The 91,308-nt window shown below is 68.0% G+C and carries 75 protein-coding genes; 24 read left to right on the top strand and 51 right to left on the bottom strand.

What is annotated here, in order from left to right:
- Window positions 1–29: 29 nt before the first annotated feature.
- Window positions 30–434, bottom strand: coding sequence for a DUF3597 domain-containing protein (locus tag AC07YH_RS05080; protein ID WP_494745921.1), 405 nt, complete (start codon window positions 432–434; stop codon window positions 30–32).
- A gap of 26 nt (window positions 435–460) precedes the next feature.
- Window positions 461–1,066, bottom strand: a complete 606-nt coding sequence (locus AC07YH_RS05075) for a DUF4142 domain-containing protein (protein ID WP_494745920.1) — start codon at window positions 1,064–1,066, stop codon at window positions 461–463.
- Between the two features lie 208 nt (window positions 1,067–1,274).
- Between AC07YH_RS05075 and AC07YH_RS05070 the strand changes: the two genes are divergently transcribed.
- Window positions 1,275–2,225 (top strand): NAD(P)/FAD-dependent oxidoreductase, encoded by a 951-nt coding sequence (locus AC07YH_RS05070; RefSeq protein WP_494745919.1) that lies wholly within the window; start codon window positions 1,275–1,277, stop codon window positions 2,223–2,225.
- 31 nt (window positions 2,226–2,256) lie between these two features.
- Here AC07YH_RS05070 and AC07YH_RS05065 read toward each other — a convergent pair whose 3' ends face one another.
- Together AC07YH_RS05065 and AC07YH_RS05060 are read right to left on the bottom strand one after the other, a co-directional pair.
- Complete coding sequence (locus tag AC07YH_RS05065; RefSeq protein ID WP_494745918.1) at window positions 2,257–3,492, bottom strand: DUF2252 family protein; 1,236 nt, start codon at window positions 3,490–3,492, stop codon at window positions 2,257–2,259.
- Window positions 3,492–4,295 carry a DUF1206 domain-containing protein gene (locus AC07YH_RS05060; RefSeq protein ID WP_494745917.1) on the bottom strand — a complete coding sequence of 268 codons (804 nt, stop codon included), beginning with the start codon at window positions 4,293–4,295 and terminating at the stop codon, window positions 3,492–3,494. Before AC07YH_RS05060 ends, AC07YH_RS05065 begins: the two co-directional genes overlap by 1 nt.
- 285 nt (window positions 4,296–4,580) lie before the next feature.
- Here AC07YH_RS05060 and AC07YH_RS05055 point away from each other — a divergent pair, with 285 nt between their 5' ends.
- Window positions 4,581–7,907, top strand: a complete 3,327-nt coding sequence (locus AC07YH_RS05055) for a TRCF domain-containing protein (protein WP_494745916.1) — start codon at window positions 4,581–4,583, stop codon at window positions 7,905–7,907.
- Between the two features lie 324 nt (window positions 7,908–8,231).
- On the opposite strand, the gene AC07YH_RS05050 is transcribed toward AC07YH_RS05055, so the two are convergent.
- The 12 genes from AC07YH_RS05050 to AC07YH_RS04995 all read right to left on the bottom strand — a co-directional run bounded on the left by AC07YH_RS05050 (window position 8,232) and on the right by AC07YH_RS04995 (window position 17,901).
- Complete coding sequence (locus tag AC07YH_RS05050; protein ID WP_494745915.1) at window positions 8,232–8,456, bottom strand: DUF2274 domain-containing protein; 225 nt, start codon at window positions 8,454–8,456, stop codon at window positions 8,232–8,234.
- Window positions 8,453–9,658, bottom strand: a complete 1,206-nt coding sequence (locus AC07YH_RS05045; protein WP_494745914.1) for a TraB/TrbI/VirB10 family type IV secretion system protein — start codon at window positions 9,656–9,658, stop codon at window positions 8,453–8,455. The genes AC07YH_RS05050 and AC07YH_RS05045 overlap by 4 nt, the downstream gene beginning before the upstream one ends.
- Window positions 9,655–10,437, bottom strand: coding sequence for a P-type conjugative transfer protein TrbG (gene trbG / locus AC07YH_RS05040; RefSeq protein WP_494745913.1), 783 nt, complete (start codon window positions 10,435–10,437; stop codon window positions 9,655–9,657). Before trbG ends, AC07YH_RS05045 begins: the two co-directional genes overlap by 4 nt.
- Entirely contained in the window at window positions 10,434–11,120 is a 687-nt protein-coding gene (gene trbF, locus AC07YH_RS05035; protein ID WP_494745912.1) for a conjugal transfer protein TrbF, read from the bottom strand. The genes trbG and trbF overlap by 4 nt, the downstream gene beginning before the upstream one ends.
- The gene (gene trbL, locus AC07YH_RS05030) at window positions 11,120–12,367 is read right to left on the bottom strand and encodes a P-type conjugative transfer protein TrbL (protein WP_494745911.1); all 1,248 of its coding nucleotides are present in this window, start codon (window positions 12,365–12,367) and stop codon (window positions 11,120–11,122) included. Before trbL ends, trbF begins: the two co-directional genes overlap by 1 nt.
- Window positions 12,364–12,591: a putative entry exclusion protein TrbK-alt gene (gene trbK-alt / locus AC07YH_RS05025; RefSeq protein ID WP_494745910.1), complete on the bottom strand. Its 228-nt coding sequence runs from the start codon at window positions 12,589–12,591 to the stop codon at window positions 12,364–12,366. The genes trbL and trbK-alt overlap by 4 nt, the downstream gene beginning before the upstream one ends.
- On the bottom strand, window positions 12,588–13,298 hold the full coding sequence (gene trbJ, locus AC07YH_RS05020; protein WP_494745909.1) for a P-type conjugative transfer protein TrbJ: 711 nt from the start codon (window positions 13,296–13,298) through the stop codon (window positions 12,588–12,590). The genes trbK-alt and trbJ overlap by 4 nt, the downstream gene beginning before the upstream one ends.
- Complete coding sequence (gene trbE / locus AC07YH_RS05015) at window positions 13,295–15,739, bottom strand: conjugal transfer protein TrbE (protein ID WP_494745908.1); 2,445 nt, start codon at window positions 15,737–15,739, stop codon at window positions 13,295–13,297. The genes trbJ and trbE overlap by 4 nt, the downstream gene beginning before the upstream one ends.
- 3 nt (window positions 15,740–15,742) lie before the next feature.
- The gene (locus AC07YH_RS05010) at window positions 15,743–16,009 is read right to left on the bottom strand and encodes a VirB3 family type IV secretion system protein (RefSeq protein ID WP_494745907.1); all 267 of its coding nucleotides are present in this window, start codon (window positions 16,007–16,009) and stop codon (window positions 15,743–15,745) included.
- Window positions 16,009–16,410: a TrbC/VirB2 family type IV secretion system protein gene (locus AC07YH_RS05005; protein ID WP_494745906.1), complete on the bottom strand. Its 402-nt coding sequence runs from the start codon at window positions 16,408–16,410 to the stop codon at window positions 16,009–16,011. Before AC07YH_RS05005 ends, AC07YH_RS05010 begins: the two co-directional genes overlap by 1 nt.
- Before the next feature lie 46 nt (window positions 16,411–16,456).
- Window positions 16,457–17,365, bottom strand: coding sequence for a P-type conjugative transfer ATPase TrbB (gene trbB / locus AC07YH_RS05000; RefSeq protein ID WP_494746082.1), 909 nt, complete (start codon window positions 17,363–17,365; stop codon window positions 16,457–16,459).
- Between the two features lie 164 nt (window positions 17,366–17,529).
- Window positions 17,530–17,901: a hypothetical protein gene (locus AC07YH_RS04995; RefSeq protein ID WP_494745905.1), complete on the bottom strand. Its 372-nt coding sequence runs from the start codon at window positions 17,899–17,901 to the stop codon at window positions 17,530–17,532.
- 179 nt (window positions 17,902–18,080) lie between these two features.
- Between AC07YH_RS04995 and AC07YH_RS04990 the strand changes: the two genes are divergently transcribed.
- Window positions 18,081–18,590 carry a pyridoxamine 5'-phosphate oxidase family protein gene (locus AC07YH_RS04990; protein WP_494745904.1) on the top strand — a complete coding sequence of 170 codons (510 nt, stop codon included), beginning with the start codon at window positions 18,081–18,083 and terminating at the stop codon, window positions 18,588–18,590.
- Between the two features lie 487 nt (window positions 18,591–19,077).
- Here the strand turns inward: AC07YH_RS04990 and AC07YH_RS04985 are convergent, their stop codons facing one another.
- From AC07YH_RS04985 to AC07YH_RS04965, 5 genes are all read right to left on the bottom strand, one after another.
- Complete coding sequence (locus AC07YH_RS04985) at window positions 19,078–19,491, bottom strand: GFA family protein (RefSeq protein ID WP_494745903.1); 414 nt, start codon at window positions 19,489–19,491, stop codon at window positions 19,078–19,080.
- 145 nt (window positions 19,492–19,636) lie between these two features.
- Entirely contained in the window at window positions 19,637–19,828 is a 192-nt protein-coding gene (locus AC07YH_RS04980; RefSeq protein ID WP_494745902.1) for a hypothetical protein, read from the bottom strand.
- 183 nt (window positions 19,829–20,011) lie between these two features.
- The gene (locus tag AC07YH_RS04975; protein WP_494745901.1) at window positions 20,012–21,310 is read right to left on the bottom strand and encodes a PQQ-dependent sugar dehydrogenase; all 1,299 of its coding nucleotides are present in this window, start codon (window positions 21,308–21,310) and stop codon (window positions 20,012–20,014) included.
- Window positions 21,307–21,741: a DUF2231 domain-containing protein gene (locus AC07YH_RS04970; protein ID WP_494745900.1), complete on the bottom strand. Its 435-nt coding sequence runs from the start codon at window positions 21,739–21,741 to the stop codon at window positions 21,307–21,309. The genes AC07YH_RS04975 and AC07YH_RS04970 overlap by 4 nt, the downstream gene beginning before the upstream one ends.
- A gap of 108 nt (window positions 21,742–21,849) precedes the next feature.
- Window positions 21,850–22,338 carry a hypothetical protein gene (locus AC07YH_RS04965; protein ID WP_494745899.1) on the bottom strand — a complete coding sequence of 163 codons (489 nt, stop codon included), beginning with the start codon at window positions 22,336–22,338 and terminating at the stop codon, window positions 21,850–21,852.
- A 135-nt stretch (window positions 22,339–22,473) separates the two neighbouring features.
- Between AC07YH_RS04965 and AC07YH_RS04960 the strand changes: the two genes are divergently transcribed.
- The 3 genes from AC07YH_RS04960 to budC are packed head-to-tail and all read left to right on the top strand — an operon-like array spanning window position 22,474 to window position 24,687.
- Window positions 22,474–23,424, top strand: a complete 951-nt coding sequence (locus AC07YH_RS04960; RefSeq protein ID WP_494745898.1) for an NADP-dependent oxidoreductase — start codon at window positions 22,474–22,476, stop codon at window positions 23,422–23,424.
- 24 nt (window positions 23,425–23,448) lie between these two features.
- Window positions 23,449–23,895 carry a PPC domain-containing DNA-binding protein gene (locus AC07YH_RS04955; protein ID WP_494745897.1) on the top strand — a complete coding sequence of 149 codons (447 nt, stop codon included), beginning with the start codon at window positions 23,449–23,451 and terminating at the stop codon, window positions 23,893–23,895.
- Window positions 23,896–23,925: 30 nt separating this feature from the next.
- Complete coding sequence (gene budC, locus AC07YH_RS04950; RefSeq protein WP_494745896.1) at window positions 23,926–24,687, top strand: meso-2,3-butanediol dehydrogenase; 762 nt, start codon at window positions 23,926–23,928, stop codon at window positions 24,685–24,687.
- 9 nt (window positions 24,688–24,696) lie between these two features.
- Here the strand turns inward: budC and AC07YH_RS04945 are convergent, their stop codons facing one another.
- The 5 genes from AC07YH_RS04945 to AC07YH_RS04925 form a co-directional block, all read right to left on the bottom strand.
- Entirely contained in the window at window positions 24,697–25,395 is a 699-nt protein-coding gene (locus AC07YH_RS04945; RefSeq protein WP_494745895.1) for an extensin family protein, read from the bottom strand.
- On the bottom strand, window positions 25,392–25,577 hold the full coding sequence (locus AC07YH_RS04940) for a DUF3008 family protein (RefSeq protein ID WP_494745894.1): 186 nt from the start codon (window positions 25,575–25,577) through the stop codon (window positions 25,392–25,394). Before AC07YH_RS04940 ends, AC07YH_RS04945 begins: the two co-directional genes overlap by 4 nt.
- A gap of 210 nt (window positions 25,578–25,787) precedes the next feature.
- Window positions 25,788–28,244 (bottom strand): hybrid sensor histidine kinase/response regulator, encoded by a 2,457-nt coding sequence (locus tag AC07YH_RS04935; protein ID WP_494745893.1) that lies wholly within the window; start codon window positions 28,242–28,244, stop codon window positions 25,788–25,790.
- Window positions 28,234–28,692 (bottom strand): response regulator, encoded by a 459-nt coding sequence (locus tag AC07YH_RS04930; RefSeq protein WP_494745892.1) that lies wholly within the window; start codon window positions 28,690–28,692, stop codon window positions 28,234–28,236. Before AC07YH_RS04930 ends, AC07YH_RS04935 begins: the two co-directional genes overlap by 11 nt.
- Before the next feature lie 6 nt (window positions 28,693–28,698).
- Window positions 28,699–30,918 (bottom strand): ATP-binding protein, encoded by a 2,220-nt coding sequence (locus AC07YH_RS04925; RefSeq protein WP_494745891.1) that lies wholly within the window; start codon window positions 30,916–30,918, stop codon window positions 28,699–28,701.
- 623 nt (window positions 30,919–31,541) lie between these two features.
- Between AC07YH_RS04925 and AC07YH_RS04920 the strand changes: the two genes are divergently transcribed.
- Both AC07YH_RS04920 and AC07YH_RS04915 read left to right on the top strand, forming a co-directional pair.
- Window positions 31,542–32,255, top strand: a complete 714-nt coding sequence (locus AC07YH_RS04920) for a c-type cytochrome (protein WP_494745890.1) — start codon at window positions 31,542–31,544, stop codon at window positions 32,253–32,255.
- A 222-nt stretch (window positions 32,256–32,477) separates the two neighbouring features.
- The gene (locus AC07YH_RS04915) at window positions 32,478–33,023 is read left to right on the top strand and encodes a GNAT family acetyltransferase (protein WP_494745889.1); all 546 of its coding nucleotides are present in this window, start codon (window positions 32,478–32,480) and stop codon (window positions 33,021–33,023) included.
- A 26-nt stretch (window positions 33,024–33,049) separates the two neighbouring features.
- On the opposite strand, the gene AC07YH_RS04910 is transcribed toward AC07YH_RS04915, so the two are convergent.
- Both AC07YH_RS04910 and AC07YH_RS04905 read right to left on the bottom strand, forming a co-directional pair.
- Entirely contained in the window at window positions 33,050–34,540 is a 1,491-nt protein-coding gene (locus tag AC07YH_RS04910) for a S41 family peptidase (protein ID WP_494745888.1), read from the bottom strand.
- A 57-nt stretch (window positions 34,541–34,597) separates the two neighbouring features.
- Window positions 34,598–35,743, bottom strand: coding sequence for an AraC family transcriptional regulator (locus tag AC07YH_RS04905; protein WP_494745887.1), 1,146 nt, complete (start codon window positions 35,741–35,743; stop codon window positions 34,598–34,600).
- A gap of 214 nt (window positions 35,744–35,957) precedes the next feature.
- Between AC07YH_RS04905 and AC07YH_RS04900 the strand changes: the two genes are divergently transcribed.
- Window positions 35,958–36,566, top strand: coding sequence for a hemerythrin domain-containing protein (locus tag AC07YH_RS04900; protein WP_494745886.1), 609 nt, complete (start codon window positions 35,958–35,960; stop codon window positions 36,564–36,566).
- A 176-nt stretch (window positions 36,567–36,742) separates the two neighbouring features.
- On the opposite strand, the gene AC07YH_RS04895 is transcribed toward AC07YH_RS04900, so the two are convergent.
- Complete coding sequence (locus tag AC07YH_RS04895) at window positions 36,743–37,612, bottom strand: LysR family transcriptional regulator (RefSeq protein WP_494745885.1); 870 nt, start codon at window positions 37,610–37,612, stop codon at window positions 36,743–36,745.
- Window positions 37,613–37,717: 105 nt separating this feature from the next.
- Here AC07YH_RS04895 and AC07YH_RS04890 point away from each other — a divergent pair, with 105 nt between their 5' ends.
- Together AC07YH_RS04890 and AC07YH_RS04885 are read left to right on the top strand one after the other, a co-directional pair.
- Window positions 37,718–38,596: an SDR family oxidoreductase gene (locus AC07YH_RS04890; protein WP_494745884.1), complete on the top strand. Its 879-nt coding sequence runs from the start codon at window positions 37,718–37,720 to the stop codon at window positions 38,594–38,596.
- A 272-nt stretch (window positions 38,597–38,868) separates the two neighbouring features.
- Window positions 38,869–40,953, top strand: a complete 2,085-nt coding sequence (locus AC07YH_RS04885) for a hybrid sensor histidine kinase/response regulator (RefSeq protein ID WP_494745883.1) — start codon at window positions 38,869–38,871, stop codon at window positions 40,951–40,953.
- Window positions 40,954–40,969: 16 nt separating this feature from the next.
- Here AC07YH_RS04885 and AC07YH_RS04880 read toward each other — a convergent pair whose 3' ends face one another.
- From AC07YH_RS04880 to AC07YH_RS04870, 3 genes are all read right to left on the bottom strand, one after another.
- Complete coding sequence (locus tag AC07YH_RS04880) at window positions 40,970–41,656, bottom strand: TMEM175 family protein (protein WP_494745882.1); 687 nt, start codon at window positions 41,654–41,656, stop codon at window positions 40,970–40,972.
- Window positions 41,657–41,860: 204 nt separating this feature from the next.
- On the bottom strand, window positions 41,861–42,205 hold the full coding sequence (locus AC07YH_RS04875; RefSeq protein ID WP_494745881.1) for a hypothetical protein: 345 nt from the start codon (window positions 42,203–42,205) through the stop codon (window positions 41,861–41,863).
- A gap of 111 nt (window positions 42,206–42,316) precedes the next feature.
- Window positions 42,317–44,881, bottom strand: coding sequence for an AAA family ATPase (locus AC07YH_RS04870; RefSeq protein ID WP_494745880.1), 2,565 nt, complete (start codon window positions 44,879–44,881; stop codon window positions 42,317–42,319).
- Window positions 44,882–45,332: 451 nt separating this feature from the next.
- Between AC07YH_RS04870 and AC07YH_RS04865 the strand changes: the two genes are divergently transcribed.
- Window positions 45,333–48,374 carry a PAS domain S-box protein gene (locus AC07YH_RS04865; protein ID WP_494745879.1) on the top strand — a complete coding sequence of 1,014 codons (3,042 nt, stop codon included), beginning with the start codon at window positions 45,333–45,335 and terminating at the stop codon, window positions 48,372–48,374.
- Window positions 48,375–48,531: 157 nt separating this feature from the next.
- Here the strand turns inward: AC07YH_RS04865 and AC07YH_RS04860 are convergent, their stop codons facing one another.
- Both AC07YH_RS04860 and AC07YH_RS04855 read right to left on the bottom strand, forming a co-directional pair.
- On the bottom strand, window positions 48,532–50,436 hold the full coding sequence (locus tag AC07YH_RS04860) for a UvrD-helicase domain-containing protein (RefSeq protein ID WP_494745878.1): 1,905 nt from the start codon (window positions 50,434–50,436) through the stop codon (window positions 48,532–48,534).
- Complete coding sequence (locus AC07YH_RS04855; RefSeq protein ID WP_494745877.1) at window positions 50,436–52,418, bottom strand: ATP-dependent nuclease; 1,983 nt, start codon at window positions 52,416–52,418, stop codon at window positions 50,436–50,438. The genes AC07YH_RS04860 and AC07YH_RS04855 overlap by 1 nt, the downstream gene beginning before the upstream one ends.
- A gap of 92 nt (window positions 52,419–52,510) precedes the next feature.
- Here AC07YH_RS04855 and AC07YH_RS04850 point away from each other — a divergent pair, with 92 nt between their 5' ends.
- Genes AC07YH_RS04850 through AC07YH_RS04840 form a run of 3 tightly spaced genes read left to right on the top strand, consistent with a single transcriptional unit; the run spans window position 52,511 to window position 60,004 of the window.
- Complete coding sequence (locus tag AC07YH_RS04850; protein ID WP_494745876.1) at window positions 52,511–53,800, top strand: pPIWI_RE_Y domain-containing protein; 1,290 nt, start codon at window positions 52,511–52,513, stop codon at window positions 53,798–53,800.
- The gene (locus tag AC07YH_RS04845; protein WP_494745875.1) at window positions 53,797–57,360 is read left to right on the top strand and encodes a pPIWI_RE_Z domain-containing protein; all 3,564 of its coding nucleotides are present in this window, start codon (window positions 53,797–53,799) and stop codon (window positions 57,358–57,360) included. Before AC07YH_RS04850 ends, AC07YH_RS04845 begins: the two co-directional genes overlap by 4 nt.
- On the top strand, window positions 57,353–60,004 hold the full coding sequence (locus AC07YH_RS04840; protein ID WP_494745874.1) for an RNaseH domain-containing protein: 2,652 nt from the start codon (window positions 57,353–57,355) through the stop codon (window positions 60,002–60,004). The genes AC07YH_RS04845 and AC07YH_RS04840 overlap by 8 nt, the downstream gene beginning before the upstream one ends.
- A gap of 7 nt (window positions 60,005–60,011) precedes the next feature.
- On the opposite strand, the gene AC07YH_RS04835 is transcribed toward AC07YH_RS04840, so the two are convergent.
- Together AC07YH_RS04835 and AC07YH_RS04830 are read right to left on the bottom strand one after the other, a co-directional pair.
- Complete coding sequence (locus AC07YH_RS04835; RefSeq protein ID WP_494745873.1) at window positions 60,012–63,299, bottom strand: UvrD-helicase domain-containing protein; 3,288 nt, start codon at window positions 63,297–63,299, stop codon at window positions 60,012–60,014.
- Entirely contained in the window at window positions 63,296–65,950 is a 2,655-nt protein-coding gene (locus tag AC07YH_RS04830) for a PD-(D/E)XK nuclease family protein (protein WP_494745872.1), read from the bottom strand. Before AC07YH_RS04830 ends, AC07YH_RS04835 begins: the two co-directional genes overlap by 4 nt.
- A gap of 145 nt (window positions 65,951–66,095) precedes the next feature.
- On the opposite strand from AC07YH_RS04830, the gene AC07YH_RS04825 reads away from it, so the two are divergent.
- Window positions 66,096–67,094 (top strand): restriction endonuclease, encoded by a 999-nt coding sequence (locus tag AC07YH_RS04825; RefSeq protein WP_494745871.1) that lies wholly within the window; start codon window positions 66,096–66,098, stop codon window positions 67,092–67,094.
- 168 nt (window positions 67,095–67,262) lie between these two features.
- Window positions 67,263–67,451 carry a hypothetical protein gene (locus AC07YH_RS04820; protein WP_494745870.1) on the top strand — a complete coding sequence of 63 codons (189 nt, stop codon included), beginning with the start codon at window positions 67,263–67,265 and terminating at the stop codon, window positions 67,449–67,451.
- Window positions 67,452–67,813: 362 nt separating this feature from the next.
- On the opposite strand, the gene AC07YH_RS04815 is transcribed toward AC07YH_RS04820, so the two are convergent.
- Together AC07YH_RS04815 and AC07YH_RS04810 are read right to left on the bottom strand one after the other, a co-directional pair.
- Window positions 67,814–68,833 (bottom strand): hypothetical protein, encoded by a 1,020-nt coding sequence (locus AC07YH_RS04815; RefSeq protein ID WP_494745869.1) that lies wholly within the window; start codon window positions 68,831–68,833, stop codon window positions 67,814–67,816.
- 2 nt (window positions 68,834–68,835) lie between these two features.
- A complete protein-coding gene (locus AC07YH_RS04810; protein ID WP_494745868.1) occupies window positions 68,836–69,510 on the bottom strand; it encodes a hypothetical protein in 675 nt (224 codons plus the stop codon).
- 207 nt (window positions 69,511–69,717) lie between these two features.
- Here AC07YH_RS04810 and AC07YH_RS04805 point away from each other — a divergent pair, with 207 nt between their 5' ends.
- Complete coding sequence (locus AC07YH_RS04805; protein ID WP_494745867.1) at window positions 69,718–70,173, top strand: hypothetical protein; 456 nt, start codon at window positions 69,718–69,720, stop codon at window positions 70,171–70,173.
- Window positions 70,140–70,790, top strand: coding sequence for a hypothetical protein (locus AC07YH_RS04800; RefSeq protein WP_494745866.1), 651 nt, complete (start codon window positions 70,140–70,142; stop codon window positions 70,788–70,790). Before AC07YH_RS04805 ends, AC07YH_RS04800 begins: the two co-directional genes overlap by 34 nt.
- Window positions 70,791–70,836: 46 nt before the next feature.
- Here AC07YH_RS04800 and AC07YH_RS04795 read toward each other — a convergent pair whose 3' ends face one another.
- Window positions 70,837–70,992 carry a hypothetical protein gene (locus AC07YH_RS04795; RefSeq protein ID WP_494745865.1) on the bottom strand — a complete coding sequence of 52 codons (156 nt, stop codon included), beginning with the start codon at window positions 70,990–70,992 and terminating at the stop codon, window positions 70,837–70,839.
- A gap of 170 nt (window positions 70,993–71,162) precedes the next feature.
- Here AC07YH_RS04795 and AC07YH_RS04790 point away from each other — a divergent pair, with 170 nt between their 5' ends.
- Window positions 71,163–72,416, top strand: coding sequence for a DUF4238 domain-containing protein (locus AC07YH_RS04790; protein ID WP_494745864.1), 1,254 nt, complete (start codon window positions 71,163–71,165; stop codon window positions 72,414–72,416).
- Window positions 72,417–72,498: 82 nt separating this feature from the next.
- Here AC07YH_RS04790 and AC07YH_RS04785 read toward each other — a convergent pair whose 3' ends face one another.
- The 9 genes from AC07YH_RS04785 to AC07YH_RS04745 all read right to left on the bottom strand — a co-directional run bounded on the left by AC07YH_RS04785 (window position 72,499) and on the right by AC07YH_RS04745 (window position 80,283).
- Window positions 72,499–72,891: a CopG family transcriptional regulator gene (locus AC07YH_RS04785; protein WP_494745863.1), complete on the bottom strand. Its 393-nt coding sequence runs from the start codon at window positions 72,889–72,891 to the stop codon at window positions 72,499–72,501.
- A 20-nt stretch (window positions 72,892–72,911) separates the two neighbouring features.
- Window positions 72,912–74,864, bottom strand: a complete 1,953-nt coding sequence (locus AC07YH_RS04780) for a conjugal transfer protein TraG (RefSeq protein ID WP_494745862.1) — start codon at window positions 74,862–74,864, stop codon at window positions 72,912–72,914.
- A gap of 15 nt (window positions 74,865–74,879) precedes the next feature.
- Window positions 74,880–76,589 carry a relaxase/mobilization nuclease domain-containing protein gene (locus tag AC07YH_RS04775; RefSeq protein WP_494745861.1) on the bottom strand — a complete coding sequence of 570 codons (1,710 nt, stop codon included), beginning with the start codon at window positions 76,587–76,589 and terminating at the stop codon, window positions 74,880–74,882.
- 228 nt (window positions 76,590–76,817) lie between these two features.
- Window positions 76,818–77,642: a lytic transglycosylase domain-containing protein gene (locus AC07YH_RS04770; RefSeq protein ID WP_494745860.1), complete on the bottom strand. Its 825-nt coding sequence runs from the start codon at window positions 77,640–77,642 to the stop codon at window positions 76,818–76,820.
- Between the two features lies 1 nt (window position 77,643).
- Window positions 77,644–78,147, bottom strand: a complete 504-nt coding sequence (locus tag AC07YH_RS04765; RefSeq protein ID WP_494745859.1) for a S26 family signal peptidase — start codon at window positions 78,145–78,147, stop codon at window positions 77,644–77,646.
- On the bottom strand, window positions 78,144–78,602 hold the full coding sequence (locus AC07YH_RS04760) for a DUF2840 domain-containing protein (RefSeq protein ID WP_494745858.1): 459 nt from the start codon (window positions 78,600–78,602) through the stop codon (window positions 78,144–78,146). Before AC07YH_RS04760 ends, AC07YH_RS04765 begins: the two co-directional genes overlap by 4 nt.
- Window positions 78,599–78,901 carry a helix-turn-helix transcriptional regulator gene (locus AC07YH_RS04755; RefSeq protein WP_494745857.1) on the bottom strand — a complete coding sequence of 101 codons (303 nt, stop codon included), beginning with the start codon at window positions 78,899–78,901 and terminating at the stop codon, window positions 78,599–78,601. The genes AC07YH_RS04760 and AC07YH_RS04755 overlap by 4 nt, the downstream gene beginning before the upstream one ends.
- 119 nt (window positions 78,902–79,020) lie before the next feature.
- A complete protein-coding gene (locus AC07YH_RS04750; RefSeq protein WP_494745856.1) occupies window positions 79,021–79,779 on the bottom strand; it encodes a DNA -binding domain-containing protein in 759 nt (252 codons plus the stop codon).
- A 159-nt stretch (window positions 79,780–79,938) separates the two neighbouring features.
- Window positions 79,939–80,283, bottom strand: a complete 345-nt coding sequence (locus tag AC07YH_RS04745) for a helix-turn-helix domain-containing protein (protein WP_494745855.1) — start codon at window positions 80,281–80,283, stop codon at window positions 79,939–79,941.
- On the opposite strand from AC07YH_RS04745, the gene AC07YH_RS04740 reads away from it, so the two are divergent.
- The 4 genes from AC07YH_RS04740 (at window position 80,182) to AC07YH_RS04725 (ending at window position 87,594) form a co-directional block, all read left to right on the top strand.
- The gene (locus AC07YH_RS04740) at window positions 80,182–80,937 is read left to right on the top strand and encodes an RNA polymerase sigma factor (protein WP_494745854.1); all 756 of its coding nucleotides are present in this window, start codon (window positions 80,182–80,184) and stop codon (window positions 80,935–80,937) included. The genes AC07YH_RS04745 and AC07YH_RS04740 overlap by 102 nt on opposite strands.
- A gap of 14 nt (window positions 80,938–80,951) precedes the next feature.
- Window positions 80,952–81,950 (top strand): FecR family protein, encoded by a 999-nt coding sequence (locus AC07YH_RS04735; RefSeq protein ID WP_494745853.1) that lies wholly within the window; start codon window positions 80,952–80,954, stop codon window positions 81,948–81,950.
- A 118-nt stretch (window positions 81,951–82,068) separates the two neighbouring features.
- Window positions 82,069–85,119: a TonB-dependent receptor domain-containing protein gene (locus tag AC07YH_RS04730; RefSeq protein WP_494745852.1), complete on the top strand. Its 3,051-nt coding sequence runs from the start codon at window positions 82,069–82,071 to the stop codon at window positions 85,117–85,119.
- Between the two features lie 36 nt (window positions 85,120–85,155).
- On the top strand, window positions 85,156–87,594 hold the full coding sequence (locus AC07YH_RS04725) for a S9 family peptidase (protein ID WP_494745851.1): 2,439 nt from the start codon (window positions 85,156–85,158) through the stop codon (window positions 87,592–87,594).
- Here the strand turns inward: AC07YH_RS04725 and AC07YH_RS04720 are convergent.
- The 3 genes from AC07YH_RS04720 to AC07YH_RS04710 all read right to left on the bottom strand — a co-directional run bounded on the left by AC07YH_RS04720 (window position 87,489) and on the right by AC07YH_RS04710 (window position 91,262).
- Window positions 87,489–89,339 carry a lasso peptide isopeptide bond-forming cyclase gene (locus tag AC07YH_RS04720; RefSeq protein ID WP_494745850.1) on the bottom strand — a complete coding sequence of 617 codons (1,851 nt, stop codon included), beginning with the start codon at window positions 89,337–89,339 and terminating at the stop codon, window positions 87,489–87,491. The two genes, AC07YH_RS04725 and AC07YH_RS04720, sit on opposite strands and share 106 nt — an antisense overlap.
- A complete protein-coding gene (locus AC07YH_RS04715) occupies window positions 89,339–89,989 on the bottom strand; it encodes a lasso peptide biosynthesis B2 protein (RefSeq protein WP_494745849.1) in 651 nt (216 codons plus the stop codon). Before AC07YH_RS04715 ends, AC07YH_RS04720 begins: the two co-directional genes overlap by 1 nt.
- A 703-nt stretch (window positions 89,990–90,692) precedes the next feature.
- Window positions 90,693–91,262: a GntR family transcriptional regulator gene (locus AC07YH_RS04710; RefSeq protein WP_494745848.1), complete on the bottom strand. Its 570-nt coding sequence runs from the start codon at window positions 91,260–91,262 to the stop codon at window positions 90,693–90,695.
- Window positions 91,263–91,308 lie beyond the last annotated feature (46 nt).

The raw sequence follows: 91,308 nt of genomic DNA, 5'->3' as shown, positions 1-91,308 counted from the left end.
CGGCCCGCCCCGCCCCGCCGGACTGGCCCCTAGCGGTAGAGGCTGTCGGGAACCTGACCGCCGTTCTCGGCCAGTTTCTTCATCACCGCCTTGTGCAGAGCGATGTTCTGCTCGGCGCTCCCGGCCTCGCCCGCGTGCACGCCCAGTTCGTCGGCGAGTTCCTTACGGGCCTCCAGGCTGGAATCGAGCTTGAGCAGCTTGAGGAGATCGACGATCGAGGTGCGCCAATTGCCCCCGCCGCCGTCGATCTCTGCCATCGAGGTCAGCACCGCTTCAACATCGACCGGAGCGGCCGGCGTGACCACGGCCGCCGACGGCGTCGCCGGATCCGGGGCGACCGGGGCGACGGCGCTGGCCGTGGCCGGCGTGCTCGGCGCGGCCTTGGCTTGGTCGTGGTGGAAGATCTTGTCGACGATCTTGGAAAAAAGGCCCATCGGGGACGCCTCCTATCAAATGATGCTTAGTGGACGGCCGAGGCCAGGCCCTGGACGTGGGTGAGGTGAGCCTTGATCTTGGGCAGGGCCTTGGCCGCGCCGCCTTTCAGGCCCACATCGTCGCCGTGGTCGGCATAGCCCTGCATCAGGGTCAGGGCCTCGTTGTGCGCGGCCTCCTGCTGGGTCAGATAGACCTTGTCGAAATCGGCCGGGGCGGCGGCGTTGAGGTTGTCGATCAGTCCCTTGCGGCGCTCATCCAGGCCCGCCGGCGCGGTCTTGCCCGCGGCGATGATCAGCGGCTTCATGGCGTTGGAAAGCGCGGTGTGGTCGGTGACCATCTGCTTGCCGAAGTCCTTGACCGCCTGGGTCTGGCCCTTGGCTTGCGCGATCTGGCCAGCCTGGATCTCGTACATGTCGCTGATCGCCGCGTTGGTCACGAAGGCGTCGGTCGACATCGGGCCGGTGACGGCCGCGGCGGTCCCGACCGCCGTCGAGGTCGCATCCTGGGCGGCGTTGACGGCCGCGTTACCCGTGCCCGGATCGGCCGGGGCGGGTTCGGCGTCCTTCTTCTGGCAGGCGGCGAGGGTCAGGGCGGCCAGGGCGGCGGCGGCCAGTAGAGAGTGTCGGGCCATGGTCGGCGTCTCCATCGTTATCGCGATCGCCCCGGACGGGGCGCGATTTGAACGGCGCGGCTTGCGCGATGTTCCCGGCCGCCGCGCCCGCCCCTCCCCTGGCCCACATCCGCCCGGCAAGCCCGGGCCAGGGTTCTCCGGAACGGCCCAGGCGAGCGCTCGTTAAGCTGGCGCCTGCGCCAGCGCGCCCTCGACGAGCCCGCCGAACATGACCAAAGCCCCCGCCGCGCCCGACGACACCCTGCGGGGTTATGACGTGGTGATCGTCGGCGCGGGTCCGGCCGGGTTGACGGCCGCGACCTATCTGGGACGCTTTCGACGCAAGGTGCTGATCCTGGACGGCGGACGTCCGCGCGCCGACTGGATCCCCGAGAGCCACAACACCCCCGGTTTCCCCGGCGGCGTCGGCGGGCGCCAGTTGCTGGCCGACATGAGCCGCCAGGCCGCCCTCTACGGCGCGGAGCGACGCGCAGCGCGGGCGACCACCCTATCGCGCACCGACGGGGGTTTCCTCGTTCACCTGGAGGATCTCGCCGCCGAGACGGGTCGGGCTGCGGCTTGTGTGAAGGCGCGCTTGGTGCTGTTGGCCACCGGCGTCGTCGACCGGCTGCCCGCGCTCGACGGCGTCGAGGCGGCGATCCGCGCGGCCAAGGTGCGCATGTGCCCGATCTGCGACGCCTATGAGGCCATCGACCAGACGATCGCCGTTCTGGGCGATGGCGACCTGGGCGCGCGGGAGGCCGCGTTCCTGACGACCTATTCCGACGCGGTCACCCTTCTCCATCTTGGCGACATCAATCAGCTGAGCGACCGGCAGGGCCTTGCCGAGCACGGCGTCGCGCTGGCTCCGATCGCGCTGCACGAGCTCACCGTCGGCCCCGAGGGCGTCACGCTCCAGCGTCCTGGCCAGGCGGCGCGGGTCTTCGACTGCCTCTATCTGGCCCTGGGTTGCGAGATGCAAAGCCGCCTTGCGTTACAGTGGGGCGCGGCCCACGACGCCGATGGCAACCTCGTGGTCAGCGCTCACCAGGAGACCTCGATCGAGGGCCTCTATGCGGCTGGCGACGTCGTGCGCGGTCTCAACCAGATCGCCGTCGCCGCCGCCGAAGCGGCCATCGCCGCCACCGACATCCACAAGCGCCTGCGCGCCCTGGCTTGAGCGCGGCAGGACCTATGGTCGCGGCTCGTCCCTAGACCAGTCCGAGGGCGTAGCGGCGACAGTGTTCGAGATAGGCCGCCTCATGCACGGCCACCAGATCAACCACGCTGGACCATAGCCAGGACGGCGCGTCGAGCGCGCCCGAGCGATTGCGCGAGAGGTCGGCGATCCAGGCCTTGCGCGCGGCCGCGTCCATCTGCCGGCCGTGAGCATGGCCCACGACCCGGGCCAGGGCCCGCGCGGCGTCCATGGCCTGGGCCGGGGCCAGGCCGACGATCTCCAGCTTCATGTCCTGGGGCATCAGCTCGCGCAGGAACACCGCCTTGTCGAGCAGGCGCCCCGGCGCCATTCGCTGGCCCAGGTGCGGCGACAGCGCCAGGGCGCCGGCCACCACCCGCTCGGCGTTGTCGCGGGGCATGGCGGCGTCGGGATCGCGTGGCGCGGCGGCCTTGATCGCCTCCTTGATATCCAGGAAGCAGATGTCAGGCGCCCCGTCGCCGCCGTCGACCTCGAGCAGCACCGCGAACCGCAGCCGGCCCAGCGAGCTGCAGCCCTTGACCCAATAGGCCGCGTCCAGGAGGCGGATGTCGTCCTTCTTGCCTCGGGACTTGAGGCTGGTGACCAAGGCGCGGACCGGATCGCTGGCGCAGATCGCCTCGATCTCGTGCCGCTCGGTGCGGGTGATGGGCCAAAAGCGTCGGCCGATCGGGATCACGGGCCGCGCGCCGCGCAATCGCTCGCCGGCCAAATGCTTCCAGGTCCGTCGCTCGGCCTCGCGCACCACCGCGCCGATCATCGGCGGGTGGGGCGTCTCGGCTTCGAAATCGGCGGCCAAGGCCTCCTCGTAGCCGTCGATCATCGCCTCGATCATCTGGGCGGTGATGACGCCGGGCAGGTCCGACCCTCGCGCCGCGCAGGCCAGGGACAGGCCAAGCCGGATCAGGTCATGGGCGGGGTTGCCGATCACGGTCTGGTCCAGATCGCGGATCTGGATGTCGACATCGCCCTTGGCGCTGGCCAGCGGTCCCAAATTGCCCAGGTGGCAGTCGCCGCAGATCCAAACCGGCGGGCCGCTGGGCAGGCCCGAGGGACGCGCCTCCAGCCATTCGTAGAACTTCACCGTGCTGCCCCGGACGTAGGCGTGAGCCGAACGGGCCATCTTGAGATTACGGGTGCGCGCCAAGATCGGACCGCGCTTGGCGGGGGTCGGCGCGCGCGCCGCCCGAGACGCCGCCTTGGCGGAGGCGATACGATCATCCTTGGCCATCAGGACAGCGCCTGGGCGGGCTGGATGCGCCGAAACGCCGCCTCGACGAATCCGAAAAGGCCAAAGGCCACCAGGCCGATCGCGATCAGGGCCAGCATCCACGATCCGAACGGCTGGCGTTCCAGCGCCTGCAAGGCCCCGCCCCAGCTATGGGCGTCGTGGCTGCGCGCCTCCAGGCCCGCCTGGATCAGGAACACGCCGGCCGGCAAGGTCGCCAGGCCTCGGGCTCCATAGCCAAGCCGCGCCAGCGGCGCGACCCAGCGGCAGACGCGCGCATCGCAGGCCAGTCGCTTGGCGAAATCCTGCATCAGCCCCTGGACGATGTTGCCGACACCCACACCAACCAGGACCACGCCCGCCATCAGCAGCAGCACCTCGCCATAGGGCAAGGCCAGGATGCTGGCGGCCGCGCCATGGGCGGCCTGCTCCTCGTCGGCCTCGCCGACATCCTCGAACGCATCGAGCAGCTCCAGGCCCCAGAGACCAAGGCCGCCATAGATCAGCCCGCTGACCGCCTGGCCGATCCGCACGGCGATGGCCTTGGGGGAGTCTCCGTGACGATCGGCGTCGAGCAGCGCCTGCAGGCCGCGCCAGACCGCAAAGGCCAGCAGCCCCAGCGAAACAAGGGCCACGAGGACCAGGCCCAGTGGCCAGTCGGCCCAGGCCGCCAGCATGGCCTTGGCGCCGCGCGCCCGCGGCGTCAGATCGGCTGCGGCCAGCAGGACGATCGCACCCAGGCCGAGATAGACGACGCCGCGGGCGGCATAGCCCAGCCGACCGGCCCATTCGAGCCCGCGCAGCACTGGGGGCCGTCTTGCCCAGCGCGCCACGCCCCACGCCCGCCGCTGTGCTGATCTTGCCGTCACATCCCCTCCTTGCGCGCCGTCAGCGTCAAGCGCTGCCGTCGGGCAAGCTCAACGGCGCCCTCGCCGCGAACGTTCCGTGGTCGGCGGGTCGCGGCGTCAAAAGATCGCTGCAGGCCCGGCTCTGCCTTGCCAGACGCCGGCGACGCAACCTCCTCAGGCATCGGGTGTTGTGGCCCTGCTCGCGCCGACGCCAGGCGCGTCGTCTTCAAGAGTTGCCCACCCATGTCCCAGGCCGCGAGCCACTCCCCGACCGTCGGCGAGATCCTGTCGCCGGGGGCGCGAGGCCACCGCGCCGCCAAGCCGCCCAGCCTGCAGCCGCCGACCTCGGCCGTGGCGCTGGCCTTGTCGCGCAAGGTCGCTCGGAGCGCGGCGCCCCTGGTCCACCTGGCGTCGAGCGAGCGCCGGGCCGAGGAGATCGGCCGGGCCCTGGCGGGCTTCGCGCCCGATATCGAGGTTCTCGTCCTGCCGCCTTGGGACTGCCTGCCCTATGACCGGGCCTCGCCGTCGCGCGACGTGATGGGACGGCGTATGGCCGTGCTGCGCCGTCTCTGCGCGGCGGCCGGCCGGCGGATCGTGATCACCTCGCCCGAGGCGCTCGTGCAGAAGCTGCCGCCGGCCGAGGTGGCGCGCGAGGCCGTGTTCGAGCTCGAGCGTGGCGCGCGGCTCGATCGCCAAGCCCTGGGCCAGTTCGCCGCCGCGTGCGGCTATGTCGTCGACGATCGCATCGATGAGCCGGGCGAGATCGCGTTCCTGGGCGAGGTCATCGATGTCTTTCCCGCTGATGCGGCCCGGCCGGTGCGGATCGTGCTCGAGGACGGGCGCATTGCCGAGATGCGACTCTACGATCCCCTGAGCCAACGTTCGGAAGGCGAGATCGAGACCCTGCGATTGGGTCCGGCCAGTGAGCTGATCCTCAAGAGCGATGATGGCGCCCTGCCCGAGCGGCTTTCGGGGGGCGAGCACGCCATGGCCGACCATTACGGCGCGCTGGTGTCGCTGTTCGACCTTTTGCCCACGGCCCGCCTTTCGACCGACGCCAAGGCGCCCTCGCGGCTAGCCGAGGTCGAAGCGCATGTACTGGACGCCTTCGAGGCGCGCAGGACGCTTGGCGGATTTGGCCCGGAGCCTGGGTCGCCCGCCACGCTTAACCTGCTGGGACCCGACCTGAAGGCCGCGCTCGCCACGTGGCGGGCCGCGCGGCTGGACATCCGCGGGTTCGAGCCGATGGCGAGCCTGGCCCTGCAGCGCAATCCCGGCCGCGCCTTCTGCGATCTGGTTGATGGTCATCGCCAGGCGGGGCGGCGGGTGGTGCTGACGGGACTTCGCCAGGAACTTCGACCGCTGGCCCGAGCCTTGAGGCGCGGGCTGGACCTCAAGCCTCAGCCTTGCGCGGACTGGGCCGCTGCCCAGGCCAGCGCGCCGGGCGCGGTCGTCGGCGTCGAGCTGGATCTCGACACCGGATTTGTCGAGGCCGCCAGCGGTCTGGTGGTCATCGCCGCCAGCGATGTGGTCGGCGGGCGCACCGCCGCCCGCGCCGCCACCGCGGTGCAGGACCTCCTGGCCGAGCCCGACCTGCGGCCGGGCGACGTGGTTCTGCATGAGGATCATGGCGTGGGCGTGCTCCGCGACCTGGCCCGGATCGAGATCGACGGCGTCGCCCACGACACCCTGCAGCTGGAGTATCATGGCGGCGACATCCTCCAGGCGAGGGTCGACGAGATCGGCCGGATCTGGCGTTACGGGGCCGAGGAGAGCGCGGTGACGCTCGACCGCCTCAAGGGCGAGGGCTGGGCCAAGCGCCGCGCCGAGGTCCATCGCCATCTCGCGGCGGCGGCCGCCCAGCTCGTGGCCTTGGCCAAGGCCCGCGAGGCGCGGACCTGCCCGCCCCTTGTCCCGCCCAAGGCCGCCTACGCCAAGTTCGCCGCCCGCTTCGCCTATCCCGAAACCCCCGACCAGTCGGCGGCCATCGAGGCGGTGCTGGCCGACCTCGCCAGCGGCCGGCCGATGGATCGGCTGGTTTGCGGTGACGTCGGCTTTGGCAAGACCGAGGTGGCGTTGCGAGCGGCCGCGGCGGTGGCGTTGAGCGGCCGCCAGGTCGCGGTCGCGGCCCCAACCACCGTGCTGGCGCGCCAGCATGTCGAGACCTTCAAGCGCCGGTTCGCCGGCACGGGGATCGGCGTGGCGCATCTGTCGCGCCTGGTCACCGCCGCCGAGGCCCGGGCGGTCAAGGCGGGTCTGGCGCGGGGCGACATCAGCGTGGTCATCGGCACCCAGGCGCTGGGCGGCAAGGATATCGACTTCGACGACCTTGGCCTGATGATCATCGACGAGGAACAGAAGTTCGGCGCGGCGCTGAAATCAACACTGCGGGCCATGGCCCAGGACGGTCACCTGCTCACCCTGACGGCCACGCCGATCCCACGCACGCTGCAGGCGGCGATGATCGGCGTCCAGGACGTCAGCGTGATCGCCAGCCCCCCGGCCCGCCGCCGGCCGATCCGCACCTTCCTGGCGCCGTTCGACGCGGCCAGCCTGCGCATGGCGCTGATGCGCGAGAAGCGTCGAGGCGGCCAGAGCTTCCTGGTCGCGCCGCGCATCGAGGACATCGGCCCGCTCACCCGGCAGCTGGAGAGCCTTGTTCCGGAGCTTTCGGTGCGTATCGCCCACGGCGATCTGCCCGCCGAGGACGCCGACGCGGTGATGGTGGGCTTCGCCGACGGCGATGGCGATGTCCTGTTGGCCACCAACATCATCGAAAGCGGACTGGATGTGCCGCGCGCCAACACCATGATCGTCTGGCGGCCCGATCGCTTTGGCCTGGCCCAGCTGCACCAACTGCGCGGCCGGGTTGGCCGGGGCCGCGTGCAAGGCGTGGCCTATCTGCTTTCCGACCCCCGTGAAGATCTGTCGGAGGCCACGCGTGCGCGCCTGTCGACCCTGGAAGCCTTCGATCGGCTCGGCTCGGGGCTGGCGATCAGCGCCCGCGACCTGGATCTTCGTGGCGGCGGCGACCTCGTCGGCGAGGATCAGGCCGGTCATATGAGGATGATCGGCGCGGGCCTTTATCAGCGTCTCCTGGCCCAGGCGTTGCGGATCGCGCGCGGCGAGGGCGAGGCCGACGACTGGACCCCCGAGCTCGATCTGGGCGCGCCGGGCGCTATCCCGCCAGCCTATGTTCCGGACGCGGTGACCCGGATCAATCTCTACGGTCGGCTGGCGCGGCTGGAGGGTCCTGGCGAGGTCGATGCGTTCGAGGAGGAGCTTGAGGACCGTTTTGGTTCTCTTCCGCCCGAGGTCGCCGCCCTGCTCGACCAGGCCCGGCTACAGCACCTGGCCAGGAGCGCGGGCGTGCGTCAGGTGCGCGCCGGCCCCAAGGGCGTCTCGTTGGTCCTGCCCAGATCGGCGCTTGCCTCCGCGCGCGCCCGCCTGTCGCGTTGGGGTGACGCGCTCACGGTCGGTGAGGACAAGCTGATTGTCGCCGAGGCCAGGCGCGAGGAGCCCGAGCGCCGGGCGCTCGTGCAGGACCTGCTCTTCGCCCTGACCACCTAGGTCGCGCCGCCTCATCCCGCCGTGCAGGGCTCGGACTGGGATCCGCGCGCCGAGCTGCCAGGAAATAGCCGGCCGCCGATGTTCCCCCACCCGGCGACCGGCGCCAACGGCGTCGCTTCGAAGAGCGCCGCAGCCAGCCGCGTTCGAACGACTTCGCATACCGTCGGTTCCCCAATCCCTTCACCATCGCCTCCGTGCTTTGGACGCGCAGGCCAGCGACAGGCTTTCCTGGCGACAGGGCGCGACCTGCGAAAAGGTCGCCTTCAAGGCCGGCCGGAGAGGTCGTCCTAAAAAGTCAGGCCCTTGTGCCACGCTCTGCAGCCGTCACCCGGCGCGCGGCTTGCGGCCCCGCACGAAGGCCCGGTCGGTGGCCATGAACCGCGCCAGCATCGGGGCGATCAGCCGCGTCGGTTCGGCGGCCTTGCCCCCTTCCTGGGCCGCGTGGGCCTGGGCGTAGGCGACAAGATCGCGATGAACGGCCGCGGGCAGCTCCACGGCGATCTTGACGGGGGTGTCGTCCTCCAGGGGTCCAAGCTTGAGCTTGCTCATCGCTCCAGTTCCCCGCGATAGGGTTCCAAAACCAGGTCGTGGGTCAGCAACACCCTGAGGCTTGCGCCGGGACGGATCGTCAGGGTCGGCGCCAGGTCCAGGCTCTTGCCGACGATCTGCTGACCGACCTGGCTGGCGCTCGAGGCCCCGGCCCGGCGAAGGGCGCGGACAAGCGCCTCCTCGTCGCCGGCGCCGCCGGCTTCAGTCCCGATCGCCAGCAGGGTCGACAGGCCCGCCGCCGCCAGAACGCGGGACCCGTGACGGTCCGCGCCGTCCTGCAGGCCGGCCATGCCTTGGGCGTCGGCGGCCGGCAGCTTATCGAGCACCATCGAGCGTCCCGACGGCAGGATCAGTCGCGTCCAGACCACCGGCAAGCGGCTCTGGCCATCGCGGACCTGGGCGTCGTACGCCCCGATCAGGCGCGATCCGGCCGGGATCAGCAGAACCCCGCCGCCCAGGCTGTCATGGACGTCCTGGGTGACCTGGGCGATCGCCAGGCCAGGCGCGTCGGACCGCAGGCCCGTAACCAGGGCGGCGGGAATGACCGCGCCGGCCTGGAGGATGTAGGGCGAGGCGGGGTCCTGAAGCCGTTCGATGCTGGTGATGCGAGGATCCCCGGCGGGGGGGACGACCGGCTGGCCGGGCAAGGCCGCCGCCACAGGTCTTGTGTCGGCCGCGCGGCCCTCGGACCGGCCCACGAAGAGGTCGCTGTCGCGGGCCGGCAGCGCCCCGCCGACCGGCGAGGCGCCTGTCCGCGACACCCCTGGAAGCGGCTCCAGCGGTCGCGACGCGGCCCGTGACGGCCGGGTCTCGGGGTCCATGTCCGAGGCGACCGGCGCGCCGGCCGTTCCTTGCGGCCATGGCCTCTCCTGCCCCTCCCGCGCGGCCTTGAGAATGGGCCGGCCAAGGTCGCCGGGCAGTGGCGGCCCCAGGACCGGGACGCCGGCGGCCCCGACATAGCCGCGCGGCAAGGCGGTGACGCGTTCGGACGGCGTCGCGAGCGGCGGCGTCTCCGTGCTCGGCGCCCCGACCCGCTCGCGCTGGACCAGCGACCAGCCCACCGCCCCGAACAGCCCCGCCGAGACGACCGCGCCGGTGACGACTAGGGCCCGTCGCGACAGGCGGGCGACGGGCGCGGACGGACCGCGCAGACGCAGGCGCTTGGCGATGGCGGCCTCGGCCTCGTTGCGATCCGGGGTCATCGCGACGCCTCCCCGCCCTGGGCCAGCCGCACCAGGCGCACGGTGCGGGCCGCCCGCTTGACGCCCAGGCGCAGCTCGGCGCGATCGAACAGCCGCTCGGCGACGATGCGCCGCCCCTCGACATGGTAGTTGATCAGTTCGGCGCTCTTGCCGTCGGCGCTGGTCCGATAGAGCGGCGGCAGGTCCTCGATGAGGACGTCGGGCCCAAACTCGACATAGGTCCGCCGGCCATCGTCGAAGACGGCGATCGGACGCCAGGCTGGATGGTCACCCTCGATGCGGTAGGCGCGATTGACGCGGGTCCAATCCAGGATCGCCGCTTTGGGCGCCGGCGGCGCGAGCACCAAGACCGGTGCGATATCCGGATAGGTCCAGGAGACCTGCGCCTGCCAGGTCCGCGCCGAGGCGCGCAGTTCCAGGTGATAGGTGCGCCGGTCGGTGTTGATCACCAGGTTGGTGGCCAGGTTCGCCGCGGTCGGCTTGATCAGGACATGGACACGCCGCGCGGGCCCCGCGCCGCTGCTGGTGTCGCCGATGACCCAGCGGGCGGTGTCGCCGGCCGCGACCGGCCCGGCGGCGACCAGGCTCTCGCCCGGCTCCAGGACGATATCGGTGATGCGGCCCGGCGTGGCGATCACCGGAAAGACCTGGGTCTGATCATAGGCGAAGCGGATCATGCCGGCCGGCGCGGCCAGGCGCGGATCGGCCGACGGGTGGGCTTCAAGGCTCGATGCGGCGAGCAGGCCGACAAGACCCGCGAAGGAGGCAAGCCGGCTCATGCCCCAAACTCCTTGGACCAGGCGATGGCGGAGACGAAGACGCCCAGCGGGTTGGTCCGGAGGGCCTCGGCGCTCCGCGGCGGCCTGACGGCGATGGTCAGGATGGCTGTCCAGCGCTCGGTGGCCACCAGCTGGCCATCGCCATAACGCTGCTCGGTCCAAGCCAGGCGGAAGCTGCTGGGCGAGGCGCGCACGACGCTGGTGATGGTCACGGTGACTTGCGCCCGCCCGACCTGGCTGAACGGGTCGGCGCGCCGCGCGTGGTCGGACAGCGCCGCCGCGCCGTCGGCGTCGGTGAAGTCATAGGCGCGCAGCCAGGCCTGGCGCATCATCACCGGATCGGTGGAAACGGTGCGCACATCGGTGATGAAGCGCGCCAGGGTCCAGGCGATCAGCGCGTCGCTGGCCTTGGCGCCCTGGGCGGCGGGCGCGGCGATCCGCGGCTCGCCCAGGCGATCGACCTCGACCACCCAGGGCGTGACGCCGCCGCGCAGCGACAGGGTGACAAGGCCCGCGGACAACCCGCCGCTCAGCGCCAGCAGGCCTAGCGCCATGAGCCGCCAGTTGAAGGCCTGGACCCTGGCCGAACCCAGGCGCTCGTCCCAGGCCTGGCCTTCGGCGTGGTAGGGGGTGTGCGGCGGTGGGGTCGCGCCATAGCGCGCCGGTCCCTTGAGCGGGTTCATCAACGGTCCTCCGAAAGGCTGGGCGCAGCGCCAGCGCTGTGATCGTCGCCGCTGCCGGCGGCGTGGACGGCCATGGCCGCGCCATGGGCCAGGGTCTGGCGGTGCTGGAGATCGCGGGCCCAGGCCGGCGCGCCGCCGCCTTCCCCGCCGTCGCCGCCATCGCCGCCATCGCCTGGATCTCTGGGAGGAGGCGCGGCGGAGGCGCGCGACGCATCGCCGGTGCGACCGCCGCCGGTCGGTCCGGCGGGGGGCGGCCCCTCGGGATTGGGCGCGCCGCTGCTTGTGGGTCCGCCAGGCGGGGGACGTCCGCCGCCGCCCGCGCCCGCCGCCGCCGCGCCGGCCCCGGAAGCGCCAAGGCCGGAGGCGACCATCTGGGCGGCGCCGGCGCCGGCCATGGCCATGCCGCCGACCACCAGGCCCGTCCCCACGGCCGCGCCGGCCCCCAATTGCGGCGCGCCAGACACCAGGCCCGAGGCGACGCCGGGCCCGAAGATCGAAAGACCCAGCAGCGTCAGGGCGGCCAAGGCGATGGCCAGCACCTCTTCGAGGGTCGGCTGGCCGCCGGATGCGGCGTTGAACTCGGAGAACAGCGAGGCGCCGATGCCGACGATGACGGCCAGCACCATAACCTTCACGCCGCTGGCGATGACGTTGCCCAGCACCTTTTCGGCCAGGAAGGCGGTGCGGCCAAAGAGGCCGAACGGCACGAGGACGAAGCCGGCCAGGGTGACGAGCTTGAACTCGATCAGCACCACGAAGATCTGGATGGCGATGATGAAGAACGCGACGATGACCAGGAGCGCGGCGACCAGCAGGATCACGATCTGGACGATGTTCTCGAAGACGCCGGGAAACCCGCCCAGTTCGGCCGCCGCCGCCAGCAGCGGCTTGCAGGACGACACGCCCAGCGCCGCCAGCCGTCCTGGCCGCAGGAAGTCCTCGGCCGAGACGCCCGCGCCGGAAGCCTTCAGGCCCAGACCCGAAAAGCTCTTGAGCACCACGAGCGACAGAGCGTGGAAATTGCCGATCAGGAAGGCGAAGAACCCGACATAGAGGGTCTTCTTGATCAGCCGGGCCAGGATGTCCGCGTCCTGGGCCCAGGCCCAGAATAGCGCGGCCAGGGTGACGTCGATGGCCACCAGGGTGGTGGAGAGGAACGCCACCTCCCCGCCCAGCAAGCCAAAGCCGCTGTCGAGATAGTGGTTGAAGGTGTCGAAGAAGCGATCGATGACGCCGACGTCGGTCATGACGCGGCTCCGCCGAAGAAGCGGGCTCGCGCCGCGGCCCAGGCCGCCCGGCAGCCCAGGTCGCGTCCGGCCGCCTCGCCCAGGTCCCGGCAGCGCGCCAGGTCGGGATCACGCGGCGCGGGCTTTGGCGAGCCGTTCGTCGGTGGCTGGGAGGCCCCGCCCGCCAAGACAGCGGCCCCCAGCAAGATGATGAGTGCGGTCCCCCAGACGAGGGACCGGGTCACGGCGTTCCAGCGCTCCCCATGAACTTGGAGAACCGAGCCTTGGCGTCGGCCCGCGCGGCGGCGCGGTCGGCCGCCTCTAGCGCCTGGGCCCGCCCCTGGGCGGCCCCCAGCGCGATGAGGTCGGCCAGCTGTTGGGCTTGCAGCGCCAGGAGCTGGTTGCCCGCCTGGGTCGCCTGCAGGCCGCCCACCGCCCCCTGGCTCTGATCGACCAGCGCGCCCATCTGATCGCGCGTCGCGCCCAGCCCCCCGACCACCCCGGCCTGGACGCGCAGCGCATCCTGGAACCCCGACAGGGCGGTGCTCCAACGGGTATCGGCGCGCTGGGTCAGCGCCGCATCACTCACCGTCAGGTCGACCGCGCCGTAAGCGGTGTGGAACGCCTCGCGGATCTGGGCGACGTCATAGGCCAGGCCCTGAGCTTGCCCGAGCAGCGCGCGCGTGCGATCGACCTGGTCGCGCAGCGCCGCCAGTGAAGAGTAAGGCAGGCTGGCCAGGCTCCTGGCCTGGCCGACCAGCATCTGGGCCTGGTTCTGCAGGGCGCTGATCTGGTTGTTGATGCTCTCCAGGGCCCTGGCGGCCTGCAGCACGTTCTGGGCGTAGTTGGTCGGGTCGAAGACCGTGAACTGGGCCTGGGCGCGCAAGGGCGCGGCCAGGGTCAGCAGGCTTGCGCCCGCGACCGCCGCCAAGCGGCGTCGGGTGAGGATCATGACGATGTCTCCGAAGGGCTGACAGGCGGGGCGCCGTGACCCTCCGCCAGGAGGTCGGCGGCCCAGGCCAGGCGGCGCTCTCGCAGCCAGGCGGCGGCGAAGCCCGGCTTGCCGCAGGCGTCCAGAACCCTGCCGATCGCGGCTTGGTCGGCCTTCGACGAGGTCGCGCAGAAGGCCAGGGCGACAGGGCCCAGGCCCAGATCGAACAGGCGATCTCCCGCGCGCGATTGCAGGTAGTAGTCGCGCGCCGGCGTGGCGCGGGCCAGGATTTGGATTTGGCGATCGTTGAGGCCGAAACGGGCGTAGGCCTCGGCCGACTGCGGCTCGGGCGCGCGCGGATTGGGCAGGAAGATGCGGCTCGGGCAGCTTTCGATGATTGCCGGAGCGATGGCGCTGGCGGTGACGTCCGCCAGGGACTGGGTGGCGAAGACAACGCTGGCGTTCTTCTTGCGCAGGGTCTTGAGCCACTCGCGCAGCTGGGCGCCGAAGGCGGGATCGTCGAGCGCCAGCCAGCCCTCATCGATCAGGATCAAGGTCGGGCGGCCATCGAGGCGGCGAGCAATGCGGTGGAAGAGATAGGCCAGCACCGCCGGCGCGGCGGCGCCGCGCGGCAGGCCTTCGGTTTCGAAGACCTGGACGGCCGCCTCGCCAAGCGCCTCGCCGGTCCCGTCCAGCAGCCGACCGTGCGGCCCGCCGAGCACGAACGGCGCGAGCGCGGCCTTCAAGGCCGGACTGGCCAGCAGCGCCACCAGGCCCGTCAGGGTGCGCTCGGCCAGGGGCGCACCGGCCAGCGACCCCAGGGCCGTCCAGAGATGCTCGCGCACCGCCGGAGTGATGGTCATGCCTTCACGCGCCAGGATCGCCGTCAGCCATTGGGCGGCCCAGGCCCGCTCGGCGGGCGCGTCGATCAGGGACAGCGGCTGCAGGGTCGGCGCGACAGCCCCCTCCCCCGACAGGTCGTGGAAGTCGCCGCCCATGCCCAGGACGGCCGCGCGGCTGGAGGCGCCAAAGTCGAAGGCGAAGATCTGGGCGTGCCGATAACGGCGGAACGACAGGGCCAGCAGGGCCAGCAGCACGCTCTTGCCGGCGCCGGTGGGTCCCACCACCAGGGTGTGGCCGACGTCGTCGACATGCAGGCTCAGGCGAAACGGCGTCGAACCGGCCGTACGGGCGATCAACAGCGGCGGACCGTCCAGGTGGGCATTGCGCTCGGGCCCGGCCCAGACCGCCGACAGCGGCGCCAGATGCGCCAGGTTGAGGGTCGACAGCGGCGGCTGGCGGACATTGGCGTAGACGTGGCCCGGGATCGTGCCGAGCCAGGCCTCGACGGCGTTGACGTCCTCGCGGATGACGGTGAGGTCGCGTCCCTGGATGACCTTCTCGGCCAGGGCCAGCTTGGCGTCGGCGCGCTCGGGGTCCTCGTCCCAGACCACGAGACTGGCGGTGACGTAGGCATAGGCGACCGCGTCGCCGCCGAGGTCCTGCAACGCCAGGTCCGCCTCGCCAGCCTTGTTGGCCGCATCGTTGTCGACGAGCGCCGAAGGCTCCTGGGTCAGGGCCTCTCGCAGCAGCACCAGCACCGACTTGCGCTTGGCGAACCATTGGCGGCGGATCTTGGTCAGCAGGCCCGTGGCCAGGGTCTTGTCCAGGCAGATCGCCCGGGTGCTCCAGCGATAGGCGATGGCCAGGCGATTGAGATCGTCCAGCAGCCCCGGCGTGGTGGCGGGCGGAAAGCCCACCAGGGTCAGGACCCGCAGGTGAGCCCGGCCCAGGCGCGGCTCCAGGCCCGCCGTCAGCCGTTCGGTGGCTAGGACGGTGTCGAGATGGATCGCCGTCTGCGGCGGGGCCACGCGCTGGCGCGCCGTCGAGACCGCCCCGTGCAGGAAACTCAAGGTGGCCGCGTCATCGAGCCAGGCCAGGGTCGGCATCAGGCCGTCGAGCAGCGCCAGAAACCGGTCCGTCCGGTCGACGAAACTGGCCAGTTCGGCGCGCCAGTCGATGGTCGTGCTGGTCCGCCCCTCGACGAAAAGGCGCTCCAGCCGCCCGCGTCGCTCTGCGGGCGGCAGATAGGTCAGGGTGAGGAAATAGCGGCTTTCGAAATGCTCGCCGCTGTCCTGGAAATCGGCGCGTCGTTCCTCGTCGACCAGGGCGGACAGAGGATCGGGAAAGCTGCTTGTCGGATAGTGCGCCGAGGGGTCGCGCCGGGCCTCGACGAAGATCGCCCAGCCTGAACCCAGGCGGCGCAACGCGCCGTTCAACCGCGCGGCGACCGCGGCGACCTCGGCGTCGGTGGCGCTGTCGAGGTCTGGCCCGCGAAAGGCCGCCGAGCGTTGGAAGCCGCCGTTTTTGCACAGCACCACGCCCGGCGCGACCAAGGCGACCCAGGGCAGGAAGTCGGCGAGCAAGGCGGGATGGCGTCGGTATTCGCGAAGGTCGAGCATGGCTCAAACCTCCAGGCGGGTCGGCAGGCGCACGTGGCGGCGGCCGACCTCGAAGATCTGCGGATCGCGGCGCGCGGCCCAGACGGCCAGGCCATGGCTCACCAGCCAGACGAGCAGGCCGACGGCCCACAGCCGCAGGCCAAGGCCAAGGGCGGCGGCCAGGGTGCCGTTGACCAGGGCGATCGCGCGCGGGGCGCCGGCCAGCAGCATGGGCTCGGTCAGGGCCCGATGGACGGGGGCTGCGAACCCCAGGGCGCGATCGCCGGCCATCAGACCAGCGCTCCGCCGCCGAAGGAGAAGAACGACAGGAAGAAGGAGCTGGCCGCGAAGGCGATCGACAGGCCAAAGACGATCTGGATCAGCTTGCGCGAGCCGCCCGAGGTCTCGCCGAACGCCAGGGTCAGGCCCGTGACGATGATGATGATCACCGCGATGATCTTGGCGACCGGGCCCTCGACCGACTCCAGGATCTGCTGAAGCGGTTCTTCCCAGGGCATGCCCGAGCCGGCGGCGTGGGCTTGGGCGCTCATCGTCGCCAGGCCAACGGTCAGACCGGCGAGGACCCAGGGCTTGAGCGCGGGAAGCCGTTCGGCAAGACGCGTACGGAATGAAAGGCCGGGCGCCCGGTGAGCGGGCATAGGGGCGCGCGGCAGGGCAAGGCTCGTGGACACGAGGCCATCTCCTTCAACGATGTCGGGGGTTGGGGGGCTTAGGGTCTCAGGCGGGGCTGAGCTGGTAGGCGCCGTCGGGCGCCTGGCCCTCCAGGCGGACAAGGTCGATCAAGCGTCGCTGTCGGCCGCGCCCGGCCAGCACGGCGATCAAGTCGATGGTTTCGGCGATCAGGCCGCGCGGGACGGTGACCACCGCTTCCTGGATCAGTTGCTCCAGGCGCAGCAGCGCCCCGAGGGCCGAGCCGGCGTGAAGGGTGGCGACGCCGCCCGGATGCCCGGTGCCCCACGCCTTGATCAGGTCGAGGGCTTCGGGACCGCGCACCTCGCCGATGATGATGCGGTCGGGCCGCAGGCGCAGGGCCGAGCGAACGAGATCGGTGAGGCTGATCACCCCTTCGCGCGTGCGCAGCGCGACCTGGTTCACGGCGGCGCACTGCAGTTCGCGCAGGTCCTCCAGCAGCACGACGCGGTCGCCGCCCAAGGCGATCTCGGCCAGGAGCGCGTTGACCAGGGTGGTCTTGCCGCTGGAGGTGGGGCCGGCCACCAGGATGTTGGCCCGTCCGGCCACGGCCTTGGCCAGCAACTGGCCCTGGCGATCGCTCATCACCCCCGACAGCACATAGTCGTCGAGCCGGAAGACGAGGCTGGCGGGCTTGCGGATGGAGAAGGTCGGGGCGGCCGCGACCGGCGGCATCAGGCCCTCGAAGCGCTCGCCCGCGCCGGGCAGTTCGGCCGACAGCCGCGGGCGGTCGGCGTGGATCTCGGCGGCGACGTGGTGGGCCACCAGGCGCAGGATCCGCTCGGCGTCCGGCGCCGAGACGGTCAGGCCAGTGTCAACGAGGCCGGCGTCGAAACGATCGACCCAGACGCGGCCGTCGGGATTGAGCATGACCTCGGCCACGCCCGGATCCTCCAGCCGCGCCAGGAGCAGCGGTCCCAGCGCGGTGCGCAGCATCTGCCGGCTGCGCTCACGTCCCAGTTGGGTTTCGGAAAGGTCCACGGCTGATCCCCGGTTTCCACGGGGATGAGTAAGAAGACCTGGAATTGGCCGATCTCAACAGCCAAATCGCGCCGGCGAACCCTGGCGTACAAAGACAGGCGAACGGCGGACCAAGCCGCCTAGACGGCCAGGCGCGCCGCGCCGACCGGTGTGGCCCGCCCCCTGCCCCGCGCGCGCGCCGCGCCATGGGCGTGACCCCAGGCGGCGGCCAGGAGCTCGATGGCCACCGCCGCGTCGATCGCCGCCAGCCGGACCAGAACGATGCCACTGTTGCGCCGACGTCCCGGCTCGCGCGCCACCCCGTCGCTCAAGGCCAGCGCCCAGGCCTGCCGGCTTGGATCGACCTTGACCACGGCCCAGCCCCTCTCGGGCCAGCCCAGGGTCGCGAAGGTCTTGTCGCCGAGGCGAAACTGCACCGTCTCAAGGACTGTCCTGGACTGCGCGCCAGCGCCAAGCCCCACGGCCAGGGCGTGAAATTCGTCTGGGGTCATCGTTCGCCTCGTCGCGGCGAGATGATCCGAGTCGCTCGCCCAAGGCAAAATCGCCAGGCGGCGCGTCAGGATCGGTCGTGCCGCGCCTTCCACCGAGCGCATGGGGCGCGGCGGGAGCGGCCTGGCAACGTGTCGGCGCAGCGACGCGTTGGCTTTGTTCACGCCAAAAGGAGGCCGCGATGACCAAGGAACGCAGCGACGACAACCCCAAATCCCCGCAAGAGGTCGCCGACCGGATCTGGGAGTTGGCCGAGAAGATCGACATCGCCATGTTCACCACCTGGGACGGAGAGCAGCAGCACAGCCGGCCGCTTTCAGCCCGCGTGCGACGCGACGAGCACGCGGTCTATTTCCTCGTCGATGTCGAGGGCGACAAGAACGGCCAGGTCGAGCACTTCCCGAGCGTTTCCTGCGCCTGGGCGGACAACAGCCATTACAAGTACGTGGTCATGTCGGGATCGGCGCGCGTGAGCAACGATCGTCAGAAGATCACCGACCTGTGGAGCGATTTCGACAAGGCCTGGTGGGACGACGCCAGCGATCCGTCGATCCGTCTCGTCACCTTCACGCCCGACAACGGCGAACTTTGGGACAGCCCCGGCAAGGCCGTCGCCTTGGTCAAGATGGTGGTGGCGGCGGTCACTGGCGCGGCCCCGCAGATGGGGGACAACGCCAAGGTCGATCTTTAGTCCATCGCGTCATCCGTCCCCAGACGATTCATCGGAACGGCACGGCGGTCTCAAGCGTAGTTTAGGTGTGCAGCCCTCAGGGCCTCCCTCGAGACCTTTGGGAAGCGCGTTAAGTCTTGCGACATGCAGGAGGCTCGACGATGTTCGCTTACAGGCTCAAGTCAAACCAGGTCTCGCGCTCTGGCGCTCACCCTGTGAAACGACCTGACAGGACATCACGCACCGACCTGCGCCCGCTCGATTTCCAGCGGTGATGGCCTGGCGCGCCAGCGTCAGGCCGCACCCTGAAAGTTCGCCAGGAGGCCCCAAAGGCCTCGACCGCTCGCCATCCGGCTCGAGCAACACCAGCGCCCCGGTTTTCCGGGGCGCTTCCTTGCCTGGCGCCCTGAAGGAACGGTTCAAAGGGACGCGCCAGACCTGGACCGGCGCCCGTTCCGTCGCGCCATAGACGATCCGACCGATCCCGCCACCAGGCTCAGGCCGCTGATCAGGGCGTATCTCGATTGCCAACGAACTGTGGAAGCGCCAGGTCCGGCAACCACGGCTCGCGACGGGACGTCCAGCTCTCATATTGCGGGGCGAAAAGGCCCGTCTCGTCGAAGCTGCCCAATGAGAGCTCGTATTCCTCACCCCCATCGACGGTTTGGTTGATGGCCAGCACCCGCGAGCCGCATCGCCCGCAGAAGTAACGAACATAGCCGGGCGAGCTCTCCCAAGCGGTCATCGAGCCGCTGAGGCTGACCTGATCGGGGGCGAAAACCAGGAAGGGGTTGAAGGCGGCGGCGTGGGCCTTGCGACAGGTGAGGCAGTGGCAAAGCCCGCCACGCCTAGGCGAACCCGACGCCGAGAACCGGAGCTGACCGCAGGCGCAGCCGCCCAGTCGTACGATCTGAGTGTTCATGGCAACCCAACGCGCGGACCGCGCCGGCGGCGCCTTGGCGCACACGCTTTCAGAGACCATCCGTCGCCAGCGTCACCACCACAAGAGGCCCAGGGCGGCGAGCCAAGAGTCGGTGATGGCCACGGCGACTTACGTCCACCGTTTGCTAGCCCGCGTGTCGCTCGCTGCGGCGCACCAGCTGGACCAGAAGTGAACTGGCCAGGGCGCTGGGATCGCGTCCGTCGAGATAGGCGTAGGTCGAGCCAAAATCGCTGTCGACGGTCAGCCGGTCGTACTCACCGGCGCGCCACAGCCCGGCATAAGGACGTCCGTCCAGTTCGATTTCGAAGGCGTGCATGCCCGGCTCCCGATTACCGGAGCCATGAGCGCACGAAGCCCCATTTCGGTTGCATCGCTCAGCGATTTGAATGGGCCAGGCGCCGGTCCGAGCAGCGCGTCTGGCGAGCGCCGCGCCGATCACCGCTCGGCCTTGAGAGATCGCCAAAGCCCGCACAACCGTGATGATCGGGCCAACGTGCGCCTATCGAACTGGCGCGATCCGCCAGACGGTGTTGGAGAGGTCGTCGGCGATCAGCAGGATACGCTTGGCCGGATCGAAGGCCACGCCCACGGGACGGCCGCGCGCCTTCTGGCCATCCAGGAAGCCGGTGACGAAGTCGACGGGTTTGCCGTTCGGGCGACCGCTCGCGAACGGGATCCAGACCACCTTGTAGCCGGAGAGGTCCTGGCGGTTCCAGCTGCCGTGCTCGCCGACGAACACCCCTTCCCTGAAGTCGCCGCCAAAGCCGCCGTCACGCGCGAAGCTGACGCCCAGCGCCGCCACGTGCGAGCCCAGGGCGTAGTCTGGCACGGTGGCCTTGGCCACCATGTCCGGCTTCTGCGGATGCACGCGCGGATCGACGTTCTGGCCCCAGTAGCTGTAGGGCCAGCCGTAGAAGGCCCCGTCGCGCACGGCGGTCAGGTAGTCGGGCACCAGCTGCGGGCCTAGCTCGTCGCGCTCGTTGACCACGGCCCAGAGGGCGTTGGTCGTCGGCTCGATGGCCAAGGCGGTGGGGTTGCGGATGCCTTGGGCCAGCGGGCGATGCGCGCCGGTGAGGCGATCGATCTCCCACACCGTGGCGCGGTCTTCCTCCACGTCCAGGCCCCGCTCGCCGACATTGCTGTTGGAGCCGATGCCGACATAGAGCTGGCTCCCGTCGGCGCTGGCGGCCAGGGACTTCGTCCAGTGGTGATTGATCCGCGAGGGCAGCTTGGTGACCTCGACGCCCTTGGCGGTGATCCTGGTCTGGCCGGGCTGGAACGGGAAGCGCAGCAGCGCGTCCTGGTTGGCGACGTAGAGCTGGCCATCGACGAAGGCCAGGCCGTAGGGCGCGTTCAGGCCCTCGATCAGCGTTTCCTTGACCTCGGCCCGGCCATCGCCGTCGGCGTCGCGCAGAAGGGTGATGCGGTTGCCACCCTTCACCTTGGTCTTGCCCTGGGCCTTGATGTAGCCGGCGATGATGTCCTTGGGTCGAACCTTCGGGGCCTGCGCGCCACCCGCGCCCTCGGCCACCAGGATGTCGCCGTTGGGCAGGACCAGCATCTGGCGTGGGACCTTCAGGTCGGTGGCCAGGGCCGTGACCTTAAACCCCTTGGGCGCGGTCGGGACCGCGTCGCCCCAGCCGGCCGGCTTGGCGATCTTCATCGGCGGCAGCAGGGTCTGTTGCTGGTCAGGCAGCGGCGGCTTACCGGCCCCGGTCTGGTCGAGGCTTGGATCGCTGCGGCCGCAGCCCTGCAGGGCCAGCACCGAGGCGGCGAGGAGAAGCCAGCGCGCGCTCATCGGGCAATCCCTTCGATGCGTTGTTCCGAATAGCCGATAGCGCCGGCGACCAGCGCCGCCACGGTCGAGACGATCGACAGGATCAAGCCCGGCGATCCGACCGAGCTCCAGCCGTCGTGGCTGTGCTGGAAGGAATTGACGAGGCCGGCGACGAACATCACGGCCACCGCCGCCAGATAGGCCAACGCCCGTCCACGTGTCGTGCGTCCCGGAAAGACCGCCGCGACGATCGCCCAGGCCAGGACCAGCCCGCCGAAGAAACAGCCGCCGGCGATCAGCCAGGCGGCGAAGTTGGTCCACTGGACGAAGGCGCTCTTCAGATAGGCGATGTCGGAAGCCAAGCCCGATGGGAACAGCGCCAGCGGAAACGCCAGCAGAATGGCATGGAGGGGATGGAGCGGCGTTGCGCCGGTCCCTCGAGAAATCGACATGGAAACCTCCGGGCGTTCGGGGGCGCTTGGCGGGGCAGCCCGCACCGCCGCGTTAGGGTGGCGCCGCGATGGCCAAGGTCAGGCTCGACCGCGCGGGCGGGGTTGCGCTCAGCGTCTGGCGAACCAGGCGTGCTTTGATCCGACCGTCATGGCGACGACGGCGGCGCCAGCCGCCACCACCAACGCGTCCTCGATCAGCCCGCTTCGAGTTTGGCCGATCCGGGCCATGCCCTGCTTGCGACCCGCCAGGGTCAGATAGGCCAGGGGCACGGCGGTCGTGACGGCGATCGCAGCGCCGGTCCGCTCGCGACCGCGCGGCGCCAGGGCCGCGCCGGCGATACCGGCGCTCATGACCCGGGCCAGCAGTCCCAGGAACACCGTCCGGTCTGGCGCCGACTTCATCTTGTCGCCGAAGAGTTCGCCCACGCCCATCGCCAGGGCTCCGAACTTGAAGAGCGGCTGGTCCAGCAGGACGAGCTGGCCGGGCGTGGCGCGCCCGGCCAATCGCGCGGTCGCTAGAGCGGCCATGGGCGTCATGGAGCGAGCGCTGGCGACGACGCCGATCAGCGCGGACGGGAGAAGGGAGAGGGCTTTCATCCTGGCTGAACACGCCAGGCGCTTGGAGGTTCAGGCCTTGCGCAACCTCTGCTCCAAGTTTGGGGCGTCGCGGCCGACATCGTCGGGATCGTCTGGGCCGCTCGGCGGTTTTGAGCGGATGCCAGGAGAAGCCTGATGAGCGACAGCGTCACCAACACGGCCGTGCGCCTCAACCAGTTCGGCGGCCGCGAGGTCCTGGCGATCGAGACGATCGCCATCCCTCAGCCGCAGGACGACGAGGTCTTGGTGCGGGTGGCCGCGGCCAGCGCCAACCCGGTCGACCACAAGATCCGCGAGGGCAAGTACCCCGCCTATCATGAAAAGGATCTGCCCATCACGCTGGGCCGCGATCTTGCCGGAACCATCGAGGCGGTCGGAACGCGCGGCCACTACATGCTGAGCAAGGGTGATCCGGTGTTTGCCTTCATCGGCCAGGATCGCGGCGCCCAGGCCCGGTTCGTGGTGGTCAAGGCCGTCGAACTGGTGGCCGCGCCCACCTCGATCGACCTGATCCACGCCGCCGGCGTCCCGCTCGCGGCGATCACCGCCTGGCAGGGGCTCTTCGACCATGGCGGCCTGCAGGCCGGCCAGAAGGTGCTGATCCACGGCGGCGCCGGCGGGGTCGGCCATTTGGCCATCCAACTGGCCAAGGCCAAGGGCGCGACGGTCCTCGCCACGGCGTCTCAGGACGATCTCGACTTCGTCCGCGATCTTGGGGCCGACACGGCCATCGATTACAAGAACGAGCGCTTCGAAGACATCGCCAGCGACATTGACGTGGTCTTCGACCTGGTCGCCGGTGAGACCCAGGATCGATCATGGGTCGTCCTGCGCGAGGGCGGCATCATGGTCTCGACCCTGCAGGAACCGGACAAGGCCAAGGCCGCGGCGCACAAGGCCCGCTCGGCGCCGCGCTACACGGCCCAGCCCAACGGCGCCCAACTCAAGGACATCGCCGACCTGATCGACGCCGGCAAGGTCAAGGTGGTGGTGTCGGAGACCTACCCGATCGAAGACGTCGCCACGGCCCATCAGCGGCTGGAAGAGGCCCATGTGCGCGGAAAGATCGTCCTGACGATCGACTAGGCAGTCCAAAAGCCGGAGCCGACCATGAAGTCCAAGACGGTTTGGGGCGAGAAGGGCGAGCGCGTCATCGTGCTGGTTCTCGACGAAGGCGAAGAAGCCTTCGAGGCCATCACCGCCTTCGCGCGCCAGGCCGATCTCAGCGCCGCCTCCCTGACCGCGATCGGCGCCTTCTCCAGCGCCACGGTCGGCTGGTTTGATTTCGAGACGAATACCTACGTCCCGATCGAGGTCGAGCAGCAGTGCGAAGCGCTCAGCCTGCTGGGCGATGTGGCCTTGGGTGACGATGGACAGGCGAGCCTGCATATCCACGCCGTCGTCGGGCTGCGCGATGGTTCCACGCGGGGCGGGCACCTGCTGAAGGCCGTGGTGCGCCCGACGCTTGAAGTGGTGCTGACCGAAACGCCTGCCCATCTGCGCCGGCGCAAGCGCCCCGAGATCGGCGCGGCGCTGATCGATCTGGCCGCCGATTAGTTCACCTTTCCCACAAAGACGAGAGTTCCCATGGACCAGCGTTTCGAAGGCAAGACCGTGATCGTCACCGGCTCTAGCTCGGGCATTGGCGAAGCTGTGGCCCGCCGGTTTTCCAAGGAAGGCGCCAACGTCGTGCTGGTCAGCCGCACGATGGAAAAGCTCGACAAGGTCGCCGCCGACCTTGCGGCCGAGCGCAACCTGGTACAGGTCTGCGACGTCTCCGACGAGGCCCAGGTGCAGGCGATGGTCGCCGCCGCGGTCGCGCGCTTCGGCGGCCTGGACGTGCTGGTCTCCAACGCCGGCACGGCGGTGATGAAGGACTTCGCCGACACCACGACCGAGGACTGGAAGACGACGCTGGCCACCGATCTTGACGCGGTCTTCTACGGCGCCAAGGCCGCCCTGCCCCACCTCATCGCCTCGAAAGGCTGCATCGTCCATACCGCGTCAGTCTCGGGTTTGGGCGGCGACTGGGGGATGAGCGCCTATAACGCCGCCAAGGGCGGGGTGGTCAACTTCACCCGCGCCCTGGCGCTGGACCTGGGCAAGCACGGCGTGCGCGTCAACGCCGTCGCCCCCAGCTTCACGGCCACGGACCTGACGGCCGACATGCTCAAGGACCCCGAAACGATCGAGAAGTTCAACGCCCGCATGCCGCTGGGCGCGCCCGAACATCCCGACGATATCGCTGGTCCCGTGCTGTTCCTGGCCTGCGAGGACGCGCGCAAGATCACCGGCGTCATCCTGCCGGTCGATGGCGGGGTCATGGCCTCGAACGGTCAGCCCGCCTAGTCGGCCAAGCTAGCTGCACAGCCCGCCGCGCCCGGCCTCAAGATGCAGATGGTCGGCGTGGGCGGCGTTGTAGTCGGGCGACAGGGTGACGCCAAACAGCCGGCAGCCGTCATCGCGCACCCGGCGCAGGAAGACCGCTTCGGCCCCCTCCCCGGCCCAATCCTTCGCGACGCTGATGCGCCGTCCGTTGGCCAGGCGAAAGCCGGCGATATCGATGGCTTGCGCGCGGGCATGGGCGCTGGGCCGGCCGCTGATGGGATCGCCGACACCGCGGCAGGCGTAGACGCCCAGATGGTCGATCTGGCGAACTTCGGTTCCCAGGAGCGCGCGGGCGGCCGGCTCCACGGACTGGCGCCGCCAGATCGCCACGGCGGCGGCCAAGTCGCAGGCCATCATCGGCCGGGCCGGCGCCAGGACCGCATCGGTCCTGGGCGTGGCGTCGATGAGGCTCCCCGCGCCCGTCACCTGGCAATAGGTGTCTTCGGTCCGATCGGCCACCGGGCGAAAGGACAGACCTGCGCCCGCCAGCCACGTCGCGCAAGCCTCGGGGGTGTCGACCGCGTTCAACAGGCGCCCGCGGGTCGTACCGTCGATCGGTTCGGTGATGTAGACGGGGCGCCGATCGAAGCCGAGGTCCGACAACGGCTGGCAAGCCGCGCAGGCCAGCGACAACGTCAGGGCGGCAAACCGCAGACGGGGTGGCGTCACGCCTTGGCGGCGTGTTCGGGCTTGCCCTTGCGCTTGGTGTGGGCGAACTCCTCGAGCTGCTTTTCGCTCATCGACAGCATCGACTTGGATGCGCCCTTCAGTTCGCTTTTGGGCGTGTCGCCACGCTTGGCCGATAGGGCTGCTCCAGCGGCTTTTTGTTGAGCGGCGGATTTGGCGGGCATGGCGAGACTCCTTGTCTGGCCTGAGAACGCGCCGCCGCCAGTTTGGTGTCCGCCGATCCTGCCTTCCCTCCCTCAACGGCGAACGGACCGCAGCACTCTGCCAAGCTCGCTCACCGAATAACGCCAAGACCCTCGAAGCGTTGCCGTTAGCCCTCCCCGCCGCGGGGACGCCCGCGGATCCGCCCCAGGCATCAATTCCCCAGCGCGTCGCTAACGGCGGGGGTCTCGCGAGCGGCTGGCCGCCAGGGAAATGACCTTGGCGTCGTCGGCCAGAGCGCCGAGGACGCCCTGAACCTTTCGGGCCAGCTCGTCGCCGACGAAGGGTTTTTGCACCACGGACTGTCCCCCCACTTCCCGAAGCGCCGCCAGATCGGCGTAGCCGGTGACATACATGCACGGCAGGTTCGGGCGCATGGCGCGCGCGCGGGTCGCGGTCTCCAGGCCGCTCATGCCGGGCATGGCGTAATCGACCACAAGGAGATCGACGTCGGGGCGCTCGGCGAGCATCGACAGGGCCGACGCGCCGCTGCCCGCTTCGAGAATATCATAGCCCAGCTCGCGCAGCAGCGAGACGGTGATTTCACGCACGGCGCTATCGTCGTCGACGACCAGGATCGTGGCGTCGGTGGCGACGGCGGCCAGCGGCGCCAGATGACCCGGCGCGGCGGTCATCTCGTCAGACGCGGCGCGCGGAAGATAGACCTTCACCGAGGTCCCCTCGCCCAGTTTGGTGTCGATGCGAACGCCGCCGCCCGACTGCTTGGCGAAACCGAACACCTGGGCCAGGCCCAGGCCCGAACCCTTGCCCACGGCCTTGGTGGTGAAGAAGGGCTCGAAGGCCTTGGCCAGCACCTCGTCGGGCATGCCTGGGCCGGTGTCGTTGACTGACAGCTCGACATAGTCGCCCGGGGCGGGCTCTTCGGGTCGCGTCGGCGCCTCGGTGATGGTGACGTTGCTGGTCTCGATGGTCAGTCCGCCGCCCACTTCCATGGCGTCGCGCGAATTGATCGCCAGGTTGAGGATAATCATCTCGATCTGGGTCGGGTCGACTAGGGCCGGCCAGAGGGCCGGCTTCAGCACGGTCTCGATGCGGATGCTGCCGCCCATCGTGCTCTGCAGCAGCTCGCGCATGCCGCCGACGGCCTCGTTGAGATCCAGCGCCTTGGGGGCCAGCTTCTGCTTGCGCGAGAAGGCCAGCAGCTGAGCGGTCAGGCTGGCCCCGCGCTCGGCCGCCGAGCGCATGTGCTGGAGCCGGCGCGCGACCGTCGGGTCGGCGCGCAAGTCGGCGACCGCGCGCTCGACGAAGGTCATGTTGCCCAGGATGACGGTCAGGAGGTTGTTGAAGTCGTGCGCGACGCCCGAGGTCAGTTGGCCGACGGCCTCCAGGCGCTGCATCTGCTGCAGGGTCTGTTCGATCTGCTGGCGCTCGTCGATCTGGGCGCGCAGCCGGTCGTTGGTCATGACCAGGGCGTCCGCCGACAGCTTCTCCTCGGTGATGTCGCGGCCCACCACATAGAAGGCGTCGCGCTCGGGCGTCACCGTCCAGGCGATCCAACGCCAGGTTCCGTCTGCGTGACGGACCCGGGCGTCGAAGCGGTCAAACCCGCCACCGGCCAGGCCCGCGAAGGTGTGTCGGGCCGTCTCCAGGTCGTCGGCGTGCAGGATGTCGGAGAGCTGCATGGCCAGCAGGCCGCCAGCCGCGTGCCCCAGATGCGCCGTCCAGGCCGGATTGACCTGCTTGAAGCGCCCGCGCGGATCAAGGACGGCGAAAAGATCGCGGCTCAGCCGCCAGATGCGGTCGCGTTCGGCGGTGCGCGCCTCGACCTCGGCTTCGAGCCGCTCGTTCAGGCGCTCCAGGGCCGCATGGGCGCGCCGCTGCTCGGTGACGTCACTGGCCACGCCGGCGAAACGCAGGCAGACGCCGGCCTCGAACACGGCCTGGCCGTGCAGGGCGATCATGCGCTCGCGGCCGTCGGCGCCGTCGATCGCCACTTCCTGGGTGAAGACCCCCTCCCCCTCGTGCCCGGAACGCGCGGCGCGACGCGCCGCGGCGCGCAGCTTCAAGCGATCGTTAGGCCAGCACAGGCTCATGAGCTGGCCAAGATTGACCTCGGCGTCCTCGGGCAGACCGCACAGCGCCTTGCACCGCGTGTCAACAGACAGCAGACCCGTGCGGCGATCAAAGCTCCAGACGCCCAGGCCCGCGCCCTCGATGGCCAGGCGCTGGTTGAGCTCGCTGCGGGCCAAGGCCTCTTCGGCCCAGCGTCGCTCGTTGCGTTGGCGCGCCTCGGTCAGGGCGCGTTCGACGGCGGTGCCCAGACGCGTGAGATTGCGCTTGAGGACGTAGTCTGTGGCCCCGCGCTTGATCGCGGCGGTAGCGAACTCCTCGCCCACGACGCCCGAGACGAAGACGAACGGCGTGTCCGGCGCCAGGGCCTTGGCGATGGTCAGGGCCGAAAGACCATCGAAGTCCGGCAAGGCGTAGTCGGCCAGGATGATTTCGCACTCGCCGCTCTCGATGGCGGCGACGAAGCTCTTGCGGTCGACGGCGCGCCGGATCGTGCAGACCAGGCCAGACTTGGCCAGGTGTCCGAGCACGAGTTCGGCGTCGATGTCGCTGTCTTCCAGCAGCAGCGCGCAGAGCGCGCGAGCGGCGCTACCGTCCATCAGCGGGGCCGGAGCGCGGCGGTGGCTCGTTGAGGATCGCCCAGAACATGCCCAGGGACTCGATGGCCTCGAAGAAGGCGTTGAAGTCGACCGGTTTGACCACGAACGCGTTGACCCCCTGCTCGTAGCTTTGGACGAGATCGCGCTCCTCGCGCGAAGACGTCAGCATAACGACCGGGATCTGACGGAAGTTGCTGTCGCCCTTGAGCTTTTCCAGCACTTCGAGGCCATCGATCTTCGGCAGCTTCAGATCGAGGAGGATGACGGCCGGGTCACCGGCCGGGCGACCGGCATGGTCGCCGCGCGCATAGACGTAGTCGAGCGCCTCGGCGCCGTCGCGGGTGGTGATGATCTCGTTGGCCAGCTGGCACTTGGCCAGGGCCGCCAGGGTCAGTTCCAGGTCGCGGGGATTGTCCTCCACCAGGAGGATGGGTCGCAGGTCAGCCACGTCTCGTCAGTGTCCTTCGTCGTCTTTCGGTGGGGCCTTGGGAAGGGTGAAGAGGAGCGTGGCCCCTTGCCCAAGCTTCCCATAGGCCTCGATGGTTCCGTGGTGGCGATCGATGATCCGCTTGGACAGCGCCAGGCCAATGCCCGTGCCCTCGAAATCCTCGATCCGATGCAGGCGCTGGAAGACGCCGAACAGTTTGCCGACATAGGCCATGTCGAAGCCCACGCCATTGTCGCGCACCCAGTAGGCCGTCATGTCGCCGCGGTCCTCGCCGGCGATGGTGATGACGGCCTCCTCGCGCGGCCGGGTATATTTCAAGGCGTTGTCGACCAGGTTCATCATCACCTGGCGCAGCAGGCCCGCATCGCCAAAGGCTGCGGGCAGATCGCCGATCTCCCAGCGCACCGAGCGCCCCTCGGTGGCGGTCTCGAGCGCGCGGCGGGTCTCCTCGGCCAGCTTGCGCATGTCGACCGGTGCGCGGGTCACCTGCGAGCGGCCGAGCTGCGAGAAGGCCAGGAGGTCATCGACCAGGCGCCCTGCCGTCAGGGCCGCATCGACGATCGTCTGGATATAATGGCGCGACTTGTCGTCGAGGGCCGCTTCCTTGGTCTTGAGCAGCTCGGCGTAACCGACGATGTGCCGGAACGGCGCGCGCAGGTCGTGGCTGATCGAATAGGAGAAGGCCTCCAGCTCCTTGTTGCTGCGCTCCAGCTCGGCGGTCAGCTCCGCGCGCTCTTCGGCCCGCCGCAACACGAAGTTCTGGATGGCGCTGCGAAACTCACCTGCGGTCTCGGTTTCGATCTCGGTCCACGGCAGGCTGCGCAGTCGAACCTGCTCCTTCCACGCCTCGAAGGACTTGCGCGGATGCAGGACGCCCGTTTCGGTGACCGGCTTGGTCGGGTCGCCGCTCCAGGTGACCGTGCGCACCACCTCGGGCCGGAACCAGAGGATGTAGTCGGGGTGCAGCTGAGAGATCGAGATCGCCAGGACGCCACTGGCGTCGGGTGCGAAGACCTCGGCCGGCGGCCACAGACTGGCCAGCGAGTCCGTGGCCAGCACCGTTTCGCTCCGCGCCTTCAGCCACCCCGTCAGCAGCTCGATCTCTGGAACCGTCGGGGTCTGACCCACGACCGAGACCACGCCGGCCACCACCAGCGCCGCGCCCTGCGCGTGAACGAGGTCGAGCCAGAGATCCGGGTTCTGGACAAGTCCGGTCTGGAAGTCTTGCGCCGGGGCCAGCCGGCTGAGCAGCGCCGTCTCGGTGCGCTTGGCCGCCACGTGATCGGCCGCCAGTTGGGCGCGCACGCGGGCGGCGATTTGCAGCGAGACGATCTGGCCCAGGAAATCGCAGGCCGTTCGCACTTGCGGGTTCACAAGGTGGGGCTGAGCGCTGTGGCCCGAGATCAGCCCCCACAGCGCCCCATCGACCAGGATCGAGATCGACATGGACGACAGGGTGCCCATGTTGCGCATGTACTGCAGATGGATCGGCGAGACGCTTCGAAGCGCCGCATCCGACAAGTCGAGCGGCCGGCCGTCGATCGGGCTGAGCGCCGGCTCGATCGGCGACGGCGTATAGTTGGCGTCCGGGATCAGGCGCAGGCGATTGAGGCGGTAGAGTTCACGCGCCTGGGCCGGGATGTCGGAGGCCGGAAAGCGCAGGTCCAGATAGGACGGCAAAACGCCGTCACCGTCTTCGGCGACCACTGTCCCGACGCCCTCGGCGTCGAAGCTGTAGAGCATCACGCGGTTGAAGCCCGTCAGGGCCCGGACCTCACGCACGGCGGCCTGGGCGATGGCGCGGACCTCGCGGGCGTCTTCGGTCGCGGTGACGAAACGGCGAAGGCGCGGATAGAGCGCTTCGAGGGTTTCGCCCTCGCTGGCCGGGGGGGCCTCGAACTCGACAATGGCCCCTTGAGCGCCGCGGTGGGCGCTCACCTGCCAGGCCACGCCGGCGAGACCGACCGTGCGCAGGAAAATCGCCTCATCGCCTGCCAGCCACGCCAGCAGTTCGCCGGCGAGATCCCCGCCCGGGTCGATCGCGGCGAGACTGGATGGCTTGGCGGGCAAGCCGAGGAACGCGGACAGATTGGCGCTGGCCTGCAGGATCTCGCCCCTGTCCCCGATCACCGCCAGAGCCCCATGCGGCTGGACGCCGCCCGGAATGCGGATCGGCTCGGCGGCGCAGGCGTCCAGGTTCAGGCCCTGCGGCGTGAGGGCGTTCATCGTGGGTCCGCGAGGGGCGGCGAAGGTCGATCCTGCATGCTCTGGTGTCGTCCGCGCCGTGAAACCTTCATTACCCGAGCCGTAGAAAAGGCGCGAAGCCGACGCAAGCTTGGCCTTAGCCTTTTCTGGCCGAGGTCGAGGTCGCGATCGAGAATGGCGCGCCCTTTCGGCGCCGGGCTTTGATACTCGAAAATCGGCGGGCGCAATGTCTCCCAGCCGACCGAACGCGCTTGGCGCCGCTGTAGCGCCCTCTGTGGGGCTCCCCCCGCCGCTTAAGTCAAACAGCCCGATGTGACCTCGCAACACACGCGCAACACGCGGCGTCTCGCATCGCCGGCGGTGTGCCAGGCTGCGCAAGAGCGTGCCGCAGCCCCTCTCGGGTTTCCCAAGCGCCCACCTCGGCCGGCGCCGGTATGATCCGACGGCATCGACCGCCAAAACGGGCCAAAAATGGGAGCCGACGGCACGCTTCGATCAACACCAAAAGACCGGTATCTTGCTCGCGACCCTCACGGCTGTCAGGCTAGGATCTCCACACGGGGGCGACCATCTTCAGGCAGCTTCGGTTCAGCTTGCTCATCGCGGCCAACTTGATGCTTGGCCTGACGGGGTGTTCACAGCCCATGCCGCGCGCGGACGCGGAGCATGGCAAGGCGCTTGCGCGCGTTCTGGGTTGCTCGGACTGCCACAGCGGCGACTTTAGCGGCCACAAGGTGTCGCACAACGACCAGGTCGTCGTGCTCTACAGCGCCAATCTCACGAAGGCCGTGCCGGCCTATTCCGACGCGCAGTTGCGCACGGTGCTGACCACCGGGGTCAGACCGGACGGAACTCGGCTTTGGCAGATGGACGCCGCGCCCTACGCGGCCCTCTCCGAACGCGACATGGGCGACCTGGTCGCGTTTCTAAGATCGCTGCCGCCCGTTGGCCAACCTCATCCGCGCATCAAGACCACGCCGACCTTCAGCCGCTTGGTGCTCACCGGCCAGGTGCGCCCCGAGTCGCAGACCTTGGCGGAGGACTTGGCCCATCCCCCTCCCAGTCTTGGCCCCGACCTCGAACGGGGCCGTTATCTGGCGCGAACGGTCTGCGCCGGATGTCACGCGCCCAGCCTTCGCGGGTTTCAACCCGCGCAGCCGGGCGACCCGCCGGACCTTGCCGTGGTCAGCGCCTATAGCCGTGGCCAGTTCCAGGCCCTGATCCACCAAGGCCAAGGTCGCGACGGCCGGGATGTCGGCGAAATGGCCGTGGCGGCGCGCAAAAGGCTTTCGCAGCTGCCGGCCAAGGACATCGATGCGCTTTATGACTACCTCCTGGCTTGGGGCCGGCAGCGTTGACCCACGCGCCGGCAACGCGCCTTGGACCGGGGCGCGGCGATGACGGGACCTTGAGGCCCTGACGTCGGCATGGGCGATCGGCCCCCGTCCCACGCCTGTCCCTATTCGCCACGCCAAGCCAGGTCGTGATCCAGGTCGAGCGCCAGCATCGCCCAGGAGCAGCGATGCGCCGCGCAACAGCCTAGGCTCTGGCGCGTTCGGCTAGGCCATGGAGCCGACGCCGTGAAAGCCCTGTCTCGCCTGATCTTCGCCTGCGCCAGCGGCCTGCTGGTGATCACGGCGATCGCCTTGATGGTCATCGGCTTCGCCGAGGCCCTCGCCGATCTGCGTGGCGGCGACCATTCGGGACCCGACGCGATCCTCGACGTGCTGGGTTATGTGATTGTCGCCGTCACGGTGTTTGACGTGGCCAAGTACCTCTTCGAGGAGGAGGTTTTCCGCGAGAGCGAAAAGCGCAGCGCCGCGGAGGCGCGCCGAAGCCTCACGAAGTTTCTCTCCACCATCGTCATCGCCCTGTTCCTCGAAGCTTTGGTGGTAGTCTTCAAGACCGCGCGCGCCAATGTCAGCGACCTGATCTACCCGACCGCCCTACTGATCGCTGCGGTGCTGGTCCTGGTCGGCCTTGGCGCCTACCAGCGCTTTTCAGCGACGGTTGAGCAGAAGGTCGGCGAGGAGGACGCCGACGCGGCCCGATCCGAAGGCGAGACGGCCACGACCAAGGGGTCCTCGCGCGCCAAGCCGTCCAAGCAACGCCAGAACGCGGGATGATCACGTCGCGGCGCTGAACCGGACCTTCACCTGTTCGCGGCGCCGAGGAGATAGCGCGTCGCGGCCTTCATCTGCGGGTCGCGGCCGATGGCGATGTCCCCGGCCGTTGTGGCCACGGCGATGGCGGGCTCGATCGCGGCGTCTGGCTGTGGCGTGGCGGGAAAGCTGGCGATCAGCGGCAGGTCCACCTCCAGCCGCGAGGCCGGCAGCTGCAGGAAGAAGAAGGCCCCGCCGTTGATGCCACGCCGGTTGCCGCCGGTGGTCTGGCCGACCAGGGTCGCCAGGCCGTTGTCCTTGCAGGTCTGGTCGAAGCCGAAGGTCGCCGAGCTGTTGGAGGCGTCGCACAGCACCGCCACCCTTCCAGTGAACCGCCGCCCCTCGGGCCGGATCAGGCTGCCCTTGCTGTCGTCGTCGTAGCGGGTCAGCCGGAAGAAGCCGGGTCGCGCCGGCGACGCCACCGCCGCCTCGCCCCAGTCCAGGAAGCTGCGGTCCCAGGTCTTGAGGTAGGAGCGAAGGCCGTCGGGCGCGGTGCGATAGCGTGTCCAGCGCTGGTCGCGCGACAGCGACAGATCGCGCTCGATCAGCCGGCTGATGATGACGTTCCCGCAGTCGATGCCGCCCTCGTTGCCACGCAGATCGACGATCAATCCGCGCGTGCCATCGCACGTCAGGTCGTCCATCACCCCGCCCAGCCAAGTCCGCCAGTCGAAGCTGGAGTCGTAGAGCGCCCAGCCGGGCATGGTCAGTCGATGCACGCCGTCCTCGCCCTTGCGAAGGCTCCAGGGATTGGCGTCCTTGGCGACCTCGACCGAGGCCGAGAAGCCGGCCCGGCGGTCGGCCAGGGTCAGGAGCGGCGCGCGCACGACGCGGCCGTCGGCCAAGGTGAAGGCGGCGATATCCTTCAACGGCAGCACCAGCGGCAAGTGGATGTCGAAGGTTTCGTATCGGTCGTCCCCGCGCGCCTCCATCAGGCTGACCCGCTTGGCGAGGTTTGAGCCATCGGCCCTCGCCAGAGGCGTGAGCCGCGCCAGCAGATCCTTGGTCGCGACGCCGTCGATCGCGACGATCACGGTTCCGCGCGGAAAAAGCCCCGCACCGCTGTCGTCGCGGATGACGACCATCCGCCCGTCAATCCAGCGGAACAGGAAGGGGACCAGCGAACGGTCCGGATAGATCCGCGCCACGGTTGCATCGCTGCTGTTGTAGGGGCTGGGATAGGTATGGCCGCACCTGAGCGAGGCCGTGACCCGGGTCAGCGCCAGGAAGCGCTCCCGGAAAGTCCCCGGCGCGGCCCAGGCGCGCGCCAGGCCGTCCAGCCGCGCCGCGATTTCCTCGGGCGTGCTGTAGCGATAGACGCCGGGGTGCATGGTCTCCCAGGCCTGGCGCAGGATCGACACGTCGCTGCTCCAGTCATCGGTGACCCGATCGCCAGCACCAATATCGGCCCAACCGGGCGTGGCGGCGCCAAGGGCCAGACCACCAGTAAGCTGCAGCAGGCGACGACGCTTCAACGGCATGGAGAGATCCTCACGAACGGGATCTGGCCCATGCGCCCTCTCACGGCGCAGCTCGCCTCAATTCCGTGTCCGTCTGCAGAAAATCGGGATTTGAGACCTGGCGACGGAATTGCGAAGGCGAGACGCCAAACCGCGCCATGAAGGCGCGGTTGAAGCTGGCCTTGGACGCAAAGCCCATCTCGAACGCCAGACCCAGGAGGGGTCGCCGTCGGCTCCGGTTGCAAGAGCCCGGGCCACGCCCTCGGCCCGCAGCCCGTTGACGAAGGTGGAGAAGTTCATCCCCAGGCCCAGGTTGATGGCGCGGGACAGGCGGCCGGTGTTGACGCCGAGAAGCCGCGACAGCCGCGCCAAGGAGAGCTCGGGTTCGCGCCACCAGCCCGCGTTGCGCGTGCGATCGGCGAAGTCTTTGGCGATGGCCGGCCAGTCCGGCGTCCGCCCGGGGTCTGGCTCGGGCAGGTCGGGCTCCGGCTGGGCGACCAAGGGCATGGGAAGTACAGCCTGCCTCCAGCCTGCCACGCCCAAGAAGACGCCGAGCACGGCCAGAGCCAGATACATCCCGGTTTCCTGGAAGAAATCGATGCCGCCGACCACCAGCGCCCAGAGCCAGAAGCCGGCTTCGACGGCCAGGCCCGCGAGCATCACCGCAAGCACTTGGCCCAGCCATCGGGCGGAGAAGCGGTCGTCGTCGCTGCGGTGATCGGCCAACCGGAGGCGCTGACGCTCCAGGACCTTGCCGATCGCATAGGCGTAGGCCGCCAGGCTCAACAAGCCCAGGCTATCGAACAGTGGAGCGACCCAGGCGCGATGGCCGCCCGTGTACCAAGACCACTTGGCGCTCCCCGGAATCAGGAAGCAAACGCCGAAATAGGCGAACTGACCGATGCCTGGAAGGAGATGCTCCCGCATCCGCCTTGGCGCGGTCCCATCCGCCAGCGCGTGGGCGTAGCCGTAGAGCAACGGCCCCAACGCCAGGGGAATGGCGAAGGGCGCGAAGGTTAGCCAGCGAAAGTGGTCATAAGCGCCCGCGAAACCGATCGCATACGGCGTCAGCATCCCGGCGATCACCACGAGCGCGGCCGCCAGGAAGCGGCTCGCCGCCCGGTTCTGGCTCCCTTGGACCAGCGCGGCGGCCAACAGCAGGCACTGCACGATCGCCACGCACAGCAACGCTGTTCGCCAACCGAAATACGGGCGCCAATCCATCATGACCTCAAGCTAGGCGCTGTGGCCGGCCGGAGGAAGACGGCTGGGCGATGGCTGGAGGGTCTTCGCCGTGCGCAGCGTTCCAGAAGGTCTGGCCGCAAACCTCGGGGCTAGCCTGCCATGCAGCGATTTGGCCAATCCAGCGTTGCTTCGCCATCGAGCTTGACCGTCGAGCTTGGCTCTTCGGCCGTCTTCTAGATATCCAGGATCGTTCATGGCAAAGCCAGTCAGCCCTGCAAAACAAACGAAGGCCAAGGCCGACGCCATCGCCCAGGCCAGGTCGGTCGCGCCGGACGTTCCAGCGCGCATCGGCTCGACGCCGGTGACAAAGTTTCGGGGAAATCCCGCGATCTTCGGCCGTCTCGTCGAGGACCACGACAAGCACCGCGCTCTTCTGGCGATGATCGAGGCGACGCTGCCAAGCGACCCTGCGCGGAAGACCCTGTTTGAAGAGTTCGTCCGCGATGTCCACGGCCACGCCGCGGCCGAAGAGCAGGCCCTATGGTCGACGGTGATGCGGAACCCCAAGACCACGGAATTTGCCCGTCACGCCGTGGGCGACCATCACAAGCTGGACAAGCTGATGGCGGACGCCGCCGCGCGCGACATCACCTCGCCAGGGTGGCTCGACCATTTCGCCACGCTCAAGGAAGAATATCTCGAGCATATTCTGGAAGAAGAAACCGAGCAGTTTCTCGAGGCGGAAAAGACCCTGTCCGAAGAGGATCAGCGCTACATGAAGACGGTTTTCGAGCGCCGGAAGACAGCCGAAAAGGCCGCCGCCGTGATTGAAAAGAAAATAGCGCTGAAGCCGATCGCGTAGCGCCATCCACCGAGTTCAGATCTAAGCGCCGCGCGCTAATAGCCCCCAGGATGCTCGTTAGCGCCCTCACGCCAGTCGCTTCGCCGGTGGCGACGGTCAGAAGCGACAATTGCGCAAGGCTGGCAGCAAATCTGCCGCCTGGCGGCAGAGGCGCTCACCGCCGGCTTTGCGCGGCTTCAGGTGGTCTCGACGTATCGCGCCAGCTCTTCGGGCGCGCAAGTTGGGAACGCGGCCTTGAGATGATCAAGGAATGCCGACACCCGGGCGCTGAGCAGCCGCCGCGACGGGTAGAGCGCCCAAAGCGTGATCTCCGGTCCGGCGACCTCGCCCCAGGACACCAACCGGCCCTCGTCCAGGTCGCGGCTGACCAGCGAGATCGGCAGGCGCGCGATCCCGACGCCGGCCCGCACCGCGTCGCGGACCATGATCAGCGACGACAGCCGCAGGACAGGCTCGACCGCGACACCGTCCCAGGTCTCGGCGTCGCCGCCCGCGCCGCGCACCACGGCCCGGACCGGGACGCCGTCCTGGGGCCGCGGCAGGCTCGGAGGGGCCACCACCACCAGCCGGTCGCGCAGGAAGATGCGCCCGATGAGACCGGCGTCGGGGTTGGGGTTCACCCGGATCACCAGGTCGTAGCCTTCCTCGACCATGTCGACCTGACGATCGTCGGTGGTCACCTCCAGCCGCACCTCGGGATAGGCGCGGGCGAACTCGGCGGCCAGGCGCCCCATAGCGGTCTGTGAAAACAGCAGGGGCGCGCTGATCCGCAGCCGGCCGCGCGGGGTCCCGCCGCCCGAGGCGATGGCCGCCGCCGCCTCGTCCAGTTCGGCCAGCAGGGCGCCGGTGCGGGCATAGAGCGCCCGGCCCTCCTCGGTGAGCTTCAGGGTGCGGCCTCGCTCGAATAGGCGCAGGTCGAGGCTGGCCTCCAGTTCGGCCACCCGCCGCGACAGGGTGGCCTTGGGCCGGCCGGCCTCGCGGGCGGCGCGACCGAAGCCGCCGTGTCGGGCGACCAGGTTGAAATCGGCGAGGGCCAGCAGGTCCATATGTTCCACCAACGAGACGAGGTGTCCAGATATAGCGGCTATTGGACCGCCTGTGGACCGATCATTTTCCGGGTGTCCCAACCACTCCAACCCGGAGATTTCCTCATGACCATCCTCGTTACCGGCGCCACCGGCCGTGTCGGCCGCCATGTCGTCCAGCAACTGACCGATCGCGGCGCCAAGGTCCGCGTCCTGGTCCGCGACCCCGCCAAAACCGACTTCCCGAGCCAGGTCGAGATCGCCAAGGGCGACCTGCTCGACATCGACGCCCTGCGCGCAGCCTTCAAGGGCGTGCGCACCCTGTTCCTGCTCAACGCCGTGGCCGGCGACGAATTCACCCAGGCCCTGGTCGCCCTGAACATCGCCCGCGAGTGCGGTGTGGACCGCGTCGTCTACCTGTCGGTGCTGCACGCCGACCGCTTCGTGAACGTGCCGCATTTCGCGGTGAAGTCCGGGGCCGAGCGGATGATCCAGCGGATGGGCTTTTCCGCCACGATCCTGCGTCCGGCCTACTTCATCGACAACGAGCTGATGATCAAGGACGTGGTCGTGAACCACGGCGTCTATCCGATGCCGATCGGGTCCAAGGGCGTCGCCATGGTCGACGCCCGCGACATCGCCGAGGTCGCCGCGATCGAGCTGATCCGCCGCGACCAGGCGCCGGGCAAGCTGCCGGTGGAGACCCTCAACCTGGTCGGCCCCGATACGCTGACGGGCGCCGACGTGGCGGCGATCTGGTCGGACGTGCTGGGCCGCCCGGTCGCCTATGGCGGCGACGATCCCGGCGGCTTCGAGCGAAACGTCTCGGCCTTCATGCCCAAGTGGATGGCCTACGAGATGCGCCTGATGGCCGAGCGCTATGTCAGCGACGGCATGGTCCCAGAGGCCGGCGACGTCGCGCGCCTGACCAAGATCCTAGGTCGCCCGCTGCGCAGCTATCGCGAGTTCGCCAACACGATCGTCGCCGGCGCCAAACAGGCCTAGTTGCTGCGGAGAATTGGGGGCGGCTAGAGTTGGCCGCCCTCGTTCCGCCTTGTTTAATATGCGCCAGAAGCGAACCTTAACGCACCTCCAGAAACAAGACTTTGAGGCGTTTGGCCCGCGAGCGCGCGACGGTACAGCCAGCCCCCGGTGGCGCGACCGCCCGATCAGCCTGTACTGCGACAGATGGCCTCAACGCAAAATCCGGCGCCGTTAACACATAGCGATCTACTAGCTCGCAGATGCGTGCCCCATCCGTTGAACACAGCCCCGTCGTGATCAAGCGCGATGTTCGCCTATTGCTTTGGCTGGCCTCGATCCTGCTCGCGATCGTGGTTGGCGCGTGCAGCGCGTTGCTGGCGTACGCGACCTCGGCGGTCAATCACCTGCAGGAGCAGCAGGAAAAGGCGCTCGTCGAACGGACCCTGGAGCGCTGGACGGACAAAATCAGCAACGATTTGACGACGGCGACGGTGTGGGATCAGGCCTATCGTCAATTCCATCCGGGCGGCGACGTCCAGTGGGCGAACGCGGAGATCGGCACGTTCTTCGTGCACAACCGCGGGGTGGATCTGGCCTTTGCCGTTGATGGAAATGACCATCCTTTCTACGCCTACACCGAGCAAGGCCTTACCCGCACGGCGCAACTTCGCGACTTCGAACGCCAGACCGCGCCGCTGCTGAAGGCCTTGCGCCTCAAGGCCAAGCGCCAACTGGGCCGACTCTCCAACGCACCGCCGACAGCGCCGGAACTGGCCACGACTTTGAGCAGCGTCATGCGCTGGCGTGGAGCGGTTTATTTCGTCTCGGGCTCGACGGTGATCCCCGAGGATGCGGCCGACGCGGCGCGCGCGGAACGCACTGTTGTCCTTTTCACCGCCGTTCGCGCCGACCGCGCGTTCCAAGACGCCCTCAAGAATGATCTCCATCTGATCGCGCCGGCGATCGTGCCCCCTGGCCCAGCAGACCGACTGACCTTGCGCGACCTTGACGGCCGCCCCGTGGCCGGGGTGGTTTGGACGCCTGGCCGACCGGGTTTTCAGGTCTTCCGGCAAGCCGGCGCCTTGATCGGTGTCGTCGTCACCTTGTTGGCGCTCGTTGGCCTCCTGCTGGCGTCACGGATCGGCAAGGTCGTGGGCCGTGTTGATCGGGCCGAGGCCGAGTTGCACAACGCCCTCGAAGCCCGGATGCGCGCCCACCTCGCGGCGGAAACGGCCAACCGCAGCAAGAGCGAATTCCTCGCCAACATGAGCCACGAGATCCGCACGCCCCTGAACGGCGTGCTTGGGATGCTGCAGGTGGTCGAGCGCGAGGGACTTCCGCAGGTTCAAGCTCAGAGAATCGCGATCGCGCGCGAGTCGGGTGAAACGCTGCTGGTCCTGCTCAACGACCTGTTGGATTTATCCAAGATCGAGGCTGGTCACCTGAATTTGGACACGCGCGATTTCGACCTTGAGCATCTGCTGACAATAACGTGCCGCACGTTTTCGGATCTGGCGGCTGGAAAAAGCCTAGGGCTGGACCTTGAACTTGACCCCGCTCTGTGCGGCGTCTGGCGCGGTGATGACCTGCGGCTACGGCAGGTGATCGCAAATCTGGTCTCCAACGCCCTGAAATTCACCCAGAGCGGCGGCGTGGAGGTCAGTGCTCGTCGCCTTGGCGGCGCGGTCCGCTTCACCGTGGCAGACACAGGCATCGGCATGACGCCCGACAGCCTGGAGCGGGTTTTCGAAAGCTTCGTGCAAGGCGACCCCTCCACGACGCGCGTCTACGGCGGCACAGGTCTGGGCCTATCGATAAGTCGCCGCCTCGTGGAGGCGATGGGCGGGGAGCTGCAGGTCAAGAGCTGTTCCGGCGAAGGGTCTTGCTTCTGGTTCGATCTGGAGCTGGCCCGTGGCGAGGCCGCGAACGTGGAGAGCGCCGATAGCAAACCAGCGGAGGCAACCGGCATCAGCGCCGGGCGCGTCCTGGCGGTCGACGACAATCGGACAAACCGCACGCTCATTCGGGCGCTGCTCGAACCGTTGGGCCTGGAAGTTGAAGTCGCGACCAACGGCGCCGAAGCGGTGGCGGCCTTCGCAGCGCAGACCTTCGACCTCGTGTTGATGGATATTCAGATGCCGGTCATGGACGGGATGGCCGCCTGTCGTGAAATCCGACGTCTAGAGCAAACAGGCTCCCGGCCCAGGACACCTATTCTGGCGCTGACGGCCAACGTGATGCCTCACCAGATCACTGAATATGAGGTGGCGGGTATGGACGGCGTTGTCGCCAAGCCCTTCAAGGTCGAGGACCTGATCGGCCGTCTCGCAGAGGCGCTGGACGGCGCCGGCACTAGATCCGCGAGCGCGGTCGGATAGTCGCTTGGCGACCGATCTATTCGCTTAGTTTCTCGTCCTCGCTCGGCGCCTCTCCTGGATTGTAGCGGGGCCTGGGCTGGGGAAGCAGGAAGAAGGCCACGCAGAGAAGCTCGACGGCGACGCCAGCGCGCGGTGCTGCGAGCGCGAGGGGAATGGCGGCGACCTGCACCAGCGTGGCAAGGCCGTAGCGGCGCGTCATCTGCCGCAGGAAATCCGGCGCAAGACGCTTGTCCATCACCCGTCGGCCGGAAAGCCCGTAGAACCATTTGGCCATCCAGATGCAGGACGTAAAGGCGAGGCCCGCCACCAGCGTCACCGACGCGGTCGGCTCGAATGGCCGCCCCACGTGGAAGCACCACAGGCGGATGGGATACGGGATGACGACGATCGCCAAGAGGAACAGCAGATTGATCGCGCTGAACCAGTGGTCGCTCTTGGCGTAGATGCGCCCGCAATAGTGATGCTGGATCCAATAGGCGCCGATCACCACGTAGCAGAGAACCAGGGCAAGATGCTCGCGCCACTGCGCGGCCATGGCTTCGACCAGGTCGGTATAGCCCTGCGGCCCGTCTGACGCCCCAGGAACCCTGATCTCGACGATAAGCAGGGTGAGCGCGATCGCGAACACCCCGTCGCTGAACCCCTCGAAGCGACTCAATCCGCGCTCGGCGCCATGCGTGGTGGCTTTGCGGCGTTCGGCCATGGTGTCCGCCTTTCAGCCCTTTAGGATCTTCGGTCCGGCTTGCGCCAAAGGGGGCTTGCTCCGGTCCAACCGCCAAACCCTGAGCGTCCCGCCTTAGGTCGCGGCGGTCTGTCCCGGCTCCGATATCGATCGGCCTCTTGTAGCGAATAAAGGGAGGCCTAAAGGGGACATCCCTAGGGGATGCCGATTGTCACCAGCACAGCCTCAGTCTTCGACCTGGCCGCTCTCGTTGGGAAGCTTGTAGGCCAGAACCTGCGCGTGTTCGATCTTGGGCAGGCCGTCGAGCAATTCGGGCGTCTTGGCGATCAGCGCACGTCCAACCTTGCCCGCCAGGTGCGCCAGCCGCCCCGTGTCGCCCGGAAAGGTATCGAAGATGGCGAAGTCATCGTGACCGAAGCGGACGGCGTACCAGGTCGTGGTGTCATGCTCTTCCATCACCGCCGACAAGCCGTCGCGAAGGAAGGCCTCCACTTCGGGCCCCTTCCCTGGCTTTGCTTGCAAGCGCACAAACAGCGCCTTGTTCACGGGCGGGCTCTTGTCGTCGGCCATGACGGCCTCCTTTTTCAACGGCTGCCCGAACCAACGGCTGAGACCGCCGTTGGGGGGCGCCCGCCAAGCGCCTTATCGCGCAGTCGCCGCGTTTCGATCGCCACGCGGCGTTCACGCCGCTCCAAGCGCGCGCGCCAAGAAGGGCGCCGTGCGGCTCTCGGCGACGCGCGCGACCACCCCCGGCGGCCCGCTGGCGACAATGTTTCCACCTTCGTCGCCGGCGCCTGGACCGATATCGATCACCCAGTCACTTGCCGCCGCCACGCTCATGTCGTGATCGACGATGATCACCGTGTTGCCCGCCTCCACCAAGGCGTTCAGTTGCTTCAAGAGTCGTTCGACGTCGGTGGGATGCAGCCCCGTCGTCGGCTCGTCCAGCACATAGAGGGCGCCACCGCGCTGCGCGCGCTGAAGCTCGGTGGCCAGCTTGACCCTCTGAGCCTCACCACCTGACAACTCCGTGGCCGGCTGTCCCAACCGAAGATAGTTGAGACCCACTTCGCGAAGGACGGTCAGGGCGCGACGGACCGTCGGCGCGTCCGAGAAGAAGTCCCAGGCGGTTTCGACCGTCATGCCCAGGATGTCGGCGATGGTCTTGTCACGATAACGGATCTCCAGGGTCTTTTCGTTGTAGCGCGCGCCATGACAGGCGGGGCACGGCGCATAGACGCTGGGAAGGAACAGGAGCTCGACCATCACGAAGCCCTCACCTTCACAGTGCGGACAACGGCCCTTGGCGACATTGAACGAGAAGCGGCCCGCGTCGTAGCGGCGGCGCTTGGCTTCCGGCGTCGCGGCGAAGATCGCCCTGACATGGTCGAACAGCCCCGTATAGGTCGCTAGGTTCGAGCGCGGCGTTCGGCCGATGGGCCTCTGATCGACCTGGATCAAGCGTTTGACCGGTCCGAGACCGCCGCCAATCCGTCCCTCGGTCGCAATTGGGGCGTCCCGTTCGAGCGCCGCCTCCGCGTCGATGTCCTCATCAATGGCAGGAGGCGCACCTAACGCCTCGGCGACCAGCTCCACGAGCGCTTGGCTCACCAGGCTGGATTTGCCGGACCCTGATACGCCCGTGACCGTCGTCAAGATGTGGAGCGGAAAGGCGCAGCTGACCTCGCAAAGATTGTTGCGCGTGACATCGGCGAGCCGGAGCCAGTCATCAGCCTCGCGAGGCGAGCGGGCCGCGCCCGCTGGCTTGGCGAACAGGTGGCGCGCCGTCTCCGAGCGCTCGATCTTGGCCAGACCATCCGGCGGCCCGCTGTAGAGGATCTGGCCGCCAAACTCTCCGGCCGCGGGGCCGACATCCACGATCCAGTCGGCATGGCGCACGACGTCCAGTTCATGCTCAACGACGAACAGCGAGTTTCCCACGGCCTTGAGCGCATCCAGGGCCCTCAACAAGGCTTGGGTGTCGACCGGATGCAGACCGGCCGACGGCTCGTCGAGCACGTAGACGACGCCGAACAGATTGGAGACGACCTGTGTCGCCAGTCTTAAGCGCTGCAGCTCCCCCGGCGACAGGGTCGGTGTGCTGCGTTCCAGGGTCAGATAGCCAAGTCCAAGGTCGAGCAGGACCGAGAGGCGCTTGCAAAGGTCTGCGGCGATCCGCTCCACAACCATGACCTTCTCGGGATGATCCTGGCCAAGGGCCTCTAGTCTGTCCGCGCGGCCTTCAGCGTAGGGCGCGAAGATCTCCGAAAAGGCCTTCAGCGGCTGGCGGGACATCTGCGCGATGTCGAGACCTTCGAAGGTCACCGACAGGGACTCTCGGCGCAGCCGCTTGCCCTCGCACAGCGGGCAGTCGCTGCTGACCATGTAGCGCGTGGCGCGCTTCTTCATCATCGCGCTTTGGGTGGTGGCGAAGCTGTGTGTGACGTGGCGCCGGGCGCTGGAGAACGTGCCCATGTAGCTGGGCTCGGTCTTGCGGCGGATCGCGCGCTGGATCTGCTGATGATCCCAGCCGGGATAGACCGGCACGACCGGCTGTTCGTCGGTGAACAGGATCCAGTCGCGAGTTTTCTTCGGCAGGTCGCGCCAGGGCTTGTCGACGTCGACGCCCAAGGTGATCAGGATGTCGCGCAGGTTTTGGCCGCCCCAGGCCGTGGGCCAGGCCGCGACGGCGCGCTCACGGATGGACAGGGAGGGGTCGGGCACCATCGACGCTTCGGTGACCTCGTGGATCCTGCCCAGGCCATGGCATCGCGGACAGGCGCCCTCGGGTGTATTGGTCGAGAACGACTCCGCCTCCAGATGCGGCTGGCTGGCGGGATAGTCGCCGGCGCGCGAGTACAGCATGCGCAGCAGATTGGAGAGCGTCGTGACGCTGCCGACGGACGATCGGGTGGTGGGCGAGCCCCGTTGTTGCTGCAGGGCTACGGCCGGCGGCAAGCCTTCGATCTCGTCGACCTGCGGCACGCTCATCTGATGGAAGAGGCGCCGCGCGTAGGGGGAGACCGATTCCAGGTATCGGCGCTGCGCCTCGGCATAGAGCGTGCTGAAGGCGAGCGACGATTTTCCAGATCCCGAGACACCCGTGAAGACCACCAGAGCATTGCGCGGAATGTCCACATCGACGTTCTTGAGATTGTGCTCTCGAGCGCCCCTCACCCGGACACGATCCGGGACGGCCCCGCCGGACGCGCTCGTGACCCTCGGCCGGGGGGTGGTCGTTGCCATGGCGGCTCCTTCGCGATCACATAACGGCCCAGCCGCGCGGCCGATCCGCTCGACCAGGCGCCTGGCGCCGATGCCGATCTTGCTCCGCGGACAACCCTATTTCGGCGTGACGCGGAACAGTCCGCCGGCGCTGTCGTCCTCGAGCATCCAGAAGCGGAAGTTGGTACGCCTCCAGGATCCGGACATTCAGCTTGGGCCTGGTCGCGGTCGAGACCGCCGCCTGGGCCCTTTTCAGGTTCGCCCAATCTCTCGAGCCGGCGCTCGACCGTGGCCTCCATGTCGCTTTTCCGACAGATCGTTAGAGGCGACCGAACCGATCGGGCGGCTTGGCGTTGAAGTCAGGCGCCGGCCATAAGCTTCACCGCACGCGGCGCCTGGGGATTTGAAAGCAATGCCGTTCGGCGTCGATCTTCGCGAACCCAAACCCTCCTTCCTGGCGGGCGACAGCGAAATGGCCACGCTGATCGCGGTCCACGATTGGGGCGCCACCGCGCTTGGGCCGCTCGACGCCTGGCCCGCTCATCTGAAGACCGTCACCAGCCTGATCCTGCGCTGCCACGTGCCCATCGTCACCCTTTGGGGCGAGGACGGGCTGATGATCTATAATGACGCCTATTCGGTCTTCGCTGGCGGGCGACACCCGCAGCTCCTCGGGTCCAAGGTCCGCGAGGGCTGGGACGAGGTGGCCGAGTTCAACGACAACGTCATGCGCGTGGGCCTGGCCGGCGGCAATCTCAGCTTCCAGGACCAGGAACTGACCCTGAACCGCAGCGGCGCGCCCGAACAGGTCTGGATGGATCTGGACTACTCACCGATCCTCGATGAGGCCGGCCGTCCGGTCGGCGTAATCGCCATCGTCATCGAGACCACCCAGAAAGTCCTGGCGCGCCGCGTGTTGGGCGAGTCTGAGGCGCAGCTGCGGCGCGCCCAGGAGGCCGGCGGCGTGGGCCTGTTCACCATCGACATCCGTCAAAACCAGCTGCGCGGCACACCGGAGTTCTACCGGCTATTTGGTCTGCCCCAGGTCGAGGTCGCCCCGCCAGAGGACATTCAGCGCTTGGTCGCGCCGGAAGATCGCCAGACGATCTCCGACGCGGACCGTCGGGCGAGCGGCCGGGCCGCGCTCGACGTGGAATACCGCATCCATCGCGCCGATGACGGCCGTGAACGGATCATCGCGCGGCGCGGCGAATATGAGCGCGATGCCGACGGCCTGCCCGCTCGGCTCGTCGGCGTGGTGCAGGACGTCACCGAGCGCCGCGCAGAGCAGAGAGCGCTCGAACAAAGCGAGGCGCAGTTTCGGGCCCTAACCCAGGCCTTGCCCAACCAGGTGTGGACGGCGACGCCATCCGGGGGCCTCGACTGGTTCAACGCCCGGGTGCTGGACGACACCGGCTCGACCACCGAGCAATTGCTTGGCAGCGGCTGGTCGCAGCTTGTCCACCCCGAGGACCTGATGGCGACCGCCGAGCGCTGGAGCCGGGCGGTCGCGTCGGGCGAAACCTATGAGGCTGAGTTTCGCATCCGCGACCGAGAGGGCCACTATCGCTGGCATCTGAGCCGCGCGGTGCCGCTGCGCGACGCCGACGAGGCGGTCATCCGCTGGGTGGGGACCAACACCGACATCCACGATCAGAAGCTGGCCGAGGCGCAAAGCACGCGCGATCGTGACCGCATGTGGACGATGTCGCAGGACTTGATGCTGGTCTGCGATTTCGAGGGGATGGTCACCGCGGCCAACCCTTCGGTCACCCGCCTGCTCGGCTGGGACCTGGACGCGTTCATCGGCCAGCCGCTGACCGACTTCATTCATCCGTCGGACCTTGAGACCACGACGGCGGAGTTGGAAAAGCTCTCGACCGGCCGTACGACCCTGGCCTTCGAGAACCGCTACCGCACAAAGTCCGGCGGCTATCGCCTGCTAGAATGGACCGCCGTGCCCGAGGCCGGACGCATCCACGCCGTCGGGCGCGACATCACCAAGGAACGGGCCGCCGCGCGGGACCAGGAGCGGATCTGGACCCTGTCGCCGGTGCTCAAGCTCATCGCCGGCCAGGACGGCGTCATCGCCGCGATCAATCCGGCCTGGACGCATGTGCTGGGCTGGAGCGCTGAAGAGACGCTAGGTCGCACGCTCGGTCACTTCCTGTCGGCGGAGGATCGCGACGCCGGCCAGGCGATCCTGGAGCGCCTCGCGCGTGGAGAGCGGGTGCGCGATGAGCAGATCACCCTGGACGCCCAGGATGGCGAGCGCCGGCACATCGTCTGGACCTTCGCCGGCGAGGGCAACACCGTCTACGGCTTTGGCCGCGACGTCACCGAGCAACGGGCGGTCGAAGAAGCTCTGCGCCAGAGCCAGAAGATGGAGGCGGTGGGCCAGCTGACCGGCGGCATCGCGCACGACTTCAACAATCTGCTGCAGGGCATCACCGGCAGCCTGGACCTCGTTCAAAAACGCATCGCTCAGGGCCGAATGGCCGAGCTGGACCGCTTCGTCACCGGCGCGATGAACTCGGCCAATCGCGCCTCGGCCCTGACCCACCGGCTGCTGGCCTTCTCGCGCCGCCAGCCGCTCGACCCGCGCCCCGTGCGGGCCAATCCGCTGGTCGCCTCGATGGAGGATCTCCTGCGCCGTACATTGGGCGAACGGGTGCATTTGGAACTGGTCTTGGCCGGCGGATTGTGGACGACGCTGTGCGATCCCAACCAGCTGGAGAGCGCTCTGCTCAACCTGGCCATCAACGCTCGCGACGCCATGCCCCACGGCGGCAAACTAACCATCGAAACCTGCAACGCGCACTTGGACAGCCAGTATGCGGCGCGCCAGCGCGAGGTCGCGCCCGGGCAATATGTCTGCATCTGCGTTACCGATACCGGCGTGGGTATGGACGAGGCGACCATCGCGCGGGCCTTCGAGCCGTTCTTCACCACCAAGCCGATCGGTCAGGGCACGGGCCTGGGCCTGTCGATGATCTACGGCTTCGCGCGGCAGTCGGAGGGCTATGCCAAGATCTATAGCGAGGTCGGCAACGGCACGACGTTCAAGCTATATCTGCCGCGCTTCCGCGGACCGACCGAGGAAGACCACGCGCTTCCGGAACTGTCGCAGGACCATCAGGCCCATGCCGGCGAGACAGTGCTGGTCGTGGAGGACGAACCGGTAGTGCGCGGATTGATCGTCGAGGTGCTCAGCGACCTAGGCTATGCGGCGATCGAGGCCGCCGACGGCAACCAGGGCCTGGAGGTCCTGCAATCCAAGCGCCGTATCGACCTGATGATCACCGACATGGGCCTGCCCGGGCTCAACGGGCGGCAGATCGCCGACGCCGGACGTCAGCTGCGCCCTGAACTGCGCGTGCTGTTCATGACCGGATATGCGGAGAACGCGGCCCTGGCCTCGGGCTTCCTGGAGCCCGGCATGGCGATGATCACCAAGCCGTTCGCCATGGAACTCCTGGCCACGCGAGTACGCGAGATCCTCGGCGAAGCCTAGTCCTCCCTGCGCAATCCCCCAACTAGCTATGACAGGCCGATGCGTTGGTCGATGCAGCGCCATCAGCGGACTCTGGTTTCAGTCCAAGAACGCGACGTTGGGTAATGTGGCGCGACTAGGTCGGACGTCGTTGCGCGTGACTAAGGCAAAAGACCAACTAGGTCTTGGTGATGCTAGCGACGCCCGCTGAGGCCAACAGTTGGTAGAGCGGCGCGATCACGGTGCGGTTTGCGCCCGCGTAATGAGTGAAAACCACCCTTTGGCGCGCTCGCGTGAAGGCCACGAAGAAGCCGGCCGTAGCCTCGGCCTCATCGTTTTTGAAGCTCCACCAGGTGGAGTCGTCGAGACCGATGAAAATCACCGTATGGTATTCCAGCCCCTTGCTCTTGTGGATGGTCATCAGGGGCACAGCATGGAGGCCCTCATAGGCGTCGAGCGTAGCCTCCCAACCGCCTCCCCCAGCGGCGCTGGCCGCCAAGTGAGCCGCGGCGGCGGCCAGCAGATCGTCCAGCCAGCTTCCCTGTTGGTAGCGCGCCACCAGGCTCTTCAGCCGGTCGCGATCGAGGAACGCGACAATAGCGGCGAGAAGGGTGGCAGCGTCGGCCTCTATCGTCGGCGGCGTCGGATAGGTTTTGGACAAGCCGACTGCGAAGGTGTCCAGCTCCCGAGCCATGCGCGCTTGACCGCCCTGGTCTTCCGGATCGATCCCGCGCAGCTGTTGGAGCAAATCCAGGCAGCCTGACCAGTATTTGCCCGCGCGTTTGGCTGTCGCCAGCCGGAGGAGGGCCAGAGGCATTCGGGAAGCCTCCTCCGGCAGGAGGTCTTGCAATGAGACACTCTTTGTGCCGACCTTGCCCGCCTCGTTCCGAAGAGCGACACCGGCCATTGCGAACGGCCCGACGAGTTCGTCGTAACGATCTTCGGCCTTTTGACGTACGAGAACGGCTAGGTCCCTGGGCTTTAGGCCACCGGCGAGTTGGCCCGCGATGAAAGCCGCCAGGCCGGCGGCTTCTCGAGTTGCGTTCGGGAAACTCCAGATCTGACAGCAATCGCCGCTGATGGTCGATGCCGTCTTCGAGACCGGCTTCACCGCCTTCTTGTCCAGCGCCTGGGCCAGGATGTGCTGAATATGCACAAGCCCCGGGGACGAGCGGTAGTTGTTGAAAAGCGGCGTGCGGATCGCACCAAAGTCGGCGTCGACCGCGGTGAAGGGGTCGGCCATGGCCAGCGCCCAACGCATGATCTGCTGCTTGTTGTCGCCGACCGCGGTGACCACCGCGTCGCTGTCGAGGAAGATCGCTTTTACCAGGTCATACTGGACTTGGGTGGTGTCCTGGAACTCGTCCATGAACAGGTGCGAATAGGTCAGCCGCAGCGCCCGGCGCAGAACTGGATTGGTGCGGACCAACAGCTCTGCGAGCCGGCCGATCATGCTGAAGGAAAGGCGGCTGCTCTGGCCGCCATGGAGCGCGCTCCTCCAGTATTCGCCCGCAGCCCATCCGCCAGGCGTACGAGCTGTCCAACCCGCCGAACTCAAGCGTCGGCGGATCAGGTGATCGCGCTCAAAATCACCGACCTTCAGCGCCATGATGTCGGCCCGTGTGCCGATCTTGGCAGGCGGCGAGCCTACGGTGCTGAAAAACCCGCTCACCCGCGCCCTGGTCACGTCCAAGACCTCGTAGTCCGGAGTTGGACGCCAGATGACGGGCAAGGTCTGGCCGAAACGGTCCACCAGGCTCTTGGCGAAAGCGTCGAAGGTCTGGGAGTCCAGACGTGCGGCGTGGGTCGGATGGCAACGTGCGCGAACCCGCTCGGAAAGATTTCGGGCGGCGTCGCGCTTGTAGCTGATCGCCAGGATCCGCCGCGGCGCGGGACAGGCGCCGGTCTGCAGCAGGAAGGCGGCGCGTTGCGCGAGAAGTTCGGTCTTGCCAGCGCCGGGGCCGGCGATCACCGAGCGATTGTCGCTCGACTTCGCCACCAAGAGCGCGTTCGCCTCCAGGGCGTCGACGCCCGTCGGGGTCCAGGCGCCCGGCGCAACCAGACTCGCTCGGGCCAGCGTCATCAGCCCTTCCGCACATTCTTGGCCACGTGCTCGAGCAGCCGGCGCAGGACCGGAGGCATGGTGGCCTTGATCGCAGCGCCGTTTAGGCCCGCAAGCGCTTCAAGGTGCGTGGCGGGCTTGCTACGGGTGAGAAAGTGGTAGCGGTAGTTGATGAAGTGCGCTGGATCCAGAGCGTAAGGCCCCGTATAGGCGCCACCTCCGGGCCCTCCGGTCCCCAGCACGGCCCTGGTGGCCTCGTCCAGGGTTGACTTGGGTCCGCCGCCCACGGGCACGACACCCTCGTAGGCAGCCGGATAGGCGCTGAGCAGCGCCAGATCCAGGTCGAGCGGCGCCGAGAAGAACACGCCGTAGGCCTCAATCCAATTGACCCACGAGAGCAGCGTCGCGTGGTCCGCTTCTGGCGTCCATTCGTGCATCCCTTCCACCTCGGCGTCGGTCAGGGTGCCTTTGGTGGTCTTAAGGAGCTCGGCCTTTGGGGCGCCGATCGCGATCAGGTTCTTCAGCGCCGTCTTCACCCGCCCCCAACCGCCGCCGGCCCGCCCCAGGTCTAAGTCGAGCAAGGTAGCGAACGGGATCTCCAATTCGCTAAGCAGCTTCCAGAAGTGCTGTACGTGACGCCCGCCCAAAGGGACAATCGCCACGAAGGACGGGTCGACCAGCAGGTCCAGGGCCTCGGCGAGCTTGGGCAGGGCGACCCGCTCGGAGTCGCCCTCAACCAAGACCACGAAGCGCGCGAAATAGAGCTCGGGAAAGGCCAACAGGGCGCCGCGAACGAACTTGCCTTCGTCCGTGGCGTTGAGCGGCAGCTTGATCGGCTTGATTTTCGAAGTGCGCGTGGCGGGATCCAACCGCACGTAGCGGACCTCGTCAGGCTTCACGCGGCTCAAAACCGCCGGTGAATGACTGGTCAGGACGGCCTGGGCGCCGCCGGCCTCCGCCAGGGATCGGACGGCCGCGACGATGCGAGCCAGATAGAAGGGAGAGAGATGGTTTTCCGGCTCCTCCGTGGCGAAAAGCGTCAAGGCCGGAATGTGCATCTCATCCTGGCGGAAGCCCTTGATCTTGCTGACGGCGACCTTGCGCTCCAGATCGAAGACCGCCGCGGCCAGGGCGAAGTAGAAGAGCGACTGCTGACCGTCACTGAGGGTTTCCAGGCTGCGCTCCTGCCCGTCGGCGCCCTGTTCGAAGATGACGACCAGGCGGCTGACCACGTCCTGGAACCGCCGCGCGACAAGGCTGAGCCGCGGCTTGGTGTCGACCACATCGTCGTGCAGCTTCTCCCAGCGGGCTTGCAGGGCCTCACCGATTGCGGCGATCGCCGCCTCCCCTTCAAAGGTGACGGTGAGCGACTGGGTCGCCTCGGCCACGTCGTCGATGGCCTCCTGCGACCACTCCACCGCCTTGAGCAGGCGCGCGGCCAGGGCGCCGGCCGAGGCGCGCACCTGAGCGGCGGCGTCACGGCTCGCGGGCGTGTAGTAGAGCTGGATGAGGCCCCGGTCCGCCGGACTGACCGGGCTTTTGTCCTCGACCTTCGGCATAGCCTCCAGGCTATCCACCCAATAAAGCGCTTGGGTGACTGCGCCCTCGGCCGTGCCATCATCTTCCCATCGCGCTTCCAGGCGAAGACGACAAATCGGCTGGCCAAGCTCGTCGTCCATGAGAACTCGGCGGAAGACCGGGGCGACCGTCTCCGCCGTCGCGGACCCGGCGACCAGTTCGGGCAGGCTGATGACTACGTCGATCACCAGATCGCGGGCGCTCTTATCCTCTGGCGCGGCCCCGACGGGCATGTGGAAATCGGATTTCACCACGGCTCGCAGCGCACGCGTCACGCCGAACATGCGAGCGAGCGCCATCAGCAGCGCCGTTTTGCCGGACGCATTGGCGCCGACCGTCGCGGTAATTTGGCTGCCCAGCGACACCTTCTGCGACTGAGGGCCAAAGCAACGAAAGCCGCTGATGGTCACGCTCTCAAGGATCAATCCCGCCTCCCGTTGTTCGCTCGAAGCTCACAGGCTTGCCACGAGACACTTGATACACTACAAGCATAACTGTCTCAAGCCCAAGCGAGTCGATGGACATCCCCCTCTCCTTTGCCGAGCGCGCCGAAGCCCTATTCGCCCAAAAGCTCGGCTATGGTCGGCGATGGAAAAGCGCCGCGGCCCAGGAACTAGCGATCGGGCGGGCGACGCTTTACCGCTATCTCGACAATCCATCGGGCGTGCCAGCGGACGTTCTAAATCGTATTGAGGAGCTGGAGGGGCCGCGCGCGCCCATTCACGGCGCACGCGAGATGGTGACCTTGATCGCCGGCGCCGTGGTCGAGATTCAGGCGCGCATCGACGCTGAAGGCTGGCTGCGGGCGCCCTACCCGCCCCTGGTGCGACGGATCTTCGATTTGGGCGCGGCCCGCAACCTCTCCGAAGGCGGCGATATCTGGCCCACAGACCTGCACGGACTAATGCGCCGGGCGCAAGAACCCCTGTTTCACTGGCTTCCCGACGTCAGCTGGGATGCTCAGGGCGACTTTATCGCCGTGCGCCTCGTGGAAGGCGGCGAAGCCAGCACGGCCTGTCGTGTCCTCAGTCTGGCCAATGGCGATCCGGAAACTGAAATCCAAGAAAACCTTGGCTACGAGATGCTGATGGGCATCTGTCGCGATCGCATCGACGGAGAAGCGCTCTACCGGACTTGGCGACGCACCGTCATCGAGAACGTGGTCATGACGAACTGGTCGACCGCCATACTGATGGACCCACTACTGGCCACGCTCGAACGCTCCGATGAGATCGTCGAGGCCTTTTATGATCGGATCCCCGAAAGCTTCGCCATCAACGGACAACTGCCGATCTGCACGGTGAGCGGCGTCATTCTGCGGCGCGAGGGCCGCGCCTTCCACACCGAGTGCCGCCACCCCGAGGCGATCCGCCTGGCGCGCGAAGGTATTCATCGAAACGTTAAACACCGCCCCGGCATGCTTTACCTGAAGCGGGCCTTTCGAACCTTCTGGGCCCTGCCGGGCCTGGCCGAGATCGAGCTGAACCGGCGCCTGCAAGCCCTTGGCTGGAGCACCAGCCTCTGGCCGGAACTGGACAAGGTCGACCTGGTGGCCATCGCGCCCGACGGCGGGCGCCGCCTGGCGATCGACGTGAAGGATTACCTGTCTCCGGCGCGGCTGGCCGCCCGGTTCAGCGGCTTCAAGACCTTCGAACCTAACCACGACTGCTTCCTGGTGATCCCTGACTATATCGCCGAGACGGATCCCCGCTTCGAGGCACGGTTCGAAGCACTTCGCGCGGCTTCGGGTAAACCTCCCGTGGCACTGGCCACCGTTTCCGACCTGATTCAAAGCGTGGCGCCATGAGGACCGATAAGGCTTTTCTTCGAGCCTACCGACCTGCGCTGCGCAGCGCCGATCCGGCCGCGCGCAAGCTCAGCGCCGCCGAAGATAGGATGCTGGGCCTCACTGAGCTTGGCCTCCATTTTCTGGCCCGCCATTGTCCTGGCGAGGACGTATCGGCCCTGCCCTATCTGTTGCTGGGCTATGCCAAGGTGATGGCGCAGGACGCCGACCCCACCTTTTTGCGTGACCTGGCCGCCCTGCGACATCTGGCCAGCCGCTACACGTCGGTATCGGCTTGGCTAGACGCATGCCGTCAGCACACGCAGACCCCGGAAACCCTCCGCTGCTACACAATCGACGACCGAGCTCCGGTCCTGCGCCGCAGCGCATCCGAGGGTTTGCTCGCCGTACTCGACGCGCACTTAGAAGCGCCCGCGCCTTGGATCAGCCGAAGCGTGCAGGCTGCTCTGCCCGGGGAAGGGCTGGTGCGCACGCAGCGTGGCGAGACCTTGCTCGCCTATCAGATCCCTCCAGTGGATCCGGACGCGCCCAGCCCCCCTGAACATGCCCTACCCCGCCGCCGCCGCAACGCCCCGATCACCCTGACCCTGGCGCAGCTGCAGGCCACGGCCGCGCGCGCCGACGCCCGCGAGGCGATGGCCGACTGGCCCGCCACCTTGTCGCCGCTTCGCCTGACCGACCGCCTTTCTAAGCTTCGTTTAGAGGAGCTGAAAGAGGGGTTCTTCGACGGCGACACCCTCACGCTCGATGGCGCGGTCCATGTGCTGGGAATGCTCTCTTCGGGCAAGTCGACCCTGGTTTGGCTCGTGCTGCTGGCCCTTAGCCTGGGTGATGATCCCAAACGCATCGGCGTCCTTGTGACCGACACCATCCAGGGCGCGACTCTGGTCGCGCGCCTGCGCCTGCACGGCGTGGACGCCACCGTGCTGTCGAGCTTCTACAACCGCGACCGCCACCTCAACTCCATCCATTGGCAGCAAGGCCTGTCGGCCTCCGGCTGGTCGGTGGCCGCCGTCGGTGACGTGGCGGAGAATTTCAGCGTCGCCTGCCCGCTCGACGGCTTCCAGCGCGAGCCGGTGGCCGTCCGCGGATCGGGCCAGAGACCAAACTTCCCGGCGTTTAAGGAAAAGCCCTGCCATCGCATCTACCAGCGCCGCCGCGACGCCGAACTGGCCGACGATGCGGCAATCGATGATGACGACGATGTCGGGACCGAGCGCTCCTGCCCGCTCTGGGCCCAATGCCCGGCCCAGGAACAACAGCGCAGCGCCGTCACCGCCCAGGTGATCGCTCTGACGCCGCAAGCCTTCGTCCACATGACGCCGGACAAGTGGACCTCCGCGCGCCACCTCACCCTGCCCGAGCTTTTCCAGCACACACTCGACCTGATGATCGTCGATGAGGTGGATTCGGTTCAAAAGACGCTCGACGACATCTTTGCCCCGCGCTCGCCGATCATGGGCGACGAGCGAGACGTTTATGCGCCGGCGATCAGCGCCAAACTCTCCGAGGCGCTGCGCGAGCGCAGCGGGGTGCAGTTCCGCCGGCAAGTCAACGCACGCTGGCAGGCGAACTTCCACATCTTCTACCGCTTGATCGGTACCCTCTACGCGCTGCTGCAGAACGAACACGCCCATCTGGCCGACTTTTATCGCAACAGCCCCTTCACCGCGGGCGGGATCCTCTACGAGATTTGGCGTCGGCGGCAGGATGTCCGCGGCCTGGCCCGACCCGGCCGCAGTTTCGACGACCCGGAGCTGGAGGAGGACTTCCTCGAAGTCATCAAGGTCGCCGGAGGCATCTCGCGCTTCTCCCAAGCCTCGGCCGTCGCCCGCGAGGAACAGGACGAGGAGCCCCAGGCGCAGGTCCAAGCCTTCCGCGATCCTGCCTTCCAGGCCGCGAGCCAAGCGCTGCAGGACATCGCCCGCGACATGGTCGTCAGCGACTACTACGAGGACCTCGCCGACCGAGTGATGAGCCTGCTCGACGGCCCGCTGGCGGCCTTCGACGCCACCGGCGAGCCAAGCGCCAAGGGCGCGATGAGCCGGCGCGGCAACGCCTTGGCCCTGATCTTGGCAGTGGTTACCGACCTTGTGCTTTCCCACTACCATTGGCTGGTCAAGACCCAGCCCGCCGTCGCCGCCGATCTCGGCATCGACGATGCTCAGTTACTGAGCCAGGCCAACAACCTGATCCGGCATTATCGCACGCTCCTGCCTTCCAATCCGGCGGGGGCGGTGTTTGGCCTGCTGTATGACGAGCCGGCCGAGGATCGCCGCGACCTGATGGGCGGCAAGCTCACCCTGATCAATCACCTCGGGGTGGGCCGCCACCTCCTGACCCACCTGCACGATCTTCTGGCCAGCGAGGGCCAGGCCGGCCCGCACGTGATGATGCTCAGCGGCACTAGCTGGGCTGGCGGCTCACAGCGCCAATTCAATCCACGGACTGGCAAGCCGATGGATTGCGCTTCCCCCAGTTTCGATGTGCAGGTCCCGGCCCAGGGCGTCCTGCTACAGCCCCAGGCGGAACTCGATGCGATCGGCCGGTCGGTTTTCGAGCTGGTGAGCCTGCGCGACGACCAGGGCCGTCAGGTCCGCATCTCCGGCCTGCCGGAGCCGGATCGGCGCGCGACCCTGCGCAAGATCTCCACTCGGTTGGGCAGCCGCCGCGACGCCTTCAACCTCATTGAAGAGACCTGGGCGCGGATGAGCCGCACGTGGGGCGAGGCCCACATCGAAGGCCGCCGCCGCGCTTTGCTGGTGACCAACTCCTACGCCGACGCCGCCATTGTCGCCGACATGCTGCTTGAAACCCTCGAGACCCAGGGTTTCGCCGATTGGCGCGTGTTCGGCCTCACCCGTGACCAGGCCGATGACGCCAGCGCGGCCGACGACCAGGGCCTACGCCGCGCTCGACCGCTTCCTCGATCACTGATCGAACGCTTCGGCGAGGAGCCGGAAAAATCGATCCTGGTCGCCCCGATGCAGGTCGTCGCCCGCGGTCACAACATCCTCAACGGCGACAACCGGGCCGCCATCGCCTCGATCTATTTCCTTCACCGGCCCCATCCGCGCCCCGACGACCTTGCCGCCGTGATCGGCCGACTGAACCGGTTTGGGGTGGAACGTTTCGATCGCGGCATGCTCGAGGACCCCGAACAGCCCGATGAACGCTTGTCCCAGCGCGCCCGGCGGATGCGCTATGCAGCTACTAATATCGTCCGCTACAGCCTCTATTCGCGCAGCGGCTACAGCGGCCTGTCCACCGAATACAAGGCCCAGTTCGCCTGGGACATGCTGACGCCGCTTTGGCAGACCATCGGTCGCGGCATCCGCAACGGCTGTCCTGTGCACATCGGCTTCGTGGACCGCCAATTCGCCCCGCTGTCCTTCGACGGCGAAAAAGATTCCGCCAACAGCAGCGTCCTCGTCCAAGCCCTACGCCAGCTCGATTTGGCGATGGCCTCCTCAGATCCCACCGCGCAAACGCTTGCTCGGCTGCTCTACCAGCCGTTCCGCGACGCGCTTTCCAAGACCAAGGGCCTTGCCTATGGCTGACTATGTCAATTCCCTGGACCTGAACGTCTGGGAAGCCGACCTCACCGCGGCCGACACGCTGACGCTGACACGCTTCCGGCTCTCACCCCAGGCCCAGGAAACCCTGATGGCCTGGTCGCGGGAATCGTCCAAGCGCGCGGCCGACGCACCGGTCAGCCTGCGGCTGGGCGGACTTTCGGAGATCCTGGCTTGGTTCGTTCCGGAACTGGCCTTCCTGCGCCGCAACCATTGGGACACAGCGACCAACAGCCGCCATCTGTCGTTCTTCCTGATGGGCGACCAGACTGCGGATCTAGGCCTGCGTTCGCGCGTCCAGACCGCGCTCACGGTCTGGCTGACCCTGATCTATCCGGACAAGTCCGTGGAAATGCGCCAAGCCATCGCGGCCACGGCGACGGATGCGTCCAGTTGGGCCCTCGTCGAGGTCAACGGTGCCTTGCAACCGCACACCGGCGCCTGCCCGCGCCCCGCCGACGCCATGCTGTTTGACGCCATTGCCGCCCACGCACTCACGTGTCTGGCCGGCGAGACCTTGAACTTCCGCGGCGGCGACTCGCGCCTGCTGGTGGCCAAGGCCGCTCGTTCGGAGGCCTTCAACGGCGTGGAGCTTGTGGCCTTCCCGCCCCGCCATGAAAAGCGCGGCCTTTGGAGCGAGGTCATCACCCTCTACACGCCCACCTATCCGGAGCGCGGCAAGCTGCACATCCTGGCCCGGGCGTCGATCCGCAACTGGGGAAGTGTGGGACGCGCCACCGGTTACGAGGATCCGGATCGCCAGCTCGACGTCTTCATGCCCGCCCTCGAGGGCGCGGGCGGCGGCGCCTACCGGCACACGAGCTTCGATCTTCGGGTCCGCCCCGGGCCGCGCACAGCCGATGGCGAACGCGGCCCCCTCGCCGGAATCTGGGCGCACAAGGACGACCAGAAGATCTTCGAGCTGCTGCGCCGGCTCACGGGCCAAGCCGCCTTGGCGCCCGACGAGCTCGTGGCCCCGGTCATCGACCAGGACGGTCTATGGGTCCTGCCGCGTCTGGGCTCGCGACACGGCGACAAATTCCTGTCTGGTGGGACGGGCATGACCTTCCGTGACCGCCACGACATCGGCGAGTCCCTGGATCGCGTGCTGTCGGGCTCGGGGTTCACCGCCGCAGCGCCGATGTCCCGAGTGAGAAAGTCCGCGCCGCTCACCACGCCGTTCAGTGAAAAGCCGGATGTCGAGGTGTGGGCGGTGCGACGTCGGGCGGTTAGCAAGGCGCTGGAGGCCGTCGACGCCCAGGACCTGCAGTTGCACGTGTTCCAGTGCCTGGACGACGGCCCCGAGCGAGTGGTTGCCGCGCTGGTCAAGGAACTTGGACCGCCGGACGAGCAGACCCCGGACGGCTTGGCCTGGAACGATGGCCTTCGCGTCCGGTTGCGGGTCGACAAGGCAGGGCCGCTTGGGGCGCTGGTCACCTGGCCTGAAGTCGACGCGGCTCAGGCTAAGGGCCTCAACAAGGCCCAGATCCGTAGCGTCCAGGAGCTCAACAAAGCCATGGCCTTCGAGGCGGCGCAGAAAGCCATGGCCGCGCATGCCGCCACCGCTCGAGATGGTGAGCGCTCGGTTGGTTGGGCGGTGCTGGAAATGCCCGAGAGCCTAAAGGGCGAAGAAGGCGACCCCTTCCTCCTCGCCCGCCGCGCCCTGGCCCAGGCAGGCCTGCTGCCGCAGGTCGTGCTGACCTCGACCTCGGAGGTCAGCGAAGACACCCTGGTGTCCAAGTACGGCGCGGCCGTGAGCGACTGCCTACGCATGCTGGGCGTCCTGCCCGTCGAGGACTTCCCGCGAGACCTGCAGCCGGCCGCTCTCACAGTGATCCAGCGCAACGCCGACATCGTCGGCGGCAAGTCGCGCAAGGGCCACGCCTTCCCGCTCGCGGCCCGCACCCACGCCGGGCGCCTTGAATGCGCCGTGCCCGACGAGGCGGGCGTGCCGCAATGGGCGCCCTACGCGGTGACGGTGCTCAAGGTCCTGCGGGGCGAGTACGGCAAGTTCGGCCGCGGCCGCCAAGAGGAGACCGTTCAGAAGTTTGAGACCTTCTTCACCATGGCGCTCGAAGACATCAATCGCGCCGGGCCGGCTCTGTTGATCTGCGAGGGCGAAACCTTGGCGCACAAGTTCAGCGCCTTGGAGAACGGCCAGATGGTCTTCGATCGCCTGACGCTGGCCAACCGGATCCTGACCCCGACGGACCTGCCAAACATCCGGCTTGTGCGGACCAGTCCTGATGCCAAGCGCCAACCCTACTACCACCATGACACCAGCAATACCTGGCCCACAGGCTTCTTCCGCTGGGATGGCGCACAACGAACCTTCTACGCCCTCAAGGCCAAGCCCCCGACCGTCTCGACCGCCCAGCACAACGCCGGCAAGTCTTCACGTCACCTGGGAGCTGAGGAAGCCGCCAAGCCGCTCAAGGCCGGCATTGGCGTGGTCTCCTCTCAGATGGATGAAATCTGCGTCGCCTTCCACCAGGCCGGAGAGGATCCTTCCGACCTTGCGATCCTGGTTCACCGCCTGCGTCGCGCCCACGCCCAGTACGACTTTGACACCGCCCGCCCCTTCCCGCTCCACGAGCTGCGCAAGCTGGGCGGCGGGGTTACGCTTTAGCCCGGACTTAAACCGCCGGTTCGACCCAACGGACCAGTCCCAGGCTCATATAGACCAGGGCGGCGCGAGGTGCGCCCGTGGCCGCCAGATAGAGGCGCACCTGATCGACGTGGTCGGCCATCTGCGTTGGTCCGGGGGCGATGTCGCTCTTCCAATCGATGACGGCTTCGATGGTGCCGGCTTCATTCCAGGCCACCGCATCGGCCCGGCCCGCCATGGGCTGGGCCTCGCCGGCATCGCCGATCATCGCATAGATCGGCAGTTCCGCGCTCAGCCGCGGCCGCAGCGCCGCCACGTCAGGCAAGGCCAGCGTCCTCAGCACGGTATGGGCCAGTTCCTCTACGTCCTGGAGACTCTCGTCGGTCTGGCCGAGCGGCAGCATTTGGGACGCGAGCTCTCCGGCCCGCGCGGCTAGTGCGGGCGCGGTTTCCGCCAGGCCCTCTTCGAGGATTTCTTCGATAAGCTTGTGCAGGACCAAGCCGCGCCGTCGTCCGCCCGAGACGATCCAGGCCTCATCCTCCTCGTCCAAGGTTTCGGCCACCACCTCCACCGACTGAGCGCGATCGGCGTCGTGATCACTAGGGCGCAGCCAAGTGATCGGTGGGGCAGCCGCGACGATGAGCGCGGTCTCGGCCGCAAACGTCGCCGCGTCTTGGGCATTGACCAAGGTCGTCTGCGGCGGCGGCGCGGCGCCCGCAAACAGCGTGGCGTTGAACTCCGGCAGCGCCGCCGCGCCCAGGTCCAGGACACGAGACCACGAGCGCGCATTGGCGTTGGGGTGATGGGGCAGGATCAGGAAGTCACGGGCCCGGGTGCAGGCGACGTACCACAGGCGAACCCGTTCGCGCTGCAGGCTCTCGGCGTCCTGAGCGACGGCCTGGGCAAGTTCGGGTGAAGCGACGTCCCCGACCAGCCAGTGAAGCGTGTGGTGGTCAGGATGGCGCACGAATCGGTCCGGCTGGCGCAATTGCACCATGCCGTTGATCGGGATGACGATCGGCCATTCCAGCCCCTTGGCGCTATGCATGGTGACGATGGTCACCGCGTCGCCGTCGACCTCGCCCCAGCCCTCCGCACTCTTGCGCCCGGCGGCCCAGTCGGCGTGGAGGTCGGCGGCAAAGCGGCGAAGACCGCGCACGCCGTAGCGGGAGGCGCGCTGCAGGACGACGTCGATGTTGGCCGTGGCCGTCGCGGCGTGGCGGGGGTCCTCGCGCAGCGACACGGCCACCCGCACGTCTAGACGCTCGACCGCCTCGCCCAGAAGCTGGGCCGGGGTGGTGAAACGGGCTCGCCGGCGGAGCGACTGCAGGACCGACACGACCGTTTTGGCGTGCGGGTCGGCGATGTCGTCCAGCGCCGTGGCGACACTGAAGGTCGCCGCCCTCCCCTCGCGTGGGGGCAAGGCCAGGGTAATGTCCAGAAGCGCTTGATCGGTCAGGCCCACCAGAGGCCCGCGCATCAGCGCGCCGAAGGCGGCGGTGTCGCGACCATCGGCCAGCACCCGCACCAGGGCCACAAGGTCCTGGGTCTCCTGCCGGCGATAGAGGCCCTTGCCGGCTTGGGAGCTGATCGGCAGTCCCGCCTGCCGTAACGCGCGCTCGTAGAGCCACAAGCTGTTGCTCGTCGGGGCCAGGAGCGCGATGTCGCGGGCCTGTACCGGGCGCACCTGGCCGGTGTCGTCGCGCAGCACGCGCGCGCCGATCATCCGGGCGCAGATCGCGGCCACTGCCTGGGCTTCCTCGACCTGCAAGGCGTCGCGCCGCGCGTCCGGGGGCGCGACGATGGTCAAGCGCGTGGCGCTCTTGCGACTAGGGTCATCCCGACGCGTGCCCTCAAGGTCAATATAGCCAGGCTGCCGAGGTGCGTTCAGGGCGGGCTCGAACACACTGTTCACATGGGTGAGCACGCCGGTTCGGGACCGGAAATTAGCGGTGATCGGAAGAATGTTCTCCGGCCACAACCGGGCGATCACGGCCTTGGCCGTCTCGTAGTTGGAGACATGGGCGCCCCGGAACTGGAAAATTGCCTGCTTGGGGTCGCCGACCATGAAAAGTGCGCCGGCCCTCAGATCAAGATCGGTCCAGACCTGCGCCGGCGCCGTCGCGGCGATCCGGAAGACGATGTCGCATTGCCCCGGATCGGTGTCCTGGAATTCGTCGACGAGCAGATAGCGATACCGATCCGCCAGGGCTTGTCGCACCGCCTCGTCGCGCCCGAGCAAAGCCTGGGTGCAGATCAGGAGGTCATCAAAGTCCAACAGTGCCGCGCGGCGCTTGTGCGCCTCATAGTCGGCGAGCACCTCATCGAGCTCGGGAAACAGAGTGGCGAAGACGCCGCCGCTGACCCGCCCCATCAGCTCGCGATAGGCCGCGGCCACCTCGTCATAGGCGGTGATGACGCCCAGCAAGGTCGCTGGCGCCGTCGAGCCTTGCGGTCCAAGGTGGCGCGGACGCAGCAGGTCGAAGGCGTCCTTGGCCATGCACGCCAGCGCTGGCGGGTGGGCCATGCGCCATAGCGCCGCAAAATCGGGGGTGTTGGCGAACCCGTCCCGAAAGTGCCGGTCGAGCGCCTCCAGGTGCTGCAGCACCACGTCGTGGCGCGTATCGGCCGCGCTCCCCGCGACCGCACGGCGAAACGCGTCCACGGTCTCGCTGAAGGCCAGATCCGGCCGCCCCGACAGATCGACCGCCGGGGGCCGCGCGTCGCGATGGCCCCGGCGGAACTTGGCCATTTCGCGCAGGGTCTGGGTGGATCGACGCGGATCGCGCGCGGCCAGGATCACGACCGGATCGTCTTCGCGTCCGCCAAGTCCCAGACGTCGTCCCAGCCATGCCTCGAAGACCTGGTTGAAAGCCAGCTTGGCGCCGTCCTCATCCAGCACCTCCGCTCCTGGATCGACATTGGCCTCCACGGCGTAGCTGCGGAGAATGTCCTGGCAAAAGCCGTGGATCGTGGTCGCAGTGAGGGCGTCGAAGCTGGCCTTGGCGGACTGAAGCGCCAAGCGCTGGGCCTCGTCGAGCCCGGTGGGCAGGACCGCCTGAAGCGGCGCCGGGACGGTCCCTGCGAGCAGCTCCTCGAGCGTCTCTCGAACGCGCCCCGCCAGCTCGTCGGCCGCCAGGCGGGTGAAGGTGATGGCGGCCACGGCGCCGGGTGCGACTCCGCTGGCCAACAGCAGCGCGATGCGACCGGCCAGAAGCGAGGTCTTGCCGGTGCCGGCGGCGGCCTCGACCAAGAGCGTCGATGTGAAATCCGTCAGGGCTCGAGCCCGAGCGGGGGCGTCGGAAAGCTCGCTCATCGCGCCCGCCAAACCGCCGTGAATTCACCAAAGGCGCGGTTCATGGCCGGCTCCTTGAGTTTGGCGTAGGGCTCCGCAGCGGCTGGCAGAGCGATCCGAAGCTCGTTCCAATCCTCCCAGGCGTCCTTGGGGCCGGGCAGACACGTGCCCGCGCGGGCGAGGATGACGGCCGCGTTCATGTACTGGGTCACCGCCGCGCGCGCGGCGTCCAGGTCATCGCCACTGAGTCTGTAGGGCTTGGGCGCCTCCTCGGCCAAAAACACCAGCCGCGAGGAGATGCGGGCGTCGGGCCGATGGTGCGCTACGGCGATGGCGTAAAGGACCCTCTGCAGTTCCGCGCCACCGCCAAGACGCAGGTCCTTCGGCGCAGGCGGCGGCGCGCCCGTCTTATAATCCGTCACACGCGCGCGCTGATCGCCGTTGTCCAACTCCAGCCGATCGATGGCGCCCTGGATGAACAAGGGCGTGCCGGGCGCCGGCACGAGCGTGCGGGCATCCCACGGCGCGCCGGCGCCTGGATCCGGTGCATCGGGATCTCCAAAGCGCACCTCCGTCCAGCTCCGGGTTCCGGGCTCGAAATTGGGATCCAGGCGCAGGGCGCGCAGCGCCACCGACCGGGCCTGCTCGAGACTATAGCGCCACAGGCGCGGTGGCGGAACCGCGTGCTCCAAGGGCCAATCCACCATAGTGGCGTCTCGCGCAGCGTCCAAAGCGTCCTCGACCTCCTCGGCCGAAGCACGCCCAAAGCCGGGTCCTTGCTCCAGTCGGTTCACCGTTCGCTGCAGGAGCAGGTGCACAAGGTCGCCCATTGCTCGGGCGTCTAGCTCAAGGGGCCGCTCGATGGCGACGGTCGCCCGCCAACCGAGTGCGTAACGCCAAACGTAGCCCTGCGGATCGCGCAGCAGTCGGCGCAGAGAGGTCGCCGACTGCGGCCGGCCAAGGGCTGACTCGATCACCGGGTGATCCGGCTGAATTAGGCCGTCATGAGCATTAAGTTCAGCAACGCGGCGAGCTCTCCAGCAATCTTGCGCGGCAACAAATCGGGGTTCGGCGCGGGCTTCCTGCGGCCGCGCGGCCAATCGGTCAGCCTCGCTAAAGGCATGCTCGGGCACGCGTTGGCGCGCTAGGCTGTGGGGCGTGACGCCCGCCGGCAGTAACGGACTGGGGGCCTGAAGACCCCCGCGTGCATTGCGCCGCGCATAGGATAGCGACAGGTCCTCTGCGTGCCGCGATATTTGTGCAAAGACGCGCCGATCGATCTGTGGCCGCGTGGGCGCCCGATCGCCATCCAACGTCAGGATGTGGTCGGGAAGCAGAGGGTCGGTGGCCAGGCTCCTGGGCCAGCCGCCGGCGGTCAGGCCGAGCAACCGCACGAACCGGCGCGGGGCGCCGGCGAGATGGGCGGCCGGGCACCAGACGATGCTGTTGCCGGGGTCGGTTCCATCCGCAATGCGCAGGCCCGCGAGCGAGAAGGCCATGGCCTCGTGCGGTCCAGCCTGCAAAGCCGCGCGCCATACCCGGCCAGCCGAAGACGGCAGCAGCGTCTCCCCCGATGTCTCGGCGGCCGCCCAGCCAAGGCTGAGACGCTCCAAGGCCGGCCCGAGAGCCGTCGCGGGCCGAGCGCCATCGGCGCGTCTCGATTGGGCCAACTGCAGGGCGCGCGTCCATTGGGCAAGGTCGTCAAGACGCGCCTGCGCAGGAACGCCCCGCAACGGGTCGTCCGCCATTCCGGCCAACCCCGAGCACCGGCCGGCGCTATGGGCCAGCCAACGCCGGACGCGTTCCTGGCTCAAACCCTGGCCAAGAATTTCGACGAGCGCGGCGCAGGCTTGGCCATCGACCGTGCCGAGCACCGGCGTGCCGTGCGAGATGTGGACAGGCAGACCGGAGCTGGCCACCAAGACCTGCAGGGTCTCATCCCAGGGACCCGGCGCGACAGCGGCAATGGCGATCTCCTGCGGCGCGGCCCGCCCCGTGGCGATCAGCTCTCTCGCCCAGCGCAGAGCTTCGACGACTTCGGAATGGGGATCGGCACAAATCAGGACACGGTTGGCGGCAGACGGCGCGTCGCTACCGGCCGCGTCCGGCGCATCGACGACAGAGGTCGCCTGCGCCATCGCCGCGATCAGGGGGCGCCAAACCGGCGCGATCCAGTCGATGTGCTGGAACCTTACCGGACCGAGCAAGGCCGCCGCCATGCCGACCCGTCCTTGGCCGGCGTTGGCCAGATCTGGCGGGATCAGCACTCCTGGGCCCAGACGATTGCGAACACGCCGCTCAATCAAGCCAAGATCCAAGAGCCGAGGTGACGCATCGGGGGCTCCAAGGTCGACACCGGCCAGCCATAGCCGCTCGAAGGTTCGCGCCAAGGCGCGGACCGCGCCCGGCATGCGTTCCAACGGTGAGAGCTCGGCGAAGCCGCCCTCCCCGAGCGCGGCCGTCAGCGCCGGTTCCAGTTCCTCGCGTCCGGCGGGCCGCGCAAAGCCGCCCGCGAGCCGCGCCGCCAGCTGCGCCAGTGTCAGGATCTGCAAGCCGCGAGCTCCGGAGCGCGCAGCCTCAAGGCGCATCATGCGCAAGGCCAGAGGCCCATCGACGACGACGGTTTCAAGGCGCGTGTCCCGATTGGTGACCCGCGTCGCAGCGACCGTCATCATACCTCCTCAGGTCGTTTCCGTTAGCTGCACCGTAGAATGGTAGACCTTGCGACAATGCGCTAGGGGTTGCACGCGCCCCATCGGCTGAGCGCGCGCCGCCTGGGCGTGCCCTGCGGTCCGAGCGACCTGGAGGTTTCCGCGCATGGGCGGTTTTACCATGAGCAATCAGGCCATCCTTGACCGCCTCCAGGAAATGGTTGGCTTCAAGGCCGGCCTGACGCTCACCCAGGCGCGCCTGATGGACCTGATCAGCCACATGCACCCGCATATCGCGGCGCAACTTTCGGTTCCGGACGGAGCGACGCGGTTATCGTCCGTCGAGCACTTGGAACTGATCGCAGCGCTGCTGCACGCGGTGGGCGCCTGTGACGCCCCCAAGCCCGTTTTCGTCCAGCTCGATGTCGAACGGACCTTTCGGGACGACCCGGTCGCAGCGTCCTTGGTCGCGCCCATCGCCAAGGCCTTCGCAGCCTATACCGCGACCGAGGACGCCTTGCTTAGCCCCGGCGGCGCCAGCGGCGTCAATCCTTTCCTCGTGGAGATGCATGGTCTCTACAGCGATCGCGGTGCCGACGTCGCTCTGGCCTTCCTACGGCTACAAATCCAGGCCCAGCAGCAGCACATCGCCGATTTCCGCATGACCGATTGGATCGATCAGCGTGATCTGGAAGACCTGTTTGCGAGCGAGCGACTAGAAACGCAATATGGGCGGTTCTTCGACCAGCGCTTCATCAACTACCTGCGGTCCAACTTCGAGGCGATCGACGAGATTCATTGGCGTCAGCTGGAGGCCGTTACAGCCGAACATTTCGCGCGACAGGGCTTCGAGGTCGAACTCGGTCCGGGGCGCGGCGACGGCGGTGTCGATGTACGTGTGTTTCCGAAGGGGGCTGAGGCGGACCGCCCGCCGCTCATCCTCGTGCAGTGCAAACGCCAGCAAGCCCAGGTGGACGCCTTGGTCGTGAAGGCCCTTCATGCCGACGTGGTCCACGAAAGCGCTCGATCGGGCTTGATCGTCACCACCTCGCGGCTATCGCGGGGCGCACAGGTGGTTCGCACCGCGCGCGCCTATCCGATCCAAGCAGCCGAGCGGGAAAGTCTTCGAACCTGGCTCATGGCGATGCGAGGCGCGCCCGGCTAGGCGCGCCGCCCGCGCCCCGCCCTCTTGCGCTAGCCGGTAGGGACGGGCGGTCGGTTCGACATCCTGGACGATCTCCGAAACGCGTAGGGCGGACGCCGGCCAGTCTTCGCCGAACCGAATCCGGGGAGCAACGACCGCGCCCCGACGTTTGCGGAGGGGAGGTAATCCATGTCCGACCCGTTCGCACCGCCACCGCCCCAACCCGAACCCGGCGGTCCGCCGCCCGAGATCCCGCCCGACGGCCCGCCGCCGGAGATCGGCGATCCGATCGTTCCGTTCGAGGATCCAGGCCCACCGCTCGCTCCGGACGACGATCGTCCCTACGACCCGCCGCCGCGTGTGGCCGACGAGGCTTGATCGGCGGCCATTGGCCCCCACCTGACAAGGTGCAGATCAATGGCGCGTAACCGTGCCGCGCCTCGCGCCGCGAGGCCCAGCTTGCCGCCGAGGGCGATTGCGCGTATCTAGAGATCTGGTTTCTGCATTATCCTAATTCGCACCTGAGCCGCCTAGCGGTGGAAGTGCACGGCACAGATGAGAGGTTCACACCTCTTTGCCGTCGCCGAGGATCTTATGATCCGTCGAAACCGGGCACTGGGGACTTAGAGCCTCGGAGCTTTGGGGCCGACGCAGTTGAGCAATCAACTGAATCGACGGTAGACGAAGATAAATGCGCATATGTATCGGGCGGATGTTTCGGCATCCGCCCTTTACTTTTTTCAGGCCTTGTCGATCCGGTCGGCAGTGATTTTGTCATTGGCGAAGACGTTAGCGTGATCGCCAAAGACGTCGACCTCCTCGAGTTCGATATGGAACATGCGCTCGCGCACCAGCGGGACGTCGAATTCCCGCTGAACGTCGTGTTGGAAGCCCGGCGGCCGCAGTGGCGTGCCGAACCGGAACCGTCCCTCCAATTCACGGCGCAGACGCTCGTTCGATAGATCGTCGTCTTCTGCGATGTCGTGATGATCGGCATGCTGGCCGACATTGGCCTTGGCGAAGACGAGGTCTCGGCTATCCACCGCAAAGCTCAGATTCTTGCCGCCGACGCGACCGTAGAACTTCTTCAGGGCCTCTCCTGGGAATTTCCGCCGCTCGACATCCTCGTCCAGCGCCTTCACGTCGGCCTGCGCGAACTGTCCCTCGATCAGACCCAGGAAGCGCTCCTTGAGCAACGTTTTGTGCGCAAGCATGAAGTTGCGGGCCGGCAGCAGCAGCGGATCGTCGCGCCGGTGCGCTTCGAGCCGGTAGCGGATGTCGGATACCGGTTCACTTTCGGCGGTGACGAGCGCCCGGCGGACCATCGCCATCACGGTTTCAATATCGAACCGCCAGTGGCGGCCGTCCTCCCACCCCCAGTCGGCACAGCTCATCTTGATCGGGAAGACCGAGTTGCCGAATACCTCCCACAGCGGTGAGGTCCGGTCGTCTTCGACATAGGCAAGCACGATCCGCGTCGGGTCGATCAGGTCCACCTCGGGCGGTTGGCGTTCCTTGGCGTAGTTGAGGACCTGGCTGGCGAGATCTCCCACCGCGGGCGCGTCGTAGAGCGGATCGCGATCGGGAAAAGGCACCGAAACCGCCGACCAAGTGGCGGCCGCGTCGTTGTTGACGGTCCCGGCCGCGGCCTTTGCCGTGGCCGCCGGGAGGCCAGCCAGGACCAGAAGCGGCTTGCGACTGGCCGCACCGCGCGTCTTGGCCCGCGACTCGGGCTTGGCCGTCTTGCCGCCCCGCGCCACGTCTAGCTCCGACGCAGCAGGATCTTGGCGATGTCGGCTGGGATCACGATGCGGTCAATGATCTCCTGCGGCTGGGCCGCAAGGAACCGCGCCAGGGCGTTGTCGTCCTTCTTTCCGGGCCGGAAGGTCGCGGGGTCGAGCTGCTCGCGCCGCGCCCAGGCCAGGAAGTGCTCCCAGAGCGCCTGCTTGTCCTGCAAGGTCGCCGAGCCGAGTGCTAGACCCGGCTTGCGGTACTCCTCATGCACCACGCGGAAGCCCGGCCGCACGAGGTCGAGCGCCTTGGCCTTCTTGTAGTCGAACGGCGGCGTTACCCGCAGCGTGACGAACTCGCCGGCTCCGGTTCGCAAGCAGAAAGCGATCTGTACGGTCTTGGGCAAACTGTCGAACTGCGTTCCGGCCGCTTCGGCCGTCGCTGAGCGCTGCTGGACGAGCGCCTCGATCTCGGAGGCGCGATTGGCCGGCGCAATGACTTCGCGCCCCGGCCCCGGGTCGATGACCTTCAGGCGCTCGCCCGTTGCGCGGACTGCGTAGAGAAAACCGCCATAGGCGTCGCGCAGATCGTGCAGCAGCTCCTTGTGTGCGTGGCCGAAACTCGAGGCGAGCAAGGGCTTTACTTCCGGAACCGCGTAGTAGGCCTCGACCGCTTCGACCAGTTGTTGCAGGAGCGCTTCGTTCACCGGTTTAGCCGTCCAGGATCGGAATTCAGGGAATCGAGCCTAAGAACCTGGACCGTCCAAGTCCATCGATCGTTGCGGATCGAAGCCGTTGCAATCGTAGGCGCTATACGAGCTTGTACGTTCCTATGGTTGGACGCAGGCGCCCGACCGGGCGTAGCGAGGTGCCGCCTCACTCCCTTCCGAGTTGTGCACGCTATGGGGTCGTCCATGTCGAGCAAACTTTCATCCAAACAATCAGGAACGCTCGGCGAGCTGCTAGCGGTGGCGAAGCTGAACACGCTCGGGCTTGCGGCCTACATAAGCCCGGAGGGAGCGCCCGGCCACGATGTTATGGTCGTCGTCGAGGGGGTGGCGATGTCGATCGAGGTCAAGACCCGACAATTTCTGAAACGCCCTTCGGAAATCACGCGCTGGCCCGTCGAGATCGATAAAAAAGGGGGCGCGGACTTCTTCCTGTTCATAGAACTTGACTTGCGAACTTTACTGCCGACCTTCTATCTTTTGACGAACCAACAGGCTCGCGAGGCGCACAGAGACTATAGCGGCGGTGGGAATTGCACTCCTTCCAATGTGAGGCGATTGGCAAGCCCGAACGATTTTTCAGCCCTGACGGCAGCGCGGCGCAGCCCATGGAATTCATCAAGCAACACGCCGAACTCATGAAGGCCATCAAGGCAGCCGACCTCGCGCGCCCCCTATCCGAGGTCATCGATCGGATCGAACGACTGAACCACGGGCTGAACGCCTTTTGGGGGGAGTCGGGCGGCTGGGCTCCCGATACGGCGGCCGAACTGCTTAGCAAGTCTCGGCTCGACTGGCAGGTGTCGCTTTCGGCGTCGCTGCGCCACTGGGACGTCGATCCGCCGGACTCGATCTCCGAAGGCGACCTGATCCTCGCGTGGACCAATCTCGGGAGCCTGATCGAAGGCACAATCAAGCTGTTCCTCTCCGTGTTCTACGAAGATTACAAGAACGACCTCGACACGCTGAAGAAGACCCAGGCCTGGCATGGGAAGCAGGAGAAGCTGCTCGATCCGGATGGTCTGCGCCTCGACGTGCTGATCGACTATTGCGAGAAGGCGGCCCTCTTCGACCCGGACGAACTGGCGCTTTGTCGCCTCGTCCAGACGCGGCGAAACGCAATACACGCCTACAAGGACCGCCCCATCGGGTCCGGCGGCGAACTGCACCAGGCGATCCGCGACTACCTCGACCTGCTGCGCGGCGCCAATGCGCGCTTGCCCTATCCGGACGACATCTATCAGCCGACGGAAGCCTAGAAGGCGGATGTCCGCCGCCTACGCGTTGCGCGGCGGCGGACCCTCACTAGGCCGGATCGGCGTGACAGATGCGGTGTTGCCCGTCGATCGCCCGAAGCATTTCGGCGATCAGCTCCGAGCGGGTCGCGATCCAGACCAGCCGCCTCCACGGCACGGGGCGATCATCGTCTTTGTCGTAGGTCGTGAGTATGAAGGGATGCATTTCGCGCTCCTGGTCGTGCCGGATCCAAGCCGGTCGGCGGTATGTTGGAATCCGCATGATTTTCGGCGCGTCGAGCCGCCGGCGGCAGGCCAAAGCCTGCCCGATGGGGGCGCGCCCGCAGGAGTCGCGAGCGGAGGCGGCGCCCGTCAGGGCCCGCGGCGGGACCGAGTGTGCCCGCCGGCGGCTCACCGAATGGATCGGCGCCGCCGGCCGGACGACATGCCGTAGAAAGCCGGCTTGCCGATCGCGCCGAGTCGCGGCGCCATTTGCGGATGGCCGAGAACAAGCGTCAGCATTATGTGCCGCAGTTCTACCTGCGCAATTTCGCCGCCCCCGGTCAGTCCGCCATCGGCGTCTTCAACATCGCCTCCGGCCGGCTGGTGCGCGGCGCCGGCGTCAAGACCCAAGCCTGTCGTTCGTACTTCTACGGCAATGACGACTTGGCCGAACGTCAGCTGGGGGTCTTGGAAAGCAAGATGAGCCAAGCGATCGCCAACGTCGTGAAGTCCGGCCTCCCCCCGAAGGTCCAAGGCGAGGATCACTTCAAGCTAGTCTATTTCATGATGCTGCAGAGCGCGCGTACGGCGCGCGCCAAGGCCGAATACCAGGCGCGTCTCGACGTCATCGCCAAGTCCCTCATCCGCCAGCAGTACGAGGGCTTTCGTCCGGATCTCATCGCGGCGCTCGACCGGGTCAAGATCACGCAGGAGGACGCCATCATAAGGGCCATGAACGCCGCGCTGGTCGGCGCGCCGGCCGCCTACGACCTGGCGTTCAAGCTGCTCGTCAACGAAACCACGGTCCCGTTCATCACGTCCGACCATCCCATCGCCCGGCACAACCAATTGCTTGAGGGACCGGTCGAACTGAGTACCGTGGCCATCGGGCTGGCGGGATTGCAGATCTTCGTCCCGTTGTCGCCGCGCCTGATGCTCCTGTTCTACGACGACTACGCGTATGCGGTCGGATCGGGGTCCAGCCGTAGCGTGCGGATCAGTCGCCCCGACCACGTGCGACAGATCAACCTGCTGCAATGGTACGAGGCCGAGGAGAACATCTTCCTCCCGTCCGACGCGGCCGAAGTGGACGTGCGCGCGCTTGCGGCAGAGGCCGCGACTTGGGGCCCCCGCAAGGGGGAATGGGTCGAGGAGATCGTCCTCGAGCGCACGGACACGCAAAAGCGTGTCCGCACGATCCATCGCGCTCCGTCGCGCCCCATCAGCCTGAATCTACCGTTCGTGCGTCTGCGCGGCGCAAGACCGGACATTACCGGCATGGACCAACTGCCGATGCGCTTCCCGGAATGGACGTCGCATCTTCACGAGTTGTCGGTAGCGCTCGACAGGGGCGAGATCAGTGAGACCCTATACCAAGCGCTGACCTCCAAGATCCCGTATCGGACCAAGGCTCAGCGCAAGCTCTAGTCACCGGAACGATTCGAACGTCCGCCCCTCAGATTCGTAGAGGAAGACGCCGGCAGCGGACCTTCGGAAGGTCAGAGAAGAGTCAGGTTGGGCCGCTCCCCTCCACGTCTTCTAGGACTTCGTTTCGAAGTAGTCGTCCTGCAGCAAGACGCCGAGCCAACGCTTCTAGAAAGCCTGAATAACGCTCCTGCCCCTTTGCGTTTTGGGCGCGCTGGTCACCCGACGTCATCGTGGGCGTGGCCGTCAGCCAGGCTTTCACGAATAGCGCGATGGCCTCGTTGGAGATGGTGACGTCCCGCGCCAGCCGCTCCACCTCCCGGGAGATCCGGTCGAGCCGACGCGTGACCGCCGCTTCGGCCATCTCCTCCCCGTCCGGCGACAGGTAGGCGGCCACGGCAGCCTGAACGATCTCGGACTTGGACCGTCGCATCCGCCGCGACGCCGCGTCCAGGGCCAGGGACAGATCCCTGGCCATGAACACCTTCGTCTGGACCTTCACAGCGGGATACCGTCGTCAGGGTCCATGGCCGCGATGCGCGCCGCGGCCCGAAACCGGCGAGACTGTTCGGCCTGGACAGCGTCGTCATCGTCGAGCTCCGGCTCCAGGGGCGTCTCAAACCGTTCGAATGGAGCTATCGGCGCTAGCGGATCAAGCTCCGGCTCAATCCGCAGGCCGCCGTCATCCTCCTCCGCGACCTTCAACCGATCGGTGCCCTCGCTCCCAACGATCGCCGAGAGCCATTCGGACACCTCCCCCGGCAGGAGGATGGCCGACTTCGCTGGCGGCAAGGCGACGCGCGCGGCGAGTTCCCGATCAGCGTAGTAGCGCACCTTCTTCGCCCGGATGGGCGATAGGCCGGAAACTTCGACGATCGCCTCGTCGGACGGCAACTGCATCACCTCGCCCGGGGTCAGCAGCGGCCTGGCCGTCTCCTGCCGGCTGACCATCACATGGCCGAGCCAGGGCGAGAGCCGGTGCCCGGCGTAGTTCTTCATCGCCCTCATCTCAGTGGCGGTGCCGAGACTGTCGCTGATCCGGCGGGCGGTCCGCTCGTCGTTGGTCGAGAACGCCACCCGGACATGGCAGTTGTCGAGGATTGAGTTGTTCTCGCCGTAGGCCTTGGCGATTTGGTTCAGGCTTTGCGCGATCAAGAAGGCCTTGATCCGGTACCCAGCCATGTAGGCCATCGACTGCTCGAAGAAATCTAAACGGCCGAGGGCTGGAAACTCGTCGAGCATCAGCAGCAATTGTGGCCGATGGCGCGCTTTCTCCAAGCCTTCGGTGAGCCGCCGGCAGATCTGGTTGAGGATCAGCCGGATCAACGGCCGTGTGCGACTGATGTCCGAGGGCGGGACCACGAGATAGAGCGAAACCGGCCGGCCCGGCGCGGCCAGGTCGTCGATCCGCCAGTCACAGCGCGAGGTGACGGCCGACACGATCGGATCCCGGTAGAGACCCAGGAAGCTCATTGCGGTCGACAACACCCCCGACCGCTCGTTCTCGCTCTTATTCAGTAGCTCCCGAGCAGCGCTGGCGACCACGGGATGGACGCGGTCGCCCAAATGAGGCGTGGCCATCATGGCCCGCAACGTGGCTTCGATCGTCCGGCGGGGATCGGCCAGGAAGTTGGCCACGCCCGTCAGCGTCTTGTCGGGTTCGGCATAGAGGACGTGGAGGATCGCCCCGACCAGCAGGCTGTGGCTGGTCTTATCCCAGTGCGACCGGCGCTCTAGCGCGCCATCCGGATCGACCAGGATGTCGGCGATATTCTGCACGTCGCGGACTTCGCTCTCGCCGCGCCGCACCTCCAGCAGCGGATTGTAGGCGCTGGAGAGCGGGTTGGTCGGATCGAACAGGAGGACCGGACCGATCCTGGCCCTGAAGGCAGCGGTGAGCTGCCAGTTCTCGCCCTTGATGTCGTGGATCACCGCCGAGCCGGCCCAGGTCAGGAGGCTGGGGACGACCAAACCCACGCCCTTGCCCGAGCGCGTCGGAGCAAAGCACAGGACGTGCTCGGGACCGCCATGTCTTAGATAGTGTTCGCCCAACCGGCCCAGGACGACGCCGTCCTGACCGAGCAGTCCGGCGGCGCGGGCATCGGCCGTGTCAGCCCATCGCGCCGAGCCGTAGGTGGTGACCTTCTTGGCCTCGCGGGCGCGCCAGATCGACATGCCGATCGCCACGAAGATGGCGATGATCGTGCCGCCAGCCGCCATGAACGCGCCACGCGCGAACACCTGCGGCGCATAGGCGTCGTAGACGAACCACCAAAAGAAGAAGGCCGGCGGTGGATAGATCGGCCATTGGCCGAGGTGAAACCAGGCTGGCCCGAGCTGCGGCTGGAAGCCCAATCGCCAGGCCGTCCACTGCGTCGCCAGCCAGACGCCGGCCAAGGCCAAGGCGCCGACGACCAGCACCTGGCCCCAGAGAATTTTCGTTCCGTTCATGGAGGAGGCTCACGTTCAAAGCCCTCTCCCCCGCTTGCGTCCCAGCGCCCAATCGACCCCTCCACCCGGGGTCATCGTCCCTTTCACCGCCTGCCCAAGGTGATCGTCCAAGGCCCTGGTCCAGGGTACCAACTGGAAGCTCAAACCATCGTCGATCATCGCGAAGCGTCCCGAAGCCAGGCCCACACGGCGCTGGTAGACGCCCTGCACCAGCTCGCCTGGCTTGGCGTCGCTGAAAGACGCCCCGGTCTGGCCGCTGAGATTGCCAGCCACCCGCTCCAGCTCCTGCGCGCGCAACGTCGCCAGCAACCCCGGCTTCGGTCGCCCAAGACGATCGAACAGACCCTGCCGTTCGAGGTGGTTTCGCCGCTCATCCAGGGCCGCGCGGACGTCCTGCCCGAAGCCATGGGACGCCAGGGCGGTCGGCTCCTTGACCACCAGCTGGCGGTCCAACCAGGTCGCGCCAGGCGCGGTCACCTGCTGCTCGATGGAAAGATCGGCGCGGTGTACGAGATCGAGGGCCGGCTTGCCGTCGTCCAGCCGGCGTGTGCGCAGCTCGACCAGACCGCCGATGGGCGTGTCGCCAGCCGCCCCGAGGTCACGAAGGCGGAAGTGGTGCAGGCGACCATCGACCCCGTCGACCACGACATAGGCCTGGCCAGTCATCTCATCGTGCAGTCCACGATCGGCGAGACGTCCCAGCACGGGCGCCTCTAGAACGGATCCCTGGATCTGCAGGTCGGCTGGATCGCGCTCGCCTCTCCAGGTCCGGTGCAAGGTCTTGATGATGTCGCCGCGCTCGCCCAGGGCTCGTAGACGCCTCTCCAGGTCAGGATCGAGCCGCCATTGCCCGTCCTGCTCCCAGGCCAAGCCGAGCTTCTGAAGATGCTGCGCTCGTCCGATCAGCCGAGGTGGCGCGGCCTCGCCGCCGGCGTCTGGTCGAAGATCGACGAGGCCGTCCGGACCGAGCTCGTCACGAAGCCTCCGGTCGAGACTCGTCCAGCGTTCCGCCCCGACCTCCCGGTCCAGGCTGGCGGCCAGTTCCGCTGGCGTCCGGGGGCCCAGTTCCAGGTCCACCAGCGCCTCGGCGCGCCGGCGTATGCCTTGGCCGATGTAGTCGCGATCGATGATGAGGTCTTGGCCGTCATCGCCGACGCCGCGGACCAGCACATGGACGTGGGGGTGCTCGGTGTTCCAGTGATCGACCGCGACCCAGTCCAGCCGCGTGCCCAGATCCTTCTCGGCCTGGGCCATCAGGTCTCGGGTCGTGGCCTGAAGGTCGGCGAGCGCCGCGCCATCCTCGGGCGAGACGATAAAGCGGAAATGGTGCCGGTCGTCTTCGCAGCGCCGAGCGAAAGCCTCGTGGTCGGCCTCGCCGTCGCGATCGAACATCTGCGCCGACGCGCCGTCCTTGGTGACGCCCTCACGCCGCAGGTAGCGGATGTGCAGGGCCAGCGGCGCGGCTCTGTAGCGTGCGCCCTGGTGTCGTACGATCCGGGCCTTGATGATCACCCGCCGGTTCGACAGGGAGGCACGCCGCCCGGCGTCACGCCCCCTGCCCGATCGTCGAAACCGCCCCCTACCCTTCAGGTCGACGGCGCCCAGGCCGCTCTTGCGCGAGGCGGACAGAACCTCGTGCACGAAGCTTCGGCCGCGCCGCAGGTTGCCGCCGCCGCGATCGCCGATCCGTCCCAGCCGCAGGAAAAACGCCTCGTCGTCAGACATAGCGGCGCCCCGGCCCAAAGGTCCCGGATAACCAACTGAAATCACTGGATAGCCGGGGAATTCCGGGACCTGTCGCCGAGAGCGGGTCCCGGAAATTCTCCAACACCACCAAGGCCTTGGACCCAAAAGGTCCCGGCCCTTTTATCTCGCCATCTTCGCCGAGCTTGAATTCCGCCCCCTTCAACGCCCTCCCGGCTCCCATCCAGCCGTGGGCAGCATGACGCGCCATCACGGCGACACCCGGCCGACAGAGCGCGCGAAGAGCTCAGCAGCGCCCACATCAGCGCCCAGGCCTTGCTCACCCGCGAACAGCCCCGCGCCCCGCCAGTCGCCGCGGACTGGCACCTGCGCCTTGATGCCCTGCCGACCGCCGACCGCGATCGAGCGCTCGACCCGAGCGACATAGACCACGGTCTCGGCGGGCAAGCTGCGTCGCCCTGCACGCGCCTCGGCGTATCGTCCGGGCCCAGCGTTGTAGGCGGCGATGAACCCGTCCTCGCCGAACCGGTCGAACAACTGGCGCAGATAGGCTGCTCCAGCCAGGATATTGGCGCGCCGGTCGAACGGATCGTCCCCGAGCCGATACTCGTCCGCCAGGGCCCGCCAGGTTGCCGGCATCAACTGCATCAGCCCCATGGCGCCTTTGGGCGATACCGCTTCCGGTCGGCCCGCGCTCTCGTTCCAGATCACCGCGCGGATCCAGAGCGGGGGAAGCCGAAACCGCGCGGCCGCCTCGTCGACGATCTCGTCGATCGAGGCCGGATCCGCGGGCCTGGGTGCGCCAATCGACGATGTCGGGATCGCCGTCCAGACGCAGAAAGCCAGTCCGAAGATGGCCGCACCCTGGCGGGCGCGGCGCGGCCACCAGGCCAGGTTCCCGCCAATCAGCAGCGTGCCGCCGTGCTCGGCGCCGTCAAGGGAAGCGCGCCCCGCGCGCCGGCCTTTCGGCCGCCCTTGACCGCCACTGCGCGCGGCCGCTGTGGCGACCTTGGCCGGGACCAGGAAAGAACCGCAAGGCGGGCCGAACAAGGAAAGAAGACGGACACGGGCCACTTCAGCGCCCCCATGTCCAAAGCGGAGACAGACGGCTGATGACGCAACGGCGCGAGAGTGGCCCGAAGTAGCGGCTGTCGAGACTCCGCGGCGCTCGATTGAGCAGGAACACCTCGTCGTCGCCCAGGCGGCGACAGACCTGCGAAGCCAACAGCCTCCGGCCCAGTCGGTCACGCTCCACGACCGCTCCCGACGGCGTGCCGTCAATGAAGACCTGGCCGCCTTGAACGCAGACGTGCTGCCCGCCGACGGCGGCGACATGCTTGATCAGTGGCACGTTGAGCGGCAGGTAGCGACGCGCTGCCATCCAGCGCGCCAATGCCTTCGGCGGACGGACCAGCGCCAGATCGCCGACCGCAACCGGGCGGCTGTCCAACCAGTAGAAGCCGACTGGCACGCTGGCCGTCGCGTTGAACACCAGGCGTTTGTCCGGCGGCGTGATGGCGGGCGCGGCGACCAGCGCACAACCGAAGACGACGATCAGAAGATGACCCGGCCGGCTCATCGCGCGAGCCTGCGCCGCAGGAGCCAGGCCCGGTGTCGCGCGCGATCATAGACGCGCGGCGGCAGCCCCACCCCGACCCGCGCGCCGACATGACACCAATAGTCCGGCGCGACGATCCCGGCGGCCAGACCTAGCCGCTCGACCCGATCGACCGCTTCCAGGACAGCCTGAACGCGGGTCCAGCCGCTGAGATCGAGCAGGATTTCCGCGCCCGGCGCGACGAAGGGATAGGTCGTGAAGGCCTCGCCCGGGCGCACGGCGCGCAGGATGGCGATACGGGAGTCGATCGTCCCGTACTCGCCGCTGCGCCAGCGCACGAAGGCGAAGATGGCGCCTGGCGCGAACTCCACGATGCGGCGTCGACGATCGATGATGCGTTCGCCGGCGTTTCGGCCAAAGCGGATCCAGCGCTCGATCTGACCGTCCAGCCACAGCAGATCCACCTGGGTGTTCATCGCGCGGCCTCGTCATCGCGCGACGCCGGCTTGGAAAAGCCCGGCGCGACGGCGGCGTGACGCTTGGCCGGCGACACGAACTGGGCGTTGGGATCGCTCGTCGAGGTGCGCGCGCCGCGCTCGGACCAGGCCTGCAGGTCTTCGAGCGTATAGACGACCCGACCGCCGATCTTTCGGTAGACCGGGCCCGTGCCGTACGAGCGATGCTTCTCCAGGGTGCGGTCGGACAAGCCCAGGAAGCGCGCGGCTTCCGGCGTCCTCAGATGTCGCGGCGGAAGCGCGGCGCCGTTGTCGGTCATGGCGTATCCTCGGCGACGCTCGGATAGGGCCGGCGTCGTTCGGATAGGCTGGCGGTGTCCGGGCCCCTTGGGGGATGACGAAGACAGGGGGCGCCGTTTTCGTCACCCCCTCGCCGTCCCTAGAGCCCGCCTCGGAGAAGCTGCAGGTATCCGCCGTTCATCAGCGCCCTACCCGCCCGAACAAGCCGGATCGTCGCGGCCCTGACCGAGGCGGTCTTCCACGCCTCGCCATCGAGCGCTCGGCTTCCGAAGACGTGCTCTGCGATCGTGCGGTAGTTGTGGCCGTCCAGCGCGCCGTCCAGCGCGGTCAGGCAGCGATGAAGCCGGGAGAGCTGGGCGGCGGTCAGGTGAGATTTCGGCGGCGGCCGCCCCGCCGAGAGGCGATCGAGGGCCTCGACGGCGCGCACCCGGAGCCTGAAGTGCTCGTCGTAAGAAAGCGCGATGACGAGCGGCGCCCCCGTCTCCGCGCCGCCCCGGACCAGCATCTGCAAGCCCCAACGGGTGCGCAGATGAAGGCCGTCCTCGGCGCGAACAAGCTCACCGCCCGGCAAAGCGTAAGGCGCGCCACCGACAAGGTCGGCGGGCCGTGTCTCGGCCGGCAGGACGACGCCCGGCGCGACCTCCGGCAGCCAAAAGACCCGCGCCTCCTCGGCGGCCAGCGCGGGGTCCGCGGCGAACCGAAGGCCCCATCGCCGATCGATTGGCGCCAGCGGCTCGCGCCGGTCGCGCCGCCAGGCCGTGTAAGCCGAGCGATAGTCTGGATTTCTCCGCAGGAATTCCCAGGCCAGGACCGGAGCGCTGAACCAATGCTTGGCGCCGCCGCCGGGCCTTCTGCCGGGCGGCCGTCCTGCTCCCGACGAGACGACGGACACGGCCATGCTTCGATGGCATCAGACCAGTGTACGAGGACCGAAGCTGAGCCACTGAAAATAGTCCGGGTTCGCCACGTTCTTCGATAGTCGCGCGGCAAATCGAGCGGCGAACTACGAATTCGACGCGGTGGCTAGTGCGAAACGCTGCACTTAAACCGGCACAGTTTAGAGCTTCGACTTGCGGCTCAAAGCGGTCGAGACAAGCTTGTCGATCCACTCAACATCGTCGTTCGAGAGCTCAGTGAGCCTTCCGACCAGCCGAACTAGTGGATCCTCGCGCCCATCCCGTGCGGCGAAATCGCCAGCTTCAAAGAAGTCCCGAACATCGACATTGAGCGCTTTCGCAAGATCGACAAGCGTGTCGAAGCTCGGCGCATACGCGCCACGTTCCATCCGACTAATCGTCTCTTGCGCCATGCCGATCTGCTCGGCGAGTTCGGTCTGATTCAGACCTGCGCGATCGCGATGGTGGCGTATCAGACCGCCGACCTGTTCTCGCAAACTCGCCATAAGCTCGTGCCCTGCCACTATGGCAGGACTTTCCGCGCGTCCCAGTCAGGACCACAGGTCGCCAAACATCATAAATCTTCGCTTTATGACTTCACACATCATAACAACCGTAGGATTCTGTGGGCGATCGTTGTTCGGACTCCCCCTGTGGACACCACCTCACCGCCTGCCCCGCCTCGCCCGTCGCTCACCGACTCGCTCGACCGCCTCTTCAGACGCCACGACCGATGGTTCCGGCCACTGATCCGACGCCGGCACGGCCATTTCGCCGCCGACGACCTCGTGCATGAAAGCTACCTTCGGGCCGCGCCTTATCTGGCGGCCGGGACGCTCCGTCATCCCAAGGCGCTATTGGTCCGCATCGCCGACAATCTGGCGTCGAACATGCGGCGCGACAGCTATCTTGAGATCACCGAAGACCCCGCTTCGAAGCCGCTCGAAAAGCACGCTACGACAGCCACGCAGGACTATGCGGTGACCTTCAAACAGATCGTGCTGGCCCTACCGGCTGAGTTGCGCGATGTTTTCGTTCTCAACCATGTACAGGGCATGACGTACGAGGAGATCGCCGTCCATTTGGGAATTCCGCGGACGACGGTTCACCATCGGATGCGCAAGGCGCTGGAGAAGACCTCTAAAGCGATGCGGGACTAAGGCGGACGCTCGACATGATCGATGACCGACGAAAGACCCTCCGCCAGGAGAAGGAAGCGGCTGCGTGGTTCACGATGCTGAACGACAACAGCCGCGAGGTCGAAAACGAGGACCTCGAACGGTTCGACGCCTGGATCCAGCGCGACGACAATCGCGCCGCCTATCGCCGGATTGAGGACATCAGCAGCGCGGCCAACGACCTGCGCGACGACCCGGACATGCGCGCCGCGGCGCGTGAAGCGCTCACTCGTCCCCGGGCGCCAAGCGCGCCGACGATGCCGCCGATCCAGCGCTCGCCGCGCCTTTGGGGCGGCCTTGCGCTGGCCGGCTTGGTCGCGGCCGGCCTGGTTATCGCCATCGGTGCGCAGCCCAAGATCTACCAGACCGACGTCGGCGGGCGCACGACGGCGCACCTGGACGATGGCTCCACGGTGCAACTGAACACCGACACGCGCCTGAAGGTACGGTTCACCCGGGGCGAGCGACGGCTCGACCTCGTGAAGGGCCAGGCCTTCTTCGAGGTCGCCCATGACGCCAAGCGACCGTTCCTGGTGAGCGCCGGCCCGATGGAAGTGCGCGCCGTCGGTACGCGCTTCGACGTCCGCCACGAGGGCCCAGCCGCGTCGGTCGTGCTGGCTCAGGGCCGCGTGCGCGTGAAGGAAAATGACGCCCAGGGCCGCGACTGGACGCTGTCGCCCGGCCAGGCGCTGGCCATGCGTCCGGGCCATAAGCCCCAGCCATCCAGCGTCGATGTCGCCACGGCCACCGGCTGGCTCAACAACGTCATCACTTTCCAGGACATCGCCTTGGTCGACGCCGTGGCGGAGATGAATCGCTACGCGCGCGCCAAGATCACGCTGGCGCCCGGCGTGCCCGTCCAAGCCACCATCACCGGCGTGTTCGCGCCCGGTGAGCAGGACGAGTTCGTGGCCGCGGCCGTGGCCAACTTCGGCTTGGTGGCAAGCCGCAAATCCGACGGCGGCGTGGAACTACGGCCACGCTCCGGCGCTTGATGACATAATTATTTCGCAAGCCCGCTACCAACGGGCGGCCCCTCACGTGTCTGCACCCGAAAGCTCGCCGGCAAAAAGCGCATCATGACGATCGCGCCCGGCGCTGCCGGGGGTTTGTATGGGTCGGTTCACCAAGCGTTTGTTGCTCAGCTCCGCGCTGACCGCGTTCATGTTCGGATCAGCGCATACGGCCAGCGCCGTGCAGCCGGCCGCCGCGCCCGCCGAGCAGCGCATGATGTTCTCACTGCCTGCCGGCGCGCTCGACAAGTCGCTGCTGGGTCTGGCGCGTCAAAGCCATCTGCGGATCATGTTCGCCAGCGCGCTGGTTGCAGGACGGACCGCGCCGGCGATCCAAGGACAGCTTACGGTGCATGAGGCGCTCGATCGCCTGCTGGCGGGCACGGGGCTGGAAGCCCAACGCCCCCGCCCCGGTGTGCTCGTCCTGCAGCCCACGCGCGCTCGGCTGACCCAGACGCGTACGGCCAGTCCCGCGCCGGCGCGGCAGGCGGCCGTCCAGGCACCCGCGCCCGTGAGCGTGGCGGACGATCCAGAGGTCACCCGGCTGGAAGAAGTGGTGGTCGGCAGCCACATCCGCGGCGTCAAGGACGGCCCTTCGCCGGTGATCGTGATCAGCCGCGCGGACATCGATCAGGGCGGCTACGCCACGGTGGCCGACGCCCTGACCAGCCTTCCCCAGGCCTTCGGCGGCACCACCGCTGATGACGTGGCGCTAGCCGGGTCCGATCCGACCACCACCAATTCGGGGCTGTCGACCGCCGTCAATCTGCGCGGCCTGGGCGCGGACGCCACGCTGGTGCTGATCAATGGCCGGCGGATGGCCGGCGCGGGATTGATGGGCGACTTCGCCGACATCTCGATGATTCCGGTCTCGGCCGTCGCCCGCATCGAGGTGCTGACCGATGGCGCCTCGGCGCTCTACGGCTCCGACGCCGTTGGCGGGGTGGTCAACATCGTCATGCGCGACCGCTACGAAGGCATCGAGACACGCGCCCGCGTCGGCGGCTCCACGCGCGGCGATCTGGGCCAGCATCAGCTGGCCCAGACCCTGGGGCGGTCGTGGAAGAGCGGTTCTGTGCTGCTCACCGCCGAGTACCAGCGCCGCGACCGGTTGGCAGCCTCGCGCCGCGATTACACCGCCAGCACCGACCTGCGGCCGTTCGGTGGCGTCGACCACAGCGTCTTCTACAGCCAGCCGGGCACGGTGATGACCCTGGACCCGACGACGTTCGCGCTCGTGCCCAGCTACGCCATCCCGGTTGGCCAGGACGGCACGGCGCTCAAGCCCGGCGACTTCGTGGCCGGCAAGAACACCTCCAACTACCGCTCCAGCCTCGACATCCTGCCCACGCAGGAGCGCGGCAGCGTCTATTTCGCACTGTCGCAAGACGTCGGCAGCCACGTCGCGCTGAACGCCGAGGCGCGCTACAGCGACCGCCGCTTTTCGGCCTTCAGCTATCCGGGCATGGCGCTGCTGACCGTGACCCCGGCCAATCCCTACTTCGTCTCGCCCAACGGCTCCTCGACCGACTACATCGCCTACTCGTTCGCCAACGAGATGGGCGGCAGCAAGTCGGCCGGGGAAGTCCAGAGCCGCAGCCTGACGCTGGGCGCCAAGGTCGACCTGCCGGCCGCCTGGCGGCTGGACGCCTACGTCCTGCACGCCGAGGAACTGGGTTCCTACCGCTCCTCGGGGATGCTCAATTCCACCTTCGTCAACGAGGCCCTGGGCACGACACCCGACGATCCGGCGACCGCCTTCAGCGCCGCCCGCGACGGCTATCTCAATCCCTTCATCGGCACAGGCCGCAACAAGGCCGCCGTCCTGGACTTCATCGCCCAAGGCTTCCAGAGCACCCACACCCTCGGTCGGCTGGACGCGGCCAGCGTGAGCGCAGACGGCCCGCTCTGGCGGCTTCCAGCAGGCGCGGTGAGCCTGGCGGTCGGCGCACAGGTCCGCGCCGAGAAGATCAAGAATGTCGGCATGGCCTGGACCTCGGGCCTGGCGCCCACGCCCACCCAGCCGGGCCGCGGCGATCGCACGGTCGGCGCCCTGTTCGCCGAGTTGCGTGCGCCGATCTTCGGCGAAGCCAACCGTCGATCGGGCCTGGAGCGCCTCGAGCTGTCGGCCGCCATTCGCACCGAGCGCTACGAAGGCGGGCTGGAAAGCACCGTGCCGAAGTTCGGGGTGGTGTGGTCGCCGCTGACGTCCTGGACCGCCAAGGCCACCTATGGGCGCTCCTTCCGCGCCCCGTCGCTCGGCGAACTCAACGAGCGCACCAACGCCACGCCCGTCACCTTGACGGTCAACGGCGCCAGCGTACTGACCTTGCTGCTCTACGGCGGCAATCCCAACCTTCAGCCGGAGACGGCCAAGTCCTGGACGGCGGGCCTGGAGTATTTGCCGACCGACCAGCCCCTGCGGCTGAGCGCCACGCTGTTCGACACCAAGTTCGAGCACCGTATCGGCCAGCCGGCGATCAACAACCTATCGACGGTGCTGACCGCCCCGGACCTGGCGCCGTTCCGCCAGTTCATCAACCCGATCTCCAGCGCCTCGGACCTGGCCCTGGTGCAATCCTATCTGCAGTTTGCCGCCTCGAGCGCCGCAGGGCTCTACCAACCGCAGGCCTATCGCGCGATCGCCGACGCCCGGTATGTCAACGCCGGGGCCTTTGAGGTTCGAGGCCTGGACGTCTCGGGCAGCTACAAGCTCTCGGTGCGCGGCGATCCGCTGGTGCTGAACGCCAATCTCTCGTGGCTGATGTCCTACTCGCGCAAGGTCACCACCGCCGCCCAGAAGACCGAACTGGCCGGCACGGCCGAGAACCCGGCCGACCTGCGCGCCCGCGCGTCGGCGGCCTGGATCCATGGTCCGGTGACCACCAGCCTGTCGCTTAACCACATCGGCGATCTCTACACGACCGAGGGGCGGCGCATGCCCAGCCAGACGACCGTCGATCTGCAGCTGCAGTACGTCGCGCCCGCCAAGGCCGGGCCGTTGCACGGCGTGACCCTGGCGCTCACCGCGCAGAACCTCCTGGATCGTGACCCGCCGTTCTACGACTCCCCACAGGGTGTCGGATTTGATGCGGCCAATTTCGAGCCCACCGGACGCGTCGTGGCGCTGCAGCTGACCAAGGCCTGGTAGGCCGTCTTCCCTCTTCTCCATTTTAAGGACCACGTCATGCGCGTTTCCGCAGGGCTTGCGCTCGCCTGCGCCCTTTCCAGCGCCGCCCAAGCCGCGGCCCGCCCTTTCATCCTGGACGACCAGTTGTCGCTCCAGGACTTCGGCCGGGTCGCCTTTTCCCCCGATGGCCGCTGGCTCATCGCCGAGCAGTACGGGCGCTACCAGGACGCCCCTAACTTCGACCACGAGTTCCTCGATCACCAGGGCGCCAGTCGCCTTTATCTGGCCGACCTTCGCATGGGGTCAGCGCCCCGGGTGCTGCTGGCCGAAGACGTCAGGGCTGGCGACACCTTCGGCGCCTTCTCACCGGACGGTGCGAAGGTGCTGGTGTTCCGCCTCAAGGATCATCGGCGCGAGATGGGCGTCGTTGATCTCCTGACCCGCGCGGTGACCTGGTCGGGTCTCACGGCCGATCCGGAGGAGTGGTCCGCCCAAGCCCGCTGGCGCAACGACCATCAGGTGGTGGTGATCACCCGCTCGCCCGAAGCGCCGTCCATGCTCCTGGGGTCAGGCTGGCAGACCCAGGCGCGAACGGCGGCGGCCTGGGCGGCGAACGGCCGAGGCGACTATTCCGGCGTCACGCTGGGCAGTGGCCGCTATGGCGGCCTAAACGCCGCCCCACCCGACTACGGCCTGGCGGTATTCGATCTCTCCACCGGCCAGTCGCGTGTTCTGGCCCAGGGCGGCTTCGTCGACATGCTGCTGTCGCCGGACGGCCGCGCCGTCGCCCTGGTCCAGGAAGGCGAGCTGACGGCGGCGGCCGCTGGCGGTGTCATCCGGCTGTCGAGTCCGCCTCGCCGTCGGCGGCTCGTGCTCGTCGATCTGGAGACCGGGTCGCTGACGCGCCCCTGCCCGGCCTGCGACCTGGCGCCCAACAGCTGGGCCTGGTCGCCTGACAGCACCGGGGTCGTGGTCGCCGCGCGCGATGAGCCGGCGTTCGACGCCAGCTATCGGTACTGGCGCCTGGACGCCAACGGCCGGGCCGCCCGGCTTGCGCCGCAGCTGCGCCTGGCGCTCGTGGCGGGCGGCAACGTCTGGGCGCCGACAGGCCAGGTGGTGTGGCTGGGTCCCGATCCGGTCGTGCTGGCGCGGTCCGAGACCACCGAGCGCTCGGACTGGTGGCGCTTGACGGCCAAGGGCGCCGTCAAGCTGACCGGGGCCCTCCCTGGCTCGCAAGGCCGCGCCCTGGCCGCCGACGCCAAAGGGGTCCTGCTCGGCGCCGCGACGGGCCTGGTCAGGCTGCCGCCGCAGGGCGCGCCGAGCGTCATCGCCCCGCCGACGGTTTCCTGGCAGCCACTGCGAATCTTGCCGGGCCAGCCAGTGAGCCAGTTGCTAGGCCGGGAGAAGGACAGTGGCCGACTGATCGACACCAGCGGCGCCAAGGGCCAGGCCGCGACCGCGCCCGAAGACGCCGACCTGCGCGCGGTCTCGGCGAACGGCGATGTCGCCGCCATCATCAAGGACGCGCACGGCGTGCGGACCCTGACCCTCTACCGCCCCAAGGTCCGGTCCAAGGCGCTGCTGACCATCAACCGCCAGCTGGCCGAGGTGCAGTTCAGCCGCCCCGTCGCCATCAAGCACGAGGGTCGCCACGGCGAGGCCCTGACCAGCTGGCTCTACCTGCCGGCGGGCCACAAGGCCGATGACGACCGCCCCGTCATCGTCGTCCCCTATACCGGCGACCGCTACGACCGCCCGCCCTCGCAGTTCGAGCCGGGCTCGGTCTTCCCGCTGACCAATGTCCAGCTCATGGTGGCGCAAGGTTATGCGGTCATCGCGCCCAGTCTGCCGCTGGGGGCAGACGAGGAACCGGGCGCCGGCTTGGCCGACGCCCTCCTGAGGATCGTCGACAGCGCCCATGCCCAGTATCCCGGTGTCTCGGACACGCGCATCGCGCTGTGGGGACAAAGCTTCGGCGGCTGGAGCACCCTGATGGCCGCGACCCAATCGCCGCGCTTCAAGGCGATCGTGGCCACCGCGCCGGTCAGCGATCTGGCGACCTTCCACAGCGCCCTGCGCCCGGTCAGCCTAGCGGTCCCGGAGGTGGGCATGTCGCTGACCAACATGCAGGGCTGGGCCGAAGGCGGTCAGGGACGGATGGGCGGTCCGCCCTGGGCGGCGCTGGACCGCTATGTCCGCAACAGCCCCCTGCTCCACGCCGACAAGATCTCCGCCCCGGTGCTTATGGCCTATGGCGATATGGACTTTGACAGCACCCAGGTCACGGCGATGTTCCTGAGCCTGGCGCGCCAGGGCAAGGACGCCCAGCTTCTCTACTATCGCGGCGAAAACCACGTGGTGCTCAATCCGGCCAACATCCGCGACCTGCATCAACGGGCGTTCGTCTTCCTGGCCGACGCGTTGGGCGCGCCGGCGCTCGCCGGTTCGGCCACGGCCGCGCCCGCCGCCTCGGTGGCGATCCGCGCTTCCCAGTGACGGACCCACGCCTCCAAGGTCACCGCGGTGAGGATTTCCTTGGAGGCGTCTTTCCAGACCAGCGCCTCGGGCTCCAGGGCCGCCGAGAGCTCGGCGGGGTCGATCAGGCCGCGCGTGGCCAGGCGACCGTCCAGCAGGAAGCCCCTGAGGAAGTCGGCGCTGGCGGCCAGGCTTTTGCCTACGAAGACACTGATGTCGCCCTTGGACCGCCGCTCCACGATGATGCGCGGCAGACGCGCGGCGAAGGTGTCGCGCGCGAAACTGCGCTCGCGCTCGCCGGCGCTGAGAACGGGCGCCGGGATGGCCAAGCAGGCTTCCACGATCGGCTGGGATAGCAAGGGATGGACCAGGCGCGCGCGTTCGCCGCGGCCGGTCGCGCCATTGACGTTGAGATTGGAAGCCAGGGCGGTGATCTGCTGGCGCTTGGCCGGCGACACGCCGGCCAAGTTGTCCAGCCAGGCGTGCGACGGCCCGACCAGCCGGCGACGGGCGGCCTCCGCGCGCATCAGCTGACCGTCATAAGACAATCGCGACGGCTTCAAGGTCAGCGCCTCCAGCGCCAGGCTCCATACTGAGCGCCGCGTCCTGCGCGCCACCTCCTCCAGCCGGCGCAGGCGCGAGCCTTCACACGGCGCGCCGCGCAGAAGATCGCTGGCCAGGGCGCTGGCCGCGACCTGATAGAAAACGGTGTCGCCGCCGTGCCCAGTGAACAGCGCCGTGGCCCGGCTCTCCTCCAGGGCCGCGACCAGGCCGGCGTCATAGTCGGAATCCAGGGCATTGAAGTTGGGCCTGGCTGGCCGGCCGCTGGCGGCAAGGCTGGCGGCGGTCATGGTGAAGGGCTGGCGACGCACGGTGTGCAGCGGCGCGCCGATCTTGTCGGCCACTGCCTGGGCGTAGCGGCGCTCGTCGGCCTCCGGCTCGTCGCGATAGAAGTTGATCGCCGCTTGGGGCCCCAGGTCGGCTGCCGCCAGGCTCGTGGCCACGATCGCCGAGTCCAGACCGCCGGAGATCTCGCACAGGATCCTGGCCTCACCGCCGGCCAGCGCCCGGACACAAGCATCAACCGTACGGCCCAGGGCCAGGCGATCGGGCCAGCCTCGTCCCCTGGCGGCGCGAACGACCGCCGCGGGGCTCCACAACACGGTCTTGTCGCGCAAGGCTGGGCCGTGGAGCACGCTGCCGGGCTCCAGGTGCGACAGACCCTTGAGCGGCGGCGCGCCGAGCGCCGCGCTGATCGGATCATCAAGGATCCGGGTCACCTGATCCCAGTCGATGGCCAGGTCCGACGGGCCGGCCTGTCCTTCGACAGCGCGTGAGCTGACGATGCTCACCCCGTCACGCCGCCAGGCCAGGACCTCCAGTCCGCCCGAAGGATCGCGAAGGACCATGGGGTGCTCTGGCGCTGCCCCGACGAAGACGGCGACATAACCGCCCCAGCAATGCCGGATCAGGTGACCACAGGCCTCCAGAGGGGCGAGCTGGGCGAGGCCCTCCAGCCGGGCGGCCGCCACCTCGCCAGCGTCGGTGGCGGCGCGATCGAAGGCCTGGCCGACCAGCACGCCGGCGACGCCCTTTGCACCGTCCAGCAGTGAGATGTCCGGCGGCGCGGCGCCTTCGGTGAGGACCGCCAGGCGGAAGGCGCGATGGGCCAGTCTCCAGCCCTGCTGCAGGAGGTCGACGACCATGGCCTCACAGGCGGCGCTGGGCTGGCCAGGCGCATGGGTGAGGACGATGTACCCCACCATCAGCGGACCATGATCGGATGGTAGGCGATCAGGCGTTCGGCCTCGTCGTCGAGCGCCAGGTCGTCGACCTGCAGCCAGCAATGGGCCGCGAACGGCCAGGTGCGGACCCCGAAGACCCAGTCGACGTGATGGCCCAGGGCCAGCAGATACCGTCGCAGGAGCCCGCTGCGAAAGAGGCATACGCCATCGAACGGCAACCAGGGGGCCAGCGTCCTGAAGGCGTCCAAGTCGGCGAGCAGGGTTGGACCTGCGGGTCCTGCAGGCGTCCGGCGCGGAGCCGGCAGGCGCTTGGCGAAGGCGCGTCGCTGGTCGCGGCTGTTCGCCAACCCAGCGGCGATGGCCGCGCGCCAGTGACGCCAGGCGGGCGGCCGGCGCTGGTCGGCGGGGAGGTTTTCGAGAACGGCTCGTGCGGTCCGCCGAGGCCGAACAATGGTCATGGCCGGCTCGGTTGGCGGCGACGGGGTGGCCAAGCCCGCCGCCAGGAGGTCTTCGGCGAGCGTCTCGGCCGATAGCGTCAAGGCCTGCCCCTCGATGCGCAGGGCCTCAGCGATCGCTGGAAGGCAAAAATAGGCGTTGGACGCCACGTCGAGGAACACGGCGTCGTCGCCGATCATGATCCCGCGCACGCCGTCAGCCAGCCATAGAGTCATGGCCTTGCTCCAGAAAGGTCATGGATTGAGGAGGTCGCCGTGCGCCCCCCCCGGGCGGCGCCGACTAGGTCGGGTTGTAACGGGCCGCGGTGACGTCTTCCAAAAGCAGGCCCAGCAGGGCGCCGCGGGTCAGGCGGCTGGCGTCGCCAAGGCGGATCAGTCGAAACGATAAAGTCACGTCGGTCTCCCGTCCCAAAGCCACGAAAGCGCGGCGAGACAAGGAGGCGGCGGCCCGGACGTATATTCAAACCTATATTTGAAATAGGTCCGGGCCACCGCGTGGCCGGACTAGGCCGGCATCTGGCGCCCGGGCAGGAGATCTTCGGGGAAGCCAAAGATGCCGCTCTGGGTGAGGCGGTTGGCGTCGCCCAGGCGGATCAGGCGGAATGTGCGTTGCATGGTCGTTGCTTTCGCGGTGTGGCGCCGCCGAGGGCGACGCGCGGTGAAGAGGTGGCGGAGCGACCGCGCGAGCCGTTGGATCGGCGCTCGCGCCGCCTTGCGTCCGGGGCGGTCAGGCCGGGGTCTGCCGGCCCGGCAGCAGGTCCTCGGGACGCCCGACGATGGAGCCCTGGGTCAGGCGATGGGCGTCGCCCACGCGGACCAGTCGGCTGGTGCGATGGATCTTGGTCATGATCGTTCTCCTCTTGAAGAGCTGCGTCTTGCAGCCCCTCAATGAGGCGAGCTCAGGTGGCTATATTCAAATCTATATTCGGGGAGATTTGATCAGGCCTAGGGCGATGGCCAGGATCTTGCCGCTCTGGGCGGCGCGCCGGGAGAAATGGCGCCGCACCGCGCGGACCAGCGCCGGCTGACCGGCCTCCCAAGACAGGGGCGGCGCCTCCCGCTCGCCCGCGCCAAACAGCGCCGCCTCCGCCTGCGACAACGGCGCCAGCTGGGCCTGCACGCGGGCGCTGGCTCGCGCAAGGGCGCGGTTGGGCGCGGCCTGGGCCGCCGTCAGCGGGTCGGCGACCGCGAACGCGGCCAAGTCTATGCCCGGCGTTTGAGCCGCCGCCACCGTCAGGACGCCCGCCAGATCGTAGAGTTCGGCGACCCGGTCGGGATCGTGGAGTAGCGCGGCATAACCATGCGGGGTCCTGACGATGAGGTCTTCACCGGCCAAGCGGGCCAGCACTTCGCGCACGGGCGTAGGGCTCACGCCCAACTCTTCGGCCAGGCCGCTGATCGGCAGGGGCGCGCCCTGCATGGGACCAGCCTCCGCCAGGCGTTGGCGCAGGGTCTCCAGCGTTCGGTCGAAGGGATCGCGATCGCGCACCGATCAAGGCTCCAAGGGGCCTGACATGCTGGGCGGGGTTGTGGGC

The sequence above is a fragment of the Caulobacter sp. GW456-12-1-14-TSB4 genome, assembly GCF_059424195.1.
This window is presented reverse-complemented; position numbering and strand designations above follow the sequence as displayed.

What these genes read in the sequence shown, in the direction of transcription:
- AC07YH_RS04830 (WP_494745872.1), bottom strand. Translation starts at nt 65,950, where the DNA reads ATGACGGTCGCTGCGACGCGGGTCACCAATCGGGACACGCGCCTTGAA.
- AC07YH_RS04910 (WP_494745888.1), bottom strand. Translation starts at nt 34,540, where the DNA reads ATGCCGTTGAAGCGTCGTCGCCTGCTGCAGCTTACTGGTGGTCTGGCC.
- AC07YH_RS04805 (WP_494745867.1), top strand. Translation starts at nt 69,718, where the DNA reads ATGTCGAGCAAACTTTCATCCAAACAATCAGGAACGCTCGGCGAGCTG.
- AC07YH_RS04765 (WP_494745859.1), bottom strand. Translation starts at nt 78,147, where the DNA reads ATGAGCCGGCCGGGTCATCTTCTGATCGTCGTCTTCGGTTGTGCGCTG.
- AC07YH_RS05045 (WP_494745914.1), bottom strand. Translation starts at nt 9,658, where the DNA reads ATGACCCCGGATCGCAACGAGGCCGAGGCCGCCATCGCCAAGCGCCTG.
- AC07YH_RS04940 (WP_494745894.1), bottom strand. Translation starts at nt 25,577, where the DNA reads ATGCCCGCCAAATCCGCCGCTCAACAAAAAGCCGCTGGAGCAGCCCTA.
- AC07YH_RS04925 (WP_494745891.1), bottom strand. Translation starts at nt 30,918, where the DNA reads ATGAACGCCCTCACGCCGCAGGGCCTGAACCTGGACGCCTGCGCCGCC.
- AC07YH_RS04745 (WP_494745855.1), bottom strand. Translation starts at nt 80,283, where the DNA reads ATGGCGAGTTTGCGAGAACAGGTCGGCGGTCTGATACGCCACCATCGC.
- AC07YH_RS04750 (WP_494745856.1), bottom strand. Translation starts at nt 79,779, where the DNA reads ATGGCCGTGTCCGTCGTCTCGTCGGGAGCAGGACGGCCGCCCGGCAGA.
- AC07YH_RS04960 (WP_494745898.1), top strand. Translation starts at nt 22,474, where the DNA reads ATGAGCGACAGCGTCACCAACACGGCCGTGCGCCTCAACCAGTTCGGC.
- AC07YH_RS04720 (WP_494745850.1), bottom strand. Translation starts at nt 89,339, where the DNA reads ATGGTGGGGTACATCGTCCTCACCCATGCGCCTGGCCAGCCCAGCGCC.
- AC07YH_RS04755 (WP_494745857.1), bottom strand. Translation starts at nt 78,901, where the DNA reads ATGACCGACAACGGCGCCGCGCTTCCGCCGCGACATCTGAGGACGCCG.
- AC07YH_RS04875 (WP_494745881.1), bottom strand. Translation starts at nt 42,205, where the DNA reads ATGGCCGACGACAAGAGCCCGCCCGTGAACAAGGCGCTGTTTGTGCGC.
- trbE (WP_494745908.1), bottom strand. Translation starts at nt 15,739, where the DNA reads ATGCTCGACCTTCGCGAATACCGACGCCATCCCGCCTTGCTCGCCGAC.
- AC07YH_RS05080 (WP_494745921.1), bottom strand. Translation starts at nt 434, where the DNA reads ATGGGCCTTTTTTCCAAGATCGTCGACAAGATCTTCCACCACGACCAA.
- budC (WP_494745896.1), top strand. Translation starts at nt 23,926, where the DNA reads ATGGACCAGCGTTTCGAAGGCAAGACCGTGATCGTCACCGGCTCTAGC.
- trbL (WP_494745911.1), bottom strand. Translation starts at nt 12,367, where the DNA reads ATGACCGACGTCGGCGTCATCGATCGCTTCTTCGACACCTTCAACCAC.
- AC07YH_RS04900 (WP_494745886.1), top strand. Translation starts at nt 35,958, where the DNA reads ATGGCAAAGCCAGTCAGCCCTGCAAAACAAACGAAGGCCAAGGCCGAC.
- AC07YH_RS04840 (WP_494745874.1), top strand. Translation starts at nt 57,353, where the DNA reads ATGGCTGACTATGTCAATTCCCTGGACCTGAACGTCTGGGAAGCCGAC.
- AC07YH_RS04775 (WP_494745861.1), bottom strand. Translation starts at nt 76,589, where the DNA reads ATGTCTGACGACGAGGCGTTTTTCCTGCGGCTGGGACGGATCGGCGAT.
- AC07YH_RS04735 (WP_494745853.1), top strand. Translation starts at nt 80,952, where the DNA reads ATGATCGATGACCGACGAAAGACCCTCCGCCAGGAGAAGGAAGCGGCT.
- AC07YH_RS04820 (WP_494745870.1), top strand. Translation starts at nt 67,263, where the DNA reads ATGTCCGACCCGTTCGCACCGCCACCGCCCCAACCCGAACCCGGCGGT.
- AC07YH_RS04860 (WP_494745878.1), bottom strand. Translation starts at nt 50,436, where the DNA reads ATGACGCTGGCCCGAGCGAGTCTGGTTGCGCCGGGCGCCTGGACCCCG.
- AC07YH_RS04845 (WP_494745875.1), top strand. Translation starts at nt 53,797, where the DNA reads ATGAGGACCGATAAGGCTTTTCTTCGAGCCTACCGACCTGCGCTGCGC.
- AC07YH_RS04935 (WP_494745893.1), bottom strand. Translation starts at nt 28,244, where the DNA reads ATGGACGGTAGCGCCGCTCGCGCGCTCTGCGCGCTGCTGCTGGAAGAC.
- AC07YH_RS04990 (WP_494745904.1), top strand. Translation starts at nt 18,081, where the DNA reads ATGACCAAGGAACGCAGCGACGACAACCCCAAATCCCCGCAAGAGGTC.
- AC07YH_RS04825 (WP_494745871.1), top strand. Translation starts at nt 66,096, where the DNA reads ATGGGCGGTTTTACCATGAGCAATCAGGCCATCCTTGACCGCCTCCAG.
- trbG (WP_494745913.1), bottom strand. Translation starts at nt 10,437, where the DNA reads ATGAGCCGGCTTGCCTCCTTCGCGGGTCTTGTCGGCCTGCTCGCCGCA.
- AC07YH_RS04895 (WP_494745885.1), bottom strand. Translation starts at nt 37,612, where the DNA reads ATGGACCTGCTGGCCCTCGCCGATTTCAACCTGGTCGCCCGACACGGC.
- AC07YH_RS04965 (WP_494745899.1), bottom strand. Translation starts at nt 22,338, where the DNA reads ATGAAAGCCCTCTCCCTTCTCCCGTCCGCGCTGATCGGCGTCGTCGCC.
- AC07YH_RS05065 (WP_494745918.1), bottom strand. Translation starts at nt 3,492, where the DNA reads ATGGCCAAGGATGATCGTATCGCCTCCGCCAAGGCGGCGTCTCGGGCG.
- trbF (WP_494745912.1), bottom strand. Translation starts at nt 11,120, where the DNA reads ATGAACCCGCTCAAGGGACCGGCGCGCTATGGCGCGACCCCACCGCCG.
- AC07YH_RS04905 (WP_494745887.1), bottom strand. Translation starts at nt 35,743, where the DNA reads ATGGATTGGCGCCCGTATTTCGGTTGGCGAACAGCGTTGCTGTGCGTG.
- AC07YH_RS04850 (WP_494745876.1), top strand. Translation starts at nt 52,511, where the DNA reads ATGGACATCCCCCTCTCCTTTGCCGAGCGCGCCGAAGCCCTATTCGCC.
- AC07YH_RS04890 (WP_494745884.1), top strand. Translation starts at nt 37,718, where the DNA reads ATGACCATCCTCGTTACCGGCGCCACCGGCCGTGTCGGCCGCCATGTC.
- AC07YH_RS04730 (WP_494745852.1), top strand. Translation starts at nt 82,069, where the DNA reads ATGGGTCGGTTCACCAAGCGTTTGTTGCTCAGCTCCGCGCTGACCGCG.
- AC07YH_RS04725 (WP_494745851.1), top strand. Translation starts at nt 85,156, where the DNA reads ATGCGCGTTTCCGCAGGGCTTGCGCTCGCCTGCGCCCTTTCCAGCGCC.
- AC07YH_RS04715 (WP_494745849.1), bottom strand. Translation starts at nt 89,989, where the DNA reads ATGACTCTATGGCTGGCTGACGGCGTGCGCGGGATCATGATCGGCGAC.
- AC07YH_RS04780 (WP_494745862.1), bottom strand. Translation starts at nt 74,864, where the DNA reads ATGAACGGAACGAAAATTCTCTGGGGCCAGGTGCTGGTCGTCGGCGCC.
- AC07YH_RS04835 (WP_494745873.1), bottom strand. Translation starts at nt 63,299, where the DNA reads ATGAGCGAGCTTTCCGACGCCCCCGCTCGGGCTCGAGCCCTGACGGAT.
- AC07YH_RS05055 (WP_494745916.1), top strand. Translation starts at nt 4,581, where the DNA reads ATGTCCCAGGCCGCGAGCCACTCCCCGACCGTCGGCGAGATCCTGTCG.
- AC07YH_RS04785 (WP_494745863.1), bottom strand. Translation starts at nt 72,891, where the DNA reads ATGGCCAGGGATCTGTCCCTGGCCCTGGACGCGGCGTCGCGGCGGATG.
- AC07YH_RS05010 (WP_494745907.1), bottom strand. Translation starts at nt 16,009, where the DNA reads ATGGCCGGCGATCGCGCCCTGGGGTTCGCAGCCCCCGTCCATCGGGCC.
- AC07YH_RS05070 (WP_494745919.1), top strand. Translation starts at nt 1,275, where the DNA reads ATGACCAAAGCCCCCGCCGCGCCCGACGACACCCTGCGGGGTTATGAC.
- AC07YH_RS04795 (WP_494745865.1), bottom strand. Translation starts at nt 70,992, where the DNA reads ATGCATCCCTTCATACTCACGACCTACGACAAAGACGATGATCGCCCC.
- AC07YH_RS04870 (WP_494745880.1), bottom strand. Translation starts at nt 44,881, where the DNA reads ATGGCAACGACCACCCCCCGGCCGAGGGTCACGAGCGCGTCCGGCGGG.
- AC07YH_RS04920 (WP_494745890.1), top strand. Translation starts at nt 31,542, where the DNA reads ATGCCGCGCGCGGACGCGGAGCATGGCAAGGCGCTTGCGCGCGTTCTG.
- AC07YH_RS04955 (WP_494745897.1), top strand. Translation starts at nt 23,449, where the DNA reads ATGAAGTCCAAGACGGTTTGGGGCGAGAAGGGCGAGCGCGTCATCGTG.
- AC07YH_RS05050 (WP_494745915.1), bottom strand. Translation starts at nt 8,456, where the DNA reads ATGAGCAAGCTCAAGCTTGGACCCCTGGAGGACGACACCCCCGTCAAG.
- AC07YH_RS04970 (WP_494745900.1), bottom strand. Translation starts at nt 21,741, where the DNA reads ATGTCGATTTCTCGAGGGACCGGCGCAACGCCGCTCCATCCCCTCCAT.
- trbJ (WP_494745909.1), bottom strand. Translation starts at nt 13,298, where the DNA reads ATGATCCTCACCCGACGCCGCTTGGCGGCGGTCGCGGGCGCAAGCCTG.
- AC07YH_RS04985 (WP_494745903.1), bottom strand. Translation starts at nt 19,491, where the DNA reads ATGAACACTCAGATCGTACGACTGGGCGGCTGCGCCTGCGGTCAGCTC.
- AC07YH_RS05075 (WP_494745920.1), bottom strand. Translation starts at nt 1,066, where the DNA reads ATGGCCCGACACTCTCTACTGGCCGCCGCCGCCCTGGCCGCCCTGACC.
- AC07YH_RS04975 (WP_494745901.1), bottom strand. Translation starts at nt 21,310, where the DNA reads ATGAGCGCGCGCTGGCTTCTCCTCGCCGCCTCGGTGCTGGCCCTGCAG.
- AC07YH_RS04880 (WP_494745882.1), bottom strand. Translation starts at nt 41,656, where the DNA reads ATGGCCGAACGCCGCAAAGCCACCACGCATGGCGCCGAGCGCGGATTG.
- AC07YH_RS04800 (WP_494745866.1), top strand. Translation starts at nt 70,140, where the DNA reads ATGGAATTCATCAAGCAACACGCCGAACTCATGAAGGCCATCAAGGCA.
- AC07YH_RS04995 (WP_494745905.1), bottom strand. Translation starts at nt 17,901, where the DNA reads ATGACCCCAGACGAATTTCACGCCCTGGCCGTGGGGCTTGGCGCTGGC.
- AC07YH_RS04980 (WP_494745902.1), bottom strand. Translation starts at nt 19,828, where the DNA reads ATGCACGCCTTCGAAATCGAACTGGACGGACGTCCTTATGCCGGGCTG.
- trbB (WP_494746082.1), bottom strand. Translation starts at nt 17,365, where the DNA reads ATGCTGCGCACCGCGCTGGGACCGCTGCTCCTGGCGCGGCTGGAGGAT.
- AC07YH_RS04865 (WP_494745879.1), top strand. Translation starts at nt 45,333, where the DNA reads ATGGCCACGCTGATCGCGGTCCACGATTGGGGCGCCACCGCGCTTGGG.
- AC07YH_RS04760 (WP_494745858.1), bottom strand. Translation starts at nt 78,602, where the DNA reads ATGAACACCCAGGTGGATCTGCTGTGGCTGGACGGTCAGATCGAGCGC.